The organism is Rhodococcus sp. OK302 (genome assembly GCF_002245895.1).
Lineage (GTDB): Bacteria > Actinomycetota > Actinomycetes > Mycobacteriales > Mycobacteriaceae > Rhodococcus_F.
In genome coordinates this window covers 5492501-5607843 of sequence record NZ_NPJZ01000001.1, presented here as the reverse complement: position 1 = coordinate 5607843, position 115343 = coordinate 5492501, and the positions used below count along the sequence as shown (strand labels likewise).

Here is a 115343-nt window from a genome sequence, read left to right as displayed (position 1 = left end):
GACCATCGGTGTAATTCCGAAGGCCTTGGTGCACAAGGAAGTTGCGGATGTCGACGCCGACGAGCTGATCGTCACCGACACGATGCGTCAGCGCAAGCAGTTGATGGAAGACAACGCGGACGCGTTCATCACGTTGCCTGGCGGTATCGGGACGCTGGAAGAGTTGTTCGAGACGTGGACTGCCGGCTACCTGGGAATGCACAGCAAGCCGGTGGTCCTTCTTGATCCGGTCGGGCATTACACGGGTCTGCTCGAGTGGTTGAACAAGTTGGACGGCACCGGTTTTGTCGGCCGTAAGGCTTTGGACACGCTGTTGGTCAGGACCGATGTGGAGGCCGCGCTGGATGCGTGCCTAAGCGACTGATCAAGTGCGTGACGGGCCACCTTACTGTGAAGTAAGGTGGCCCGAGGCGACTGCGCAGGCGCCGGATACGTGATTGGGGAAACATGAGTTCGGAAGCCCGCACGACTATCGGTCTACTGGATCTCGCGGTGAAACTGCCGTCGATGATCACCGAAGTGCCCATCCTCTTGCAGGGGGCAGCGGGCCTGACCCGCAAGCCCTCCGCCGCAGAGTCCATCGGACTGATCTTTCAGAAGAACGCTCATGCCCATCCGTCGCGGCCGTTCATCCGGTTCGAAGGCCGCGCAACCAGTTACGCCGACGCCAACACAAAGGTCAACCGCTACGCCGACGTCCTGCGCGGCATCGGAGTCCAGCGCGGTGACGTTGTTGCGATCTTGGGCAAGAACACGCCCGAATCGCTGTTGATCGCTTTGGCTGCAGTCAAACTCGGTGCGGCCGCAGGCATGCTGAACTACAACCAGCGTGATGATGTTCTCGCGCACAGTCTTACGCTGATCGGCGCCCGCGTGCTGGTAGTGGCCGACGAGTGTGAAGAGTCGCTCGAAACCCTGCCCGACGGCTTTGCCGCGCCGCAGCAACTTCTCTACAGCGAACTCGAAGAACGTGCGAAGACGGCCGACGCCACCAACCCGGCAGTGACGGCCGAAATCCTCGCCAAGGAAAAGGCGTTCTACATCTTCACGTCCGGTACCACCGGAATGCCCAAGGCCAGCTTGATGACTCACTTTCGCTGGCTCAAGTCGATGTCCGGTCTCGGACTGATGGGCGTCCGTTTGCGCAGTTCGGACACCCTGTACTGCTGCCTGCCGCTCTATCACAACAATGCCTTGACGGTGTCGCTGTCGTCGGTGCTGGCGTCCGGGGCAACGCTCGCCATCGGACGGCAGTTCTCGGCGTCGCGATTCTGGGACGACATCTCCCTGAACAAGGCAACGGCATTCGCCTACATCGGCGAACTGTGTCGTTACCTGCTCAATCAGCCCGAGAAGCCCACCGACCGCGACAACGCGGTCCGTCTCATGGTCGGAAACGGGTTGCGACCCGAAATCTGGGCCGAATTCACCGAACGCTTCGGCATCAAGCGGGTAGCCGAGTTCTACGGCGCCAGTGAATGCAACATCGCCTTTGTCAATGCACTCAATGTCGACAAGACCGCCGGAATCTGCCCGCTGCCACACGCCGTCGTCGAATTCGACGAAGAAACCGGGAAGGCTCTGCGCGGTCCCGACGGGCGGTTGCGCAAGGTACCGACGGGATCCGTCGGCCTCCTGCTCTCCAAGATCACCGATCGTGCGCCGTTCGACGGATACACCGACGAAGCCGCGAGCAACAGCAAGTTGGTCCGGGACGGTTTCAAGGACGGCGACACCTGGTTCGACACGGGTGACCTCGTGCGCAAGCAGGGCTGGGGTCACGTGGCCTTCGTCGACAGACTCGGCGACACCTTCCGGTGGAAGGGTGAGAACGTCGCAACCACCGAGGTCGAGGGCGCACTCAGTTCGCATCCGGCGATCGAGGAAGCCGTCGTCTACGGCGTCGAAATCCCGGGGACCGACGGCCGCGCCGGTATGGCAGCAGTGAAGTTGCGTGACGGTCACGCCGTCGACGGCAGCACCATCGCGGCCCACCTGTACGGAAAGCTCCCCGGCTACGCCGTTCCGTTGTTCATTCGCATCGTCGACTCTCTCGAACACACCAGCACGTTCAAGTCGCGCAAGGTGGAACTGCGCAACGACGGATACGACGTCGGCATGGACAGCCTGTACGTTCTCACCGGCCGTGAGAGTGGCTACGCGGGTTCGTACGACGGTTACGTCGGCGAGGTCGCAGCCGGTGCGATCCCCAAGGGCTAGACGCCCATCTGTCATGCCAGTATGAACGGCATGTCTTCATTCGCCGGTTCACCCGCGCAGCCAGAGCCGGCGCCCACATTGTGTGGGCGCCTCGTCGCGGTCGATCGTGCGTTGGTCATGGCGATCGTCAACCGAACACCCGACTCGTTCTACGACCAGGGCGCGACGTTCTCGGATTCCGCCGCGATGGCGGCGGTGGACCGCGCTGTGGACGAGGGCGCCGACTTGGTGGACATCGGCGGCGTGAAAGCCGGACCGGGTGATCTGGTGGATACAGACGAGGAAATCCGTCGAGTGGTGCCCTTCGTGGCAGCGATTCGCGCCAAGTACCCGGACATGCTGATCAGCATCGACACCTGGCGAAGTGACGTCGCGCTTCTTGCTCGCCAGGAAGGCGCCGACCTGATCAATGACACCTGGGCCGGGGCCGATCCCGAGTTGGTGATGGTCGCCGCCGAAACCGGGGCGGGAATTGTCTGCTCGCATACCGGGGGAGCCGTTCCGCGCACACGCCCGCACCGCGTCCGGTACGCCGATGTTGTCGCGGATGTCGTGAACGAAGTTGTCTCGGCTGCGGAACGAGCCGTCGCCCTGGGCGTTCCGCGCGACGCAATTCTGATCGATCCCACCCATGATTTCGGCAAGAACACCTTCCACGGGCTCGAGTTGTTGCGAAAAGTGGACGTTCTTGTAAACACCGGGTGGCCAGTGCTGATGGCACTGAGCAATAAGGACTTCATCGGGGAGACTCTTGGTGTGGAGCTTTCCGAGAGGTTGGAGGGAACATTGGCAGCGACAGCAATGGCCGCGGCAGGCGGCGCCCGAGTGTTCCGGGTCCACGAGGTGGCATCTACTCGCCGGGTGGTCGACATGGTGGCGGCAATCCAGGGTCGACGCGCCCCGGTCCGGACTGTGCGAGGACTGGCATGAGCATCACCGGGGCGGGGTCCACCCGCACCTGGTCCGAAGCCAACAGCTGGGATCACCCGAGTTGGACGGTCGAGGAACTCGAAGCAGCGAAAGCCGGCCGAACGATTTCGGTGGTGCTGCCCGCCCTCAACGAAGAGAAGACCGTCGCATCGGTGGTCGACACCATTCATCCGTTGCTCGGCGGTTTGGTGGATGAACTGATCGTGCTCGATTCCGGATCCACCGATCGCACCGCGAAGCGGGCACGCGCTGCCGGCGCGCGCGTGATCAGCCGTGAGAGCGCTGTCCCGTCGCTCCCACCGGCAGCCGGCAAGGGTGAGGTCTTGTGGCGATCGATTGCGGCGACGACGGGTGATCTGATCGCCTTCGTGGACTCAGATCTGATCAACCCCGATCCGGCGTTTGTTCCGAAGTTGTTGGGTCCCTTGCTGACCGTCGACGGTATTCACCTCGTGAAGGGGTATTACCGCCGCCCGTTGCGTGTCAGCGGGACTGAGGACGCCAATGGCGGTGGACGGGTTACCGAGCTGGTGGCTCGGCCGATGCTGGCGGCTCTGCGACCCGAGCTCACGGCAGTACTCCAGCCGCTGGGCGGTGAGTATGCCGGAACCCGGGAACTGCTGTCCGCCGTGCCTTTCGCGGCCGGATACGGCGTCGAGATCGGACTGCTCCTCGATACCTACGACTCGTTGGGTCTCGGCGCGATCGGTCAGGTCAATCTCGGGGTGCGCAAACATCGCAACCGGCCGCTGGGCGAGTTGGGTGTGATGAGCCGTCAGATTATCGGGACGATGCTGCGCAGATGTGGCATCGAGGATTCCGGTGCCGGGTTGACGCAGTTTCTTGTCGACGGTGATTCGTTCGTGCCGGAGACCACCGAGGTGTCGCTGCTCGATCGGCCGCCGATGAATTCGATTATCCGCAGCGCGGGGTTCCCAACTGTTGGTCAATGAGGACAGTTTTGTGTTGATTGATGTAGTTCTGTCCGGTGACGGTGAATGGCCGGTCAGAAAAGCTGACCGGGAACAGCAGTCGGCGGTGATCGAACGTGCCACATCGACAGATACGGTCTGAGGCCGTGGTAGACCGTCGCCGCGATCGGGTCCGGCCACAGCGACAAACACACCACCCTACGCAAGCTACTTGTCAATCCGGATGTGTCGAGTATCGGCGAGGGTAATCCCATCTGGGTGCGAATGCGTCGAGCCGTTCTTGTCGGTGCCTCGTTGTATCTTTTCTGTTGTCGGGTGATGACCGACAACGACTGACTCTGGGGGGAGTTGACGATCAGGTGCACAACATGGCTACCGGTGTGATCGTCGCTGCCGATACCGACAGTGCCGCAACAGAACCAGGCAGGTCCGTGATCCGGGCGTTCGTGTACGTCCTCGACCCCACCCCCGACCAAGCCACGATGCTGCGCTCGCATTGCGGGGCGCAGCGGTACGCCTACAACTGGGCACTGGATCAGGTGCAAGCGAACCTGGATCAACGGACCGCCGAACGCTCGTACGACATCCCCGATTCCGAGTTGACACCGTCATTGTCGTGGTCGGCGTACAGCTTGCGAAAACACTGGAACACCGTGAAAAATGCGGTCGCGGTCAACCGTGAGACGGGTGTGCCGTGGTGGCCGGAGAACTCGAAGGAGTCCTACAGCAGCGGTATCGCGAACTGTGCTGCGGCGTTGTCGAACTGGAACGCTGCCCGCACCGGGAAACGTCAAGGGACGATGGGGTTTCCGCGATTTGGAAACAAACAGGCCGTGCTCTCGTGCCGGTTCACCACCGGCGCCCTCGGGTTGGTTACTGGTGGTGGTGATCGTCGCCATGTGCAGCTCCCGCGGATCGGGGTCGTCAAGACTGCGGAATCGACCCGCAAACTGGCCCGCAAAACGACAGCCGGAACGGCCCGCATCAGGTCGGCGACCGTCTCGTTTCGGGGTGGCCGGTGGCAGGTGTCGTTCTCCGTCGAAACGACCATCCCAGCGCGGGCACTACACCCGGAAACCGTCGTCACCGGCAGCGCCACCGGCCTCCGGCGCGGCAACTCGGTGGTCGGCGTCGATGTCGGTGTCAAACATCTTGCGGTTCTCTCCACCGGGGAGATGATCGAGAACCCGAAACATGCACGTAGACAGGCGAAGGCGTTACGTCGTCTGCAACGCCAAGCGTCTCGGCGTACGGGCCCGGATCGCCGCACAAACCAGGAACCGTCGAAGCGGTGGCTGCGCACGCAGGGAAGGGTTCGGCAGGTGCACACCCGGATCGGGAATACTCGCCGCGATTACCTGCACAAGCTGACCACCCGGCTGGTCGAGGAGTTCGACACCGTCGTGGTCGAAAATTTGAATGTCGCCGGGATGACCCGATCCGGTGGCGTCGACAAGAAGGGGTTGAATCGGGCGTTGCATGATGCGGCGTTTGGGGAGATCCGGCGGCAAGTCACCTACAAAACTGGTTGGGCCGGGACCGGTCTGGTGGTGGCGGATCGGTGGTTTCCGTCGAGTAAGACCTGCTCGAACTGTTCGGTAGTGAAAGCCAAGCTGCCGTTGAAGGTTCGGGTGTTCACCTGCGATGCGTGCGGTTTCCGCAGCGATCGTGATCACAATGCTGCTCTGAACCTCGCTGCCCTCGCAGCGGTGGCCACGGGCGGTGCGTCTTCGGCGAGTTGCGGACGAGACGGTAAAGAAGCCCGACGGAAACCAAACGTAAGACCCGCCGTTGTGCGGGCGGACGGTATTGCCGCGGGAACACCACCTGGTGGTGAACGTGGCCGGGGCAATCCGGTCGCTCATGACGAGTGTATTAAACAACACTCAAAATGAACGGGTCTGACCGCTCCGGTGTGGAAGTATCGGGGCATGCTGACGATCCTCCAGTACCTGATTGTCATGGCGCTTGTCGGCGGGGCGATCTTCCTCGGTGCGAGTGCCGTTTTCGGGCGCTCGGAAGAACTGCCGCCGCTTCCCCCGGGGACCACCGCGACCGTTCTGCCGGCCGAAGGTGTGACGGGTGCAGACGTCGACGCGTTGCGATTCCAGCAGGTTCTGCGCGGCTACAAGGCGAGTGAAGTTGATTGGGCTCTGCATCGCCTCGGTATGGAAATCGATTATCTCCGTACGCAATTGGAGCAGCGGGATTCCGGGCCGAGCGAAGAGGCCGAACCCGAACTGCTTACCGAACCGGAGCCGGAACCGACTCCGGTGAGTGAGCGTCCGGCAGATGACTGACGGACTGATTCGATGCGGCTGGGTGACGTCGAGTGCCGACGACACCATCTATCGGGACTACCACGACCACGAATGGGGACAACCCCTGCACGGACGTGACGCGCTGTTCGAGCGGTTGGCACTCGAAGCTTTCCAATCCGGACTTTCGTGGATCACGATTTTGCGCAAACGTGAGGCTTTTCGATCCGCATTCGACGGCTTTGTTCCGGAGAAAGTCGCAGAGTACGACTCCGCCGACGTGGATCGGCTACTCGAGGATGCGTTGATCGTCCGCAACAGGTCGAAAATCGAAGCGACGATTTCCAATGCTCGACTACTCGTGAATTCTCCGGAATTGGATCTCGATTCGTTGCTTTGGTCGTTTGCACCGCCGCGACGCACCGCGCGGCTTGCATCAATTGCAGACGTCCCGGCAGTAACCCCGGAATCGACTGCGATGGCTAAGGAACTTAAACGTCTCGGGTTCAAGTTTATTGGTCCTACCACGGCTTATGCGCTCATGCAGGCCACCGGCATGGTGGACGATCATGTTGCCGATTGTTGGGTTCCGGTACTGCCCGGAAGGTAGTCGGAACACCCGAAAATGCGACTCAAATTCCCGGTTCCCGAGCCGATAGGGAACAATGGAGGCTACGAGCCTCGCTGATCGTTGGCGGGGCACACCGTTTGTCGACGCGCAGTGCAGTGCAGCGCAGATCTGGAGGGAGCAGAGGATGGCGGCCATGAAGCCCCGGACCGGGGACGGTCCCCTCGAAGCAACCAAAGAGGGACGAGGAATCGTCATGCGGGTTCCACTCGAGGGTGGCGGACGCCTTGTCGTCGAGCTGACCCCGGATGAAGCTGCTGCGCTCGGTGTGGAACTCACGAACGTCACCAGCTAGTCGGGTCCAGGTAGAAGAGTGCACCCAGGCTCCGTAACCGATCTTCGGTGCGGGGCCTGAAGTGTGTGTACCTGCGGTGGCGGTGCCTGCAGTATGTGTAACGGATATGTGGGACGAGGACCAATGCTCTCCGAAGTGATCGACCTACTGGCGTGTCCGCAATGCCACTCCGAACTGGATCTGGTGGACGGCTCCGCGGAATGCGCGCGGGGACACCGATTCGATGTCGCCCGGCAGGGCTACGTCTCGCTGATCAGCGGTGGGTCCACCAAATTTACCGGCGACAGCGCGGAGATGATTGCCGCGCGGTCCAGACTGCTCGGTAGCGGACACTTCAAGCCGCTAATGGACGGCGTCGCGTCTGCGTGCGCCGGTACTGTCGGCAGTGGTCCTGCTCGGATCGTCGAAATTGGTTCCGGCACAGGACAATATCTCGAACATGTGATCACCGGGATTCCCGAGTCACGGGGAATTGCCCTCGACGTATCGAAATTCGCGGCTCGTCGAGCGGCCAAAGTTCATGATCGCATCGGTTCGATCGTCGCAGATGTGTGGCAGCCGTTGCCGATACGCGACGGGTCGCTCTCTCACGTGCTCTGTGTGTTCGCTCCACGCAACGGCAGTGAATCCCATCGCATCTTGGCTGATGACGGTTCCCTGGTGGTTCTCACGCCCACGGATCGGCATCTGACGGAACTGGTGGAGTTACTCGGCATGGTTCGTGTCGACGACAAGAAGGTAGAGCGGCTCGGGTCCTCGATGGCCGGACTGTTCGAGCGTGAACATTCCGAGGACGTCGAGTTTACGATGAACCTCAACCGTTCCGACGTTCTCGATCTGGTGGGGATGGGTCCGTCGGCGAGACACCTGTCGGCCAGTCAGCTTGCTGCCGCGGTGGAACAACTACCCGAGCGCACCCAGATCACTGCGTCGGCAACAATCTCCACCTACCGAAAGATCAACAGCGGCGCTTGATTGCATCGTCGTAGACATCCAAGGTCTGTTTGGCGATTTCGGCCCACGAGAATTCGTTGATCGCTCGGACGCGGCCCGCTCGGCCCATGGCGTCGGCGCCGATTCGGTCAGCCACAACAGCGTTGACCGTTGCGGCCAGCGACTCCTCGAAAGCCTTGGGCTCGTAGGAGTTGTAGTGGACGAGGCGCCCGGTTACTCCGTCATCGACAACCTCGGGGATGCCGCCCACATCTGAAGCGACAACTGCGGTTTCGCAGGCCATAGCTTCGAGATTGACGATTCCCAGCGGTTCGTAGACCGAAGGGCAGACAAAAACCGTTGCGGCCGAGAGTATTTCCCGGATCTGTTCGGTGGGAAGCATTTCGCGGACCCAGAACACGTTGCCGCGATGAGCGGCGAGGTCCGCTACTGCCTGCGCCGTCTCGGCGGCGATCTCCGGAGTATCGGGAGCGCCGGCACACAGGACGAGTTGGATCGACGGATCAAAATCGTGTGCCGCGGCAATCAGATGCCCGACACCCTTCTGCCTCGTGATGCGCCCGACAAACGCGACAATGGGCTGCTCGGTGTCGATGCCGATGGTGGCCAGGGCAGACTGGGCGGCCACTGCAGCCGGGCCAGGATGCCAGACTGTCGTGTCGATTCCGTTGCGGACCACATGAATACGGGTCGGGTCCAGCGACGGATAGGCGTCGAGCACATCGAGGCGCATGCCGGAACTGACCGCGATGACGGCGTCGGCGTTCTCGATTGCCGTGCGTTCGGACCACGACGAGACGCGATACCCGCCGCCCAATTGCTCGGCCTTCCACGGACGTCGAGGTTCGAGGGAGTGCGCGGTCAAGACGTGCGGTACGTCGTAGAGCGCCGACGCCAGGTGCCCGGCCAATCCGGTGTACCAGGTGTGCGAGTGAACGATGTCGACTCCGCTTGCCGCAGCGGCCATCCGAAGTTCGGCGGAGAGCGTCGTCAACGTGGGGTTGGCGCCGACCAACGCGGGATCGGGGGAGTGGACTATCGCGTCGTCGCGGGGAATTCCCATGCAGTGGACGTCGACGTCGACGAGTTTCTTCATCTGAGCGACGAGCTCGGTGACGTGTACTCCTGCGCCGCCGTAGATCTCCGGCGGATATTCCTTGGTCATCATCGCGACTCGCACGGGCTAAACCTAACCGCCCGTAGTCGATCCGGCTACCGCTCGGCGTTCTTGCGGGTGTCGCGGGTGCCATCGCTAGCGGGAGTAGTGCAGTGCGGATAGGTTAACGGTGTGAGAAGCCAGCCGCATGTGCTTGGAATCGTGCTCGCCGGAGGCGAGGGCAAACGTCTCTATCCGCTGACGGCGGATAGAGCGAAACCCGCGGTGCCGTTCGGCGGCGCCTATCGACTGATCGACTTCGTGCTGAGCAACTTGGTGAACGCAGGCTATCTGCGTCTCTGTGTGCTCACGCAATACAAGTCGCATTCACTCGACCGACATATATCTCAGACCTGGAGGCTGTCCGGATTCGCCGGCGAATACATCACTCCCGTCCCAGCGCAGCAGCGGCTCGGGCCGCGCTGGTACACCGGTAGTGCCGACGCAATTCTGCAGTCGCTCAACCTGGTTTACGACGAGGACCCCGAGTACATCGTGGTGTTCGGTGCCGACCACGTGTACCGCATGGACCCCGAACAGATGGTGCAGCACCACATCGATTCCGGTGCCGGTGTGACCGTCGCCGGTATTCGCGTGCCGCGCAGCGAGGCATTCGCTTTCGGCTGCATCGACAGTGACGAGTCCGGACGCATCACCCAGTTCCTCGAAAAGCCGGCTCATCCGCCCGGCACCCCGGACGACCCCAATTCCACCTTCGCATCCATGGGTAACTACGTGTTCACCACCAAGGTGCTCGTCGACGCCATCCGTGCGGACTCGGAGAATTCCGATTCGGATCACGACATGGGCGGAGACATCATCCCCGCTCTGGTCGCCGCCGGTGAAGCGTCGGTGTACGACTTCAAGGACAACATCGTCCCCGGCGCCACCGACCGTGACCGCGGCTACTGGCGTGACGTCGGTACCCTCGACGCTTTCTACGATGCACACATGGACCTGGTGTCGGTGCATCCGATCTTCAACCTCTACAACCGGCGCTGGCCCATCCGCGGCGCCACCGAGAACCTGGCACCGGCCAAGTTCGTCAAGGGCGGGCTTGCCCAGGAGTCGATAGTCGGCGCCGGATCGATTCTCTCGGCTGCCACCGTGCGTAACTCGGTTCTCAGCTCCAACGTGATGATCGAGGACGGGGCGACCGTCGAGGGCAGTGTTCTGATGCCCGGTGTGCGCATCGGAAAGGGAGCCGTTGTTCGTCGAGCCATCCTCGACAAGAACGTGGTCGTGGGTCCCGGCGAGATCATCGGCGTCGACCTCGAACGAGATCGGGAACGATTCGCGATCAGTCAGGGTGGCGTCGTAGCTATCGGCAAGGGTGTGTGGATCTAGCTAGATCTTGCTTGCACACAGCAAGCCCTCGCCCAACGGCAAGAGAACACGAATGAGGCGTGTGTCGTCCGCAACAGCTTTTGCTGCTTCGCGGACGGCCACGGTGGCTGCGTCGCGTGCCGAAGGGTCCGCGACCCGGCCACCGGCCAGGGCGGCGTGGAGAACGATCACTCCGCCGGGACGAAGCAACCGGACACCTTCGCGAACGTAGTGCGGGTGGTCAACGGGCTCGCAGTCGACGAAGACCAGGTCGTAGCCGCCGTCGGCCAGACGTGGCAGCACGTCGAGCGCGTCGCCGTTGATCAGGCGAGTGCGGGCCGGTGCAATTCCGCTTTCGCGGAAGGTTGCCTTGGCTGCGCGCTGGTGTTCGGGTTCGCTGTCGATGGTGGTCAGGACCCCGTCGTCGCGCATGCCGTGCAACAGCCACAAACTGCTCACGCCGGCTCCGGTACCTATCTCGACCGCTGTTTTTGCTCCGAGCATGCGGGCGAACATCGCCAGTACAGCTCCCACCGCAGGTGTTACCGGCGCTGCGCCGAGGTCGTTGGCTCGGTTCCGCGCCGCAGTCAAAATCTCGTCCTCGGAAACAACGTCCTCGACGTGGCGGAGTATCTGTTCGGCGTGGGTCACACCATGAGGTTATCGGGCGCGTTCCCTTGTCTGTGCAAGGCGCGCAACTTGTCCGTACACGGCGCGCACGCAGGCAGGATTCTCAGCAATCCCTCAGGCGTTTCATAGGGCATGCACACCGTGATGCGACAGGGTAGGTACATCGCCGGAAAAGAAGGTCACCACCGGCGGTGACAGCATGGCTGATTCGGTGTTCCGGGAACAAAACACCACGGTGTTCGGTTGTCCCAGTCATCACGTGAGCTGACAGCGCCGTCCCGAGCGAGCAGGAGGATCAACCAATTTTCCAGATCAACGACGAGCCTCGCCCTCGAGAGTCGGAAGTAATGACGACGGAATCGGCTGTGGATTCCGAATTGATCGGTACTGCTGTTTTCGACGCGACAGGTGAGAAGTCCGCGATGCCGTCGTGGGACGAGCTCGTCCGCCAGCACGGTGACCGCGTGTACCGGCTTGCGTATCGGTTGTCCGGCGACGCCCAGGACGCCGAAGATCTGACCCAGGACACCTTCATCCGTGTGTTCCGCTCGCTCTCCGATTACCAGCCTGGCACCTTCGAGGGTTGGTTGCACCGCATCACGACCAATCTGTTCCTCGATATGGTTCGCCGCCGCAATCGCATCCGGATGGAAGCACTTCCGGAGGACTACGACCGCGTACCGTCGGCCGGCCCGAACCCCGAGCAGATCTATCACGACGCTCGTCTCGATGCGGATCTCCAGGCCGCTTTGGACTCCTTGGCGCCGGATTTCCGGGCAGCAGTTGTGCTCTGTGACATCGAAGGTCTGTCGTATGAGGAAATCGGTGCCACACTGGGAGTGAAGCTCGGAACGGTACGTAGCCGTATCCACCGTGGACGACAGGCGATTCGTGATCATCTGGCAGCGCAACGCGCAGCCGAATCCGAATCCGTCGGCGTCTGACGGCCGGGCAGTGAGACGGCAGGGACAGTTGGTCGATCATCTGGAGGGACGAATGACGGAGACGCGGGCACCCCGCCAGTTCGGCTCGACCGAGCACCTGGCAAGTGAGGCAATTGCCGCCTACGTCGACGGAGAACTCCGGATGCAGGCCTACCTCCGGGCCTCCCATCACATTTCCATCTGTCCCGAATGCGCCGGCGCTGTCGATGCGCAGCAGCAGGCGCGCGGTGCACTCCGACGCAGTGGCGAGATGACGATGCCACTCTCGCTTGTCGGATTGTTGAGCCAGATTCCGTCGTGCAACACCCACACCGCCGAAAGTGCACCCGGAGTCGATGCCGGGTTCGGTGCTCTGGGCAAACGGTTGTCCCGTCGTTGGCGCAAATGAACTCTTCGGGGCGGCTGCATCAGCTTTCATTCGTCGATCAGCGATACTGGACCGCGTGACTGACGGACAGCGGGGACATTCCGGGGTGGATACCGATTCTTCGGCAAACGGTTTGGTGGATCGTCCGGCAGATGCGCCCGTTCTCGAGCCTCGGCCTGTGTACCGGCCGCAGATCGATCCGGCGTCCCGACAAGTTTTCGGTCGGCCCAGTGGAGTCGACGGATCATTCTCACCGACGTCGGTGCGGGGTGTGCCGGCACCGGATGTGGTGGTCGGATCACCGGACCCAGTCCTTGCCGAGGCCTTCGGACGACCGGACGGAGAGACCGAATCCATCGGTCGGGATCCCGACGCCGAAGCGGCGAGCGAGCCCGAAGACGAACAACCGAGCGACCCGTGGCGTGATCCGGCGTCGTCGGTGGCATTGGGGTCACCCGCAGCGCAGACGCAGCCGGAGATCTTGCCGCCCGCCCCGAAACTCGATGTCAGAGACGTGCTGTTCGGCCGTAAGGTCGCGCCGTCGGCATTGGCAGCTCTTGCCGGAATCGCGTTGGTGATCGCATTGGTGGGTGGATTGCTGGCGACGGTGATCACCGCTGATCGAGGCGCGTTGACCAGCCAGCGGGTCACCTTGGTGCAATCGGGCAGTGGCGAACAACCTCAGTCGCAGGTGGCTAAGGTTGCGGACGCTGTGCTGCCGTCCGTTGTCTCGATTCAAGTTGCCGTGGGCGATCAGGGCAGTACCGGTTCAGGCGTCGTGATCGACGGAGCCGGATACATCGTCACCAACAACCACGTGATTTCGTCAGCTGTCCCACCGGCCCAGAACGCTCGTATCCAGGTCATCTTCTCGGACGGAACTAAGACCGATGCCCAGATCGTCGGCCGTGACGTGAAAACGGACCTCGCAGTGCTCAAGGTGGCGGCAGACAATCTGACAGTTGCACAACTCGGAAAGTCCGGCGACGTTCAGGTCGGCGACGAGGTCATCGCGGTCGGTTCACCGCTCGGGCTGAGCAAGACGGTTACTTCCGGAATCGTCAGCGCCTTGAACCGTCCGCTCCGCTTGTCCGGAGATGGCACCGATACCAACGCGGTCATCGATGCAGTCCAGACGGACGCGGCCATCAACCACGGTAATTCCGGTGGCGCTCTGGTCGACGACGAGGCCCGGGTGATCGGTATCAACACTGCGATGCTCAGCGAGTCCGGCGGTTCCGTGGGGCTGGGTTTCGCGATTCCCATCGATACCGTGACTACGGTGGCGCAGGCCATCATTCGTGACGGTTCGGTGCATCACCCCGATATCGGCGTCAACGCGCGCACCGCGGTCAACGACGCCACCAGTGGTGCGGCCGTGGCCAACGTTCGTGACGGCAGTCCCGCGCAACGGGCCGGAATTGTCGAAGGCGATGTGATCGTCAAGGTCGGGGATCGCCCGGTGACGAGTGCCGACGAACTGGTGGTGGCGGTCAATTCCACGACCATCGGACAGCCCGTCAACGTGCAGCTGATCCGCGACGGACGCCAGGTCGACATATCGGTCACACCGGTTTCCGACTGATCGAACCTCCAACCTTGCTGTGAAGTTGATCCGGACCCGCACGAACCGGGCGAGCACACAGTAGGCTGACCCTGTGTTTGGCAACATCGGTTGGGGCGAGTTCATGATCCTCCTCGTAGCGGCTCTGGTCATCTTGGGACCTGAGCGGCTTCCGGGTGCGGTCTCCTGGGTAACCAAGTCATTGAGGCAGGTGCGTGAATACGCCTCCGGCGCTTCCAACCAACTCAAGGAAGAGTTGGGCACTGACTTCGAGGATCTGCGCAAACCGCTGGCAGATCTGAACAAGCTGCGCGGCATGACACCGCGCGCTGTGATCACCCAGCACCTTCTCGACGGCGACGATTCCATCTTCACCGGAAACTTCGACAAGAAGCCGGGTGGAGGGGACAAGCCGCAAAGCGGCGTGCAGCAACCCACGACGATGTCGCTCTCCAAAGACAAGCCACTATCGGCCGGCGAGCGTCCGCCAGTCGACCTCGACGCGACCTAGCCTCCGACCAGACACACCACAGGCTTGTACAGACAAAAGTGCCGCCCACCTTTCGGTGGGCGGCACTTTTGGTACGTGCGTACTACATGTTTCGAACGGTGTTGATGCCCAGCGACATTCCGGCCAGTCCGCGCTGACGGACAGCCAACTTGTCGGCGATGTCCTTCAGGGCGATTGCCGCTGCACTGTCGGGTGCGCTGAGCACGATCGGTGTTCCGGCGTCACCGGCTTCACGGACCGCCGGGTCCAACGGGATCTGGCCGAGAAGCGGAACCTTGGCGCCGACGGCCTTGGTGAGGCGATCGGAAACCGTCTGGCCGCCGCCCTCGCCGAAGACGTCCATGCGGGTGCCGTCGGGAAGTTCGAGCCAGGACATGTTCTCGACGACGCCGGCAATGCGCTGACGGGTCTGCAGGGCGATGGCGCCGGCGCGTTCGGCGACCTCGGCGGCTGCCTGCTGGGGGGTGGTGACAACCAGGATCTCGGCGCTCGGAATGAGCTGGGCGACAGAGATCGCGATGTCGCCGGTTCCCGGCGGCAGGTCGAGCAGGAGGATGTCGAGGTCGCCCCAGAAGACGTCGGCCAGGAATTGCTGCAGCGCGCGGTGCAGCATCGGCCCACGCCAGACGACGGGGGTGTTGCCCTGCGTGAACTGAGCAATCGAGATCATCTTGATGTCGTGGGCGACGGGCGGCATGATCATGCGCTCGACCTGCGTAGGCTTGGCGTCCGTGCCCAGCATGCGGGGGATGGAGTGTCCGTAGATGTCGGCGTCCAAGACTCCGACGGACAGGCCGCGCGCAGCGAGTGCGGCAGCGAGATTGACTGTGACACTGGACTTTCCGACGCCGCCCTTACCGGATGCGACTGCGTACACGCGAGTGAGTGAGCCTGGCTGAGCGAAGGGGATCACCGGTTCGGCGGAGTCGCCGCGTAGGGACTTCCGGAGTTCGGTGCGCTGCGTGTCGTTCATGACGTCGAGTTCGACGCTGATGGCGCCCACACCGGCGACGTCGGCGACGGCCTTGGTGACGCGCTCGGTGATCTCGGTGCGCAGCGGGCAACCGGCCGTCGTGAGGTAGATATCGACGTGAACACTGTTGGCATCACCGAGTGTGATGCCTTTGACCATCCCCAATTCGGTGATGGGCTTGCGGATTTCCGGATCGAGAACTCGCGCGAGCGCGGAGCGTACGTCGGACTCGGTCAGTACAGACATGGCTCCATGGTAGGTCCAGGTCCTCGACAGGGGGCAGGCGAGGGCGGCTGATCAGTGAATGCGAGGCAGGTCTGATGCGGCGGGAACGATGCCGGTGGAGTAGCCCGCGGTCCAGGCCAGGACGTTGGCGACGTAGGCCGCAGAGTTGTTGTAGCGGTGGATCGCTTTGGCGGCCTGAGTGATGTCCTGCATGTTCAATCCACCGTCGCACAGGTATTTTCCGGTGGTCAGCGCGGAGTCGAACAGGTTCTGCGGATCGGAGATGCCGTCACCGTTGCCGTCGCCGGCGTACTGCGTCCAGGTGGACGGGATGAACTGCATGGGGCCCACAGCGCGGTCGTAGACACTGTCGCCGTCGAGTGCGCCACCGTCGGTGTCCATGATCACGGCCTGGCCGGGGAGGCTGCCGTTGAGGGGCAGTCCGATCACGGGGTCGAAGAGGTTGCCGTTCGCGTCGGCGTCCTTACCGTCGTGAGCGTGGCCGGATTCGACGCGGCCGATACCGGCCATCAGAGTCCACTGCATGTTGCAGGTGGGGTTTTCGACAGCGAGGATGCGCTCGGCATTCTGGTAGGCCGCGACGCTGACGCTCGGGATGCCGAGAGCACCCTCCGCCATGGACGGCGGCAGTGGAGGAGTTTCCTGGACCGGTGCGAGCGGAGCAGGCTCCGGAGCTGCGACGGGAGTTTCGGCCAGGTCCGCGATCGGGAGGATCTGGGCCTGCGGTTCCTGCGTGGTCACGGCGGCTGCGTCGGCTGATTGTGCGGCGCTGGTGTTGAAGAAGGGGATCTCGGATGCGGCGCCGGCAGAGTTGGCTGCTGTTACCAATCCGATAGGAATGAGTCCGGTGAGCGCGATGACCGAATTGCGACGGATGTGCGAATCTGTCTTCTTGTTATGCCGACCCACTGTTTAACGCCTCCTGAACCCCGGATTCGGGGTTTTCCGTTCGCTGACGGAATCGAGGCTACCTGATTTGTTGCAGTTCCGTTACTTAACCGTGATCTTCGAGGTCAGTCCGGTGCCCAATGGTGCGGGTTCGTTACTTTTTGTTACCTAGTAGGCCGGCATGAACGGCAGGCCGGGGAACAGCGGTGCCGGAGGCGCGGGTGGTGCCGGAGGAGTCGGAGCGGCTTCGGGAGCGGGCGCGGCGGCCGGAGTCGTGGCGACGGGGGCCTCCGGAGTGGTCGTTTCCGCGGTCCTGTCGGTCGCCTGAGCCAGCCCCGGAGCGTCGGGGGTGGGAACCACACACGGAAGCGCGATGCCGGCCGGCAAGGCTGCCAGGGCTGCGGGATCCAGAATCGTGCACATGTCGTCGGGCCAACGCCAGCCTTCGGCAGTCAAGAACGGCCAGACAAGGCCGCGTGCCGTCATGACCGGGAGCGGGATGACGGGACCCCGGGCGGTGGCGTTCGGAACGGTGGTCGGACTGGGCAGGAGGCCGGACGGGATGAGTGCCTGAATCTCGGGCGACAGGGCAGGCATGTCCGGAAGTCCCGGTAGGAGAGGCGGCGTCGTCGGCGTCGTACTGGCGGCTGCGGCTGCCTTCTCTTTGTCTGTGTCCTTTGCATCCGGTGCGACTGCGGCCGCCGCGGCCAGAATCGCGGAAGTTCCGCCGGCGCTGCCGGTGTTCGCACTTCCGGTGCCGTTACCGCCGACGTAGGGAAGGGGTCCGGACGGAACGACGCCACTCTTGTAGGCCGTCGACCACATGATTACGTTCGCGGCGTACGCCGCGGAATTGTTGTATCGAAGAACAGCTTTCGTTTCCTGGTCGAGGTTGCGGAGATCGAGTCCACCGCTGCAGAGGTACTTCGCTGACGACAATGCAGCGTCGAAGACGTTGTTGGGATCGGCGACACCATCGCCGTTGCCGTCGCTGGCGTAGCCCTTCCATGTCGCTGGAATGAACTGCATCGGACCGACTGCGCGATCGTGGGTCGGGTCGCCGTCGACGGCGCCCTTGTCGGTGTCGGTGATGACCTCGTTGCCGGCGAGGCGTCCGTCCAGGACCGGCCCGAGGATCGGCGTCAGGGTTGTGCCGACGGAGTTGGTCCGTCCGCCGTTGGCATGACCGGACTCGATTCGCCCGATACCGGCGAGGAGGTGCCAAGGGACGCCGCACTTGGGCGCCTCGGTCATCATCACGAGTTCGGCGGAGCGATACGCATTGAGAACGATTTCGGGAATGCCGAGCGATGTCAGCACGATCGCGGCCGCTTCAGGGTTTTGCCCGGGGCTGCCCGTGATCGCCGAACTGGGTGGCGCTGATCGTTGGGTGCGGACGGTTCGGGGTGTCGGTAGGAAGTCCGGCGGCGGAGCAGGCTTCGTCGATGCAGAGCCGGCCAGGGCGATAGGTATCTGTGACCCTGTTGCGGGCGCGCTACTTGCAGTGAGAGCTGCCGGCCCGGTGACCGCCAACAGTCCCCCTACCAGCGTGGACACTGCAATCATTCCTCGTACGCGCACGATTCCCCTTTGCTGGTTCCCCGGTTCCGGAGTACCCACCGATAAATATATAAACGCCTGTGACTTACGTTACATATCGGTCACGGTGCGCGCACCGAAACTCAGTAAATTCTTAGTTATTGAGACTCGCGTTTCGGGGAACCGGACTCTCGATGCTTCTTCTTGGGTGTGGGTTCGTTATCGGAGCTGAGCAACGACTTGATCTCGTCGAGTTCCCGGCGCAAGTAGTCGCGAGTCGCGACCTCGCCGAGTGCAATACGCAGAGCAGCGAGTTCCCGGGCGAGGAACTCGGTATCGGCCTTGGTCTGTTCGGCGCGCGAGCGGTCCTCCTCCAGGGAGACCTTGTCGCGGTTTTCCTGCCGGTTCTGCGCCAGCAGGATCAACGGTGCCGCGTACGCGGCCTGCGTCGAAAACGCCAGATTGAGAAGAATGAACGGATACGGATCCCATCGCAGGGCGACGGCGAAGACGTTGATCAGAATCCAGACGATCACGATGATGGTCTGAATCGCCAGGTACCGGCCGGTCCCGAGGAAACGCGCAATGCGTTCGCTGACGCGTCCCACCGCTTCGACGTCGAAGTCGAAGTGAAAACGACGGTTTCCGCGAGGGGTTTCCAAACGCTGCCGGGCTGAGGTGCTCGAGAATCGGTCGCTCATCGCAAGAGTCCTTCGTCATCCGAGTCGTCTTCGCGCCAGTCTTCGGGGAGGAGATGGTCGAGAACGTCGTCGACGGTGACCGCGCCGATCAGGTGATTCTGGTCGTCCACCACCGGGCCGCAGACAAGGTTGTACGTCGCGAAGTATCGCGTCACCGCAGCCAACGAATCGTCCGCACCGAGTGTGGGCAGATCGCTGTCCAGAAGTCCGCCGACCAGGCTGGCCGGCGGTTCTCTCAGTAATTTCTGCAGGTGAACACACCCGAGATAACGCCCGGTGGGTGTTGCGGTCGGCGGACGCACCACAAAGACCATGCTCGAGAGGGCCGGTGTGACGTCGTAGTTGCGTGCCCGCGCGAGCGCCTCGGCAACCGTCGTCGACGCCGTCAGCACCACGGGTTCCGGCGTCATCAGACCACCGGCCGTGTCCGGGGAGTGTTCGAGGAGTCGGCGTACCGGCTCCGAATCCTGCGGATCCATCAACTGAAGCAGGGATTCGGCTTCGGTTTCGGGGAGCTCACCGAGGAGGTCGGCAGCATCGTCCGGATCCATCGCCTCGAGGACATCCGCTGCCCGTTCCACTTCGAGGTGCATGAGGAGATCGGTCTGATCGTCGGCCGGCAATTCCTGGACGACGTCGGCGAGGCGTTCGTCGTCGAGTGCCGCTGCAAGTTCGCGTCGACGCTTCTCCGGGAGTTCGCGCATGGCATTGGCGACGTCGGCGGGACGCATGCCCTCGTATTGGAGAAGAAGGTGCGCGACTCCCTGGCCGGGCAACGAAAGGTCACTCTGTGTCAATCCCGCAACGTATTGCCACTCGACGACGTGGATTGCGGCCCGGCGGCCCAGACGTCCTCGATGGCCACGGACCGCCACTTTCGAGACCACCCAGTCTCGGGTCCGTCTCGATTCGATACCCAGATCGACCACCACTGTGTCGACGCCGTGAAGCTCGACCAACTCTGGGTCGTCAACGCGCACATGTGAATCGAGCACCTGGGCGAGCGCCAGTACTTCGCCGGGCCGCTGGGTGAAGCGACGAATACTGACGTTGCCGGTCGTTAACGTGACCGCGCTCGGCTCGATGGCGGTAACCCGCAGCATCGGTACGAAAATACGTTTGCGCGTGAACATTTCGATCACCAGACCGAGTACGCGAGGTTGCTGGCGCCCGATGCGAACAGTGATCACGACATCACGCACTCGCCCGATCGACTCACCGTCCGGACCGAGGACAACCAGGCCGGCCAGCCTGGCTGCAAATACCTTGCCTGCTGCTGCCATGATTGCAAGGCTAATTCGTCGAACGTCGAAATCTGCAACAGAGCCGTATTACACGTCGCAGAAAGCGCGAGACACCGATCCCGAAGGGCGCTCCGAGATGACTTCACGCAATCGTTCCCGCCGATCAGTCCTGGCTGTGCCGGGCAGCAGTCGCAAGATGATCGACAAGGCGAAAGGACTGCCGGCCGACGAGATCTTCCTCGATCTGGAGGACGCCGTCGCGCCCTTGGCGAAGCAGGCCGCGCGTGAGGCCGTGGGCGACGCGCTGGCTGAGGACGGGTGGGGCAAGCAGGTCAAGGTGGTTCGCGTCAACGACTGGACCACAGAATGGACGTATGCCGACGTTGTGGAGGTTGTCGGGCGGGCCGGCGCGCACCTCGACGCGATACTGCTGCCCAAGGTTCCCGATGCAAGCCACGTGCAGGCCCTGGACCTGTTGCTGACCCAGGTGGAAAAGGCGAACGGTCTCGAAGTGGGGCGGATCGGCATCGAACCGCAGATCGAGAATGCCATCGGCCTCACCAACATCGATGCGATCGCCACGGCGAGTCCGCGCGTCGAGGCCCTGGTCTTCGGGCCGGCCGATTTCATGGCGAGCCTGAACATGCGCACATTGGTGGTCGGCGAGCAGCCCGACGGCTACGACCGCGGTGACGCCTATCACCACATTCTGATGACGATTCTGATGGCTGCACGAGCCCACGGCGTCCAGGCAATCGACGGTCCGTATCTCCAGATTCGTGACGTCGAGGCGTTCACCCGCAGTGCCGCCCGCACTGCGGCACTGGGATTCGACGGCAAATGGGTACTCCACCCGACGCAGATCGAGGCAGCGAACGAGGTATTCAGTCCACGTCAATCCGATTACGACAGAGCAGAATTGATCTTGGACGCCTACGCATTTCACACCTCCGCGGCCGGCGGTGGACGAGGCGCGGTGATGCTCGGCGACGAGATGATCGACGAGGCGAGTCGCAAGATGGCACTGGTGATTTCGGCCAAGGGGCGCGCTGCCGGCATGGCACGTACCTCCGAATTCACTCAGCCCGAACACGCCTGACTGTCGACGTGCCGACCAATTCGAGTCGGCAAAGGGCACAATAGAGACCATAGGTATCGCGTTGTTCAGCCGTGGATTACGCGCCCGAAACGAGGAGCACTGTCGCCATGTCCAATCCGCTCGCACAATCGCCGAATGGGTCGCGCCGCGGCGGGTTGCCGACGCCGCCTTCGGGTTGGCCGATCGGCTCGTACCCGACATACGCAGAAGCGCAGCGTGCCGTCGACTACCTGTCGGATCAGGAATTCTCGGTTCAGGACGTCACCATTGTCGGTGTGAACCTCATGCAGGTCGAGCGCGTTCTGGGACGCCTCACCTGGCCCAAGGTGATCGGTGGTGGGTTGGTGTCCGGAGCGTGGCTGGGTGTCTTCTTCGGATTGGTGCTCGGCATCGTCACCGGCGGATTCCTGGCTCCGTTGATCACGGGCATCATCGGCGGCATCATCTTCGGCGTAATCACCACGACTATCCCGTACGCAGCGACGCGTGGTCAGCGCGATTTTGCGTCGACCATGCAGTTGGTTGCCGGTCGCTACGACGTGCTGTGTGAACCCAAAACTGCGGAGGCTGCTCGCGACCTGCTCGCGAAACTCGCAATTTAGGGACTTGTCCTCAGTCTGCCAACTTCCTCGAACTCGGCTACCTTATCCCTACGGGTGAGGTGGATCACACTTTCCTGTGACCGTTTGCCGGACAAGACAATAGGTACTTGTCCGGCGAAAGTGCCGATGTGCGGTGCGACGGCAAGCCGATTCGACTGCGCCGTCTCACCGCCCGAGGAGGGCGGCTGTGCAGAAAAAGTGCGTGCGAACGAGAAACACGCAAAATCGACGACTACGGGTGGGATTGCTCAGTGCTGCAACGTTATTGATAACACCGTTGCTCAGTGCGTGTGGCTCGGACGACAGCAGTGGGGTGGTGCTGAGTTTCTATACCGCCGCAGACGGGGCGGAGCAGTATGCGGAGGCCGCAGCCAATTGCTCGGCTGCCTCCGCCGGCAAGTACACGGTTGAGCAGAAAACGCTACCCAAGGGTGCTGATGATCAGCGACTCCAATTGGCGCGCAGACTGACCGGCAATGATTCGTCTCTCGACCTGATGACGCTCGACGTCGTGTGGACCGCCGAATTTGCGGAGGCCGGATGGGCATTGCCGTTGCCCGCCGATATCGCAGCGGAGGTAAGTGCCGGAACATTGGCGGGGCCGCTGGAATCGGCCAAATGGCAGGACCAGCTTTATGCCGCCCCGCTCAATACCAATACTCAATTGCTTTGGTACCGAAAAGATTTGATGCCCGAAGGCAAGCCTCCGCAGACCTGGGATCAGATGGTCGATATTGCCGAAGGTCTGGCCGCACAAGGGCGTCCGAGTTGGATCGGTGTTCAGGGTAAGCAGTACGAGGGCCTCATGGTGTGGTTCAACACCTTGCTGGCGAGTGCGGGCGGATCAGTTGTCGGACCGGACGGGACTACGGTGACCGTCGCAGACGGCGACGCCGCGGAGAAAGCTCTGACTGTGATGAAACGCGTCGCAACAGCCAAGGGCGCCGATCCGTCGGTCTCCCAGGGCGACGAAGCGTCGTCACGGCTGGGCATGGAAAGCGGAAAGTCTGCGTTCCAGGTCAACTGGCCGTTTGTGCTTCCGGGCATCATCGAGAATGCGTCGAAGGGCGACCTGCCGTACATCGACGACAAAGGCAACACAACCAGTACGAATACCGGAAATACCGTGCTCACGGTCAACGGTGAACAGAACTTCCTGTCGGCGCCGTATCCGTCGGTGATCGAGGGACAACCGGCAAAGGTAACGATCGGCGGTTTCAATGTCGCGGTTGCAAAGACCAGCAAGCATCCGGATCTGGCGTTCGAAGCACTGACGTGTCTACGTAACCAGGAGAATCAGCGCAACAACGCTGTTGCCGGCGGTGTTCCGCCGACGCTCGAGAGTTTGTACGACGATCCGGCGTTCCAAGCGGCCTATCCGGCATGGCGAGAGGTGCGGGACAGTCTCGACACTGCCGCTGTGCGTCCGGTTTCGCCTGCCTATCAAAGCATTTCGACGCTCATCACTGCCACGCTCAACCCTGTCGGTAATATCGATCCTCAGTCCACTGTGAACACGTTGGCCGAGCAGGTTCGTAAGGCAGTCAACTCCGAGGGGCTGATCCCGTGACAACCGAACCCGACAACAAAGGTGGCGGAACCGCTGTCGAGGATCGTGCCCAACCTCCCGCACGCTCGGCAAAGCCGAAGATCTCGGACGGCAAAGCTGCCGAGCGTCGGCTGGGCCTGTGGTTGGTTGCGCCGGCTGCACTGCTCATGATCGCAGTCACGGCCTATCCGGTCGTCTACGCCGTGTGGCTGAGTTTGCAACGATACGATCTCCGGTTCCCGGACGAGCGTAAGTTCGTCGGGTTCGACAACTACGTCTCGGTATTGTCGGACGGCTACTGGTGGCAGGCATTTACGGTCACTTCCGCGATCACGATCATCTCCGTGATCATCGAATTCGTTCTCGGACTTACGATTGCGCTGGTCATGCATCGGACCATCGTCGGAAAGGGACTGGTTCGCACGGTGGTGCTCATTCCCTACGGGATCGTCACCGTCGCTGCCGCGTACAGCTGGTACTACGCCTGGACCCCGGGCACCGGATACCTGGCCAATCTGCTTCCTGACGGCAGTGCGCCGCTCACCGACCAGATTCCTTCGCTGGCAATCATCATTCTCGCGGAAGTCTGGAAGACGACGCCGTTCATGGCGCTGCTACTCCTCGCGGGCCTTGCATTGGTTCCCGACGATCTGTTGAAGGCCGCTCAGGTAGACGGCGCCGGACCCTGGACGCGATTGACACGAATCATATTGCCGCTCATGAAACCGGCAATCCTCGTGGCGTTGCTCTTCCGGACGCTCGACGCATTCCGCATCTTCGACAATATCTACGTCCTCACCAAAGGCGCCAATGACACAGGTTCTCTGTCGATCTTGGGATACGACAACCTGTTCAAGGCCTTCAACCTCGGAATCGGATCAGCGATCAGCGTCCTGATCTTCGTGTGTGTGGCTCTGATCGCGTTCATTTTCATCAAACTCTTCGGTGCCTCGGCTCCGGGATCCGATCCGGAAGGACGCTGACATGACCGCTACACCCAGACTCAAGCTCAGTTGGTCCGTAGTCAATCTGCTTGTGCTGCTGTACGCGCTGGTGCCGGTGCTGTGGATCGCCAGCCTGTCGTTCAAACCGGCCGGAACCATCAAGGACGGCAAGTTCATTCCCGAGAAATGGACGTTGGACAACTATCGAGGAATTTTTGACACGAGTGCCTTCACCAGCGCGCTGATCAACTCGATCGGTATCGGATTGATCTCGACGTTCATTGCCGTCGTGATCGGGACAATGGCGGCGTATGCCATTGCGCGTCTGGACTTTCCGGGCAAGAAGATTTTGGTGGGTGTCGCGCTGATGATCGCGATGTTCCCGCAGATTTCCCTGGTCAGCCCGTTGTTCGACATCGAACGACGCCTCGGTCTGTTCGATACCTGGGCGGGACTTATTCTGCCGTACATCACCTTTGCGTTGCCCTTGGCTATCTACACTCTCTCGGCGTTCTTCAAGGAAATTCCGTGGGAACTGGAAAAGGCTGCGCAGATGGACGGCGCCACGCCGGGTCAAGCGTTTCGTAAAGTTGTCGCCCCGTTGGCGGCTCCGGGTATCGTCACGGCAGGCATCCTCGTCTTCATCTTCTGCTGGAACGATCTCTTGTTCGCGATCTCGCTGACATCCACCGAACGATCGATTACCGCACCGGCTGCGATTGCGAACTTCACCGGCGCTTCACAATTCGAGGAACCCACCGGTTCCATCGCCGCAGCCGCCATGGTCATCACCATTCCGATCATCATCTTTGTTCTGTTCTTCCAACGACGTATCGTGGCCGGGCTTACCTCCGGCGCAGTGAAGGGATAAGCCTGTGGCCGAGATCGTGCTGGACAAGGTGACCAAGCTGTACCCCGACGGCGCCAAGGCGGTGAGCGACGTCGACATCACCATTGCGGACGGCGAATTCATCATCCTTGTCGGACCGTCTGGTTGTGGAAAGTCCACGACGCTCAACATGATTGCCGGATTGGAGGATATTTCCACCGGAGAACTACGTATCGCCGGTGAACGCGTCAACGAGCGCGCCCCCAAAGACCGCGACATCGCGATGGTATTCCAGTCGTACGCGCTGTACCCACATATGACCGTGCGGCAGAACATTGCGTTTCCGTTGACCTTGGCCAAGTTGTCCAAAGCCGAGATCAACGCGAAGGTCGACGACGCGGCAAAGGTTCTCGATCTTACTCAACATCTCGACCGGAAACCTGCCAACCTGTCCGGTGGTCAGCGACAACGCGTCGCCATGGGGCGTGCAATTGTGCGAAGCCCCAAGGCATTCCTGATGGATGAGCCGTTGTCGAACCTCGATGCAAAGCTTCGTGTACAGATGCGTACCGAGATAGCCCGGTTGCAACAGCGGTTGGGTACTACAACCATCTACGTGACCCACGACCAAACCGAGGCCATGACGCTGGGTGACCGCGTGGTGGTGCTGCGCGGCGGAATTGTCCAACAGATCGGTGCCCCCCAGGAACTGTACGACCGTCCGAACAATCTGTTCGTAGCAGGTTTCATCGGCTCCCCGTCGATGAACTTCTTTCCGGGCCAACTGACCTCGGACGGGGTAAGCACTCCGATCGGTGCCGTTCGGTTGCCGGCATCGGCGCAGTCGAAAATTCAGTCCAGTGGTTCCGGCAAGGACGTGGTTGTGGGCATCAGGCCCGAACATTTCGAGGATGTTGCACTGGTCGATCCGTTGCAGAAAGCGGCCGGCGGAACCTTCAACGTCGACGTCGACGTTCTGGAATCCATGGGATCGGACAAGTACGCGTACTTCCTCGCCGGTGGACCGGCAGTCAATTCACGTGAACTCGAGGAACTCGCAGCAGATTCAGGTACTGCCGTGGCGGGCGGGGGACAGTTAGTCGCTCGGCTTTCCTCGGAATCTGCAGTGAAACAAGGTAAGTCGATCGATCTGTGGTTCGATCCGGCCAAGATCGCCGTCTTCGACGGCACAACAGGGGCCAATCTGCTCATCTGAGGGCCGCGTTCTACAGCACTGTGAAGGAAAACGTCGTTCCCACTGTAGAGGGAACCTGCTCCGGGCCGGGCGCGGTGTACACCGGCTCGGGCAGTGGCGTCAGATCACCGAGATCATCGTGATGGAGGGTGGTCGGTGATGCTTGTGCCGTTCCCGTGATCAGAGCGATCGGGGCGGCCGCTAAAACCCCGGCGAGGGCAAAGCGAGTAGCCAAGCTGCGCTTGCCTGTCCGGTTCGAAACTTGTGTGGTGGTGTTCATCCGAAATATCGGCCGAAACCCGGCCCTTCAGGGCGGGGAGGAAGCCGCTCCGGATCGCGCAGTAAACCGGGGGTGCGTGTGCGGCCTTTCCGAGGTGATGCTCACGGTCAGTGGGACGTGGACCCCGCTGCGCTTGTGATGGATTCGGCTAGTTGTCGGACCCCAATGCAATGATATTTCCGCAGCAGGTTGAGGAGTCAGGTCGAACACTCTTTGGGGCGGAGGTGGCGAAAATGAAGCGGATCGTCATGATCAAACTCTCCGTCACCGACGAGCAAACTGCCGCGTTGAAGCAGACACTGCTCACCTGCAACGCCGCCGCTGACTTCGTGTCCGATGTTGCCCAACAAACCTCCGATCGGCGTGCGTTCGCGTTGCAGAAAACGGTGTACACGCAGGTCAAGTTGTTCGGGTTGTCGGCGCAGCCAGCGGTTCGTGTGATCAAGAAAGTTTCCGACGCGTACACCACTCGGAAAGCGAATCTCAAAGCCGGAAACTACGGCCGACCCGGAACGAAACGGTATGCGGGCGTGGCGGATACCGCAGTGCGTTTCCGTCCGCTGGCGGCGCAACCGTTCGACGACCGGTGCCTGTCGTGGCAACTCGACTCCTCGACCGTCTCCATCTGGACGGTATCGGGCCGAATGAGGGGTGTGCGGTTCGTGTGCGCGCCGTGGCAACACAAACTTCTCGCGGACCGTCAGGGTGAGTCCGATCTCGTATTCCGCGACGGCCAGTTCTATCTGCACGCCACCGTCGATCAACCGGCACCGGCACCGGTCGTACCGGTGAAAGATCCGGTGGACGGTTGGTTGGGGGTGGATCTGGGGATCGTGAACCTGGCGGTCACCACCGACGACGATCCGAAACGACTTGATGTCCGGTGGTCTGACGGTGCCGTCACAGCGCGCCGTAAGAAGAACCTGGTGATGCGGACGGCCCTGCAGAAGGTCGGAACGAAGTCCGCGAAGCGGAAGTTGAAGACACGGCGACGGAAGGAACGACGGTTCGCCACCGACATCAACCATCAACTGTCGAAAACAATTGTTGCTCAGGCGCAACACACCGACCGGGCTATCGCGATAGAAGATCTATCGGGGATCCGCGATCGGGTACGGCTGGCCAAGAAACAACGAGCGCAGGTGCATTCGTGGGCGTACGCCCAGTTGCGCAACTTCGTCGAGTACAAGGCGGAGGCGGCGGGGGTGCCGGTGGCGGTGATCAACCCGCGCAACACGTCCCGCACCTGCTCGCAATGCGGGTTCTGCGACGTCAAGAATCGCCGCAGTCAAGCTAGGTTCGAGTGCCGAGAATGTGGGTGGACCGCGCACGCGGACCATAATGCTGCCCGCAACATCGCGGCACTCGGGCATGAAAAGTATTGGGCCGCTCAATCAACCGTGCCTATAGCAGCCACTTCTCTAGCAGCCAGTTAGATCAGTGAGCAGCAAACCTGGTCCTTCAGTGCCGGGTAGTTGATGGTATTCCGGCACCGGGGAAATATTGTCTGTGCGAAGCTGATTCCCAGGGAACTAGGATGATCGGCACAGGAGGACACATGTTCGGATCCGGGCCGTCGACAGACGATCTGCATGCTGGGCCGGAACTCGAACAGATACTGCGTGAGCACGCGTACCGAGGCGCCTACCTCCAACTCGGGGTACGCGGTGTGCTGGTGGTGTTCATAGCGTCGACGCTGATCGTTGTTCCGCCGGCTCACGGTTCCGGGTGGTGCTTTCTCATCCTCGGGTTGTACCTGAGCTGGTGTGTGGGCCTTGCTCTGTGGATTGGGCACACATCTCCATTCGCTTCGCTCAACCGGCACACGGGTGCAGGCCCGGTGAACGCGCTCTGGCTCGGTCTTCTCGTCGACCTGGCAGTGCTCGCGACCCTGACCTTGTTGACGGGACTTACCGCGCAGGAAAGCTGGACCGCGGACATCCTCTGCAACGGGCTGTTCGTGATTCCCGTTCTGGCCTGTACTCAATTGCGGACCGACATCTGCGCAGCGATCGTCGTCGCCACAATCGCAGTCTTCTTTGCCGCGAGTTGGGCGACGATGGCCTCCAATGAGGAACCGTGGGCGTCGATATTGCTCAGCACCACAGCTCTGGCGGCACTCGGCGTCGGTGCCGTCGGGTTGACACGAATCCAACGATCTCGGGTTTTGACCATCGCCGAGTTGGTGGGGCACCGCACAAGCCTTCTCGCGGAACTGATGAGCCTCGAGCAACGTGAACGTAAAGCGCTGTCGGAACAGCTGCATGACGGCGCACTGCAGTACGTTCTTGTCGCCCGGATGGACATCGACGAGCTGGGAACAAGTGTAGATCCTGTTGTCCGGCAACGTGCACTTCAAGCATTGAGCGAGGCAACCACCTTGCTGAGATCCTCGGTTACAGAGCTACATCCGACGGTTCTGGGTCACGTGGGTCTGGCACGGGCGATCGGAGACGCGGCGCGATCCGTGGAAGGCCGCGGAGGGTTGGTGGTAGCGGTCGAGGCGTCCCGGTGGAGGGACGACTTGCGTACCTCGGCGGACGATATCTTGTTCGGTGCGGCAAGGGAGTTGCTGAATAACGTCGTCAAACATGCTGCGGCAGCGAATGTTCGCATCGAGCTTTCGGCGTCGGATCGGGTAGCTGTTCTGACGGTGACAGACGACGGTCGCGGCATCAGCAGCGACAAGATTGCGGCCAGTCAGGGACGTGGCCATATCGGTCTTCTGTCACATCAACTGCGGGTTGTCGCGGCAGGTGGTTCATTCTCGATCGGACCGGGGGAGGCAACGGGAACTGTTGCGCGCGTGGAGTTACCGTTCGAAATTGTTGACAACCGTTGAAAGGTGCACTGTGGTAGCGATGAACGACCGGGCGCTCGCGCGGGCAACTCTTGCTCGCCAGTACCTGATGGAACGAGCAGATGTCACTGCACTCGAAGCGGTCTCGCACCTCGCCGGACTGCAGGCGCAGGCGCCGGTACCTCCCTATCTGGCGCTGTGGGCTCGGCTGAAAAACTTTGCGGCAGAAGATCTGTCAACTCTCATTGAAAACCGCCATGTTGTACGTCTGGTTGCCATGCGGGGAACGGTCTTTGCCCTCTCGGTTGCTGATGCCGCGACCTTCCGTGGAACGGTTCAGTCGATCATGGAACGAGACCTCCACACCAACACGGCACACCGCGCGGCACTGACCGGAATGGATTTCGAGGCGTTGGCGCAGGCCGGACGTGAACTGGTTTCGGAGGGTCCGCTCACTCAGATGCAGATGAGGCCTCTTCTGGCCGACTGCTTTCCGGATCGTGCGCCCGAAGGGTTGGCGCATGCGGTTCGTGGATTGTTGCCGATGGTGCAGGTCCCGCCGCGTGGTCTGTGGGGTCGATCCGGCGCGCCCGCGTTGACCACGCTGGAGGACTGGCTGGGAACTGAAGTCGATCTGACGCCGCGCCCTGACGCTTTGGTACTGCGCTATCTGGCGGCTTTCGGTCCGGCCAGTGTGAAGGATGCGCAGGCTTGGTCGGGCTTGACCAGACTCGGCGAGGTTTTCGAGCGACTACGCTCGAGCCTGATCACTTTCAAGAACGAGAACGGAACAGAACTGTTCGACTTGCCGGATGCGCCGCGTCCGGACTCGGGAACGCCCCCGGTCCGTATCCTGGCTCCGTTCGACAACATCCTGCTATCGCACGCCGATCGCTCTCGAATCCTGGACAAGCAGTATCGATCACAAGTATTTACCGTCAACGGAATCATCAAACCCGCTGTTCTCGTGCGAGGACAAGTCGCTGGATTCGCAACAGTGTCGACGACTGGCGAATCGGCATGGTTGGCAGTGACTCTCTTTGCGCAGCAATCGAAAACTGTGATCGCGGCGATCGAGAGAGAAGGTCGTTCGTTGCTGAAGTTCCTGCACCCCGCAATTTCGGCTCGGGACGTCTCCCTCGACCGGCTCACGTAGTGGGCTTGTACTTTCGGGGTGCACGATCACGTAGTTCGGCCACAATCTCGTCGTTCCACATGTGACGCCGCACCAGGCGGTATCGCTCACGTGCGATCCACAGATAGGCCTCGGCATCAGTGTGCTCAGGCAGCATGTCCGCGTTTCTCAACATGCGGACGACGGGCAGAAATTCTTCTCCGAACCACCGTCGTGCCACACTGTCTCGGCCGAGGAACTCGCCTTTCTCCTGCATCAGCCGAAATCCCCACGCCTCCACACACTCGCTGAGTTCGGCGTACTCCCACGGATCGGTGACCGTCACCGCTTCGCGTTGGGATCCGGTCAACGGAACTCTGGTCAGGAACAAGCGGCGATGATCCTTGATCAGGAGGTCCGCGCGCTGGGTGATGCCCTCCGGCGAGATACGAGTGAGGATTTCGGTGACATACGCGTCAATGGTCTTCTGGTGCATGGCACAGGCGATCGAGACTCGGTGGTGGCCGTCGATGACGAAGTGCATCGATCCGATGCGGTACAACTGGACCGGCGGAACAGATTCTCCCCGACGTTGAGCGACCGCCAATCGTTCCCAGCGTTCACGGCTGTGCGTCGACGTGGGCCGGAAGTATTTGTCGAAATCGTTTGTCCGATCAACACTTCCGACAATCGACTCCACCGTGACAACCTGCAGGCCCAAAGGTCGCTCGCCCACCTTGCCCAGGGCTGCGACAACTTCGTCGAACGGCAGGATCGCATTGACGTCGTCAGGTTCGCGTCGTAGCCAACTGACCAGGCGTGCGACATCGGCGCGTCGACGTTGCCGCGCGAAGTCGTTCTCGGCATCCGCAGTGGGAAAACCTGTGTCACGAGCCATGTCGGCGCCTCATGATCGTCGGAGGGATACCTGGTGAGATGTCCATCAGCGTGTAGCCGACGGTGTTGAGAACAAGAGTGCTGCCGATCTCCAGATCAGGTGGCGTCCGACCATGGGGGTGGATATGTCCGTGGATCATGACGGCGGGGTCGAGTGAGTCGACGAGTGAATGGAAACACTCGAAGCCCCGATGCGGCTGGTCCTCGGCATCGCCGACTCCGCGCGCAGGGCTGTGCGTCAGTAGGACGTCGACAGCTCGAGTGCGCCCCGGCAACTGCGACTGCCAGGCGTTGCCCCAGACCAGGGAGCGTGCACGTCGACGCTGCTGACGCTCGGAGAACTGATTCGAGCCGGAGTTGTATCGGATCGATCCGCCCAGCCCGGCAATTCGCAGACCGGCGACCGTGACGATGCGTCCATCAGCATTGACTGCCCCGGTTGGCCCCGGCCACTGGGCCGGCATTCCGGCACGAGTCCATCCTGACGCGGATTCCGAATATCCGGACAGGTCGACATCGTGATTTCCGGGAACAAAAACGCACGGAGCATTCAATTGGTCGGAGAGATATTCCAGATAGGAAAACGGCAGATCACCGGCACCCAGTACGAGGTCGACACCCAGATCGCGTACTCGGCTGCTCCACAAGAACTCGACAGTCTCGTCGCTGACTGCGAGTACGTTGACCATGCGGACTGACGCTACCGGTTTGCTCAGGTATCTGCCTGGGTAGCGGCCCGAGGACTCTGGACTGTGGACAAAGACGCCAGGATGATTAGATGGACGCGTGTCAGCCAGTGTTGTCTCCGCCGTCCGCGCTCATCTCGTTTCCAGCATCGAGGGGCCTGAACCGGCTGCTGCATCGGTGACATTCCTGGGCGTCGAGCCTCTGGACGTGCTGCGATTCGAATCACCCGACGGACTGGTTCGCTATGCGAGCATCGGATGCTCGCGGCATCCAATGGGGGATCCGGGCGACTTGGTTGCCGATCCCACCCGTGGACCGCGCGCCGAGTTGGTGTTGACCTTGCGCGGCGGCACCGGAATCGCGTCGGGCGTCGCCCGGACACTCGCGGTCCTGGCCGCTGCACCGTCAGTCGAGGGAGTGGTACTTCTCGAAGATGCACTGCTCGACCTCGGCGAGCCGTTGTGGAAAGACACGGCCTTTACAGCAGTTCTGCTGGGGGACAGTGGGATCGAGGCATTGGAGCTGCCGGAGCCGATGGATCCGGTTCGGTTCCTTGCGGTTGTCCCGATTACGGGAACCGAAGCTGCCTGGGTTCGGTTGCGCGGTGCGGACGCGCTACGCGACGCCTGGGCGGAGGCCGGCATCGACATCCGAGATCCGCACCGAGCGGCCGCATCACTCTAATTCTATTGTGATGCTTGATGATCGAGAAGGTCGGCTAGATTTTCCAAACTTGCCTGTACCGATCGTCCGTAGACCTTGGCAACAAGCGGGTCTGCCATCCGTCCGAACACTCCGCCGAGTCCGCTCTCCGTATCGAGACGGTAGACAACGAGAGTTCCCTGCTCGACTTCTTCGCACTTCGTACTCAAGGTGAAGTTGATCGGACCGCCCGCCGACTTGGCTGTACTTACTTTGGGCGCATCAACTTCCGTGAACTCTGATGTCCAATCGATACGCTTGCCGAGGATTCGGGTGACCCCGCGCCACTGGGTTCCGACGCCGAGCGGGCCATCGGTTGTCTGACGGCACTCCACCATCGAGTTTTCCCAGTTAGGCCAGTTATCGGCGTTGGTGAGGTAGTCCCAGACTTCTGCCCTGGGACGTGAAATTACAACTGACTGCTCGACTACAGGCATCGTACTTCCTCCGAATTTGCTTGTGGCAAGGTTAATTTCGGGTCTTCATTGATCGATGCGAAGGGAATTTCGGGTAGCCGCAAAAAAGTCGCCACCCACATCTATTGTCCGCTGGCGGCGCGCCCAAGTACAGGCTTCAGAGCCAATTGTTGCGGCGGAAGAGGAAAAACAGGCCAACGCACACCGATGCGATAAATGCCAGCACCATGGGATATCCGTACTGGGAACTCAGTTCCGGCATGTTCTCGAAATTCATGCCGTAGATACCGGCAATTCCGGTCGGCACCGCGGCAATCGCGACCCAGGACGAAATCTTGCGCATGTCGGTGTTCTGCTGCACCGCAATTTTTGCCAGGGCAGCATCGACCAGAGAACTGAGAACCTCGTCGTACTCCGAGATGCGTTCGGAAACGTTGGTGTGGTGGTCACGGACGTCACGGAAGTAGCGTCGGATCTCTTTGGGAACCAACCCGCCGGCAGGTTGAGTGAGTTGCAGCAGTGGCAAGCCAAGCGGCGTGACCGACCGTCGAAGCTCCACGATTTCTCGTTTGAGTAGATAGATGTGTTCCACTGCGACAGAGTTCTGGGGGCTGAACACCAACTCTTCCATGCCGTCGACGTCCTGCTCCACCAGTTGGGTCACCGACAGGTAGGTGTCGACAACATGGTCGGTGATGGCGTGCAGGACGGACCACGGACCCATGGCGAGTCGCTCGGGTACCTGTTCGAGCGAGCGCCGGACACTCGCAAGTTCGGAATGATCGCCGTGGCGGACTGTGACCACAAAATCGGGTCCGACAAAAACCATGATCTCGCCGGTCTCGACGATCTCGTTGGCTGTCTCGACCGACTCGTGCGGGACGTACACCACAGTTCGGAGGACCAGGAACATGACGTCGTCGTAGCGCTCGAGTTTCGGTCGCTGGTGCGCGTGGACGGCATCTTCGACCATGAGCTCGTGAAGGCCGAAAGTTTCTGCCACATCTTGCATTTGATGCTCGTCGGGTGCATGCATGCCTACCCAGACGAAGCCGTCGCCGCGCTTGCGGACTTCCGCGAGTGCGGCGCTGTGCGTGTATTTTCCGGGAAGCCGGGCGCCCTCGACGTAGACCGCGCAGTCCACGATGGCGCGCGCGGCGGGAATCGGGATCCTCGGGGTAGGGGTCTGCCGCGATTTGCCGTTCGGCCAACTAGGTAGTGACGGCATGCGGGGCTCCCTTCGCGACAGGCGAATTGCACTGCTGCTGCGGCGCAATCGTACGTCAGCATCCGCCGGTGCCACCGGACCGTGATGATCACGCGGATTGCTGACAGACTGTAGCGGTGCGAATAGACCTTCACACCCATTCCAATGCATCCGACGGCACGGACACCCCCGCCGCTCTCGTGCACGCCGCCCGCGACGCCGGACTCGACGTCGTCGCCCTCACCGACCACGACACCACCGCCGGCTGGACGGAAGCGGCAGACGCACTGCCGGCCGGGCTCAGTCTGGTTCGCGGCATGGAAATGTCTTGTGAAGGACGCGGCGAAAGCGGCTGGCCGGTAGCGGTCCATCTGTTGTCGTACCTGTTCGACCCAACGCACCCCGAGTTCGCGAAAGAACGCGAACGGTTGCGTGGTGAGCGCGTCGAGCGAATTCGGGTAATGGCCTCCCTCATGGCTCGCGACGGCTTGCCCATCGATCCCGACCAAATTTTGGCGGACGCCGGGCCTTCCGTCGGTCGTCCCCATATCGCTGCGGCGCTGTTGAAAGCCGGAGTGGTCTCCAGTATCGGGGAAGCATTCACCGATCTGCTGTCCACTCGTGGGCGCTACGACGTCCCCAAATACGACACACCGATCGAATATGCCGTCGAATTGGTGGCCGCAGCCGGTGGCGTGACCGTGCTCGCTCACGGACGTGCACGCTCACGCGGCGGTGTCCTCGCAGTCGATCACATTCGCGACCTTGCCGGGTTGGGCCTCGGTGGCCTCGAAGTAGACCACCCGGACCATCGCAGCGAGGACCGCGCCGTACTCCGCCGTCTAGCTGACGACCTCGGGCTCGCAGTCACCGGATCGTCCGACTATCACGGTGAAAACAAGACGATCGGCCTCGGCGACGAACTCACCGACGAGGCAGAGTTCGAGAAACTGATTTCGGTGGCAACTGGCGTCGAGGTGCTTACGCGCTGATGCTCGATACCACGCTGTACCTCACCGTATTCATCACATTGTTTGTCATCATGGACCCGCCCGGTGTCATTCCGGTGTTTCTGTCCCTGGTTGGGCGCAAGAGCCGGGAAGACCGCAACCGCGCGGCCTGGCAAGCCCCAGCAGTTTCACTCGCCGTCATTTCCGTCTTCGCAGTCGGTGGGCAAGCGATCCTCAGCTATCTGCACATCGGCATCCCGGCACTGCAGGGCGCCGGTGGATTGCTGCTTCTGCTGATCGCTCTCGAACTACTGACGGGCAAGTCGTCGAATCGCCCGGAGGGTGCCGACGACGTCAATGTGGCCTTGGTGCCGTTGGGAACTCCCATGATGGCGGGCCCCGGCGCAATTGCCGCTGTCATCGTCTTCGTCGCTCAGGCCAACGGGGAGGCGGCGTCGTATCTTGCAATCGCCTTGGCGATCCTCTCCATTCACTTCGTACTGTTCATCGTTCTACGATTCTCGACGGTACTGATTCGTGTTCTCGGTGTCGGTGGAATCTCGTTGCTGGCTCGTATCGCCGGTTTGTTGCTCGCTGCCATTGCTGTTCAACTCATTGCGGAGTCGGTCCGCGGATTCATCGTGGGAGCGTGACGATGACAAAAGTAGCGACGGGTATAGCTCGCACGGCGAGGGTGGGTACGAACCGTACGGTGATGATAAGTACGACTACGACACGTACGACTACGACGACTACGACAGTTACGACGATTCCGACAAGCAGTGGGCTCTGATCCGTGGTCTCCGCGCACTCAGTGGCACTGTGGCGGCGGGGATCGTGGTCCTCACCATCGTCGTGGCCGCGTCGGCCTATCTGGGAAGTAGTCGAGGATTCCCCGGGCCGGGATCGGCGTCGATCACCGCACACATTGTTGCGTCAGTAGTGGCAGTGGCTGCGCAAATCATCTGTGACCGTCGGCGCGGGATCAGTGCGGTCGCAGCGTCTGTCGTCGTACTGGTGACGGCCGGGGCGCTACTGGTGACGCAGTGGTGGGGCTGAAAAGCGCATCGATCGAAATCGGGATTTGATTGTGTTCCGGAACAAGTGGCAAACTGGAGGGGCTTCGTAGGCGGCGCCACAGCCCGGCCACGAGGTACCGGTTGTCTCGACTTGTTTCGAGGAACCGAGATTGCATGGATCTGCCAGGGCTCACCCGCCCAACACCATGACGCTTCGGATGTAATGCGGCCAACTTCTCACGCACCCCGAATGCTCTGCCTTCTCTGTAGTCGTTTGCGGAAGAAACGTTCTCCGACCTTTGTTAACGTCCCGTTTACACGGTCGAATCGTTACTTCCCAGTAACCCAGACCCGAATGCGGCTGGACTAATCAGGAGTGTCATTGTGTCCCTTGTGACTGAAGCCATCAACGTACCCAAGGTCGAGCTGACCGACGAAGAAATCTTTGCCGCTCACGTCGGTGGCAAGCTCTCTGTCGAGACCACCGCGCCGCTCGATACGCAGCGCGCACTGTCCATCGCGTACACGCCGGGCGTCGCCCAGGTGAGCCGCGCTATCGCCGCCGACGCGTCCCTCGTGGACAAGTACACCTGGACCAACCGACTCGTCGTGGTTGTCAGTGACGGCACCGCGGTCCTCGGTCTCGGCGACATCGGCCCCCGCGCGTCGCTGCCCGTCATGGAGGGCAAGTCCGCACTGTTCAAGACCTTTGCCGGACTCAACTCCATCCCGCTCGTCCTCGACACCACGGACCCCGACGAGATCGTCGAGACTCTCATCCGTCTGCGGCCGAGCTTCGGCGCCGTCAACCTCGAGGACATCTCGGCACCGCGTTGCTTCGAGATCGAGAAGCGCGTCATCGAGGCTCTCGATTGCCCCGTCATGCATGACGATCAGCACGGCACCGCGATCGTGGTGCTGGCCGCGCTCATGGGCGCTGTCAAGGTCCAGGACCGCGACATCACCGCGCTGAAGATCGTTATCTCCGGCGCTGGTGCAGCCGGCGTTGCCTGCGCGAACATTCTGCTGGCCGCGGGCATCAAGGATGTCATCGTGCTTGATTCCAAGGGAATCATCTCGAACGAGCGTAATGACCTCAACGACATCAAGGCCGAGTTGGCTGCTCGTACCAACCCCCGTGAGGTGCACGGCGGCGCCGCCGGTGCTCTCGAAGGCGCCGATGTCTTCCTCGGCGTTTCGGCCGGCAAGATCCCGGAAGAGTTCATCGCTTCCATGGCTGCCGATTCGATCGTCTTTGCACTGTCCAACCCGGACCCGGAAATCCACCCGGAGACCGCAGCCAAGTACGCGGCCATCGTCGCAACGGGCCGCAGTGATTTCCCGAACCAGATCAACAACGTCCTTGCCTTCCCCGGCGTTTTCCGCGGCGCGCTCGACGCCGGAGCCCGTCGCATCACCGAAGGTATGAAACTTGCTGCCGCCGAGGCGATCCTGTCGGTGGTCGGCGACGAGTTGGCCGTGGACAAGATCGTCCCCAGCCCACTCGACCCTCGCGTGGCTCCCGCAGTAGCGGCAGCCGTCGCGGCCGCAGCGCATGCTGAGGGCGTGACCAGCTAAGAGGGACTACGGAAACCCCGATCGACAGCCCGCACACTTCGGCTGCCGATCGGGGTTTTTACGTTGGGTGGTTACAACCGCGCGAGATCCGGCGTACGACGCAGTCGCCCGGTTCCCGGAACGGACGCCCACACGACAAGTGCAAGAAGGCCGTCGACGACGAGTGCCAGCACAGCGACCAGTATTGCCCCGACCATGACACGGTCGTATTTGTAGAGCGCGATCCCGTCGAAGATGTACCGGCCGAGGCCCCCGAGATTGACGTACGCGGCAACCGTCGCGGTGGCGATGACCTGCAGGGTGGCATTGCGCAACCCACCCAGAATCAGCGGCAGGGCATTCGGAATTTCGACACGGAATAGCACCTGCAGTTCAGTCATTCCGACTGCTCGCGCGGCCTCTACGACGTCGCTGTCGACGTTCGCGATCCCGGCATAAATTCCCGCGAGTAGTGGCGGAATGCCGAGAATGACCAGCGCGAGGATCGGCGGCATCACGCCGAGCCCCATCAGCAGGACCAGGAATGTCAGCAGTCCCAGCGTGGGGATTGATCGAAGTGCGTTGACGAGGCTGACGACAACGATCTGGCCGCGGCGTAGGTGCCCGATGATCAGTCCGACGGGTACTGCGATCACTGCTGACAGGGCAACCGCCAGCACGCTGTACCAGAGGTGCTGCAGTATGCGGGTACCGATTCCGGTGGCGCCACTCCAATTCGCGGGATCGACTATGTAATCCCACGCGCCGGTGAAGATACTCATACCGGCTCTCCCTCGGCTGCGATGATTGCGGGTACCGGTGCGGCGGACGTTGTTCTGGTCCACGGAGTCAATCCTCTGCCGACCAGATACAGGATCAGATCGAGAGCCAGAGCCAAGACGACAATCGCGATGATGCCGGCAATGATCTGATCGGGATAATCGCGGTCGTAACCCTGTTTGAACAGAACACCCAGACCGCCGATCCCGATCAGTGACCCCACCGAAACCAGTGAAATGTTGGTCACCGCAATCACTCTGATGTTTGCGATCATCACCGGAAGCGCCAAGGGCAGTTCGACGGTCAAGGCTCGTCGCAGCGGTGTGAACCCGACGGCAATGGATGCGTCGATCACGCTGGCCGGCACCGAATCCAAGGCCTCCGGGACAGCTCGAATGAGCAGTGCCGTGGAGTACACGCTCAGTGCGATCACGACATTGAGCGGATCGAGAGTCTTGAGGCCGAAGACCTGGGGGATCGTGACGAACAGCGCGAGTGAGGGAATCGTGAAGGCAATACTCGCCAGGGTCAACGTGATTCGGCGCAGCCACTTGATATTGCGGATCACGGTTCCGACGGGAATCGCGATGATCAAGCCGATCAGCAGGGGGAGCAGCGCCAGATACAGGTGAGTTTCGGAGTAGTCGACGACCGTCGAAAAATTGTCGATGAGCCAGCGCATTCCGCCTACGCCCCGAATCCCTCGGTGAACGCGACTCGGTTGCGTTCTTCGTCTTCGCGTCGGCGTTGCTCGGCCAATTTGGACACCACTTCGGAGCCGAGAATTCCGCCGATGACCGCGCCGTCGGCATCAACGGCAACCCCGATCCCGGACGGGGACGAGATTGCCGCGTCGAGAGCCTGACGGAGGTCGCCGCCGGGTGCAAACAGGGAGCCGCCCGCCGACGTCGACTGGGCCAGTGTCCGTCCCGCACGCAGTCCCTCGACACCGGTGACGTCAATCCATCCTTTCGGTACGCCGGAATCGGTGACGACAAGTACCCATTCGCCCAATTCGAGTCGCAGAGACTTCAATTCGTTCTCGGTGGCAGTGCGGACGGAATGCACCGGCACTTCGTCGGCAGCGCGGAACGACAATCCGCGGTAGCCGCGATCGCGCCCGACAAATCCAGCCACAAAATCCGTAGCCGGAGCGGCCAGAACGTCACGCGGCCCAGCAACCTGTTGGAGACGCCCACCGGGACCGAATACAGCGATGTGATCGCCGAGTTTGACGGCCTCGTCGATGTCGTGGGTGACAAAGACGATGGTTTTCTTCAATTCACTCTGCAACCTGAGCATCTCGGTTTGCAGATCCTCGCGGACCACCGGATCGACTGCGCTGAACGGTTCGTCCATCAACAGAATCGGGGGATCGGCAGCAAGAGCACGAGCCACCCCCACCCGTTGCTGCTGTCCGCCGGACAGCTGGCCCGGATAACGCGTGGCGAGTGAGAGATCCAGCCCCACCCGTTCCAGGACACCGAGCGCGGCTTTGCGTGCGGCGCGACGAGATTCACCCCGAAGCATGGGAACGGTCGCGACATTGTCGATAACCGTGCGATGTGGAAGGAGCCCGGCATTCTGAATGACGTACCCGATGCCGAGTCGCAACTTCACGGCATCGGTCTGCGTGATGTCGCGGCCGTCGACACTGATCTTTCCCGCTGTGGGAGTGATCATGCGATTGATCATGCGCATGGACGTCGTCTTGCCGCATCCGGACGGGCCGACAAAAACCGTGAAGGATTCGGCCTCGATGGTGAGGTCTAGTCGATCTACGGCAATGGTGCCGTCCGGATACTGCTTCGTGACACCCTCGAAGGTGATCACGTGGCTACGCGACCGGCTTGTCGAGGCCCTGCGCCGCTATCCAGGACTTGGCTGCTGCAGCAGGTTCCGTCTTGGAATCACCCGACACGGACACGTTGAGCGCCAGCAGTTCCTCGGTGGTCAGTTTCGCCGAAACTGCGTCGAGAACCGCCGCGAGCTTGTCCGAGGACGCCGAGGCTCGCAGGACCGGCACGACATTCTGAGCCGGAAAGTTGTTCTTGGGGTCTTCGAGAACAACAAAATTGTTGGCCGGAATGGATGCCGACGCGGTGAAGATGTTTGCTGCAGTGACGTCGCCCGACGCCAGAGCCTTGACCGTTGTCGGGCCGCCGCCGTCGGCGATCGGAACAAAATTGGAGGCCGCGATGTCGAGGCCGTAGTTGGCCTTCAACCCGGGCAACCCGGCGGGCCTCTCCTGGAACTCCGCGGGAGCACCGAACTTGACCTCCGCAGAGTGAGGCGCAAGATCAGCAATGGTCTTCAGATTCCACTTGTCTACGGTTTCCTTGGTCACGACGACGGCATCCTTGTCTTGTGCCGAGGCTGGTGTCGTGATCACCAGTTCGCTGCCCAGAGCCGCCGGGAGCGCCGCCAGGACATCCTCGGAACTGGTTGCGGTCGCAGTGGGATCGAGATACTGCAGGAGATTGCCCGTGTAATCGGGGATGAGAGTGATCGACCCGTCCTTCAAGGCCGGAATGTACGCCTCACGACTACCGATGTTGAAGGAAGTCGAAACGTCGAAACCGTTGACCCGCAGCGCCTCGGCATAGATATTGGCGATGGTCTCCGACTCCGTGAAGTTCGCGGATCCCACAACGATGGTGTTGGGATCGGAATTGCTGTCGCTACTGCCGCACGCGGTGAGAGCAGCGAGTGACAGAACTGTTGCCGCCGCTACGAGCAGACGGCTGGAACGAAATCGTGAGGTGCGCATGGGCGTCCTTCCGTGTTTCGGGCGTCGACAACCACTCCCGTCGCGACGCAGCCAACCGAGTGGCCACATCAGGACTGGTTACCGCGCATCGCCTGGCAAGTGTAACGATAGGTACCGACACAACATGGGTTTCGATCAGTGAGATAAGAAATGTGAGGTTTTCGGTGGCGAGCGTGCGCACGAAGTTTTCGACTGTTGTTGCAGCAGTGCTGGTCCTGCCGATTCTGAGCGGGTGCACCGACAGCAGTTCCGTGACGGAGAGCGCGGGAAGTGCCGCTTCACAGACGATTGTGGTCGCGTCGGGGGCGTCACCGGAGAGTTCTGTGCTCGCGGAAGTGTACGCAACCGTGCTCGCGTCGTCGGGGGTGCCCAGCCGCGTCGAAATGCTCGGGGGAGATCGAAGCGAATCACTTGCAGCTCTCGATGCTGCCCGCGTGACGTTGGTGCCGGAATTCACAGGTTCGTTGCTGGCTCACTATGACCCGGCGAATGCTGCCCGATCTGCCGACGACGTCTTCGAGGCGCTGAGTCGTTCTCTGCCCGAGGGTCTTTCGGTATCCGACTACGCGAGCGCGGAAGACAGAGCTGTCGTGGCACTGGCACGCGATTCGGCAGCGGCCACCGGCGTGCGAACCCTCGAGGCATTCGCACCGTCCTGCGCCCACACCGTTGCCGTCGTATCGCCGCGATTTGTGGAAGACCGTGCGCCCGAACAATTGGCAGAAGGCGTGGACTGCACTTTTGCGCGCGTCGACGTCTCTGAATCAGCTGACGCGCCGGGGACTGCAGCATTGGGAACCACGGCGTTCGGAACCACAACGCTGTCGGCGCTCGCACAGTCCCACTCCGTCACAGTTCTGGCCGATGCCGATCACGTTCTGGCAGCACAGAATGTCGTTCCGCTCTTTCGCGCCGGCGCCTTGGACGATACAGCTGTCAAAGCGTTGAGCGTTGTCGCGGGCGAGCTGTCCACAACCGACCTGGCGGCAATGATCGAGCAGGTCAGAAGTGGTCAGGCTACGGCTAGCGCCGTTGCACGAACGTGGTGGGATACCCGTCAGTGAGGCGTCGCGTCAGCTGATGCGGTTGAACTGTCTTCGGTGTGACCAAGTTTCGATTCCAAGAACTGTCCGAGATCGGCCACGGCATCTGCGGCTTCCTTGACGAGCGACGCCTGTGCGTGCGCGACGTGCCACAATTTTGCGTATTCGACCAGTGAAACGTCGACGCCCGCGGCGACAAGTTTGTCGGTGAAAGCCACTACCTGTGGATACAGGACTTCTTCGCAACCGATGTGAATTCTTGTGGGCGGCAGTATTTCGAGGTTGCCGTGCATGGGTGCATATCCGGGATCGGTGCGGTCGCCGGTTCCCAGGTAGGCGTCGGCGGCATCGAACGACCAGGCTGTGTTGACCACCAGGTCGGCCTTCTTGCCGGCACTGCGATCGCCGGGGTCGACCCAGGGTGAGATCAAGGCGAGTGCACCGGGATGTACGCCGTGTCGTTCGATCAATCGAAGCGCGGTGGCCACAGCCAAACCGCCGCCGGCGCTGTCGCCGGCGATGGCGACACGCTGCGGTTCGTAGTCGAATTCGGTGACCAGTTGCATGTAGGCGGAGACCGCGTCGTCGAGAGCCGCGGGATACGGATTCTCCGGCGCCAGTCGGTAATCCAATGTGTAGACAGCACTGGAAGATTCGCGAGCGAGATGAGCGGCAAGAGATCGATGGGTGTTGGGGGAACCCAACGTGTAGGCGCCGCCGTGCAGGTAGAGGACAGCCGTCGGGCGTTCGGTTGCGCCCACCGTGATCTTTTCGGCGGGTCGGCAGGCCAGTTCCAGCGGGCGCACTACCGCGCCCGCCGGAACTTGCTGCAGCGGAGCTCCGGCCTCGAGCAAGATTCTCTGAATCCGGTACGGCAGCCGCGAATTGAAAGCGAGGCGAAAATACGGCTTCAGCAAAATGCGACTACGGGCAGCGGAAGAGTGAACGTGCTCACCGGCAGGGCTCCTGTTTTCTGTGAAAGTTCTAGCTGGACTTGGGCATCACGCGGCCGGCCACAAGGGCGACGATGCGCTGGTAACCCGAACCCATGAGCCGTACCCAGGCATCGAGCGCAATTGCGTCCATGCCGATCAAGACCCGTGCCTTGCTCTTGCGGACACCATTGACGATGGTCTTGGCAGCGTCTTCCGGGGTGGTTCGCGCGAGCTTACGGTCGAAGAATTCGGAGAACGCAGCGAGATCTTCGCCGGGGCCCGCAGTAGCGTTGCGGGCAATGGCGGTCTTGATTCCACCGGGATGCACACACGTCACCTTGACCGGATGCTTCGCGATCAGCATTTCCTGACGGAGCGACTCGGTGAAGCCGCGTACCGCGAACTTGGCTGCGTTGTAGGCGCTTTGGCCCGGCATCGACAGGATTCCGAACAAGCTGGACACATTGACGATATGACCGTCGCCCGAAGCGATGATGTGCGGCAGGAATGCTTTGGTGCCGTTGACAACTCCCCAGAAGTCGACGTCGATGACCCGCTCGAAGTCCTTGAATTCCGACTTTTCGAAGGTGCCATGGTAAGCGATGCCCGCGTTGTTGTAGATCTGGTTGACCTTGCCGTAGTGAGCGACAACCGCGTCGGCATAGGCTAAGACCGCTTCGCGTTGAGTGACATCAAGGTGATCGGACTTGACCTCTGCGCCAATGGCTTCCACCAGTCGAGCTGTCTCGGCGAGGCCGACTACGTCGACGTCGGAGATCGCCAATTTTGCACCTTGGCCGGCCAGATTGAGTGCGAGTGCGCGGCCGATTCCCGAGCCTGCTCCGGTGATGACTACAACCTTGCCAACAAATTCGCTCACTGTACTACTGCCTTCTCGTCGTCGAGGTCGATCGTGGAGGTGATGGTGGTTCCGGTGGCCGCCGGAAGGTCCGAGGTGCTGACACTACGGTACGCCGCCAGGTCGAAATACTGTGTGGCCTTGCGGAACTGGAACGTGAAGCCTGGCCACAGTGTGGTGTTGTTGCCATGCTTGTCCATGTACCAGCTGGCGCAGCCGCCGTTGCTCCAGACGCTCTTGGACATCGCAGCCTGCAGGTCCTTGTTGTACTTGTCCTGCTTGTCCTTGCGAACCTCGACGGTGCCGATGTCGTACTTGTCGATGGTGGCGATGGCGTCGACGAGGTAATTGATCTGTGACTCGATCATGAAGACCATGGACGAGTGGCCGAGGCCGGTGTTGGGGCCCACGAGGAAGAACATGTTGGGGAAGTTTGCAACCGCGGCACCCTTGTAGCCCTGCATGCCGGTCTCGTCGAAGACCTCGGCGAGCGAACGTCCGTCCTTGCCGAAGATTCCGGCGAAGGTGGGGGAGTCGGTGACGTGGAAGCCGGTGGCCACGACGATCGCGTCGATCTCACGGGTGGTGCCCGTTTTGGACACGATGCCGTTGGCGGTGACTTCCTCGATGCCTTCGGTCACCAGATCGACGTTGTCCTGGGCGAGAGTCGGGAAGTAGTTGTTGGAGATCAGCATGCGCTTGCAGCCGATCTGGAAGTTGGGCGTGACCTTCTTGCGAAGCGCCTTGTCCTTGATCTGGGCCTTGAGGTGACGCTCGGCAGCAAACTGCAGAGGCTTCATGAAAACCGGCGCTTTCGCGAGTCCGACAACCTGCGTCTCACGCATCCAGTAGATGCCCGTGCGGCACAGCTTCTGGAATCCGGGGACGTACTTGAAAGCTAGGTGCTCGAGCTTGGTGTACTCGCGGTCTGCACGAGGCAGGATCCACGGCGCGGTGCGCTGGTACACGTCGAGACGGGAGACCTTCTTGCCGATTGCCGGCACGATCTGGATTGCCGACGCGCCCGTGCCGATGACGGCGACGCGCTTGCCGGTCAGATCGGCGTCGTGGTTCCACCGCGAGGAATGGAAGATCTCGCCCTTGAATCCTTCGATGCCCTTGATGTCCGGCAGGGACGGCTCACACAGTGCGCCGACGGCTGAGACGACAATCTTGGCGACGAACTCACCCTTGGTGGTACTGACGTGCCACTGCGACGATGCTTCGTCCCAACGGGCCGAGACTACGTCGCAGTCGAAAATGTGCTTGTCCAATACCTTGTAGCGGTTGGCTACGGATTGGATGTACTTGTAGATCTCGGGCTGGGTGGAGAAGGAGCGCGTCCACTCGGGATTGAGCGCAAACGAGTAGGAGTACAGATGCGAGGGCACATCGCAGGCTGCCCCGGGATAGCTGTTGTCGCGCCAGGTACCGCCGACATCGCTGCCGCGCTCGACGACGACGTAATCGGTGATGCCGGCCTGGGCCAGTTTGATCGCCGCACCGAGGCCTGCGAAACCGCTGCCGATGATCAGTGTGTTGACGTAGCGCGTGTCCGCGGCAGATGCTGAAGTATCTGTAACTGGGAGACTCATGTAGGGAACGATAGGCCCTTATTGAGGAACGGTCAATAGCTTATTGACCAGTATTCAGTAGTCTGTCAATCATGGACGCAGCCAAGCGCACGCGACTGAGCCCCGATGAGCGCCGAGCTCAACTGATCGACCTCGGCGCTCGTATGTTGGCACAGCGACCACTAGAACAGATATCCGTCGAAGATATTGCCGATCAGGCCGGTGTCTCCCGGGGCCTGCTGTTCCACTACTTCGCGTCGAAAAGCGAGTTTCATCTGGCGATCGTTCGGCACACCAGCGGGCAGATGCTGAGCCGAACCGAGCCCACTGCGTCCGACAATCCGATCACGACACTGAGATCAGTCCTGGCGTCGTACGTCGACTACGTGAGTGAGAACCGAAACACCTACGTCTCGTTGCTGCGGGGGACTGCCAGCGGCGACCCCCAGATGCGTGAGGTGTTCGAGCAGACCCGCGACGTCATGGCAGCGCGCACACTCGAACAGTTGCCCAAGATCGGACTGACCAGCACCCCACAAGTGGAGCTTGCCGTGCGCGGCTGGATAGCCTTCGTGGAAGAGGCGACCATCAGCTGGCTCCGGGCGCCCGTCATCACCCGTGAAGAACTCATCGAACTCACAGTTCAAGCACTACCCGCACTCGCCGGAGCTGCCCTCGGATTCACTGCCGTGGCGGATCACCTTCCTCTGAGTGCAACCTGACACAGCGCACAACCTGACGTAGTGACAGAAAAGGCCGGGCCCCACACTCCTCTCGGAATGTGGGGCCCGGCCTTTTCTTGCAGAGAAATCAGTTGGTCGGCAAGAACGCCTCGTCGAGGATTTCCTGCTGCTCAACGGCGTGCACCTTGCTCGAACCCGAGGAAGGCGCCGACATCGAACGACGCGAAATGCGCTTGATGCCGCTCAAGGTATCAGGCAGCATCTCCGGCAGTGCCAGGCCGAGGAACGGCCAGGCACCCTGGTTGGCCGGCTCTTCCTGGACCCAGCGGAACTCGGTCGCGTTCGGGTAGCGGTCCAGAGTTTCCTTCAGACGACGCTTCGGCACCGGGTACAGCTGCTCGACGCGCACGATCGCGACGTCGTTGCGGTTGTCCTTGTGCTTCTTGGCCAGCAGTTCCCAGTACAGCTTGCCGCTGACCATCAGAACGCGCTTGACCGGATCGCGTGACTCTTCGCCGCTCTCGATGTTGGGCTCTTCGAAGACCGAACGGAACTTGCCCGTCGTGAAGTCTTCGATGTTGCTGACTGCAGCCTTGTTGCGCAGCATCGACTTGGGGGTGAAGACCACCAGCGGACGACGGATGCCGTCCAGGTGATGGCGACGCAGCAAGTGGAAGTAGCTTGCCGGCGTGGACGGAACGGCAACCGTCATCGAGCCCTCGGCGCACAGCTGAAGGAAACGCTCGATACGACCGGACGTGTGGTCCGGGCCCTGGCCTTCGTGGCCGTGCGGCAGCAGCAGCACGACGTCGGAGAGCTGGCCCCACTTGGCTTCACCCGAGCTGATGAACTCGTCGATGATGGTCTGAGCGCCGTTGACGAAGTCACCGAACTGCGCTTCCCAGAGCACGAGTGCATCCGGATTGCCGACGGAGTAGCCGTACTCGAAGCCCAGGCCTGCGTACTCGGTGAGAGCGGAGTCGTAGACCATGAACTTGCCGCCGTTGTCGGCGTTGGCTGCGATCTCGGCGATCGGGCTGTACTCGTTGCCGTTCTTACGGTCGATGAGCACGGCGTGACGCTGCGTGAAGGTGCCACGCTTGGAGTCCTGACCCGCAAGACGGATCAGTGCGCCCTGTTCGGCCAACGAGCCGAATGCGAGCAGTTCGGCGAACGCCCAGTCGACATGACCCTCGCGGGACATCTCGCGACGCTTTTCTGCAACAGGCTTGACACGCGGGTGGGTGGTGAAGCCCTCCGGAACGTTGACAAACGCGTCGCCGATGCGTGCGAGAACCTCGGGAGCGACAGCCGTGGTGAGGCGAGCCGGGGGAGTCTGGTCGAGTTCGACGGACTCCGACGGTTCGGGCTGGAACTTCTCGAGCTCACGAACCTCGTTGAAGACCCGCTCGAGCTGGCCCTGGTAGTCGCGGAGTGCGTCTTCGGCTTCCTTGAGCGAGATGTCACCGCGGCCGATGAGGGACTCGGTGTAGCTCTTACGAACGCTGCGCTTGGTGTCGATGACGTCGTACATCGCCGGCTGAGTCATCGAGGGGTCGTCGCCCTCGTTGTGTCCACGACGGCGGTAGCAGATGAGGTCGATGACAACGTCCTTGCCGAACTTCTCACGGAAGTCGACAGCCATCTGAGCAACCCAGACACACGCTTCGGGGTCGTCGCCGTTGACGTGGAAGATCGGCGAAGCGATCATCTTCGCGACGTCCGTGCAGTACTCGGACGAACGTGAATGTTCAGGCGCGGTGGTGAAGCCGACCTGGTTGTTCACGACGATGTGGACGGTGCCGCCGGTGCGGTATCCGCGCAGCAGCGACAGGTTGAGAGTCTCGGCAACAACACCCTGACCAGCGAATGCCGCGTCACCGTGAAGCATGAGCGGGAGAACGGTGAAGCCCTCTTCGCCCTTGTCGAGGATGTCCTGCTTGGCGCGAACCAGGCCTTCGAGAACCGGGTCGACGGCCTCGAGGTGCGACGGGTTGGCCGTCAACGACACTGCAATGTCGTTGTCGCCGAACATCTGGATGTACGTTCCGCTTGCACCGAGGTGGTACTTCACGTCGCCGGAGCCGTGAGCGGCAGCCGGGTTCATGTTGCCCTCGAACTCGGTGAAGATCTTCGAGTACGGCTTGCCGACGATGTTCGCCAGAACGTTCAGGCGGCCGCGGTGCGGCATGCCGATGACGACCTCGTCGAGCTGATGCTCGGCAGCCTGGTCGATCACGGCGTCCATCATCGGAATGACGGTCTCGGCGCCCTCGAGTGAGAAGCGCTTCTGGCCGACGTACTTGGTCTGAAGGAACGTCTCGAAAGCCTCGGCGGCGTTGAGCTTGCTCAGGATGTACTTCTGCTGAGCAACGGTCGGCTTGGCGTGACGAGCCTCGACGCGGTCCTGGATCCACTGGCGCTGATCCGTCTCGAGAATGTGTGTGTACTCGACACCGATGTGGCGGCAGTACGCGTCGCGCAGCACGCTGAGCACGTCGCGCAGCTTCATCTTGTCTTTGCCGTGGAAGCCACCGACCTTGAACTCACGATCAAGGTCCCAGAGCGTCAGGCCGTGGCTGATGACGTCGAGGTCGGGGTGGCTGCGGAACTTGTCCTTGACGAACTGCAAGGGGTCCGTGTCTGCCATGAGGTGACCGCGGTCGCGGTAGGCGGCAATCAGCTCGAGAACACGGGTGTTCTTGTCGACTGCACCTTCCGGCACGTCCTTGCGCCAACGAACCGGCTCGTACGGGTTGTTCAACGCGTGGAAGATCTCGTCGTAGAACTCGTCGCTGATCAGCAGGTTGTGGATCGTGCGAAGGAAATCGCCCGACTCGGCACCCTGGATGATGCGGTGATCGTAGGTCGACGTGAGCGTCATGAGCTTGCCGACGCCCATCTCGGCGAGCTTCTCGTCGCTGGAACCCTGGAATTCTGCGGGGTATTCCATCGCGCCGGCACCGATGATGGCGCCCTGACCCTTCATCAGACGCGGCACGGAGTGAACCGTTCCGATTCCGCCCGGGTTGGTCAGTGAGATGGTGACACCGGTGAAGTCTTCGCCGGTGAGCTTGCCTTCACGTGCACGGCGGACGACGTCCTCGTACGCGGCGTGGAACTGCACGAAGTTCATCGACTCGGTGTTGCGGATGGCAGCAACTACGAGTGAGCGGCTGCCGTCCTTGCCGGGAAGGTCGATGGCGAGCCCGAGATTGGTGTGCTCGGGTGTGATCGCGTTCGGCTTGCCGTTGATCTCGGCGAAGTGCCGGTTCATGTTCGGGAAGGCGTTGACGGCCTGGATGATCGCGTAACCCAGCAGGTGGGTGAACGAGATCTTGCCGCCGCGTGTGCGCGCGAGGTGGTTGTTGATGACGATGCGGTTGTCGAACATCAGCTTCGCGGGGATGGCACGAACGCTGGTTGCCGTCGGAATCTCGAGCGACGCCGACATGTTCTTGACGACGGCTGCTGCTGCGCCGCGAAGAACCTTGGACTCTTCGCCACCAGCCGGTGCAGCCTTGACCGGGGCGGCCGTTGCAGCCTTGACCGGGGCGGCCGGTGCAGCCTTGACCGGGGCGGCCGGTGCAGCCTTGGCCGGGGCTGCGGGTGCGGCTGCCTTGGGGGCAGGAGCCGCGGGTGCCGCGGCCTTCGGCGGAGCCGGGGGGACGGGCGGGGCGGATTTCGGAGCAGCCGGCGGAGCGAGCGTAGCTGCGGGTGCAGCCGCGTTGCCGTTTGTGGCAGTCCCGTTTCCACCTCCAGCCGTTCCACTACCCGGATTCGCCGACTCCGGCGAGTAATCGGTCAAGAATTCGTGCCAACTGGGATCCACGGACGACGGATCGTCCTGGAAGCGTTGGTACATCTCGTCAACCAGCCACTGGTTCTGTCCGAATTGGGATGTAGAACTGCTGCTCACGGCAGGTGTTCGCCTCGTTTCTATTTCGGTACCCGATCAGAGCGCCTATATACATGAGATTAGCCCGAGCGTGTGACAAGCAAATGTCCGGCACACGATTTGTGATCTGACTCACGGAGATGTGCAATTTTGCGATCACACATCGCCTCTCGGCGTACAAATCTGCTCTTCACTGTCACACGACGGGGTTTCCTTCGATGACAGTTCTCGCTGACAGATTATTCCCTTCGCGTGCCTGCGATGCATCCCAGAGTCGCGAGTAGTGACCACCGGCATACCGCAGGCGCGCGTGCGGGCCGCATTCAACGATACGTCCCCGGTCAACTACGACAATCAGGTCGGCACGGGCAGCCGTCGCCAGGCGATGTGCAACGACGACCGAGGTCCGTTTTCGGGTGACCGACCGGCTTGCCTCGAGAACCATCCGTTCGGTCGCGGGATCGAGTGTGGCTGTCGCTTCGTCGAGCAGCAGAATGTCTGGATCGACCAACTCGGCGCGTGCCAGTGCGATGAGTTGGCGCTGTCCCGCGGACAGTCCTTGCCCGCGTTCCCCGACCGGATGATTCATGCCGCCGCGCATTGCGGCGATCGATTGCAGCGCACCGACGGACCGGGCCGCTTGCTCGATGAGTTCGTGGGAGGCATCCGGCTTCCCGAACGCGATGTTTTCCGCAACGGTGCCGGTGAACAGATGAGCCTCTTGCGGTACGACGCCCAGTCGGCCGCGGAACTGCGAGAGGTGGAAGTTCCGGATATCGGTTCCGTCGACTCGGACGTAGCCGCTGCTCGGATCGTAGAACCGGGCCAGCAGTTTGACGACGGTGGACTTTCCGGCGCCGGTTCGACCGACGAGCGCGACGCTCGTCCCAGCGGGGATGTGCAGTTCGACATCGGTGAGTGCGTCGACGTCGGCGCCGGAGTACCGGAAGCCCACCTCGCTCAGATGGACGTCACCGTGGAGGCGTCCCTCCAGCGGGATGAGGTTGTTGCTGTCGGCGGTTTCGATGGAACTCCGGGTTCGGAGCAGATCGCCGATTCGCTTCAATCCGACGTTAGCCTGCTGGTAACCGTCGAACACCTGTGAAAGCTGCTGGATGGGTCCGAACAGCAAACCCAGATACAGAACGAATGCGATGAGCACACCGACCGACGTCGAACCGTCGGCTACCTGCCGGGCCCCGACGAAGACGACTCCTGCAAGCGCAATGTCCGAGAGGAAGGCGATGAACGGGAAGTACAACGAGATCGCACGTTGCGAGCGCATTCGTGATCGGCGATAGCTTTCGGACCGTTCCGCGAATCGTCGAGCCGCGCCCTCTTCGCGTCGGTAGGCCTGGGATGCCCGCAAACCCGTGATGTTCTCCTGGAAGTCCGCATTGACGACGGAAATTCGCTCGCGAGATTGGGTGTACGCCACCGAGGAGATTTTGCGGAAGATCACTGTCGAGACGATCAGCGGCGGAATCACGGCCAGCGCGACCAACGCCAGAGTCACATCGGTGACCAGGAGCGCGATCGAGATACCGCCGACCGTCAGGACGCTCACGATTGCCGTCGACATTCCGGTTTGGATGAATGTGGATAATGCGTCGACGTCAGTGGTCATCCGCGTCATGATGCGGCCGGAGAGTTCGCGTTCGTAGTAGTCGAGTCCGAGTCTCTGAAGGTGTGCGTAGCTGCGGACGCGAAGTCCGAACAGAACGCGTTCACCGGCACGAGCGGTCAGAACAGTCATCACGGCGACAATCACCCAGTCCACTGCCACCAGCAAGGCGCCGAGCACCGCTGCGATGGCAAGTGTCGAGGGGTTTTCGGTGACCACCCCGTGGTCGATTGCGTAACGGACCAGCGACGGGAACGCGATGGTTGCAGCCGAGTCGAGTGTCAGAGCTACGACTACTGCCAGGAGGATCCAGCGGACGGGCCGGAGGATGCGTAGGAGGGAGAACTCCGGATCGGATTCGCGCAGGCCCGTGGTTGCAATTGTGGGAACTTCCCGAGCCGGCGGTAATGCATCGACCGCAGCCTGCAACGACGGCGTGATTGCGAGAGGGGATTCGACGCTCGAATTCCCGGAGTTCGATACCGACGGCCATAACTGCTCGGAAGTGGGTTCGTGATGGTTCTTCTCAGGCTCGGGATGGGCGCCGTTGCCGTCGATGTCCGCGGGTGTGTCGCCGAGGGGCGAGAACAGCGTCCGAAAGAGTGCGCAGCGGGATTCCAGTTCGTCCACAGTGCCCGAATCGATGATCCGTCCGCCGTCCAGTACTGCCACCCGATCGGCGAGTGTGAGGGTTGATCGTCGGTGCGCGAGGATCAGCGTCGTCTGTCGGCGACGGGCTCGAAAGGCGTCGAAGATCGCGGCCTCGGTTGCGGCGTCCACGGCGGAGGTGGCGTCGTCGAGGACCAGTATCCGGGGGTTCACCAGGAGGGCTCGGGCAAGCGCGATGCGTTGGCGTTGGCCGCCGGAGAGTGTCAGACCGCGTTCACCGACGACGGTGTCGTAGCCGTCGGGAAGCGCTTCGATGAAGTCGTCGGCATGCGCCATCGCCGCGGCGGCCCGGATGTCGTCGTCGGACGCGTCGCTGCGACCCAACGCGATGTTGGACGCGATGGTGTCCGAGAACAGAAACGGTTCGTCGAAAGCGAGGCTGATCGCGGCGCGCAGTTGATCGCTTCGAAGGTCACTGATCGGTGGTGACTCCGTTGTTGCGTCGAGCCGGATCGAGCCTGATTCGGGCGCGTAGAACCGTGGGAGGAGGAGCGCAAGCGCAGTCTTTCCGGAACCGGAGGGGCCGACAACGGCGACGGTTTCGCCGGGTTCGATACGGAGGTTGAATCCGGACAGGACTTGGCGGTCGGAATCGAATCCGAAGGTGACGTTCTCGAACGTGACGCCGAGAGGACCGTCGGGGAGGTCGAGGGGATGCGGCGGGTCGGCGATGTCGGGCTGCGCGCCGATGACGTCGTAGACCCGTTCGACTGCGGCGCGCGCGAGTTGGGCCATCACGACCACCGAGGACAGTGTGCGGGTCACCCCGGTCATGGTCACGATGTAGGTCGCGAAGGCGAGGAACGTTCCGACGGTGATTCGGTCGTGGAGTGCGAGATAACCGCCGACCGCGATGACGGCGACCTGCCCGAGTTGGGGTAGTGCCGCCATCGTCGGAGTGAACTTGGAGTTGAGTCGTGCGACGCGCATCCGTTCGCTGTAAAGCGTGCGGCTGTGCTGCTCGAGCTGATCGATTGCCCGCTCTTCCTGGCCGAACCCCTTGACGACGCGGACTCCGGTGACGGTTTCCTCGACGTGCTGGGCGAGATCGGCAGCGCGTTGCTGGGCCGACCACGTGGCGGCGTAGAGCGTCGGGCGCATCAGGAAGACGACCAGGCCGACGGCCGGAATAATCGCCAGCGCGATGAGCGTCAGCAGCGGAGAGAGCCAGGCCATGATCCCGATGGCCAGTACGAATTGCAGCAATGCGCCTGCCGACATGGGAACCATTGCGAGCAGACCCTGGACGAGTTGGAGATCGGAAATCGAGCGCGAGACAACCTGGCCGGTGCGTATCTCGTCCTGCCCGCGGCCGTCGAGGCGCTGGAGCGAGCCGAGCAATGCGAGCCGTAAGTCATGTTGAACGTTGAGCGAGAGTCGACCGGCAAACATGCGGCGGCCGTACTGACAGGCGAAGCGCACGATCGCCAACGCGGCGATCGCCAGGGCGGCCAGCGTGATGACTTTTCCGGCGTTCTGTTCGTCCGCGGCATCGAGTGCGTAGCGAGTGAGCAGTGGGAAGGAAATGTCGATGGTTGCTGCCACGACCGTCACGGCGAGCGCGCCGATCGCTGTGCGGCGGTGAAGCCAGCAAGCGTGTACCAGTCGGCGTATCCAACCGGGGTGTGGTGTGGTCGTGTTCATCGCGATCCACCGTAGACCCGGGTGCAGACAGACTCCGCTCAGGTGATGTCGCGGGTCCTGATGCGTAGCCAGCCGGCGCCGGCGACGAGGACAACCCAGGCGATCAGGAACATCGGCGCACTCGGCCAGGCCGTAAACCAATCGAGCTCGACCGACGGTCCCGCATTCACGATGGTGCCGATGGCCGCCGATCCCGGCAATGCGGTTCCGATCCCGTCGGCACCGACAGCACCCAGCAATGCTCGGAGAATCCACTCGCCGAGCAGGAACCACAGTGTCACCGGCAGCACGCCGGCCATCGCGGAACCGGTGAGCAGAGTGAAGCCGGCTCCGATCAGGGCCCACAAGGCGCAGGCGAGAACGCCCGCACCGCAGATGGCGAACAGGTCGGTTGTGAAACCGAAGTCGCGATTGAACAAGAACATCGCGCCGATAGCCACGACTTGCACGGCAAGCGCGTAGCCGACGGCGAACGCCGCGATGACACCCAGCTTGGCTGCAATCACGCCGTCACGCCCGTGCGCGGTGAGGAACGTGGTGGTGAGAGTTTTGTGCGTGAATTCGTTTGCAACAGTGACCGCGCCGAAAATTATCGCGAAGACGAGGGCGACGACCGAGGATCCGGCGAGCACGATTGCCGTCGACGCAAGATTGACGTCGAAGGAAGCGTCAGCTGAATCCGCAATCGACTGAACCAGCGGTCGAGTGATCGAACCGGAAACGAAGGCAATGACGACAGGCGCCAGTGCGAGCGCCCACCAGGTGCGCAGGGTCAGAACCTTCTTCATTTCAGCCTGAACGAGAGTCGTCACCGTTGCCCTTCCGAGGGTCGTCACCGTTGCCCTCCCGAGGGTCCGTATCCAGTTGGCCCGAAGTATCCGGACGGGGGACCGTACTGCACCGGAGGTGGGCCGTATCGGACAGGGGCGACGGCAAATTGTGGTGTGGTCATCGAAATGAACAGTTGCTCGAGATCGCCGTGATCGGTGAAAACGTCGAAGATGGTCACTCCCGAGGCAGCCGAAACGGGCACCATCGCGGAACTGTCGGTGCCGCTGATCGCGAGTCTTCCGTCCTGCATTATTTGTACATCGGTGATTCCGCGGGCGGCCAGGGCGGTCGCGAACAGGGGCGGGTTCGAGCAGGCAACGACGAGTCGGCTTCGACGCGACGCGCGGAGGCTGTCGATGCTTCCTTCGTAGGCCAGGGAACCGGTATTCACGACGACCACGTGGTCGATCATCGCCTCCACTGCGCTCAGGGTCTCGCTCGATATCAATACTGTTCGCCCGGATGCGGCGAACGTCTGTAAGAACTGACGCAGCCAGGCGATGCCTTCGCGGTCGAGTCCGCGGACGGGTTCGTCGAGTACCAGAATTTCCGGATCACCGAGCATTGCGGTGGCAAGTGCCAGTCGTTGCTTCATACCCAGCGAGAACAATGCGGTTTTGCGATCGGCGGACGACTCGAGTCCGACCAACGCCACAACCTGCGCGGCGCGCGTTGCCGGCATTCCGATAGCCGCGGCGTAGATCTCGAGATGTGCACGCGCAGTCCGGGCGGGATGGATGCCGCCAGTGTCGAGAACTGCTCCGACGGTGCGGGCAGGCGACGGTAGTCGCGACAGCGGCAGGCCGTTGACGGTCGCGGAGCCTTCGGTGGGTGACACCAGGCCGAGCAGCATGCGCAGGGTGGTGGTTTTTCCGGCACCGGTGCGCCCGAGGAAACCGGTGACGGAGCCTGCCGGGGCGTCGAAGCTGAGATCGTTGACTGCCCGCACCGTTTTGAACGTCTTGGTCAACCCTCGAATTTCGATGGGCGCGGAGGCTCGCCCCGATGCAGTTCTGGTCAAAGCTGCTCCTGCGTCGACGGCTGTTATCTGTTCCGAGCGTACGGCCCGCGAGGTTATCTACGGAGTACCCGTGCGGTGTCGGTGCCGTCGGAGGTAAATGGATCGTCGGCAGGCATGACGATCAGGTGATCGGTCCACCTCGTGGGTGCCGGACCGAATGCTTCGCGCGCATTCTTGACGACGCCCTTGCCGATCACACGATTGCCGGCGCCGCCGATGACGGCGCCGATACCCGCGGGGATCAACTTCCCGAGGATGAGTGCGCTGCGCTTGGCGGCGTATTTTGTCACGAACTTGCGCACCAGTGTGCTGTTCATTCCGCGCATGGTGGATCCGGGGATTTTGCTGGTGATGGCCGTGCCCCAGTTCTTGGCGGTCACACCGGTTACTTTCTGGACGATTTCCATGCCCGATTCACCGAGCGCGACGGCCAGTACCAGGGCCCGTCGTTGCTGGTGATTTTCGACTGAGATGCCGTGGACCGAGGCAACAGCGAGAGTGAGGAGCGCCGATGCTTCGAGGAAGAATGCGGACTCCGCTCCGACGGCGGCGATAGACGCAACTGTGCCGACTCCGGGGACGGCCGCGGTTGCTCCGACGGCGCTGCCACTGCCGGTCACCGCGAGGAGGAACATCTTTTCCATTCGGGTGACGATCTGAGCGGGGGATTCGTCGGGATGTGACCTACGGACGTGATTCACGTACTTGGCGACGGCCGGAGCTTGGAGTCGGCTGCCGTTGTCGAGAACGGCGACGAGGATCTTTTCGATCCGTCCGGCGTCGTTGGTGATCACGGTGTTCGTCGACTTGGCCATCGCGCTGCCCCTCCGCAGGTGTCCTCCTCGGAATCGAGTGGGACTTCGCTTTCGAGAATAGGGGAAGTTTCCGCCGCGGAGCGGGTGGTACCTGTCATACACCCGGATCCGAGACAACCAGGAGAACACCATGAGTGAGACTTCGAATGTGCCGAGTGCAAAGATTTGGCCGACATTGCTGTACGCCGATGCCCGTGAAGCCATTCGATTTCTCGTGAGGGCCTTCGGTTTTGCGGAGAAGGCCGTGTACGGCGACGGTGATGTTGTCGATCATGCGCAGCTCGATTGGCCTGGCGGCGGCGGGATCATGCTGGGCTCTCCGCGCGAAGATTCTGCGATCTCGGGACTTCCGGTCGGCGTGGGATCGGTGTACATCGTCGTAGGTGATGCCGACGCACTGCACGATCGAGCAGTGCGTCGGTGCCACGATCACGCAGGGGCTTCGCGACGAGGACTACGGTTCACGTGGTTTCACGTGTCGTGATCCGGAGGGCGTGTATTGGAGTTTCGGAACGTACGCGGGGGAGTAGAACTCGACATTGCTCGATGTGTCGCGTTATCGCGTTGCCCAGAGTTTATCGCGTTGCCCACTGCTCCGGCGGCACGATTTCCGATGGAATGGGCGGATGCGGCGCAGTGCCGTTCCCGAACGGGCGGCCGCCTAGTTGTTCGCGGCCGTGCGGTTCGAGCCAATGCGTCAATTCCGGTCCCTTGGGCACGATTTGGGTGGGATTGATGTCGGAATGAACGATGTAGTAGTGCGCCTTGATCTGGGCGAAGTCGATGGTGTCGCCGAAGCCGGGGGTTTGGAAGAGATCGCGGGCGTAGTCCCACAGCACCGGCATTTCGGTGAGTTTGCTTCTGTTGCACTTGAAGTGGCCGTGGTAGACGGGGTCGAACCGTACGAGCGTGGTGAACAGCCGGACATCAGCTTCGGTGATGGTGTCACCAACCAGAAAGCGTTGTTGTGCAAGACGTTCCGTCAGCCAGTCCAGTCGGTTGAACAGCTGGTCGTACGCCTTCTCGTAGGCTTCCTGTGACCCGGCGAAGCCGCAGCGATAGACGCCGTTGTTGACGTCGCGGAATACGAGGTCGGCTACTTCGTCGATCTCGGCGCGCAGGGTTACCGGATACAGGTCGGGTGCCCCCTCACGGTGGTATTTCTTCCATTCGGTGGACAGATCCAGCGTGATCTGCGGATAGTCGTTGGTCACCACTTTGCCGGTGGAGATCTCCACCATGGCGGGCACCGTGATGCCGCGAGGGTATTCGGGATCGCGCGCCAAATAGGCGTCTTGCACTCGGGGGATTTTCAGGACCGGATCGATACCGCCGGGGTCGAGATCGAAAGTCCAACTGCGCTTGTCGTGGACGGGGCCGCAGATACCCATCGACAGAACATCTTCCAGACCGAGGAGTCGGCGGACGATGATCGCACGATTGGCCCAGGGGCACGCGCGTGCGACGACCAGGCGGTAGCGCTCCGGTTCTACGGGGTACCCGTCGCGGCCGTCCTCGGTGATGCGCGTCGGGATGTAGTTGGTGTCGCGCTTGAATTCGCGGCCGCCCTCGACATAGGTCGCGCTGGAAGGGTCGTAAGTCGCACTGGACGGTTCGTACGCGGCACCGGAAGATTCTGATTCCATGAAAGTCTCTTTTCCTCGAGGGTGCCGGCGTGTTTACACGCTACGCGGAAAGAACCGCGACTGTTGTGTGTATTCCGAGGAAGGTGAAGCCGAGTTCCCGGGCGATTGCTGCGCCGCCGTGGTGTCCGGTGGGGATGCGAAGTTGGGGTACGAGGCCCGCGTCGAGGGCGTCCTCGGCGGCGAGAAAAGTTGTGCCGCAAGCTAATTTGCATCGCCGATGTGTGGGAACCGTGAGCATCGTGAGGTCTGCGACAAACCCTTGGAACTCTCGGTAGGCGGCGCAAGAGAGGGGTTGGTGGTCATCGCTTAATGCGATGAACCAGCGTTCGCGGTCGTCCAGATCGGCAACAACAGCGTCGTCCGGTGGGCAGGCCTGCGCGACGGCGAGTGCGTCGGCACGCTCGTGGGAGATCAGAAGTTGTTCTGTGGGAACGGTGTCCGTGTAGTCGGAGAGGAAGGCGAGATCGGTGTGCGATGCGATCCGGCCGCCGTGATCCTTGGTCAGTTCGAGCAGGAGCGGCGGTTCCAACAGTGTGCGGATGTCCGCATCGGCGGCGCGTTCCATGAACCATCGCGGCCCGACGTCGGCGTCGGCGTCGGCAAGTCGAAGAACGTGGATCACTTCGGTGGTGTCCTCGATGACCCTGGCGGTATGCGCCGCTCGCAAGGCCGAATCGCCTAGTCCGAGGTGCCTGGCCCACGCGAGTCGAATGATGTCGAGGTGATGTTCGTCCACGACGGAGAACGCTATCGCATCCTTCGGGTTGATTCAGATGGTGCATGGCCGTATATTCCGTACCGACTATTTGGCGTGGAATAGTTGAGAATCTCAACCCGGGAGGGCATTCATGGACGACATTTCGCTGACCCCTCTGGGTATCGTCATTCTCGGTTTGCTGGCTGAACGGCCGATGCACCCCTACGAGATGTACCAACTGGCCTCGGTACGTCGTGGTGATCAGTTGGTCAAGATCAAACCCGGGTCGCTTTATCACACGGTCGGTCGACTCGAGCAGCAGACGTTGCTTGCTTCCATCGGTACGGACCGGGAAGGAAATCGGCCGGAACGAACGACGTACGAGATCACAGCTTCGGGTCGGGCAGCGCTCGAGCATCAGTTGCGTGAGATGTTGGCCGTTCCGGTTCGTGAGTATCCGCGCCTGCCGCTCGCGTTGGCCGAGATGCACAACCTGACGGCCGCGACGGCATGCGAGATGCTGCGTATCCGGATCGGTCACCTCGATGCCACGATCGCTGATTTCGACCGGACCGATTGCCAACCACAGGCAGTCGAGAAGCCTCGAATCTTCACGGTGGGCGGCGACTACGTCCGGGCGATGACTATCGCCGAGCGTGAGTGGCTGAGCGCGTTGGTTACCGAAATCGAGACCGGTGAATTGCCTTGGCTTTCACAAGAACTCCTCGACCGCCATGTCGGCTTCGCAAGCCCTGGCACACCTACTAAGGACTGAAGATGGAAAAGCAGGTAAATCCCTGGCACGCGCTCTGGGCGTTGTGCATCGGATTCTTCATGATTCTCGTGGACAGTACGATCGTCGCGGTCGCAAACCCCGCAATCATGGAGGATCTCGGATCCGACATCAACAAGGTCGTCTGGGTCACCAGTGCGTACCTCTTGGCGTACGCGGTCCCGCTGTTGGTGACCGGCAGGCTCGGTGACCGGTTCGGCCCCAAGAACGTCTACATGATCGGCCTCGTGCTGTTCACCGGTGCTTCGCTGTGGTGCGGATTGTCCGGCAGCATCGAAATGCTGATCGTCGCCAGGACCTTCCAGGGCCTGGGCGCGGCGATGATGACGCCGCAGACGATGGCTGTCATCACCCGTACCTTTGCGCCCAACAAGCGCGGCGCAGCCATGGGTCTGTGGGGCGCGGTTGCCGGTGTCGCGACGTTGGTCGGACCCCTCGCCGGCGGTGTCCTGGTCGATACTCTCGGCTGGCAGTGGATCTTCATTGTCAACGTTCCTGTCGGAGTGATCGCTTTCGCACTCGCGTGGAAGCTGGTTCCGTCGTTGCCGACAAGCCAGCACAAGTTCGACATCCCCGGCGTGATCCTCAGTGCGGCCGGCATGTTCCTGCTGGTCTTCGGCATCCAGGAAGGCAGCTCCTACGACTGGAACGGCTTTGTCTGGAGCCTCATCGGCGCCGGCATACTGCTGCTCATCGTGTTCGTGTTCTACCAGTCGCGCAACAAGAACGAACCGTTGTTGCCGCTCGGGCTCTTCAAGGACCGCAACTTCTCGCTCGCCAACATTGCCATCACCGCAATGGGTTTCGCGATTACTGCAATGGTGCTGCCACTGATGTTCTACGCGCAGGCGGTGCGCGGACTCTCGCCGACCCAGTCGGCACTGTTGATGGTTCCGATGGCCGTGCTGACCGGCATTTTTGCGCCGATCATCGGCAAGCAGGTGGACAAGACCCATCCGCGCTACATCGCGGGCTCGGGCTTCCTGCTGTTCGCCATCGCTCTGGGCTGGCTGGCGCTGGTCATGTCGCCGCACGTCGCGATCTGGGAACTGCTTCTGCCGATCGGCCTGATCGGCTTCGCTAATGCGTGCATCTGGTCGCCCCTTGCCGCCACTGCGACGCACAATCTCCCGCCGATGCAAGCGGGCGCCGGAGCCGGCGTCTACAACACCACGCGTCAGGTGGGTGCCGTACTCGGCAGCGCGGCTATCGGAGCGCTGATTACCGCACGGTTGTCAGCGCAGGGACTCAGCGGCGGCAGTTCCGAAGGTGCCGTGGGAGATCTCCCCGAATTCGTTCGTGAACCTTTCAGCACCGCAATGTCTCAGTCGATCTGGCTGCCGGCCGGTGTGCTCCTCGTCGGGTTCGTGGCATCGGTCTGCTTCGCCCGTCCGCAGCGTGGAGACGCCCACGACGAAGCCATGGCGGTCGGTGGAGCCGGAGCGGTCACCGACGAAGAGCGTCAGGAAACATCACTGCGCGATTGAGATAGTCGCCGGGGTCGAAGGCTCGCTTGATCGCCCACATCGCCTGTATGTCCTCCGGGGAGAGGGCCAGGTCGAGGTAGTTGCGTTTGAGCGAGCCGACTCCGTGCTCGGAACTGATATTTCCGCCGCGGCCACGCACCAGTTCGAGAACACGGCCGTACACACCGTCGGCATCCGGGCAGTTCAGCACATTGAGGTGGATGTTTCCTTCGGCTACATGTCCGAACAGAACAGGTATCGCGGCCGGCGCGGCGTCCGCGATGACGGCAACCGCATCCTCCGCGAATCCGGCAAGTTCATCGAGGGGGAGGGCCGCGTCGAATTTGAGCGGCGGCCCGAACAGGCCCACCACCTCTGCGAAACATTCACGTGCGGCCCACAATCGAGCAGAACCGGCCGCGTCGACGGCAACCGCGGGCGCTTCGGGCGGAGCGATCCGATCCAGGACGGACGCCAATTCTTCGAGCGGGTCATGGGCACCCGATACCTCTGCCAAGAGGTACCACCGTCGCCCCGTCGGAACCGCGGCACCGAGCTTGCCCGCCGCCAGTTCCAGGCCGCGGCCGTCGAGCAGCTCGAGCGCGTCGACACCCTCCAACGTGCGCAATGCGCGTCCGGCGTCGACGACGGCCGCGAGTGAATCGAAACCGGTCAGAGTGGTGACGCGATGTTTCGGTATCGCCCGCAGCGTCAGATCGACGCGTGTGATCACGCCGAGCGTTCCTTCGCTGCCCACCCACAGCGCGGGGAGGTTGTATCCGGAGTTGTCGGAGCGGACCTTCGGAGACCGTCGCGCGGTGGAACCGTCGGGCAAAACCACCTCGAGTCCGGTGACCTGCTCGGCCATGTTTCCGTAACGAACCGTATGCAGGCCACCGGCATTGGTGGCGGCCATCCCGCCGATGGTTGCGGAATCCCGCGATGCGATATCGACCCCGAACTTCAATCCGGCGTGCGCCGCGGCTGAATGTACCTGCGCGAGTGTGACTCCCGCGTCGACGCTGATGCGCATCGAATCTCTGTCGACGGCTCCGATGGTGGTCAGGCGTTCGGTCGAGAGCAAGACGTCGTTGTTCTCGGGCACTGCGCCGGCCACCAGACCGGTACGGCCACCTTGCACGGTAACGGGTGCTCCGAGCGTCCGGCAGACATCGAGTGTGGCTGCTAGTTCTGCTGTATCGGCCGGCCGGACAAGAGCGCGTGCCCGCCCACGGTATCGGCCGGTGTGATCGGTTGACCGGGCAGCGAGAACATCGGGATCTTCGGTGACGAACCGTTGTCCCACAACGTCGGTTAGTGCTCTTCTCAGTCCGTCCACCGTTCGATCGTATGTCGATTCGGTGTGGCAAGGTGACGGTCATGACTGCTTCCGAATCGCATCCCACTCGTCTCGAACGGTCCACAACAGCGGCAGGTGCCGAGGTGGCCGTGCTGACATTCGCGCACGGACCGCTGAATCTGTTCGATCGAGCCATGTTCGATGCGGTGATCGCAGACATTGCGGCGCTGACCGCCGCGCCGCCGCGCGCGGTCCTGTTGCGAGCGGAGGGCAAGGTCAATTCCGCCGGTGTCGACGTCCATCTGTTCGACGGTCTCGATCCGGAACAGGCGGCTGACTTGTGGCGTGATCTGTTTGCACAGATCTGTCATCCTCTCGAGGCGCTACCCTGCCCGGTGGTCTATGCGGCCCACGGCCTGACGTTGACGGCGGCGTTCGAAATCTCGTTGGCCTGCGACATCATTCTCGCGTCAACCAAGGCCAAGTTCGGACTGGTGGAGACAGTGGTCGGGTTGACGCCGTCGATGGGTGGGCCGCAGCGGTTGGCGGAACGTGCGGGTTCCGGCCGGGCCCGCGAGCTCGTGATGACGGGCGATGTGTACGACGCGTCGACGTTGGTTTCGTGGGGTGTGGTCAATGCGGTCCACGACGACGTGGATGCCGCCGCGCGGGCGCTGGTGAACCGGCTGGCCGACGGACCGACCCGTGCCCATCACGCGACAAAGCAGATTGTGGAGGCGTGGCGTTCGGGCGGTATTGCGCATGCCGATGCCGTGACGCCGGTGGTGTCCGGCGCATTATTCGATACTGATGATCTCCGGGGTGCCGTGCGCAGTTTCCTCGACGTGGGACCTGGCAAAGCTGTTTATGCCGGTCAATAAGTAGGCGTTATCGTCAGAGTGCTCCACTTAGTGTGATCTACATCATATAGTCGAATGACCGGTGTGGGTTGTCAGTTCAGTGGAGGTACCAATGCGGTCGAGCCTTGTCGAGTATCCCTGTTCCAATCAGTTGCTCACGGATGGGCGGGTAAGTCGCGCGACGGACGGTTTGCTGCGCTACCGCCAATTGGATCCATCGCTCTCGGAGTTGCTCGATGTCGCAGTCCACCGCTTTTCGGTGCGCGTTGCAGTGGAGGAAGTCGACGGCAATCAGGTCACCTTCGCAGAGTTGTGGGCGGACGCCTCGCGGGTGGCCGGCGGCTTGAAATCTCGAGGTATCGAGATCGGTGACCGTGTTGCCATCCGGTTCGCTGCCGGTATCCGGTGGATGGAAGCGTGCCTCGGGGTGATCCTCGCGGGCGGCGTTCCTGTCTCCCTCGGCGCGGCGTGGACCGACGCCGACGTGGATTGGGTGATCGCGGACAGTGGTTCGGTGCTGGTGCTGGACGGGGAACTACCCGCGGGCCTTCCGTTCATCGACGACGGCGCTGCACCGGACGAGTTGGCGGTACTTGCATACACAACAGATTCTTCGGGCGTGATGCTCGGCGTCGAGTTGACCAACGAAAATTTGCTCTCGGCCATCGAGGCACTGCTGCATTCGCGAGACTACGGCGTCGAAGGTGTTCGAAATCTTGTGGTGGACAGTGATTTCAGGTCGATCCGGCAGTTAGTCCATGTTCTGGCGACGCTGGTGGTGGGCGGTACCGTCGTAGTTGCCGGCGATTTTTGGCGCGAGAGCGCTCATACCGTCGACATCATCACGGGGCGTCCCGAAGATCTTCTCGAACCTCGCCTTCTGGCGGCGGGGCCGGCAGCGCGGGCAGGTTCGAGGTCGGTGCGGTGGATCGACTGCAGCGGATCGCCGATCACAGCGGAACAGGAAGCGAAATTATTGTCCGCGTTCCCGTCGGCGCAGCATGTGATCGGATGGGGAAAGACCGAGACGTGTGGTGCTGGCCTCATACTGCCGATGGAATCGGCGTCCACCCATTTCGGAAGTGTGGGAATCGCTTTCGGCGGAATGGAAGTCGCGTTGTTCGGGCCGGACGCGCCCGATGGATACGGTGAACTGTTGTGCCGTGGGCCGAGCGTCGCACGCCGGTACTGGAACTCGCCGGAACTGACATCGGCGCGATTCACTCGCGGCTGGTTCTGCACTCATGACACCGCGCAGATCGATGCGGAAGGCTTCGTCCGTATTGTCGAGCGAAACGTCGCGTAATCCTCCGGCGGCGTCGAAAGACTACGAGAGGAACATTCATGGCAGACGAGGTTCTCACCGAACGTCGCGGGCGGACAATGATCATCACGATCAACCGACCCGAGGCACGTAACGCGATCAATGCTGCAGTCAGTCACGGTTTGGCAGCCGCTGTCGAGGAACTCGATGCCGACGACGAGTTGTCATTGGCTGTCCTGACCGGCGCCGGCGGAAATTTCTGTGCCGGAATGGATCTGAAGGCCTTTGTGGCCGGTGAGAACGTCGTGGTTCCCGGCCGCGGTCTCGGTTTCACCGAGGGGCCGCCGCGTAAACCGATCATTTCAGCGGTCGAGGGTTTTGCTCTTGCCGGCGGAACGGAGTTGGTGTTGGCCACGGATCTGGTGGTTGCGTCCCGGGAGGCCAAGTTCGGTATTCCCGAGGTCAAGCGAGGTTTGGTTGCCGGAGGCGGAGGATTGTTGCGTCTGCCCAAGCGAATTCCCTATCAGAAGGCGTTGGAATTTGCGTTGACCGGCGATCCTTTCACCGCCGAGGAAGCTCACGGTTACGGCTTCGTGAATACCCTCACCGAGCCGGGTAAGGCTCTGGAAGGTGCACTCGACCTCGCCGACCGCATCACCCGCAACGGTCCGCTCGCCGTCGCAGTCACCAAGGAGATTATCGGCGCGGCAAGTGGTTGGACGGACGACGAGGCCTTCGCGAAGCAGATGCAGTTGATGGCACCGGTTTTCGCTTCCGAGGACGCTCGTGAAGGTGCGACCGCATTTGCCGAAAAACGGGCACCAGTCTGGAAGGGGCGGTAACACCACATGGCTACGCCAGTTGCAGAGTTGCACATGCACATCGAGGGTTCACTCGAGCCTGAACAGATCTACCGGTTGGCCGAGCGCAATCGAATGGACTTGCCCTACAAGGATATCGATGATCTGAAATCGCGGTACGAGTTCTCCGACCTGCAGTCGTTCCTCGATCTGTATTTTGCCAACATGGCTGTGTTGCGCACAGCCGAGGACTTTGCGGACCTGACGCGGGCATACTTTCGCCGGGCTGCAGCAGCAGGTGTCGCACACGCCGAGTTCTTCTTCAACCCGCAGGCTCACGTAGTCCGTGGAGTTCCGTTGACCGAGGTGCTCGACGGAATCATGGACGCGGTGGCGTCGAGTGAGCGTGAATTCGGGATCAGCAGTGCTGCGATTGCCGCGATTCTTCGCGATCAACCGGTCAAGGATGCTGAAGAGATGCTCTCGGAGATCATCAGGTTGCAGGCGCCGATCGTCGGCCTGGGCTTGGATTCGGCGGAGGTGGGTAATCCGCCGTCACTCTTCGAGGACGTCTTCGCACGTGCTCGCGCCGAAGGACTGCATGTGGTTGCGCATGCCGGCGAAGAAGGTCCGCCCGAGTACATCTGGCAGGCGCTCGACATCCTCGGTGCAGAACGTATCGACCACGGAGTTCGTGCGCTCGAAGATCCGGCGCTCGTGGAACGGTTGGTGGACGAGGAGATTCCACTGACGGTCTGCCCGCTGTCGAATGTCCGTCTGCGCGTGTTCGACAAGCTCGAGGATCACCCGTTGCGGGCAATGTTGGAGATGGGGTTGATCGTGACGGTCAACTCCGACGACCCGGCATATTTCGGTGGGTACGTCGACGACAACTTTGCGGAGTTGGGTCGAGCAATCGGGTTGACCGAGTCCGAACGTGAGACTCTTGCCCGCAATTCGATCAAGGCATCGTTTGCGAGCGATTCGCGGAAAGCGGAATTGCTACGTCAGTAGCGCGTGGCAGTCAGTCTCCGAGGACTTGATCGAGGTACGCGTTCCGGAAGACACGATCCGAGTCGTACTTGTCCCGGATCGCGATGAAATCGTCGAGTCGTTTGTAGGTGGGACGTAGGTCGTCGACGGTTCGGCTGTGCATTTTTCCCCAGTGCGGCCGGCCGTCGACGGCGCGAGCGATAGCTTCGACAGCGGCAAAATACTCGGCTTCGTCGCGACGGTGATATTGATGCACGGCAATGTAGGCGGTGTCGCGGCCGTTAGCGGTCGAGAGCCAGACGTCGTCGGCCGCGGCAAAACGAACCTCGACAGGGAACGCGATCCTTGTTTCCGACTTGTTCAACCATTTGTCGATTTCGCGAAGTACGTCCTTGACGTGTTCCACCGGAACGGCATATTCCATCTCTTTGAATCTCACGCGGCGCGGCGACGCGAATACGTCGTAGCTGCGGTTGGTGAATTCGCGAGCACTGAGCATTCGTGAGGAAAATTGGTTAATAGCAGGGATCGCAGCCGGCACGAGAGCCGCGATTCGGTTGACGCCTTCGAAAAGGGTGTTCGACATGAGTTCGTCGTCGACGTAGGCGCGGACCGAATTGACAGGCTTCAGCGGTGTGTCACCGGGGAGTCTGGTGTTGCGTTTGGTGAGTACTCGGTCGGTATGGGGGAACCAGTAGAACTCGAAGTGGTCGACGTTGAGGCATTCGTCTTCCAATGTGTCCAGAATGTGGGACAGCGTGTCGGGTTTTTCGACGGCGTGCAACGTGAATCGGGGGGAGCACGCGAGCGTGATCTTGGTGATGATGCCGACCGCGCCCAGGCCGATTCGTGCCGCTTCGTACAGTTCCGAATTTTGATCCGCGTCGCACGTGACGATCGAGCCGTCAGCGGTCACGATTTCGATGCCGCGGATCTGAGTTGCAAGTCCACCGAAGCGTGCGCCGGTTCCGTGGGTTCCGGTGCCGACTGCGCCGGCAATGGATTGGACGTCGATGTCGCCGAGGTTCGTCATGGCGTACCCGCGATCCCATAATGCCTCGTTGAGGGCATGTAGGCGGGTTCCGGCGAGTACTGTGACAAGGGCGCCGTCGTCGGTCGGGACGATCGATTCGATCCCGGTGAGGTTATCGAGGCTGACCATGATGCCGTCGGTAACAGCCACTCCGGTGAATGAATGTCCGGCACCGACCGCCTTGACGTGAAGGCCGCGAGACGCGGCATCCACGATGAGGGCGGCGAGCTCGCGCGCGTTTCTCGGGGTCGCGAATTGTCGCGGTGTGGCGCTTTGAGTGCCAGCCCAGTTCTGCCATGTGTCCGAAACCATCGCTCAATAATGCACTTGGACGTTCGTCCAGGCAAGCATTGCGCGTAGATTCGTCTCGCTCCGTTCTACGATCAGTGGATGCTGAACAGGCTTCCGGCGGACGAACGCCGCATACAATTGGTTGAATCTGCGATGTCCATAGCTGAACAAAGAGGCGTCAGTTCGGTGACTGTGAGAGCGGTTGCCGAAGAGGCTGGTGTATCGCTCGGCGTAGTTCACTATTGCTTCGAAAGCAAAGAAGCGTTGATAGCGGCGATGGGTGAGACTCTTATTCGTCAACTCAGTGAATCGATGCAGCATGCATTCGGGCAGGTTCGGCATGCTCCGGATCTGAGCGGAATTCAAGGACTCAAGGAACTGCTGCATATCGGGTTGACCGGAATGTGGCCACTTATCGAGGCGACGCCGGATCGGCAATTGCTGACCTATGAGATCACCGCTCAGGCGTTGCGCAGTCGTAATCTCGGTGCAGAACGCGCGGGTGCTGTTGCGAACGATCAGTATCGAATCATGGATGAGCTTGCCATTGCGTTTCTGGAGGAATGCGCCAGTATCTCCGGCACAATGTGGACCGAGCCGCTGCCGTCGCTGGCCCGATTGAGTCTCGCCATGATTGACGGCCTGGTGCTTCGATGGCTCGTCGATCGAGATTCGGATGCCACAATCGTGGAATTCGGTGAAATGGTTCGGGTAATCGCCAACAGGGCGATCGAAGCGCCGAAGTAACCGATTCCTGGACATTCGTCCAAGTCGAGTGGTTGACTGACCGCAACGCCGCGACGATTGGACACACGTGACTACAACTCTGGATCGACTCACTGCAGCTACCCGCGAACTCGACCCGCCACTTGCTGCCCTCGACCTCACTACCCTGCGCAGCAATGCCGCAGATCTGGTGCGACGGGCCGGCGGAACGCCCGTGCGGGTGGCCAGTAAGTCGGTTCGCTGCCGCGCAGTTCTCGAAGAAACGCTCGGGGGCGGGCTGACCGCAGCAGGTGGATTCCGAGGAATCATGGCCTACTCACTGCGCGAAGCTCTGTGGCTGGTCGGTCTCGGTGCCCGCGACGTCTTGATGGGTTACCCCACGGTCGACCGTGGGGCCCTGGCTGATCTTGCTGCCAACCCGGTCGCGATCCAATCGATCACACTCATGATCGACGACGCCGCTCAACTCGACGTCGTCCGTTCGTCTTCTTCGGGAACTCCGCCGATCCGAGTGTGTCTCGATGTGGACGCCTCGCTGCGGTTCGGTCCGGTCCACATCGGCGTGCGACGTTCACCGCTGCGTGAACCCGGTGCTGTCGCCGCGCTGGCGTCCGTTGCGCGTGCACGCGGATTCGCCGTCGTGGGAGTCATGTTCTACGAGGCGCAGATAGCCGGTCTACCGGACGCGAGCGCCGCAATTCGATTGATCAAGAAAGCGTCGGCGCGCGAGTTGTCCGAGCGGCGAGGCGCTGTTGTCGCGGCAGTCACCGATGCTGTGGGCACTCTCGAAATCGTGAACAGCGGTGGCACCGGATCGCTCGAAGTAAGTGCCGCAGATTCAGTAGTCACCGAAGTGACCGCTGGTTCGGGCCTGTACGTACCGACATTGTTCGACAGGTACCGAGCCTTCCGGCCTGACCCCGCTCTGTTCTTCGCGCTCTCAGCGGTCCGCAAACCGACGCCCAAGGTCACCACGCTGTTCGGCGGCGGGTACATCGCCTCCGGCCCGGCGGGTCCCGCCCGCATTCCGACGCCGATGAGCCCTCGCGGATTGAAACTGCTCCGAAACGAAGGCGCCGGAGAAGTCCAGACGCCTGTCACCGGACGGGTTGCCGGTGACATCGCGATCGGTGATCGGGTGTGGTTCCGTCACGCGAAGGCCGGCGAGCTGTGCGAGCGGTTCGACATGGTGAATGTGGTCGATGCCGACGGCACGGTCACCGCGGTACCTACCTACCGCGGTGAAGGGCAGTGCTTCGGATAACCAGCCCAGCTGGCTAGGTGCTTCGGATAACCAGCCCAGCTGGCGCCTGGCCTGTCCTAACTGGTCAGGCGCATGAACGCGCCGAGTTCCATCAGCCCAGCCGGGGTGCTCGGCATGTACTGCGTCAACGCGTGTGACCGAACGATGATCGCGCACCACTTGCCGCGGGAGACTGCGACATTGAGGCGGTTACGGGAGAGCAGGAACGACATTCCTCGCGGAACGTCTTCGATCGCGGAGGCCGCCATCGACACGATGGCAACAGCGGCTTCGCGACCCTGGAACTTGTCGACGGTGCCCACCTCGACGTCGGTCAATCCGGCTGCGGCCAGGTCGTGCTCGATGGTGCCGACCTGCGCGTTGTAGGCCGCGACCACCAGGATGTCGGACTGATCGAGGGGGCGGGTGCCGTCGAATTCGCTCGGGTCGGTCCACGGGGTGCCCAGGAGTTCGCGGATCTGTATGACAATCTGCTGCGACTCTTCGGGTGAGTACGTTGAGTTGCCGCGATGTTCGACGAAGACTGTATGAACTCCGGCCGCGAGACCGTCGAGTTTTCTTGCGCCGGTGACGGATTCCTGCGAATGCAATTTTCCGTCGTAGGACAGCGCGGAGACCGGCGCACACAGGTCGGGATGCATGCGCCAGGTCTTCTCGAGGAAGTATCCCAGTTCCGGGGGCAGTGCGCCGTGCCCTTCGGCCAGCCAGCCGAGTGCGGATTCGTCGACTGGTTCGGGGTGGGTGCCCTGACTGACCTGGGGCAACTGCTGCGGATCGCCGAGCAAGAGTAGATTGCGGGCGGCGATTGAGACGGCGATCGTGTTGGCCAGTGCAAACTGGCCGGCCTCGTCCACCACGAGGAGGTCCAGGCTGCCGGCCGGTACACGATCCGTGTTCGCGAAATCCCAAGCAGTACCACCGATCACGCATCCGGTGCCTTCGGCTTCGGCGATAAAACCAGGGTACTGCTCGGATGGGATATCCATCCACTCTGCAGTCCGGCTGCGCTTACCCTTCTTTGCTACCAGTGTCGGGTCCACGCCGGCCTTCACGATGCCGCCCAGCATGTTCTCGACCACCGAATGTGATTGTGCGACAACGCCAATTCGCCAATGGTGTTGTTCCATCAGGGCCTTGACCACTCGCGCACCGGTGTATGTCTTGCCGGTGCCGGGAGGTCCCTGCACGGCAACGTACGAGTCGTCGAGGTCCAGTAGGGCGGCGGTGATCGCCGAGGCGTAGTCGTTGCCCGCGTCGACAGCGGGAAGCGCAGCACCGGACAGGGTTCGGGGAGTATGGCGTCGCAGAATGTCGACCGCGGCGTTTCGCGGCAACTCAGGCAGAATTCCGCAGGCTTCCGACGCAGCGGCAGCGATGGACTTCTCCATCCGGCCTGTCGGGATCGGGCGTCCGGGAGCCAAAGCGACCGGTGCATCGCTGTATTCGTCACCGCTCAGCAGTTCTTCGATGGTCACGACGTCGTGGCCGTCGACTTTGATTACGGCGGTGACCTTCGCGTTGCTGGTGCCGCGCTGTCCGGCGGTTTCGCTCGCTACGGCGCTCGGTGCCGGTGTCTCGTACAAGGCAAACAGATCGGTCCCCGGGCTGACTGTGCTTCCCGTGCCGAAGTTTCCGGTCAACTGGATATGCCGTCGACGCTTCTTTTGTCGGGGAGTGCTTGTATGCCAGTCCGTTTCGACGTTCGAGACATCGACGATCATGACGTCGCGAACGTCGACAAGATCTTCGATCGGGACGGTCAAGCGGTCGAAATGCGCCCACCAGTACGGCTTTCGTTCTCGGTTGTGATAGCTGACGGCAGCTGCGAGGAGGGCCGCGGCCTGTTGTTCGGGAGTGCGTGTCGAACCCGCTTTGTGTCCGGCGAATTCGCGCAGAACAATTTCGGTTTCGGTGAGTTCTTCTACCGGCATGGAGATTTGGCCGGTAGGCTGGCGAAGGGTAACGCCATGTTCTGCGGCACGCTCGGCCAGCCAATTGCGTAGTCGGAGAGTAGATTCGCAGTCGTACTCGTTGTAGTCGGAAATTCCTTGGAGGAGTTCGCGAGCCTCGTCGGCTTTTCCGGCGTCGCGTAGTACGCAGTAGTCGGCGTACGCCACCACCGACGCTGCCGCATTGGTGACGTCGCCGCCGCGGCCGTGCTCTCCCATGTACAGCGGTTCGAGTTTCTTGATGCTGTACGAGCGTGCGCCGATCTGTACCGACTGACGAACCAGGGGGTAGAGGTCCACCAGAACGTTTTCGCGGAGCAATGTGTCGACTACCTGCTCGCCGACGCCATGGCGGGCGGCCAGACGCAGCAGCGCGGACTTCTCGTAGGCCGCGTAGTGATAGATGTGCATCCCGGGATACGCGTCGCGGCGTGCCGTCACGTAGTCGAGGAAATCGATCAGCGCTTGACGTTCACCGGCCCGGTCGTGTGCCCAGAACGGTCTGAACTCGTACGTCTCGGCCGGACCTTCGACCACGCCGAACAGGTATTCCAGGCCCCAGTCGGGGGAGCCGTCTTCGGCCCACAACGGGTCACCTTCGAAGTCGAAGAAGATGTCGCCGTCGTTCGGAACCGGGAGTCCGGCGAGCACGTCTTTGTTGAACACGGTGAACTCGGCGTTGCCGGATTGCTCCTGGCGCACTTGAAGTGCGGCCTGAGTGCGCAGCTTTTCCAGAGTTTGGGCGCGGATACCGTCGACGGGGCCTTCGCTGACGGCAAGTTCGTCGATCGAGTTGATGTCCGCGGCCATCAACTGAGCCCGTTGATTACCACGAACTCCGGCGACCAACAGCAGATCACGATGGTTTTCCACCTCGACACTGCATGTGTCGCAACGGCCGCACCGCAGGTAGCGATCGTCGAGCCACTCTGCCGGCCTGCCCTCCGCCCGGTGCTCGTCGAGGACCAGCTCGAGTGCCGCCCGACGGGCGGCAAATACCGGTGCGATGTCTCCGATGTCGTGAGACGACGTGCTGCCGTCGCCGAGCAACAGGTGCACCTGATCCGAAGCTGCGATGGCATTGCGGTCCAGTGCGTCGGCATAGGCAGCCAACTGTAGGAGGGCCGAGACCTTGGCATGCCGCGAAAGCTTGCTGTCGTAGACCGCGTACCGATCGCCCTCTCGGACCAGGAAATCGCAGAACCCCAGGAATCTGCCGTCGAAGAAAGTTCCCTGATAGATGACGGGCGCCCCGGCGCGTGCCGCCTCGACGGTGGCGAGTGTGGCCGCGGTCAGTCCGGCACGAGTGTGCTCCGGTCGTTCCATGACAACTACGGCGTCGCCGTGTTCGGCGATGAAACGCTCCAACTGCTCGCGCTCGTGGGTATCGCCCAGCGCGGATGTCCGTTCGAGCATCGGATCTACGTCGACACCGTCGGCCGTGATCAGCCCCGTCCTCGTGTCGAGTCGTCTCAGGAGACCGAACTCGCACGTTGCGGCTGCCGAGAGGTCACTGGCGCTGTAGACGATCTCATCGTCGAGGAGGAACACCTACGCGATTGTGCCAGTGTGGTCCGACAAAAGTGGGGTTCAGACATACCGGGCGCTTCGGATGGGAGGTCAGCCGTGCAGAATAACTGCCATGCCCTTTTTCGACGGTCGAACCGGTCAGGTGCACTTTCGACGCTGGTCGGTGTCCGGCGACGCGACGCCGCGGGTGTCCTTGGTGTTCTTGCACGGGCTAGGGCAACACAGCGGTCAGTACCACCGCTTTGCGGGCGCGCTCACGTCCGTCGGTATCGAGGTCTGGGCGGTCGACCACACCGGGCACGGATTGTCGGAGGGCGCGCCGGGGGCTTCGGCGCCGTTGTCGGATCTGGCTGCGGATGCCGCTACGTTGGCAGATATCGCACGGGACGCGTTGCCCGGTGTCGCGCAGGCAGTCATGGGGCATTCCCTGGGCGCTGTAACCGCGTTGACGATGCTGGCACACCTGGACCACGATTTTACGTCGGCGGTGCTGTGTGGAATTCCGCGAAGCGCTGTTGCACAAGCAGGTTGGGGCGAGCTGGCAGATTCTCGGATTCCGGTTCTGGTAGTTCACGGCGTCGACGATCGAATAGCGCCGATCGATCCGGTGCGCAAGTGGGCGGCGACGCTTCCGAACGTGGAGATGCGTGAGTTCGAGGATGCCGGGCACGATCTGCTCCACGAGAAGGTTCACGCCAGCGTGAGCGTCATGAGCCGTGAATTCCTTCTCGCGCACAGTCGTTGAGCTGGAACAGGCGCCGAGCTAGGCGAGTGCGTCCAGTACATCTTTTGATGTCACCGGGTGGGAGAACATCGGGTAGTCGTAGGTGATGGCGTTCTCATGTTCCGCGACCGAAGTTCCGGCGACGCAGTCGGTGAGAGTGATGACGCGGTAACCGTTTTCGTATCCGGTGCGCATGGTCGATTCGACGCAGCAGTTGGTCAGGAAGCCGCCGAGGATGATCGTGCGAATTCCTTTGCTGCGCAGAATGAAATCAAGGTTGGTACTGGCGAAGGTATCGAGTCCGCGCTTGCCCTCGATGAGGATGTCGCCGTCCTGTGGGGTCAGTTCGTCGACAATCGCAGCGCCCCAGGATCCCTTCACGAACGCCTTGCCGTCGACAACGCCTTTGAGGATTCCGTAGGGATGCGAGGTTATTTCGTTGTATCCCTCGGCGAATGTAATGGGTGCGTGCATCACGGTGACGCCGGCCGCGCGGGCGGCGTCGACCAGTGTAGTGGTGTTCGCGAGTAGCCCGGTCAATTCCATGACGGGGGCGACGGCGTCGTGGAGGACGCCACCGGCGGTGGTGAAGTCGTTCTGGTATTCGATGAGCACGACTGCGGTGGTTGCGGGATCCAACTCGAGCTTTTCGGTCATGTTCGACACCTGTCTACGTAGTTGTAGGTGACGCTCACGCGCACCTGTAGGTGATCCGGGTCATGAATCATCTCTATTAAACAGTTTGTCAGACAAGCAGGCAAGAGGTGGTAGCGTCGCGGTATGGATACAACTCCGTTGTCTCGAATACCGTTGGCTCTTGCAGTCTCAGGAAGGATTCGCGCCGCGATTCTCGACGGAACATTGCCGGTGGGTGAGTCATTGCCTACGGAAGCGGAACTGGCACAGACATTCTCGGTCGGACGATCCACCGTCCGGGAAGCTCTCCGCGTGCTGCAAGCGCAGGGCTTGGTGACCGGCGCGGATACCGTGTCGACGGCCCGGCCGCGGGTCACACATGAGAATACTGCCGATTCCGCAGCGACGGCGTTGAGTGCGGCAGTTCAGGTCGGTGCTGTACCGCTTCACGATCTCGTCGAATTGCGGGTACTTCTCGAGGCCGCTGCGCTGCGCGGTGTTTCCGTTGTTCCGGAGGCTGCGTATGTTGCGGTCGAACGCATGCGCCAGGCTGCGGCCACTGGCAGCGCTGCCGAGTTTCACGACGCCGACGTCGATTTCCATGTCGCACTCGCCGGCGCCGGGGGGAACAAGGCGTTCGGGTTGGTGATGACAGTGCTGCGCGACGGTATTGCGAGCTATCTGATGCGTGAACTTGATGCTCTCGAGGATTCGACCGCCACATTGGGTGTACTGCTCGCGGAGCATGAAGCCATCGTCGACGCGATCGTACGTGGTGAATCCGACGATGCGGCAAAGCTTGTCGAGAAGCATGTGCGCGGTTTCTACGAAGGTCGAACGCAGTGACCACTTCTGTGGATGTACTTGCCAGGCGGTTGCGGGAAGCTTTGGGGGAGAGGGCGACTACCGATCCCGATCGAATGGGCACCTACATTCGTGATCAATCCCTACTGACAGAGGCGGGTGTCCCGGCTGCCCTGGTCAAGGCCACGTCCGCCGTCGATGTCGTGGCAACGATGAAGATTGCTCACGAGTTGTCCGTCCCGGTTGTAACGCGCGGCGCCGGAACCGGTTTGGCGGGCGCAGCCAACGCGATCGACGGTTGCATCGTCCTCGGCGTCGCGGGTATGAATCGCATTCTGGCGATCGACGCGGCTGCTCGCACCGCGACAGTGGAACCGGGTGTGATCAACGGTGATCTGGCAGATGCAGCTCGGGCGCAAGGGCTTTGGTATGTTCCCGATCCTGGTAGTCGGGCCATCTCCACTATCGGTGGCAACTTGGCCACCAACGCCGGTGGAATCTGTTGCGCCAAATATGGAGTCACGGGCGATCATGTCGCTGAGCTGACTGCAGTCCTTGCCGACGGACGGGTGATTCGTACCGGGGCGAAGACGCGTAAGAATGTGGCGGGTCTCGACCTCACACACCTGCTTGTCGGTTCCGAGGGAACGCTTGCGGTCATTGTCGAAGCGACGATGCGGTTGCGCACCGCGCCTACTGCGGCAACCACTGTCGTTGCTTTTTTCGCCTCGGCAGAGCTGGCGATCGATGCCGTCCTGGCGGTAGCTGTGGTTGCAGAGCCGTGTCTGATGGAGCTGATGGACGACGTCACCATCGCGGCCGTAAACCGTTTCACGAGAATGGGTCTCGACGAAAGTGCGGGAGCAATGCTCCTCATTCAATGTGACGGTCGATCGGCAGCGGAAGAGGCGGCGGAGTGCGCGACCGCTTGTGATGGGGCCGGAGCGAGTGAGGTGTTCCATACCGACGATCCTGAAGAAGGGGAAGCCTTCACTGCGGCGAGAAGGATGGCATTGCCGGCGCTCGAAGCAATGGGAACTGTTTTGCTCGATGACGTTGCCGTGCCCGTACCGGCGCTACCGCGCATGCTTGATTGCATCCGAACAGCAGCCGAGACACACGGCGTCATCATCGGTACCTTCGGTCATGCTGCCGACGGAAATCTTCACCCCACCATCGTTTTCGACGCAACGGAGGCTGGAGCGCAGGGTCGTGCGAGGCGTGCGTTCGACGACATCGTTGCGGGGGCACTGGAATTGGACGGCACGATAAGCGGTGAGCATGGCATCGGTGTTCTCAAAGCGCCGTACATGGAGGACATGGTGGGTTCTGTCGAGCGGGAGCTGATGCTGTCGGTGAAGGCCGCGTTCGATCCGAAGAACATCCTGAACCCGGGTCGCGGGATCTGACGCACATGACTGTGGCCCGGTTCTCGTTCGAACCGGGCCACAGACGCAGTGCTGATCGGTCAGGAATACAGACCCGTGATCGCACCCTTGTGAGCTTCGTGAATGATGTTGCGCTTGAGCTTGAGCGTCGGCGTCAACTCGCCGGTTTCCTGTGTGAAGTCGACCTCGAGGATCGTGTACTTCTTGATCTGCTCGGGGTTCGAGACCTTCTTGTTGGCGTCGGCGACGGCCGAATCGATTTCGGCGATCAGATCGGGGTTCTTGATCAGATCTGCGATGGGAGTTCCGGCGGCGAGACCGTTGCGCGCCACCCACCCGGGCAGAGTCTCCAGATCGAGTGTGATCAGTGCGCCGATGAACGGTTGACCGTCACCGACTACGAGGCACTGGCTGATCAGGACATGCGCGCGAAGTGAATCCTCGAGACCAGCCGGAGCGACGTTCTTGCCGCCGGCAGTGACGATAATTTCCTTCTTGCGGCCGGTGATCGAAACAAAACCCTCGTTGTCGATCGAGCCGAGGTCTCCGGTGTGGAACCAGCCGTCGATGATGGACTCTTCGGTGGCCTTGTCGTTGTGCCAGTAGCCGCCGAAGACCACGGGGCCTTGGACCAGGAGTTCGCCGTCTTCGGCGATGCGCGCAGCATGCCCGTTGATGGGCTTGCCGACAGAGCCGACGCGTTGTGCGGCAGCGGTATTGACTGTGACGGCGGCGCTGGTTTCGGTGAGACCGTAGCCCTCGTAGATCGGGATGCCGACGCCGCGGAAGAAGTGTCCCAGACGCGCTCCGAGGGCGGCGCCGCCGGAGACAGCGCGTTCACATTCGCCGCCGAGTGCCAAACGCAGCTTCGAGTAGACCAGCTTGTCGAAGAGGGCGTGCTTGAGCTTGAGCGCCAGTCCGGGGCCGTTCTTTTCGAGTGACTCGCTGTACTCGATTGCTGTGGCAGCAGCCTTGTCGAAGATGCCGCCCTTGCCGCCGTCGACGGCCTTCTGGCGTGCCGAGTTGAAAACCTTCTCGAAAACGCGGGGAACGGAGAGGATGAAGTTCGGCTTGAACGCTGCGAACTGATCGAGCAGTGTCGTGAGGTCAGAGGTATGCGCGACGGTGACCTTGTTGTCGAAGGCCCCGACCGAGATAGCGCGAGCGAAGACGTGCGCCAGGGGAAGGAACATCAGAGTCTTCTTGCCGGGAACCAGGGACTCTGGCATAGCCAAGCTGCAGGCTGTGGATTCGGCGTACAGGTTGGAGTGCGTCAGCTGGACACCCTTGGGACGCCCGGTGGTGCCGGAGGTGTAGATCAACGTTGCCGGTGAGGTGGCCGTGACCTGGTGGCGACGGGTTTCGAGTTCTTCGTCGGTGATCGCAGCGCCGCGGCTCGTCAGTTCTTCGATGGCGCCAGATTCGATGACCAGCACCTCGCGGAGGGCCTCGGCAGCTTCGGTAACTTCCTTGACCTTCGCTGCCTGATCAGAGGTTTCGATGAGAAGCATCGTGGTAGCGGAGTCCTCGAGGATCCACTGTGCCTGATGCGGGGACGACGTCTCGTAGATGGCGACGGTGCAGCCGCCGGCAGTCCAGATTGCGTAGTCGATTACGACCCATTCGTACCGTGTTGCCGAGAGGATAGCGACGCGGTCGCCGAGCTCCACTCCGGATGCGATCAGACCTTTGGCTACCGAGGAGACCTGCTTGGCGAATTCAGCGGCCGTGACGTCGACCCAGGAGCCGTTGATATTGCGCTTGAATGGCACAAATGTGGGGTCTTCTTCGGCGTGACGGAACACTGAATCGGCCATGGAAGCATTCTCCGGAATTGAGAATGACTGTGGAACTGAAAACTCACGCACTTTGACCCCTCCAGTGACAACTGACATTTCTGATGTGCATTGCATCACATTAGTCGGTATTTTGCACTGTCGTTACTATTCGGTAGAACGAATTGCGCGCCGACCTGGGGTTTAGTGTTACAAGGTGTTTACAGTTACTTATGCCGCGTGGTCCAGTGACCGTCCGTGAAGCGAGAGCCAGCGCCTGATTGCGTAGTCCAGTCGGTCAGGTTCAACGCCGAGTTGCTCAGCGGTTGCTGCAAGGATTTCTGCGGTGTTCGCCGGGCGTTCGGCAGAGCCCAAGGTCGTGCCGATGAACGTGTCGGCGGCGGTGCCGAGATCGGTGTGCGGAATGCCCGCCAACATCAGGAGGTGCGCCCAGGTCACTTCAGCGTCGTCGCCACAGGCGTCGGCCCAGGCCTGGCGAACCGCGTTGAGTGTGTGATCGGAATTGGCGGCCGAGAGAAGGTCCTCGACGGATTCGATGTGGAGGTAGTGAAGTTTCTCGGCAACCTGCTGAATATGACGCGCCTCGATCGGAACGCCGGTCGCGCTGTAGCGCCGTTTGTACGAGCCGATCTTGCCGGCCCATTGGTCCGAACTTCCGGCCTCCTCGAACGTTCGCAGGAGTTCGCGCGAACCGTCGGTGACGGGGTTCTTGTCGCGGGCTTGGCGGTAGGCCAGATAGCGATCGACGACAGCAACTTCGCTGTGTCCGCTGCTCGACTGCACCGATTCGATGATGCACAGCGCGAGACTCGCTCGGTATGCATCCGAAGCCACCCAGGCGGATGGGTCGCCCAGTCGGTCGCGGCACGCTGCTGCGACTGCGTCGACGGTATCTGTCGAGATGCTCACGATGTCCTCCAGGAAAAAACTTGCCGGTGTTATTTCTTGCTCCACACGGGCTATCGACACCTGGGGTCAAAATGTTGCACACATCACATAAACGTTCCGAATTGCCCGAAAACTACTGTTCGAGGAGGTTGACGACCTCGGCGTCGGTCAACTGGTGGAAATCTTCGAAAGCCGCCCCGACGCCGCCGAGCAGAGGCGGGACGTACGGACAGACAACGGCGTCGGTCAAGTACTCGAGCAGGCGCATCGCCTCGGGCGAAGCGATCGGTACAGCCACGATCACGCTGGCAGCACCTTGTTCGCGAGCGCATTGGGCCGCGACCGCAGCGCTTGCTCCCGTTGCCATTCCGTCGTCGACGATGACGGCGGTTCTGCCGACGAGCGAGAGCGGGGTACGACGGTTTCGGAGAACATGCGCTCGTCGCTGGAGTTCCGTGCGTTCGGTGCGCTCGATCCGTCGCAGCACTTCGGGCGAGACTCGCTCGGCTGCGATCACGTCGTGGTTGAGTACGCGGACGTCGCCTTCGCCGATCGCGCCGAGAGCGAGTTCAGGATTTCGGGGAGACCCGAGTTTGCGCACGACGATGATGTCGAGCGGTGCGTGCAGGGCGGTCGCGACCTCGGCCGCGACGGGAACACCTCCACGAGGGAGTCCGAGGACTACGGGGTCGAGTAATTGTGCAGGGTCCAGCCAGCCGGCGAGTGTTTGTCCGGCCGCACATCGATCTCGATACTGTGCCATGGCTGTCCTGGTGGAAAACGACCCTTCTGGTGGAGCGCTACTTTCGACGCTACTCGCGAATCCGTCACCGTTCGATAACTGTGAACCGGCGCAATGCGAGAGCCGGATTCTTCTGACGAACCTCGTCGATTCGCGAGCTCGAGACACGTGCCGACGCGACGCCGACCTGCTCGCCGAGTGAACAGAGCACAACACCCATGGGGTCGACGATCATGCTTGCGCCGGCTCCGCCGCGCGCGCTCTGGTCTGCGGCTGCGATGTACATGGTGTTCTCGATGGCTCGGGCACGGATCAGGGTCGTCCAGTGATCTTCCTTCAGCGGGCCGGGTACCCACTGGGCCGGAAGAAGGAGAACGTCGGCGCCGGCGTCGACAATTCGCCGAGTCACCTCGGGGAATCGGAGGTCGTAGCAGGTCTGTAATCCGAAGGTCAGGCCTTCGCAGCTGAAGGTCTGCGGCTCGTCGATCTCTCCGGGTTCGATTACTGCCGATTCCAGATATCCGAACGCGTCGTAGAGATGCACTTTTCGGTAGATGGCGACAAGTTCGCCTCCCGGGCTCATCGCGACAAGGGTGTTGGAGATTCTGCTCACGTTGCGCAGTCGCTCGTTCATCCCGGCCACGAGGAAGATTCCGAGGTCCGCTGCGATAGCAGCCAGACCCGACCCGAACGTGCCGTCAAGGTCTTCGGCAGTGTCGATCAGACGCTCGTCGGTACGGGGCGCGGTATACATGGAGTACTCCGGTGCGACTACCACTTTTGCGCCCTGAGCAGCGGCTTCGACGGCAAGCGAACGCAGTGCGTCGAGGTTCGCCGCCTTGTCCATGCCGGGAGCAAACTGTGCAACGGCAACGACGGTCCGTGAGGGGGGTGTGAGGGTGTCCGCGGTCATGGTTCTTACGCTAGGCGAAACCGCCGGTGAACACGGATGTGTCGTAATCGATCACGAGGTATGTAGTCGTGGCTATACTCCTTCGGCTAAACTGCTGGTCAAATGAGTGATATTGAGCGTGACCCCGAACCCCCAACATTTGCCGACCTCGACATCGATGATCGGGTACTGAAGGCACTGTCTGACGTGGGCTACGAGTCGCCCTCGCCGATCCAGGCTGCCACCATTCCTCCGCTGCTCGAAGGCAAGGATGTCGTCGGACTTGCCCAGACCGGCACCGGCAAGACAGCGGCATTCGCCATTCCTGTCCTGTCGCGTATCGATACGACGGTGAAGCAGACTCAGGCACTGGTGCTTGCTCCTACCCGTGAGCTCGCACTGCAGGTAGCCGAGGCTTTCGGCAAGTACTCCGCCCACATCCCCGGGCTGAATGTCCTGCCGATCTACGGTGGCCAGAGCTACGGCGTTCAGCTGTCCGGCTTGCGCCGCGGCGCGCACGTCGTCGTCGGTACGCCGGGCCGTGTCATCGACCACCTCGAGAAGGGCACTCTCGACCTGACCAATCTCGCCTACCTCGTTCTCGACGAGGCCGACGAGATGCTGAAGATGGGTTTCCAGGAGGACGTCGAGCGCATCCTCCGTGACACTCCCAGCCAGAAGCAGGTCGCACTGTTCTCTGCGACGATGCCCGGATCCATCCGCCGCATCTCGAAGCAGTACCTGAACAACCCGGTCGAGATCACCGTCAAGTCCAAGACGTCGACGGCCTCGAACATCAATCAGCGCTACATCCAGGTTGCGCATCAGCGCAAGCTCGACGCCCTGACTCGTGTCCTCGAGGTCGAAGCTTTCGAAGCGATGATCATCTTCGTTCGCACCAAGCAGGCAACCGAAGAGTTGGCCGAGAAGCTTCGCGCTCGCGGGCATTCTGCTGCTGCTATCAACGGCGACATCGTCCAGACGCAGCGTGAGCGGACCATCGGTCAGCTCAAGAACGGTGCCCTCGACATCCTCGTGGCCACCGACGTTGCCGCCCGCGGTCTCGACGTCGAGCGCATCTCGCACGTCGTCAACTACGACATCCCGCACGACACCGAGTCCTACGTGCACCGCATCGGCCGTACCGGTCGTGCGGGCCGTCAGGGTGACGCGTTGCTGTTCGTCGCTCCGCGTGAGCGTCATCTGCTCAAGTCCATCGAGAAGGCGACGCGTCAGCCGCTTGCCGAGATGCAGTTGCCCAGCGTCGACGACGTCAACGCTCAGCGTGTCTCCAAATTCGGCGATTCCATCACCGAGAGCCTGGCGTCCGAGAATCTGGCGTTGTTCCGCAAGATGATCGAAGATTACGACCAGGAACACGACGTTCCGCTCATCGACATCGCGGCAGCGCTCGCCGTGCAGTCACGTGACGGCGACGCATTCCTTCTTGCTCCCGAGCCGCCGGCACCGCCGCGTCGTGAGCGTGAGCCTCGCGAGCCGCGCCCGCCGCGCAAGTTCGACGATCGTGAAGCTCCGCGTTCGCGTGGACCCGAGGGTCAGGAATTGGCGACGTACCGCATTGCGGTCGGTAAGCGTCACCGTGTTGTTCCGGGTGCCATTGTCGGTGCTATCGCCAACGAGGGTGGCTTGCGTCGAAGCGACTTCGGGCACATCAGCATTCGTCCCGATCACAGCATCGTCGAGTTGCCGGCAGATCTGTCCAACGAGACCCTCGAGGCCCTTCGTCGGACTCGTATCTCCGGTGTCCTGATCCAGCTGCAGCCTGATTTCGGACCGCCGCAGGGCCGTCCGGCCGGCGGCCGTGGTGGTCGTGATGACCGTCGCGGTGGCGGACGCGATCGCTTCGAAGACTGATCTTTTTCACTGAACAGGCGAAGACTGATCTTTTTCACTGAACAGGCGAAGACTGATCTTTTTCACTGAACAGGCGCTGCTCTCCAGTCGGAGGGCAGCGCCTGTTTTGTTTGTCAGTGCCTGTTCGTCAGCTTGACGGTCAGACGACGCTCGGTTCGAGATCGGATTGCTTACTGCCGGTATCGAATTGAGTGCGGTACAGCTCGGCGTACCGACCGCTGTGGGCGAGAAGTTCGGTGTGAGTACCGCGCTCGATGATCCGTCCGGCTTCGACGACCAGAATCAGGTCGGCGGCGCGGATGGTGGAGAGTCGGTGCGCGATCACGACTGCGGTGCGCCCGGCAAGAGCTTCGCCCAGGGCTTCCTGAACTGCAGCCTCGGATGTCGAGTCCAGGTGGGCGGTGGCTTCGTCGAGGATGACGACTCTCGGCTGAGCCAAGAGCAACCGAGCAATGGTCAGACGTTGACGCTCACCGCCGGACAACCGGTATCCGCGTTCGCCGACAACGGTTTCGAGTCCGTCGGGTAAGGACGCAACGAGGCTGGTGAGCCTTGCCCGCTCCAACACCTCGCTCAACTCTTCCTCCGTGGCACTGGGGCGGGCGAGCAGCAGGTTGGATCGCAGACTTTCGTGGAACAGGTGCCCGTCCTGGGTGACCATGCCGACGGTTTCCCGAATGGAATCGGTGGTCAGATCGCGGACGTCGACCCCACCGAGTTCGACAGAACCGGAATCGACGTCGTAGAGGCGCGGAATCATCTGAGCGATAGTCGACTTTCCGGCGCCGGATGTGCCGACGAGCGCCACCATCTGACCGGCTTCGGTGCGGAATGACAGTTCGTGGAGAACGTCCTCGCCTCCACGGTTGTCGAGGATCGCTACTTCCTCGAGTGAGGCGAGAGAGACCTTGTCCGCGGACGGGTAGGCAAATTTCACGTTCTTGAATTCGACGGATACCGGTCCGTCGGGAACGACACCCGCATCAGGTTTTTCGGTGATGAGTGGTGCCAGGTCGAGAACTTCGAAGACACGCTCGAAACTGACGAGGGCGCTCATGACGTCCATGCGTGCACTGGCGAGTGCGGTCAGGGGTGAGTACAGCCGAGTGAGTAGTAATGCCATCGAGACAACGGCGCCGGCATCCAACTGCCCGCGCAATGCGTAGTAGCCGCCGAGGCCGTAGACGAGTGCAAGGGCCAGTGCCGAGACAAGCGTCAGCGCGGTGACAAAGACGGACTGCAGCATTGCGGTACGGACGCCGATGTTACGGACCCGTCGGGCTCGGACCGCGAACTCGGTGGATTCCTGCGTCGGACGGCCGAAGAGTTTGACCAGAGTTGCACCCGGCGCCGAGAAGCGTTCCGTCATCTGAGTGCTCATGGCCGAATTGTGATTGGCGGCTTCACGACTGAGAGCCGCGAGTCTTGCGCCCATGCGCCTGGCCGGGATCACGAATATCGGTAGCAACAGCAGGGCCAGCAGAGTGATCTGCCAAGAAATTCCGAGCATGACAACAAGCGTGATCACCAAGGTGACCAAGTTACTGACCACGCCGGACAGCGTATTGCTGAACGCGCGCTGCGCACCGATCACATCGTTGTTGAGTCGGCTGACGAGTGCGCCCGTACGAGTCCGGGTGAAGAATGCGATGGGCATCTTCTGGACGTGGTCGAACACTGCGGTCCGCAGATGGAGGATCAGGTCTTCACCGATACTTGCGGAGAGCCATCGCGTCAGCAGCCCGAGAGCTGCTTCGAGCAGAGCCACCAGTGCGATCAGCCCGGCCAGGGTCACGACAACGCTGACGGCGTCGCCACCCACGATCGCGTTGACCACGTCGCCGGCCAGCACCGGGGTGGCGACGGCCAGTGCGGCGGTAACCACGCTGAGTACGAGAAACCAACTCAGGTTGCGCTTCTGGGGGACCGCGAATGTCGCGATACGCTTGAGCGCCTTCTTGGAGAACGGCCGTCTGTCTTCCTGCCCGTGCATCGCGTTGTACATCGCGTTCCGCGCGGTTAATTCCATACTCATGTCGGCGTCCTTCGTGTCGTACCGGCACCGAACGTTACGTTGTCGGTACGACATGAAGGTAAAACCTCAAGCGCGCTTGAGGTCAAGTCGGTGGGTTACCGGGCTACGTCGACCACGACTCGGACAGGGTCGGACAGTGTTGTCACGGAGAAGGGACGCTTCTCGGTGACGCCGATGAACGACTGGGTTACGCCTTCGAATACCGAGGATCCGTTGACCTCGGTGACGACGCCACCGGCAGCTCCGGGAACGGGGTTGGGTCCGGAGTACTGCTCCACGCCACTGTCGAACGGGTAGGCGGATCCGTCGATCAGTACCTGGATAATTGCGCCGCCCGCGACGTTCATGGGCTTGCCGCTACCGTCCTGAACTGCTGAGTCGACGTACTTGACGCGCCATCCGGGCGTTCCGGTACCGCCCATTTCGTACACGACACGGTCGAAGTTCTCGTGTGCGCCGATCCGGACATCAGTGACAGTCAGCCTTGATTCGGACACTGCTGCCGAGGTTTTGTCCGAACTGTCCGTCGGAGCAGGTTCTGGCGTGGCGCCCGAACTGGTGGTCGGGGAGGCCGAGGATGTCGCTGCGGTCGGTGTCGCGACGGTTTCCTGCGAGCATGCGGTAAGGCTTACACCTACTGCGATGGCAGCGATGGCGGCAAATGATCTCGTCCGGTTCGTTGTCATACATCGATCGTAGGGCTCGCGACAGGCGGCGCGGTGAGCGCGGTGCTCGGAGTTGCCTAACCGATATCGCCGTCGACGTAGAGCCACTGGCCGTCGATCCGTTCGAACCTGCTGCGCTCGTGGAGAATTCCGTGTTCCCGTCCGAAAGAGTAGTGGGCGCGGAACTCTACGATGCCTTCGGAATCGAACAGGCTGCCGCGTTCGGTGTCCAAGATCTCGAGCCGAGTCCAGTGCTGGTCGGGGTCCAGATCCAGCGTCGACGGTCGGTGGTCGGAATACCAAGTCCTCAGCAGATATTCGGCATCGAGTACGGCAAAAGCCGTATATCGCGAACGCATCAGTGTTTCGGCTGTGGGTGCGGTGGCGTGTCCGGAGAGGTATCGGCCGCAGCACTCGCCCAACGGATTCCCGCTCCCGCAGGGGCAGGGAGACGCCGGGGTGAGGGCGGACGGGTCGAATCGAGTGGGGCGGCGCGAAGTCACCGCCCCATTACAGCACGAGAACTCAGACCAACTTGTTTTCGCGGTTGTCCCAGTAGGGCTTGCGGAGGTTCCGCTTGAGTATCTTTCCGGTTGGGTTACGTGGAAGGATTTCGACGACGTCGATGCTGGTCGGGCACTTGAACTTTGCGAGCCGTCCATGTGTGTAGGTAATCAGTTCGGTGTCGGTGATCTGTGCGTCCGGGGTGAGGACGACGACGGCCTTGACGGTCTCACCCCAGCGGTCGTCGGGGACGCCGATGACGGCGACTTCGGCGATCATCGGGTGTTCGACGAGGACTCGTTCAATTTCAGGTGAGTAGACGTTTTCGCCGCCGGTGATGATCATGTCCTTGAGTCGGTCCTCGATGAAGACGAACCCTTCTGAATCTGCTCGGCCCATGTCCCCGCTGCGCAGCCAGCCGTCGGGCGTGATTGCTTCGGCAGTGGCCTCGGGCTTGTTCAGGTATCCCGGTGTGCACTGCTCCGACCGCCACCAGAGTTCTCCGGTGGCCCCAGCTTCGACGTCTTCGAGGGTGACGGGATCGACGACGCGCAATTCGACGCCGGGAATGGGAGTGCCGGCTGAGGCCATGCGTTCGACTTGCGATTCGTCACGGTGCACGTCGGGCATGAGGGCGGTGACGACGCCGGCCAGTTCGGTCATGCCGTAGACCTGGATGAATTCGGTGTCGGGCCAGGCGGCGAGTGCTGCGCGTAACAACGGAAGGGGCATGGGCGCAGCGCCGTAGGTGATGCGTTTCAACGCTTGGAATGCGCCGACGGCTTGATCGCCGGCCGCCAGGACACCGGCGATGACGGGGGGAACCAGGAACGCGATGTTGGCACCGGCCGCGAGGCCTGCGAATATCGAGGGGCCGTCGGCTTCGCGGGTGAAGTAGCAGCGTCCGCCGGCGTGAATTCCCATGATGGCGTAGCAACTTCCGCCGACGTGGAACAGTGGCATCGCGATCAGGAGGTGATCGTCTGGCCGTGCCGGCAGGATTTCGAGGATATCGGTGCTGTGCGCGAACAGGTTTCGGTGGGTGAGCTGAACTCCCTTGGGGCGTCCGGTGGTTCCGGAACTGTAGAGAATGAGGGCGGTGCTGTCGGTGCTGACCATCGGCCGGGCTGCCAGTGGAATGGCGTCGTCGACCCAGGGTTCGAACTCGTCGTTCTCGCTTCCGACGGTGATGATCAATTCGACGGCCGTCAAGCGGTCGCGCATCGCAACGACCTGGGGGAGTAGTTCGCTGCCGACGAAGAGGATTCGGGCGCCGCAATCTGCGAGTACGTAATCGAGTTCCTCGCCGGAGAGTCGCCAGTTGGGGACGGCGTTGGCGGCGCCGAGCAGGGAAGCGGCGTAGGTGATTTCGAGGCAGGAGAGATGATTCTTGTCGACAAACGCGACGGTGTCTCCGGCACTGATACCGACTTCTTCGAGTGCGCCGGCGATGCGCAGGATTCGGTCATGCCACTGGGCCCACGTGTATTCGGTTCCCTGGAAGGCCATCGCCGGTTCTTCGGGTTTGACGCCGGCCCAGTGCTCGAGTCGGTCGAAGATGATTGCAGTGGCGGCGTCGGACATTTGACCACCTTTCATTATGTGACGGGTGTCACAAGGTTAGTGGTCGTGGCCGCTCTGCATACGGGTTTCCGGGGAAGGTGGCCGTCGACTCGGACTGTCCGGACAAAGCGGCCCTGACTTTCTGCCTCTGAATATCAGGGTCGTCCCCGATGGCGGCGAGGACGTGCAGACGACAAGATGGGAACAGTGTCAGTAGGCGCCCGCATACTGGGCGCCGGATCAATCCGAAGTGAAGAGGAAGGCGATCATGAGTTCGCACGCCCAAGATATTGCGGCCCGCGCCGTAGGCCTGTCCAAGACGTACGGCACCGGGGACACCCAGGTACACGCACTCAGTGCTGTGTCCGCAGATTTTGCGCGTGGTGAGTTCACGGCCATCATGGGTCCGTCAGGTTCGGGAAAGTCGACGCTGATGCATTGCCTGGCGGGTCTGGACTCGGCCAGCTCGGGGTCCGTTCTGATCGGCGACACCGAGTTGACTGGGTTGTCGGACAAGCAGATGACGGCACTACGACGCGATCGCATCGGGTTCGTTTTTCAGGCATTCAACCTGGTACCGACATTGACGGCTCTCGAGAACATCACGTTGCCGCTCGATATCGCCGGCCGAAAGGCCGATCCGGCCTGGCTGGACAATGTGCTCACGAAGCTCGGTTTGAAGGATCGGTTGGACCATCGACCGGGCGAGTTGTCGGGCGGACAGCAGCAACGCGTGGCGTGTGCGAGGGCACTGGCAGGCCAGCCCGAGATCATCTTCGGGGACGAGCCGACGGGCAACCTCGATTCGCGTTCGTCGGGTGAGGTGCTGTCGATTCTTCGGTCAGCGGTCGACGAGTTCGGTCAGACCGTCGTCATCGTGACGCACGATCCGCGGGCGGCGGCTTATGCCGATCGTGTCGTTTTCCTGGCGGACGGCAAGATCGTCGACGAACTGCGTGAGCCGACGGCCGATTCCGTTCTCGATCGGATGAAGCGTCTGGATGCTCCGCAGGTTGCAGTCACAGTAGAAGCCGGAGCTTGACGATATGGCTTCGGTAACCAATTCGCCGATGCGCAAGGTGTCGATGCGCAATTTGGCGGCACACAAGGTGCGATTGGCGCTCACCGTGTTGTCGGTGGTGCTGGGTACGGCTTTTGTCGCCGGATCGTTCGTATTCACAGATACATTGCAGAAGACTTTCGATTCGATTTTCGAGAACACCGCTCAGGGCGTCGACGTTCGGGTATCGACGGAAGAGCGAAATGCCGGCGGTGTTCCGATTGCGGACGTCGACGCGATCGCGGCGATCGACGGGGTCCGCGCGGTTGCACCTGCAGTCAGCGGGCAGATTGTTCTGATCAATGCCGACGGCGGCGCGGTGCAGACGGGAGGCGCTCCGAGTATCGGGCAGTCGTACCTGCCGGCCGATAAGGCGATCACGCCACCGGATCCGTACAAGGCCGGCGGGCCGCCGACGGCTACCGGGGATATCGCGTTGAACGCGAGTGCGGCCGAGCGGGCGAGTTTGACCGTCGGGGACCAAGCGCGAGTCCTGGTTCCGTCGCGGGGAATCATCGACGTAACGCTCTCCGGCATCTACACGAGTTCGGGCAGTGACACCGGCGGTTACATCGGCGCCTTGTTCACTGATGAACAAGCTCGAGGACTGTTCACCGACGGTCAGCATGTCGACTACATCGACGTCGCCGGCAACGGAGTTTCGCAGACCGACCTTGCGCAGCGGGTCGAACAGGTTTTTCCGGATCTGAAGGTGCAGACCGGTGATCAGGTTCGAGAAGAGACAAAAGCCCAGGTTGATACGGCGCTCAGTTTCATCAACTATTTCCTGCTGGCATTCGGTGCAATCGCATTGCTGGTCGGCACATTCATCATTTACAACACGTTCTCGATGATCGTCGCTCAGCGATTGCGTGAACTTGCTCTGCTCCGCGCTGTGGGTGCGAGCCGGGCCCAGGTCGGGCGATCGGTGGTCACAGAGGCACTCATTGTCGGGCTGATCGGCAGTGTCATCGGTCTGCTTGCCGGCATCGCCCTGGCTTACGGTTTGCGCGGGTTGCTCAACGCCTTCGACGTGGGATTGCCGGAGGGCTCATTGCAGGTCAGCCCACGGACCGTCGTCGTCGCGTTGGTTGTCGGAGTGGTGGTGACGACGCTCAGCGCCTATGCGCCGGCGCGTCGGGCATCCAAGATTCCGCCCGTCGCGGCGATGCGCGAGGAGTTCGCGTCCACCGGTGACTCGCTTCATGTGCGCACGATCAGCGGCGCCGTTCTCGGCGTCATCGGTGCGGTCCTGTTGGTTCTCGGTTCACGGGGAACCGGCGAGGGCGCCGCATTGACCGTCGGCGGTGGTGCTTTTGCGCTGATCATTGCCGTCCTGCTCGGAGCTCCGGCGCTGTCGCAGCCGGTAGTCGGTGTACTCGGCGCGGTGTTCGCAAAACCGTTCGGCGCGGTCGGTCGGTTGGCGCGTACCAATGCGGTCCGCAATCCGCGTCGTACCGCAGCCACCGCATTTGCACTGACGTTGGGCCTGATGCTGGTCACGGTTATCGGTGTGTTCGGTTCGTCAGCCAAGGCGAGCATCAATGCGCTTGTCGACGTGGGTGTCTCGGCGGATTACATCCTGTCCGGTCCCAATGCGATCGGTGTTCCGCGCGGCGCGGCCGACGCGGTCCGGGCTCTCCCGGATGTGCAGAGTGCGACCTCCCTCCACGGAGTTCGGGCGAAAGTAAATGGTGAGGACGAGCAGGGAGCGTCCCTGGACGGCCCGATCGACGGAGTGCTCGACTACCAGATCGTGGAGGGCACCGCTGATCTGTCCGGGAACAACATGATGGTTTCCCAGACCACATCCAAGGACAAGGGATGGACAGTCGGCTCGACCCAGACTTTGACGGGGTCGAACGGCAAGCAATACCCGGCTGTTGTTGCGGGAGTGTTCGAGGACAACCAACTGATCGGCTCGTGGATCGTCTCGGATGAGGCGTACCGGACATTGATGCCGGCAGACAGTTTGCCGGACTTCGCAGTTCTCGTGAAGGCGAAGCCGGGTACTGATTTGTCGGCGCTGCGCGGCGAACTCGAGACGGCCACCGAAAAGTATGTGGTCATTCAGGTTCAGGACCGTGAAGAGTTCAAGGGAACCCAAGGGCAGCAGATCAATACGCTGCTGGCCATTCTGTACGGGCTTCTCGCGTTGGCAGTGGTCATCGCGATCCTGGGCATCATCAACACGCTGGCTCTCTCAGTTGTCGAACGGCGTCGAGAAATCGGAATGCTCCGTGCAGTGGGTATGCAGCGCGGGCAGATGCGACGGACGATCTACCTCGAATCCGTTCTCATTGCCGTCTACGGTGCTGCGGTCGGTGTGCTTCTCGGTATCGCCTTCGGATGGGCGTTCGTGAGCACGCTCAAGGATCAGGGGTTGGGCGAGGTCACCATTCCGTGGGGTCAGGTTGTCGGGATGCTGATCGGTTCCGGTGTTGTCGGTGTGCTGGCTGCGTTGTGGCCGGCAAACCGAGCGGCCAAGACAAAGCCGCTGGAGGCGATAGCCGACCTCTAGGGGCTCCGGCTGTCACATTCACGCGACCCGCATGGTGCGCACTTTTGGTTGTGTGAACAGCCAAAAGTGCGCACGGGTAGCGTTGCTTCCTATGATTACCCTTCAAGAAGTCGGCGAACGTGAGTCTTGGCGTTGCTGGCTGTGCGACGAGCCCGTCGATCCCGACATGTCGGTTAACGATCCCCGCGGCCCGAGTATCGACAGCATTAACACCGTCAAAAAGGGCGGAAAGTCCAAGGGTGGGGTCGAGCGCCTGGCCCATCGCGCCTGCAATACCAAGAAGGGCGCCGTCAAACCTGTTGTGGCGTGGCCGGATCGGTTGTTCGTCGTGGATCCCGCGCCGATCATCGGAGTGGTGGAGCAGCTCGAACGTAAGGGTGGTCGGGTTGCGGTTGCCCGCTGCCCCGGCAAGGACGATGCCGAGGACGCGTCGGAGTGGTTGATCGATCGACTTTCTCGATTGGCTCCGAATCTCAATGTCGAAACGAGTATCGATCCCGCCGGCGGAGGATTCCTTTTGGTTCTCAAAACGGTGTAGTCGGATCGGGTCCGACTTCTTTCCGGGTGTCCTAACCTTGTCGTGTGCGATCGGAGTACGGTCGAACCGAACATGAATCCGGTTTCGAGTGCGAAGGAATCCCGATGAACCTGGCATTGACCGACGAGGAACTGGCGTTCCGGGACGAGATGCGGACGTTCTTCCGCACGCAGATCCCCGAAGTGACGAGAAATGCGTACGCCCACGGCGAGGAGTTGGGCCGCGACCGGATGGTCGAGGCTCAGCAGATCCTGAACGCTCACGGTCTGGCTGTGCCTCACTGGCCGGTCGAGTGGGGCGGCAAGGACTGGACTCCGGTTCAGCACAACATCTGGCTCGACGAGCTGCAGTTGGCGTCGGTCCCGGAGCCGCTGGCGTTCAACGCCAACATGGTCGGACCGGTCATCGCGGCCTTCGGTTCGCAGGAGCAGAAGGAGAAGTTCCTTCCGGCGACGGCGAACCTCGATATCTGGTGGTGCCAGGGCTTCTCCGAACCGGAAGCCGGGTCCGACCTCGCGTCGCTCAAGACTCGCGCAGTTCGCGACGGCAACGACTGGGTACTCAACGGACAGAAGACGTGGACGACGCTCGGTCAGCATGCCGACTGGATTTTCTGCCTCGTGCGGACCAACCCTGACGCACCCAAGCGTCAGGCCGGTATTTCGTTCATCCTCGTAGACCTGAAGACGCCGGGCGTGACGGTCCGCCCGATCAAGCTGATAGACGGTGGCTACGAGGTCAACGAGGTCTTCTTCGACGACGTGCGTGTTCCCGGCGAAAACTTGGTGGGTGAAGAGAATCAGGGTTGGGGCTACGCCAAGTTCCTGCTCGGCAACGAGCGCACCGGTGTCACCCGCGTCGGATTCTCCAAAGTTCGTGTGGCTCAAGCGAAAGCCCGTGCGGCCGAGGTCAAGGTCGGCAACGGCACGCTTCTGGAAGATCCCCTGTTCGCAGCCCGTTTGGCAGAGCTCGAGAATGAACTGCTCGCGCTCGAACTCACACAACTGCGGGTAGTGGCGGGATCCGCGGACGGCAAGCCGAACCCGGCATCCTCGTTGCTGAAGTTGCGGGGATCGGAGTTGCAGCAGGCAGCGGTCGAGATCCTCATGGACGTCGCCGGGCCCGATTCGTTGCCGTTCGACGCCGGCACGGATGTCGCCTCGCCGGTGTGGGCGCAACACAGCGCACCGACGTATCTGAATTACCGGAAGGTATCCATCTACAGCGGATCGAGCGAAGTGCAGCGCAGCATCATCGCTTCCTCGATTCTCGGATTGTGAGGCGTGGCATGGATTTCGAACTCAACGACGAGCAGAAGCTACTTCGTGACACCACCAAGGACCTTCTTTCTCGTAGTTACGACGCCGAAAAGCGAAATGCCGTCACCGATTCGGATCCCGGGTGGAGTCCGCAGGTGTGGAAGCAGTTGGCCGAGGTCGGGCTGCTGGGTCTGACATTTTCCGAGGAAGACGGCGGCATGGATGCCGGGCCGGTCGAGATCGGGGCTGTCATGACCGAGATCGGCCGACGCCTCGCTCCCGAACCGGTGCTCGACGCCGTCGTCACGCCGGGTGGGCTGATCTCGGAAGGCGGTAGTGCGCAACAACGTTCGTCGATCCTGCCGGCAGTGGCCGAGGGCGTGAACTTCCTGGCTTTTGCGGATCAAGAACCCGGAATCCGTTGGCCCGCAACGCAGCGATCAACTTCTGCGAAGCCGGCGGGCGATGGTTGGAGTATTACCGGTGTCAAGAATCCGGTGGGACACGGAGCCACTGCAGATATTCTGGTCGTGAGCGCCACGTTGCCCGATGGGGGAGTCGGGCTCTTCCTGGTCAAGAGTGACGCGTCGGGTCTGGTGCGAAAGTCGTACGCAACCCACGACGGATTGCGCGGCGCGCAGATCGAGTTCACCGACACACCGGCCGAGGCTCTGGGCGACGGAGGCGACGCGTCGGCGCTCATCGCGGCATCGCAGATCCGCGAGCAGGCGGCTCTGTGCGCCGAGGCCGTCGGTGCCATGGAAGAGGCACTGAGACTCACTACGGAATACCTGAAGACGCGCAAGCAGTTCGGGGTCCCGTTGGCCAAGTTCCAGACACTGACGCACCGGGCGGCAGATCTGTACGTTTCACTCGAGTTGGCGCGCAGCATGAGCCTGTACGCGACGATGTCACTTGCCGACGGCGTTGTTGATCCGGTGATCGCATCTCGTGCCAAGTTGCAGATCGGGCGCTCGGCGCGGCTCATCGGGCAGGAAGCTATCCAGATGCACGGCGGCATCGGTATGACGGCGGAGTACCCGGTGGGGCATTACGTGAGCCGTTTGGTGGCTATCGAGCACACTCTCGGAAGTACCGAGGATCACCTGCGTGTGTTGGCTGCCGGAGTGGCCGACCACGAAATGGTCACTGTGGTCTGATCTTTCGAGGGTAGTCGGGGCCGTATCCTGTTGTTTCAGGGTGCGGCCCCGTCGCTACCTGTCAGCCGTTATGAAGCACATCCAACCGGGTTCGACGGTCTTCGATGTGAGCGGCAGTCTCGGCGAATGCGCGTTGCCAGTCGGTGGTGGATGCGCGGTTGGCGGCGCCCGAGAGTAGTGCGACGGCTTCGAGGGGGAACCGTGCCTGCGCGCTCCGCAGAGTTGAATAGTGGCTGTGCCGTGAGTGAATGCCCAACTCCTCGCCCGAGGCAGCGTGTTCGGTCGCTTCTTCTTCGAGCGCGCTCACGAGTTTCTGCGCTACGGCGAGAGGCCAGGGGTGGCCGATTCCGTCGAGTAGGGCGCTGCCGTCAACTCCGAGGAGGTAGTCGTCGGCGTGGCCGTCGAGGATGTATGCGATACGTTCCCGCGGATTCGCAATCGCGACGACGCGTCGATCGGTGTTCCGGCCGTCCCGTTCGAGCAATGCCGATGCCCACGCGGAGTTCTTCTGGAGAACTGTTGCGGCAGTCCAGGATTCGGTCATCACGTCGTGCCACTGCTTTTCGATCGGGATGCGGAGTGCTTCGCGGGGTGATCCGATCATCGAGTCCCACAAAGCAAGTGGTGTTGCGGTGACCACCTGTCGGAGCCACCACTTCCCGATCCCTTTGTACTTGTTGTGGACATTCTCGATGCCGTCCCGCGGCGCTTGGCTGTCGAGTGAACCGGGGAGCCGGATGACGAGGCGGGGGCGCAACGGTTTGGTTTCGAGTCGTACCCAGGCTTTGGCGCGGGCGGTCATCCGTTCGGCGAACGGCGAGCCGGGGAGTTGGCGGAGCAATTGAATGGAACGCTCGCGCACGTCGATCGACGAGTCGTCGAGGCCGCATTCGAGTAAGTCGTAGTCGTGCTCACCTAGTCCGACGCGCATTCGGGCCAGAAAATCGCGTCGCAGCGACGGAGTTTCGGTGGCCCAGGCAATCTCGAGTTCTTCGGTTGCCAAGGCGGGATCAAGTGTCCGGATGTAGTCGAACCAGGCCATCCGGTCGTCGGTGTCGGTGGAGAGCCACAGTTCGTCGCGGCGGGATCCGACGCGTCGCAATTGTGCCCAGTCCGGGTTGTGGTCCGCAAGGTATTGACCTCGGGGGCCGGCGAGGAGGAGTAACCGTTCGCGATGTTCGGGATGGCTCAGGGCGGCTGTCATGAGTGCCGGAACCGTCGGCGCGGGTGCAACGTAGTTGTGGTGCTCGGCTACGTCGAACCACTCCGGCAGTGACGGCGACCGAGCCTCGAGCAGTGACGTCAGATGTGCGACCGCCGCCGTCGGGAGCGTTGGGCGCCCTGACGGTTTGTCGGTTCGCAGCGAGGTCATTTGCTTACGGTAAGGCAGAGGCGCGTCAACTTTCGGTTGGGGTCTGCGCGCGTCGCCCGAGATTCTGGAACAGTGGATATCGGCACCTGGGAGGGATGACATGGCAGAAGTTCACGGCGTCGACTCGGGTGATGTAACCCCTGGGGCAGATGTTAACGGTGGGGCAGATGTGTTGGTTACGGAGCGACGAGCGCTGATCACCGACCGAGTTCGAGCTTGGTGCGAAGCCGGGCTGATCGAATGGAATCGACCGGAACTGTCCGCTGAGGCCGCGCTTCTCCTGGCCGGTGGATACGTCGACGACGACACTCGATCGGTCATGGCCAATCGCCGCGCCGTCGGGCGTTCCTTCCCGGATATCGGAGGGTGGTCCGAACTCCGGCAGCTCACCGATGAATACGCGCGAACCTGTGGGCGGCTCAGCGCCAACCGGATCGGACCCGTCCACGTCGTGCTCGAACGTCGAGTCCAAGTATTGGAAAAACGCGTCCAAGCCGCTCGGGCAGCAGTCGTACGATCCAATCGTCATTTCGCGAGTAGCGTCCGCGCTATCCGCAAGGATCGACGTGACGGTCTGCATCTCGACGTCGACCAACGTGAGGCGCTGTTCGTGGGGCTCAGTCGCACGCCCGTGCCGATGAAGCCGGTGACTGGACTGGGAGTTGTGGCGGGCACGGGCAGCGCGGCCCTCGACAAGCTTGCCGGACGATTGGCACGTTTCGAGGGTTCGGGGGTCATCGCCGATACCGGTCGGCGGTTAGCCGAGGCACTCGACGGATTGGTTGACCACGACCATTCGGTTGCCGCCGGAAGGTACGACGCACTGCGTTACCTGGCGGGTAATGTGTACGACCGCATCGAATCGTCCAACGCCTGGCATTCGGATCATTTTGTCATTCAGCGAAATCAGCTGGATCTCGCCGACGAGGTCACCCAGATCTCCGTGGACACCGTTGCGCTTCGGTCGATTCTTGCCGAACTCGACGAGGCTGCATCTTTCGCGCGGGACGAGGGCACCCGCGCATCGATCGACTCACGCACCAAGGCTCTCGGGGCGGTCTGGGACCAGTTGGTCGAAAGGGCGGCGGCGTTGGCGCGGATCGGTGATCTGGTCTCACGTGCCGAAGATCAGCTCAGTTCCCAGCGCGCTGCCGAGCACGCGGCGAGTTTGGACAGCCGTATCGACGACCTGTTGGCGCGCTCGGGTTCGCGGGAACTCTCAGCGGCCAATACGCATCATGTGGGCGACCAATTCGACGGTGTCGACGAGTTGTTGTTTGCCCATCGTGCAGCGTTGTACGGCGACATTGCACTCCTGACCTCTGGGAATGAGCGTCGGGCACCTTAGGCTCTCCGGTCGCGGCGATGTAAGGTCGAGGTAAGTAAACCGGCCGTGAGCCGGATTCGCCGGGCGTTGGCCGCGACAACTGTCCGCTTCCGCCCCACCCGCAGGCCGATCTGGCGATACCGGGCGTAACAGCTTCAAGACAGGCCGACCATGGAAGACACCGCGAGCCGCGGCATCAATGCGTTCATTTCCGAAGTGACCCAGCGTGGTGGCAAAGCCGTGCGGTTGACGCATTCGCGCCGCAACCCGGTGGAAGTGAAGGGCGGCGACGGCAGTACCCGCATCGTTCGGGTTCGCTCCAAGCTCGACGGTGACTGGCAGGCGCGACGCCAGGACGAGGACATCGAGAGTGATGACACTCGCTCCGAGTTCTGGGTGTTCGTTGATCTGGCGGTAGATCCCCACCAGTTCTTCATGCTGCCGTCGGTGGAGGTTGCCGACGATATCCGCTCCGAGGTCGATCTGTGGATCATGGACAGCCCGGGACGCACGCGCACCGGTCATCATGCGATTCCGCGGGGGCGCGTTGTGCACGGCCACGATCGCTGGGATGCTCTCGGACTGGCAGCGGTCAAGGACACGAGCATCCACGTCGAGGCACCCGTGGCAGCCAAGCGCACGGCAACTCCGGTTGTGGCCAAGAAGCGTCGGGCCAGTGCTGCCGTCGAGGAGATCGAGGTCATCGACTTGCGCCTCGAGGTGACTGCCGATTGCCACGGCTACCGCTGGGTCGGTCGTTTCGACGAGACAACGGAGATTCTGGAGATCATGCGGGGCCCGATGGAAGGGCGCCGATTCCCCAACCCGACTGCTGCAGCCAACGCTGTCACCGGACACATTTCCGGTGACATCGAGAGCTACGACGGTTGGGCGTTCTGGACTATCGGAAACTCCACGTTGGGTGCTCGCCGCCGCAAGTCCGCCTGACCGATCGGCGGCCGTTCGGCCCTAGGCTCCGACCGCGGTGGACAGGCGTTCGAGTTCATCGAGTTCATCCGACGACAACACCAGGTTCGGCGCGTCCAGTAGCGCGGGGAGTTGTTCGACGCGGCTGACACTCGCGATCGGAGCGGTGATGCCCGGGCGTGTCAGCAACCAGGCCAAGGCGACGGTCGACATTTCGCAGTCGTGGTTGCTCGCAATGTCGGCAAGTGCGTCGACGACGGTCAGTCCGGCGTCGCTGAAGTAGCTCGCGGTGATTCGTTCGCGTGGGCTTCCTTCGATGTCTGCGCGAGTTCGGTATTTTCCGGTGAGGAAACCTGATGCGAGGGCGAAGTACGGAAAGACGCTGATGTTGTTGTCGGTGGCGATTTTGGCGAGTTCGGGTTCGTACGATTTCCGGTGCACCAGGTTGTAGTGGGGTTGCATGGCAATCGGCGGGGCGTACCCGTTCTCCGCGGTGATACGAAGCCATTCGCGAACACGGTCGGGGCTGTAGTTGGAGATTCCGAGATAACGAACCTTCCCGGCCTCGACCAGCGCGTTGAAGGCCTCGAGAGTTTCTTCGAGCGGTGTGTCGGGATCGTCGAAGTGGGCGTAGTACAGGTCGATGCAGTCGGTCTGTAGCCGCGCCAACGACGCGTCTGCGGCAGCAACGATGGTTGTTGCCTTCAGTCCCTTGAAGTCAGGGTGGCTGCCCACCTTGGTGGCGACGATGACGTCGTCGTGCAACCCGCGGTCGGTGAGCCAGTTTCCGATGATCGTCTCGGATTCTCCCCCCGAGTTTCCGGCGACGGATGCGGTGTACGAGTCGGACGTGTCGATGAAGTTCGCGCCGGCTTCGGCAAAGGCATCGAGTATCTCGAACGATGTCGGTTGGTCGGCCGTCCATCCGAAGGGGTTGCCGCCCAAAGACAAACGAAAGACGTCGAGATCGGAGTTGCCGATAATCGCCACAGTGCAGGATTCCTGTCGATGAATTGCGGACGTTCTTCGTCGACGTCCGAGCCGCTTCTCGCACCGTACCTCTACTGCGCCCGAAAAGAGTGCAGGGCCGTCGGTTGGGTCGAGAACGTGTGCTGATCGTGATTGCCGTCGGCGCTGGTGGGTATGGCACCTGGTACCGAATCAATTCGATGGACTCCTGATAGGAGCGTGGCGATGTCGATCGTGAATGAAGCCACCCGCGTTGTCACAGGCGCTGCTCGCATGACGACCAGCGCTGTGGGCGCAGTCGGTGGAGGCGTTGTCGGTGGGGTGAGTGGCGGAATCCGGGGCGCAGCCGGTGGCGTGCGCGACGGTATTCGGTCCGGAGCGAAATCGACGCCGACGGCGGTCCTCACCCTGGCGGCGGTCGGGGCTGTGGGGTTGGTGGAGTGGCCAGTCCTGGTGGCGGTAGGCGGTACGGCGGTGGTTCTGCGCGAATTGGACCGTAAGGATCACGCCGCCGACGGTGCGGGGACCAGCAAACACGAGCAGCATCCCCGAAAGTCCGAAAAACCTGCCGCACGAACGTCACACAAGAGCCAGTCGGCGTCCTGAGAGAATGTTTTCGGCAGTGCTTCCTTCTCTCGTTTCGAACGCCGCTCGGGCGGCACCTGCCGGGGATCTGATCGCCCGGGTGTTCACCACGTCAGTCGCAGCTACGGGAATCGTTCCGGCACTTGCGGGTTCATTGGCTCGAGTGCCGCTGATACCGGGATCGTCGTTGCTCGCCGCCGGGGTGGCAGCGGTGAATTACCAACCACGTCTACGAAAACGGGTTGAGCAGGTCATCGGTCGTTCGTTGACCGACGTCGTTCTCGAGTCCGCCACCTCGGTGGCTGATGTGCTGACGCAGGCTCCAGCGGCACTGCTCGTGGACGTGGGCCTGCGGTCGCTCCGACTCGACGAGGCGTGGAATCTGCGGAGGGCGTCATCCGAGTGGGGCGTCGCGCAGTCTTCGGCCTCGTCCGATATCGAGGAGTTGGAGGTCAAGGGACTCGGTGAACGTCAGGCGGATCGGGCGGCTCTCGGCCAACTGACGGCCGCCGGAGTGATCGCTTGTGTGACAGGTAGTTCGGAGACTGCAGCAACTGCGGTTCGGGTCGCGTCGCCGCGGGCGTTACGTGTTTCCCGGGAGTCGTTCGCTGCGATGCTGACGCGGGAACTGTGGCGGCGGGAGGGATCGTTGGTCGTGGATCCGGGTGCGGTGAGAAAACTCGACCGAGTCGACACGGTACTGATCGATCCTCGGGTACTCCTCGCCGAGAAACTCCGGGTGGCTGATATTCGCGGAGTGGCAGATGCAGATCGTGTGGAAGTGTGGAACTGCGCTCGGCAAAAGTTGAGAAACGGCGAACTCGCAGTCGGCCGGCACAGCATCGACGGCGCCGAGGTTCTGGTCATACCCGAGCGAAAAGCTCTGGCGGAAGCGGTAGTTGCCCAGTTGCATACGGCCGGCGTGCAGGCAGTCGGTATCGATGTGGACAGCCTTGGGTCGCTTCGCGGGGGATTCGATCAACTGTATCCAGCACCCGCCGACATCGACGAGGCGCTGGAGTCTGCGTTGACGGCATTGTCCGCCGCCGGTGCACACGTTGCTGTGGTCACGGCGTCCGATCTGTCTGGACCGGCCGTCGTACGTATCGGGGTCGCCGAACCCGGCTGCGCGCCGCCGGCCGCGGATATTCTCGATCACGGACTTGCCGGTGTGTGGCGGGTGCTGCACGCCCTCCCCGCGGCGCGAACCGCGACACGGCGCGGCGTCGAATTATCAAGTGGAGCTTCGCTACTGGGAGCTTTGGTGATGCTTCCCGGTGTGCGCGGTCGGGGGCCCGGTCCGGTCACCGTCGGTGCCGGAGCGGCGCTGTGGACGGGCTATCGTTTGGCTCGATCTGCGCTGAGAGCCGACGTTCCGGCCGGAAGTTCGCGCAACGACTGGCACGAACTAGGTGTCGAAGAAGTGTTGCGCGAGTTGCCGTCGAACGAGGCTGAGATCCGATCGTCGCGCAGCGTGGAGGCGGTTTCGTTTGTCCTGGCACCGGTCCGGCTCGCTCGGGAAGCGTTGGGCGCGGTGCGATCCGAGTTGGCGGATCCGTTGACGCCGGTGCTGGCAACAGGATCCGCGGCCAGTGCGATCTTGGGCTCGCCGATCGATGCCGTCCTGGTCGGTTCGGTTCTGGCGGGCAATGCAACGCTGTCCGCGATGCAGAGGCTGCACTCGGAACGTGTTGTTCGCGAGTTACTTCGAGTTCAGGAGCCGTTGGCTCGCCGAGTATCGCCACGTTCGGATGCTGCGGAGCGGGTTCCCGCTGACGAGTTGACGGTCGGAGACATCGTCGACATCGAACCTGGCGATGTAGTTCCGGTCGATTGTCGACTCGTCCGCTGTGAGTCGCTCGAGATCGACGAGTCTTCGCTGACCGGTGAATCCATGCCCGTCGAGAAGCAGACCCGCGCCACTCCGGGCGTCCCGGTGGCCGAGCGTAGTTGCATGGTCTACGCCGGAACCACCGTCGTAGCCGGGGCCGGCCAGGGAACAGTGACCGCCGTCGGTTCGTCGACCGAGGCACGCAAGGTCGACGTCCGTGAACCGAGAGTCGGACCCGACGTCGGATTGTCGAGCCGCTTGCGTGAGCTGACCAAGAAGACTCTTCCCGTCAGCATCGGCGGCGGCGCGTTGGTCACTGCGATGGGCTTGCTCCGCGGTACTGCGCTGCGCCAAGCAGTCACCGGCGGAGTAGCGGTCGCGGTTGCGGCCGTGCCGGAGGGCTTGCCGCTGGTGGCGACCCTCGCGCAGCAGGCCGCCGCTCGGAGGCTGACTTCGGTGGGCGCACTGGTTCGAGCACCGCGTTCGATCGAGGCATTGGGACGCGTTGATTGCGTCTGTTTCGACAAGACCGGGACATTGAGCGAGAACCATCTTCGCGTGGCGGCGGTCGAACGCGTCGACGGTTGGAACGGTGATCGAATTCTGGAAGTTGCCGCACGAAGTGCGCTGGCCAGCACGGGCGACCAGGTCTTTCACTCGACTGATTCGGCTGTCGTGAGTGCAGCCGAGGAAGTGTTGAAGCGTCCGTTGGTGTTCGGGGGTGCTCAGGCATCGGCGCTGGTGCCGTTTCGGTCGGGCCGACCGTATTCGGCGGCGTTGATCGGTCGTCGAATTGCGCTCAAGGGTTCACCGGAGTTCGTATCGGCGAGTGCTGCTCCGAAAAGTGTTTCTGCACAGCATGTTCGGAGTATGGCTGAGCGCGGACTCAGAGTGATCGCGGTGGCTCACCGCGAGCTTTCCGAGTCGGATGCCCAGCGGGCAGCGCAGGATCCGGACTTTCTCGAGCAATGCTGTACTTCGGGCTTGGAGCCGGTGGGATTGCTCGGCCTCTCGGACACTTTGAGATCGGACGCCCGAAAACTTGTGGAGGACCTTCAAGGACGCGATCTCGGAATCCGGTTGCTCACCGGCGATCACCCGCTCACCGCAGCGGCGGTCGCGTCGGAGTTGGGTATGTCCGCGCACCCGAATGATGTTGTCACCGGCTCGGAGTGGGAGAGCCTCTCGCGCAGTGAGCGGGAGTCGATAGTCACGGAGCGAACTGTGTTCGCCCGGATGACACCGGAGCACAAGGTGCAGGTCGTTCATGCGCTGGAGGCAGGCGGATCGGTGTGTGCGATGGTCGGCGACGGTGCCAACGACGCGGCCGCGATCCGCGCTGCCAGCGTGGGTATCGGGGTGGCGGCGTCGGACAGTGATCCGGCTCGTGGCGCTGCGGATATCGTTCTGTTGGACGGTCGCGTGAGCGGATTGATCGATGCGCTCGACGAAGGTGCCCAGCTCTGGCGACGCGTACGTTCGGCGGTGGGCGTCCTCCTCGGCGGTAATGCCGGAGAGGTTGCATTTGCGTTGACGGGCAGCGCATTGTCGGGGGAGTCTCCGCTCAACGCGCGGCAAATGTTGTTGGTCAACCTGATGACTGATGCATTGCCCGCAGCAGCACTCGCAGTCAGCACGCCGACGGTCGAGCGCCAGATGGATACTCGCGGGTCAGACACCGACGACCTGTGGCGCACCATCACGATTCGTGGGGGCGCAACAGCACTCGGCGCATTGTCGGCCTGGATTCTTGCCCGGGGCACCGGCCGTCGACGCCGAGCGTCGACCGTGGCATTGGTTGCGTTGGTGGGGACTCAGCTCGGGCAGACATTGATCGAATCACGAAGTCCGCTGGTTGTCGTGACGGCCGTGGGATCCGTCGCCGTGCTCAGTGCACTTGTCAGTACGCCGGTGGTGAGCCAGTTCCTGGGCTGCACTCCGCTGGGACCACTTGCCTGGTTCCAGGCTGTCGGGTGCGCTTCCGCCGCGACGGCTCTTGCCGCCATGATGCCTCGAGTGGTCGAGAAGTTGGTGGCCGCTGAAAGTTAATCGACGATTCGGAGAACACCGAGTCGGATCAGTACTGCGTAGACCTCGCGGATTGGTGGGGTCAGGACCTGGGACAAGGAGTGAAGCAAAGATTCGGACACGACACACAGCGTGCTCGGCCAAGGTGTCGGCTCGTTGAACGCGGATGCACGTACGAGAAAACGTAAGGAATCGGACCATGTCTCAGCAGGCCGCCGAAGTTCTCGACCAACGTTCCACAGTCGAAGCAGTCCGTTCGGCTCATCGATTCGAACTGAATCTTCCGGTACTCGGGGCGGTGCCGGTGCCGCCGCCGGAGCAGCTTGCCTACTTTGCCGCAATGGGATTGATGGTGGCCTTCGAGATCATCGAGTGGCCGATAGCGCTCACCATCGCTGCTGGGCATTTGTTGGCGACGGAGCAGCACAACCGAATTCTCGAGGAAGTCGGCGAAGCGCTCGAAGGAGTCTGAAATACGGACGTGGCCCCAGCCGAATGTCCGGCTGGGGCCACGTCTGTCAGTACGGGCTAGCTACTTCGCAATTGCTCGCTTCATCCCTCGCTACTGCGCAATTGCTCGCTTCATCCCTCGCTCGACTGCCGCGATGATCTGCGGACGCAATTCCGCTGCCGGCACGATCGAATCCACCGAACCGACCTCGCGGGCACGCTGAATGTTGTGGATCGCCTCGAACTCGGACGCCACCTCGCCGAGCTTGTCGGAGCGGACTGCGATGCGCTGAGCATTCAGTTCCACACGCAGACGGGCCTTCTCGGTGTCGTCCTTGGTTCCGGCCAGGTCAGACTCGAGCTGCTGCACCTTGGGGTCGTTGTTGGTGCGGGTGTTCACCTCACGGGTGAACACGACGGCTGCGGCGGGAGCGCCACCGAGGACGGATGCAAACGATCCCTCGACGGCGAGAACTTCCATGTTGTCGTTGAGTGCTCCGGAGAACACCACGAAGGCGCCGCCGTGGTAGCGCGAGACCACGCAGAACACGATCGGACCGTCGAAGTTGACGATGGCCCGGCCGATCTCGGCGCCGTACTCGAGCTGGATGTTGCGCAGTGATTCCGGGGATCCGTCGAAGCCGGAAAGGTTGGCCAACACCACGATCGGACGGTTACCGCTCGCTGCGTTGATTGCGCGCGCCGTCTTCTTCGACGAGTTCGGGAACAGCGTTCCCGAGGTCCAAGTATCCGGGCCGTCGGCGGGGAAGTGCCCCTTGCGCGGAATTGCACGAGATTCGATGCCCACCACGGTAACCGGGTATCCGGCGAGGTGTGCGTCGATCACCACGGAGGTGTCGGCGCCCGCCATGTCGGCCCAGCGTTCGAGTACGGAGTGATCCTGGTCGACTACCGAACGCATGACCGTGCGGATGTCGAAGGGCTTCTTACGATCCGGGTTCTTGACGGACGAGAAGACGTCGCCGACGGTTTCGAAATCGCTCGACGGATGTGTGTGCGGGAAACTGCGCACGTCGCGGTCGATCGGGTCGGAGGTGGCCGCACGACGCGGGAAGCGTTCTCCGGGAGCGAGGTACGAGTGCGCGTAGTGGCGGAACAGGATCTCGCACGCGGCGGTGAGGTCGGGTGCCCAGTACTGTGCCTGGCCGTTGGGGCCCATGACGCGGTCGTAACCGCCGATGCCGAAGTTGTCTTCGGCGGAGACGCCACCGGAGTAGTCGAGTGACTGCTTGCCGGTCAGCACCATCGCACTGTCCGGGGTCATCACCAGAATTCCCTTGGTGTGCATCAACATCGTGGCTTCGGCGTTCCAGTAAGGCTGAGCGCCGACGTTGATGCCGGTGACGACGATGTTGATCTCGCCGCCGTTCTGGGTGAACGTGATGATCCGGCGCAGGCCGCGCGAGACCCAGTCCATGTTCTCGGTGCCGCTGTCCATCGAGATGGTGGCGCCGGAGGACAGTGCAAACCATTCGACGGGCACGTTCAGCTTCTCGGCGAGATCGATGGCTGCGACGACGCGGGAGCACTCGGCTTCTGCGACGGTGCCGAGAGCCTTGGTGGGATCACCGAACAGTGCGACGCGTGTCATGCCTTCGGGGTAACGCGGGGTTGGCGTATTGACCAGACCCACAACGATTCCGGCCTTGTTGAGCCCGAACGGACGATCGACGGGAGCAAGGATTCCGGCTTCGTCGAAATCGTGCTCGACAAACGTTCCCTTGTTTCCGGTCAGCAGCGGAACCAGCTCGTACGGGTACACGGTGCCGCGGGCCCGCGAGCTCTGGACCTTCTGGGCGTACGAGTCGAGGGGGAGCAGCGGTTCGGTGGGCGGTTCGGTCTTGTTGATGACAACCCCGGCGCCGGCACGGTACGAGAAGCGCAGCGCAACTTCCTTGGGCGCCCCACCCTTCGGATCCTTGAGGCGGGTGATCAGGGTGATCTCTTCGATTCCGGCACCCACGGTGAGACGGGCAGCGTTCTGTGCGATCACGGAGTACCGGTCAGCCGGTACATCCGCCACCGGCCACACGTAGAGCACGACGCGGTTGGCGGCGAGTCGACGCTTGTCGCCACGCTGGCTCTGGGCACGGCGGATACCGTCCAGGCAGGCGGCGAGGGTGCGTTCGATGGCAGGCAGCGCAACCATGCGGCCTTCGTCGTCGAGTTGTGGTGTCACATCGCGAATTTCGGCGAGTGCGATGAGGCGTTCGTCGGACGGGTTTTCCTTGGCGGAGAGGTGGAACAGGTAGGTGTTCTCCGGTGCGGGGAGGCGCTTGCCGTTGAAGTTCTTCAGACGCCACATGTCCAGACGCTGACCGGTCAACGGGTGCATGTCGCGAATGATCTGGTCTTCTACCAGTTCTCCGGCAACCGGGCGGAAGGTTACCCAGCGAACTCGCTCGCCGTTGGGGTTGCAGACGATGACAGTAACTCGGCGTGCATTCGCGATGGTCCCGTTGCGGGACAATGTGTTACGCAGCTTCTCGACCAGTTTTTCGCCGTCGGCGGGATGCTCCGGCCAGTCGAGGTAGATGTCGACGACGAGTCCGCGGCCGGCGGGTGTTTCTTGAGCGACGGCCGAGATGTCGTCGAGAGCTGTAGCCAGCGAATCGAATTCGGCCACGGCCGAGACGAGGTGCAGTTGCGCGCCGCGCAGATCGAAGTTGCCCGTGACAAAGCGGCGGTCGACGTGTTCGAAGGCGCGGACGTCCTCGAACGAGTGAATCTTGTAGTAGCGCCGGGTGATCACTTCGAGGAGCGGTCCGCCGTCACGGTTGCCGAGACCGATGCGTCGGCCCAGCAGGTCGAGGAGAGGTTCCGGTGTTGCTACCAGATTGGCGACACGCTGGTCGTAATCCGCTGCGTCGGGCTGCTCTTCGAGGTAGGCGAGGTTTCCGCGGATACCGTCGTAGACGTCTTCGCGAACCTTGCGGATGCGGGGCTCGTCGAAGAAGCGGAAACGTAGGTTCCGGGCGACGTCACCGATGAGCGGGAAACGAACCTGGGTCGCGACGATGAGTCGATCGAGTACCTCGTTCAGTTCCTGCGCCGAGCAACCGGGAGCCCTGTCTCCGGCCAACCAGCCTTCGAGAAGTGCTGCGATGACGGGAATCTGGGCTTCCATGCGCTGCAGTGCGAGGAACAGGCGGTACACCGCTTCCTCGACGGCCGGACGATCTTCGAGATCGGTGACGTCGTAGTGACGCAGGGCCCGCTCGAGGCGTGTTCGGAACGACGCCGGCACACCTTCGCGCTCGACATCGAGTGAGTGCAGGAAAGTGTGGAAATGCTCGCGCGGGCTGTGAACGGATTCGTCCTTCGCGGACTCACCGGAGGTGGGCTTGTTGCGCGAGAGTTCGCAGATGTCGGCAAACGTCGTCAGCACGGCAAGTTCTGCGTGAACCAGCGCGGGATCCTGGGATTCGAGTGCGCCGCGTAGTGCGTCGTACTCGGCGAGAACTGCGTTGGCCTGTTTGCCGCTGACGTCGTAGCCACTGATCATGGCAGTCAGTGCTTCGAGCTGTGCCAGCGCGTCGTCACGGATATCGGATCCGGAAGTCGAAGCGGGAAGATCGAATTCGACGCGGGGCGCCTTCTCGACGACGGCTTCGTCGCTGACCTGATCAACACGCAGGAGCGGTGCTCCGGCATCGACCTGTGAGTTGACCGTTGCCAGCACCTCACGGACCTTGCCGGCGTACGGAGCTCGGACGGCGGTCTCCATCTTCATGCTCTCGAGCACAACGAGGGTGGAGCCGGCTTCGACGTCGTCACCGACGGCAACGGGAACAGCGACAACGACGGCCGGGGCGGGAGCGCGGATGACTCCGGCATCGTCCTGGCTGATCTGGTGGCTGATGCCGTCGACCTCGACGAGGTAACGCGCGGGGCTGGAGACGGAGACGACGTGGAAGCGTCGGTCACCGATGACGAGACGCGACTCGAAATCGCCGAGACGATCGACGTCCACTTCGATGGAACCGGCGTCGCCGTCGACGAGGTAGCGGTGGGGGCCGATGCGCCCGACCGTCAGCTTGTAGGCCTGGCCCTGGTAGTTCAGTTCGACGGTTCGGCCGATTGCGTGGTTGGCGCGGGGGCGGCCACCACGTGCCGAAGCGAGGAATGCTGCGCGTTCGAGGGATTCCTCGGCGTCGTAGGCGTCGATCGCGGTGGCGATCAGCGCAACGTCGGCGCGGCGCGTTGTCGTATCCAGAGCGCCGGTGCGGTCCAGCCAGCCTGTATCGGCGGAGGCCGAGATGACTTCGTCACGATCGAGAAGGTCGAGGAGGAACGACTTCGTGGTAGTGCCGCCGTCGAGGACGACGGTGGTTTCACGCAACGCGGTGCGCAGACGTGCGAGTGCTTCGGCGCGTGTGCGGCCCCAGGCGATGACCTTGGCAACCATGGAGTCGTAGTCGGGCGGAATGACGTCGCCGGCCGCGATGCCGGTGTCGACGCGGATGCCTGATCCGAGGGGGAACTTCAGGAGCTGAACTGTGCCGGGTGCCGGTGCGAAGTCGTTGTCGGCGTCTTCGGCGTTGAGGCGGGCCTCGACGGCATGGCCGAATGCTGGCGGGCAGTCGCCGACCAGTTCGTCGCCGCTGGCGACAAGAATCTGCAGTTTGACCAGGTCGATGCCGGTGGTGACCTCGGTGATGGGGTGTTCCACCTGGAGACGAGTGTTGACCTCGAGGAACGTGAACAGCTTGTTCTCGGGCTGGTAGAGGTACTCGACGGTGCCGGCGCCCTGATATCCCGCAGCCTTCACGAGTTCGGCGGACACCTTCTTGAGGTGATCCGACTGCTCGTCGGTCAGGACTGGGGAAGAGGACTCTTCGATGACTTTCTGGTTGCGACGCTGGATCGAGCAGTCGCGTACGCCCGGAGCCCAGACGTTGCCGTGGTTGTCGGCGATGATCTGTACTTCGACGTGGCGTGCGTCGGTGACCAGGCGTTCGAGGAAGACGACGGGGTCACCGAAGGAACGCTCGGCTTCACCCTGGGTACGTTCGAGGGCAACTTCGAGTTCGTCTTCGGCCCACACCTTGCGGATTCCGCGACCGCCGCCGCCGCTGCGAGCCTTGATGATCAGCGGGTAGCCGATGGCCTGTGCGTGACGACGAGCGTCGGCACGGGTCTCGACGGGTCCACCGCTCCATGGGGCGACAGGGACGCCGACCTTCTCGGCAAGAATCTTCGCGGCCACTTTGTCTCCGAGGAGGCGCATGGCGTCGGCGCTGGGGCCGATGAAGGTGATGCCCAACTTTGCGACGATCTCGGCGAAAGCCGGGTCCTCGGCAACAAAGCCCCAGCCGACCCACACGGCGTCGGCCTTGGCAGCGAGTAGTGCTCGTTCGAGTTCGACGTAATCGAGGTAGGGGCTGCCGGTGCCGGTGCTGCGAAGGGTTACTCCTTCGTCTGCCTGGCGGACGAACATTGCTCGACGCTCGGCGTCGGTATGGAGCGCAATGACGCGAATGCCGTAGTCGTGCTCGGCGTTCAGTTCGCGTACTGCCCTGATCAGGCGGACCGCGGCCTCACCTCGATTGACCACTGCGATTCGTTTGAACATTGTCACTGCCACCGTCCTTGATGAGATTCTTGCGTCACGTACGTTGTGATCGTTGCGATATGGGCTGATCGTGCGTCACAATCCCCCGAGTGCGCATCGACAGATGACTGTCAGTTCGGTCTGTTGAGTCCGGTGATGTCGAGTTGCGGCATCACGCATAGTGCATGGACTCAGAACCGCTCCAATCATTAATGAGTTACATCGTATGTCGGCTCCCAGGCAATGCCCGGTTTATTCAAGGATGCAGTATGTCGCCGCTCGTGTCACCTCGGCGAATTGAAGTGTATTAGTCAACGTGAACCATGGTTACGCCTACCGTTTAACGCGCTGTGCTCCAACAACTTTCGAGCTTGTGACGCGTATCACGGTGGAAGTAAATGTGGATGAATTTGAATACTCGCTGGTAACAAATTTGATTCCGTTGCCGAATTCTGGGATTGCGCGAATATTACCGATCGGTACTACCGGTGGGTATTTCTTCCTTCGGCTATCCGTCCATTTGTGTACACGAAGTCGGCAGCGGCAGGTTGTTCGAAGACCTGGCGAGCTGAGGGAATCAGCGAGTTTTTGTGCTGCCTTCGATCGAATGGGTCTTGCTCACCAACTTCGCATAACAGTGGTCACGGTCGAGGCCGTTGCCGACGCACCAGCCGAGTGCTCCGTCAGGATCGGGGAAGGTGACGCCGGCGATCGTGATCCAGAAGTCGGGAGCACTGAACACGCTCCAATCGCCCGACCACAGCAGTCGAACCTGGGGATACTTCAGTCGTAAGGCGAGGTGCTCCTCGAGTGTCGCCGAGTTGTTCCACGTCTTACCCTCGGCCACCAATCCCGGTCGCTTCGAACTGAGCTGCGGCACCCAGCGGTCGGCGAGTTCGGAACTGACGGACGACGAATCCGCCGTCGCCAGGGCGCGCAGTGCATCGAAGGCAGCTGATTCGGCATCTCCGGTTTGCGGTGTGGCGGGGCCCGTCGCCTCCATCTTGGCGTTCGGAACATGCTGTCCCACAACGCCAGTTGTTGCACTGGCGTTCCCGGACTCGACGCATTCGACGAGTATCTTGTTCCAGCTTCCTCCGGATTTGCCGGACAACGTATCGGGAGTTCTCCAGAATGTACCGATCGGAAACCTGAATTTGCGCTGTACCGATTCGCCTGCAGACGCAGATGAGTTGGAGGAACCGCTTGTGGTGTGTGGCAACACGAGTGGGGAATCGGAGAAGTCGAATACCGCAGCTGCGACATTGGCGGCGCCGTCGGATATCGAGATGCTTGTGGTGTCGGATGCGAGTATGTCGCCGCCCGGGCAGGTCGCGGTGATGCGCATCGTGACGATCAGTGCGCCGGTGTCGGTGATGATGTCAGTTGGTGTGAACGTCGGTGCCGATCCGCATTTGGTTACGTACTGATCGCCACCGGAGTCCGTATTCGCTCCGGATGAGACGCTCACGCTGTCGGGGACATGCGACGGCGGACCAGTCGGTTCGAACATTGCGATGGACGTGTTCGACGCGTAGACGAATCCATTCCCGGCAGTACCGAATTTTGTTCGACTGCTTTCCTGGTCGTCGATCACGGATGTGGACCACACCGTTGAACCGTCGGCTGCGCTTACGGCCACAATCTCGTCGTCAGCGGTAATCCCGATCAAGTTCGCTCCATCGGTGACCAGACTGGTGGAAGTTGTCAGTAGATATTCCGACGTCTCCCACCGTAGGGAACCGCTTTCCAGGTCGAGTGCCGTAGTCGAACTGGTTCCGCGCTGGACCACTACGTCCCCGAGGACGGCTGTGGCTCCGGCGTAGTTTGAATCTCTTTGGGGAGTAGACCATTTGACTGTTCCGTCGTGCTCGCGGGCGGTGCCGTCGGACATGATCAGGGGAATGTCGGATCGCGGTGATGCGACGAAGTCCGTGGGCGAGACGGACGCGTCCGCAGTGAACGCCACCGCGCCGGATGCATGGAAGTACGTCGGGGTGACGGTGAGTTTATTCGTGTTTCCACTGCATATTCCCGCAACGGCCCCGAATCCTGGGACCGGACTGGCCCACGCAGTATCTTCGGCGACGACCGACCCGTCGGATGTATGCGCAATTACCCCGCCGACACCTGACAACGATACGAGTCCGTCCGAGACCTCGAGTGCGTAGTGGTCGCCGCTGCCAACTCCGCACTTCTTGGTCGAATAGGCTCGAGACCACTCTGACGCCGGATTGTCGACACTGCCTTTGGTCAGTGTGTATTCACCTTCGCTGGGGCCGTAAGCAGCGGTGAAGACGTATCCTTCGCCCACCGAGATTGCCACAGTGTTTGGGGAGAGATTGGATTCGCTCCGGACGGTGCCGTCGTGAACGTTGAAGGACTTCATTTTCGGGTTGCGCCCGAAGTCTGATTCGATGCACGGGAGGACGCCCTCGACAACACCGTTTGCGCAACCGCCGCCAAACGTGCTCGGTGCGGACCACTCCAGCGCGCCGGTTCTCGAGTTCAGGGCAATCAGCCGTACTTCGTTGGAATCCGTGCGTGTTTTCGCGACAGCCGCAATGACCTTGTCGCCCACATCGAGGAAGCCGGTCGCAAGATACTGGCGACTGCCGAATTCAGGATTGATGAACGACGCTGTAGGTCCCGACATGTAGTCGTGCGGGTCGGCTGTCCAGGCAACTTCTGGCGCAGTCGGAAAGGTGCCCTGTGTCATGCCGGGCGGAAGTGCGACGGTCTCGTCCGAGTTTCGGAAATACTGAAATGCGACGACGGACCCTGCCGTGAGAGCCAGTACCGCCACGACGGCGACCAGTGCGGTCCACACGCCCTTTCCCCGTTTCGTTCCGGGAGCGGCCGGGCTGACTGGTGGCCCGAATTGTTGGGCGCCGGATACCCATCCCGGATTTGGCGGTTGCGGCGGGTATCCGTAGGGGAGTGGCGCCTGCTGCGGCGGGTATCCGTAGGGTCCCGGCGTGCGTTGCTGCGTCTGGTCGATGGGGCCTTGTTCGTAGGGAGGCGGGCCAGACGGAGGTTGGGCTGGCGGCGGTGGAGGTGGCGGTGGTGGTGCTGACCTGTCGTCGCTCACGTCGGGCCCTTTCGTAGGAACGCCTCATCCGGAAACCTGCAGGCTATCGCCGCGTTTGTCTGGTTGGGTGCTTTCTACGCCAAATTCATCCGATCGGACGACACCAGACCTCTAGTTCGAAGCGCGCAATCGCGCGAAGTCCGATTCGATTGTGGCGATGTGCTCTGCAATTCCATCGAGGCCCGCCTGCGGCAGATTCAATGTGCTGCCGAGGGATCGTGCGGCCTCCGTGAAAGGTTCAACGAGAGGTTCGTACTTGGCGATCAGTTTCAGCCTCGGCGTCGTCGCCAGGTACTTGACGCTGCCGGCGTTGTCGACGAAGTCGCTGAACTTCACCAGAAATACCGAAGGATCCGAAATAGCGTCGACGACGTGGTCGCGGTATCCAGATGCGTTGCCGTCCTGTCCGTAGTTGATTGGATTAGTAACTGCTGCAACGATTTCAGCAATCTTGGGGCTAAAGCGCTCCGCGATGAGCGTCAAGGCGCGCTGCCGCATCTCGTTAGGTTCCTCGTTATCAATGGGAATTCCGCCGAGCAGGGGTATGAGTTTCTGCGGTTGGTCTTCGACTGTGTCGTGGAGGGCAGTCGCGGCCAGGACGTCGGCGTCGGCGCATCCGTACCGAATCAGCCGCAGCACATTTCGCAAAGGGTGAACGATGTAGGGATCAATGTCGGATTTGATCCCGTTCTTTCGGGACTGCTCGAGATGTGCGAGTGTGGCGACCTCCATCGCGAGGCGCAGGGTGCCACTTTGTATCGACATCTCGTCGACTGCGTTCTCGATCGCGAAGACGAGCGTCGCGGCATCCATCTCCTTCAGGGTGAGACCTTTCAAGGCGGATGTGATCGGATCTGATGTGCTCATCGGGGGTTACCTTCCGTTGAATTGACGTCGCAGCTTGCCGAGCGGATCTTGCGCCGGCGTCAAATGTGGATACCGTTTCTTATTGCCGTGCAATCGAATACACGTCGTTCCAGCGCTGCGAACGTACGTCGTTCTGCTTCGAAGTGGAACTGGTGTCGCCAGGGATGCGGTCGACGGCTTGATCAAAATGTCGTCAACTCCTGCCAATCCCGCCGCGCGCATTTAGGCTGAACAAATGACAGTCGATCAGGCGTTGGACAGTGACTTCCTGACCCTTGCCGATCCGTACCGCCGTGAGCTTCAGGCGCATTGCTATCGCATGATGGGTTCTATTCACGACGCGGAAGACCAGGTCCAGGAGACTTTCATCCGAGCGTGGCGGGGGTATTCGGGATTCCGCGGCCAGTCATCGTTTCGGACTTGGCTCTACCGTATCGCGACCAACACGTGTTTGACGGCATTGGAGGGACGTGCGCGGCGTCCGCTTCCTGTTGGTTTGGGCGCGCCCAGTTCAGATCCTTCGGATGACCTGGTCGAACGTCATGAGATCGCCTGGCTCGAACCCATTGCAGACTCGTCGTTGAGCGATGTTAATGACCCGGCAGTAATGGTCGTGCGTCGCGATTCCGTCCGCCTTGCCCTGATCGCTGCTTTGCAGCATTTGTCGCCGAGGCAGCGAGCCGTATTGGTGTTGCGCGACGTTCTGCAATGGAAGGCCGCGGAGGTGGCGACGGCACTGGACACCACAACCACTGCCGTCAACAGTGTTCTACAGCGCGCTCGCGCACAGCTCAACGCAATCGGGCCCACCGAAGACGACCTGGTGGAACCGACTAGTGACGCGGCCAGGACGATGCTTCGCGAGTATGTCCGCAGCTTCGAAGATTACGACGTCGACGCCATCGTTGCGATGTTCACGCGAGACGCGATCTGGGAGATGCCGCCCTTCGAAGGTTGGTACCGGGGTCCTGAGGCGATCGGGCAGCTCATCGGGAACAAGTGCCCGGCCGACGGACCCGGTGCGATGCGATTGCTGCCGACCGCGGCCAACGGGCAACCGGCGTTCGGGCTCTACATGCGAGAGCCGGACGGTGTTCACCGTGCCTTCCAGTTGCATGTACTCGACGTGACCGAATCCGGGATCTCACACGTGACCTGTTTCTTTGATCTGACCCTGTTCGCACGGTTCGGGCTGCCGGCGGAACTGTAGGAGAAGGGGATGTGCGAGTGCATTGACTCGCACATCCCTCCGGTAGTCGACTCTCGATTTACTGGGGAACCGTCGCGGCGGGATCCATCCACATGACCTCCCAGACGTGATTGTCCAGGTCGCGGAATGCGCGGCCGTACATGAAGCCGT

The 115343-nt window shown here is 61.9% G+C and carries 96 protein-coding genes and 2 pseudogenes (2 of these 98 running past the window's edge); 54 read left to right on the top strand and 44 right to left on the bottom strand.

Annotated elements, in window-relative coordinates; all coding sequences use genetic code 11:
* The 9 genes from BDB13_RS25560 to BDB13_RS25520 all read left to right on the top strand — a co-directional run.
* A protein-coding gene (locus BDB13_RS25560) for a TIGR00730 family Rossman fold protein (RefSeq protein ID WP_094274261.1) crosses the window boundary here: on the top strand, positions 1-364 show its 3' portion. Its footprint begins 200 nt before the window's first position; the window shows 364 of its 564 coding nt (coding positions 201-564); its start codon lies off the left edge, out of view; the stop codon is at positions 362-364.
* 83 nt (positions 365-447) lie between these two features.
* Positions 448-2220: a long-chain-acyl-CoA synthetase gene (locus BDB13_RS25555; protein WP_094274260.1), complete on the top strand. Its 1773-nt coding sequence runs from the start codon at positions 448-450 to the stop codon at positions 2218-2220.
* Positions 2221-2250: 30 nt separating this feature from the next.
* Positions 2251-3150: a dihydropteroate synthase gene (gene folP, locus BDB13_RS25550; RefSeq protein ID WP_094275197.1), complete on the top strand. Its 900-nt coding sequence runs from the start codon at positions 2251-2253 to the stop codon at positions 3148-3150.
* Positions 3147-4103: a glucosyl-3-phosphoglycerate synthase gene (locus tag BDB13_RS25545; RefSeq protein ID WP_094274259.1), complete on the top strand. Its 957-nt coding sequence runs from the start codon at positions 3147-3149 to the stop codon at positions 4101-4103. Before folP ends, BDB13_RS25545 begins: the two co-directional genes overlap by 4 nt.
* A 347-nt stretch (positions 4104-4450) precedes the next feature.
* A complete protein-coding gene (gene tnpB, locus BDB13_RS25540) occupies positions 4451-5977 on the top strand; it encodes an IS607 family element RNA-guided endonuclease TnpB (protein ID WP_094275196.1) in 1527 nt (508 codons plus the stop codon).
* Positions 5978-6013: 36 nt separating this feature from the next.
* Positions 6014-6382 (top strand): DivIVA domain-containing protein, encoded by a 369-nt coding sequence (locus BDB13_RS25535; RefSeq protein WP_094274258.1) that lies wholly within the window; start codon positions 6014-6016, stop codon positions 6380-6382.
* Positions 6375-6950: a DNA-3-methyladenine glycosylase I gene (locus BDB13_RS25530; protein WP_094274257.1), complete on the top strand. Its 576-nt coding sequence runs from the start codon at positions 6375-6377 to the stop codon at positions 6948-6950. Before BDB13_RS25535 ends, BDB13_RS25530 begins: the two co-directional genes overlap by 8 nt.
* 145 nt (positions 6951-7095) lie before the next feature.
* Positions 7096-7263 carry a DUF3117 domain-containing protein gene (locus BDB13_RS25525; RefSeq protein WP_003945169.1) on the top strand — a complete coding sequence of 56 codons (168 nt, stop codon included), beginning with the start codon at positions 7096-7098 and terminating at the stop codon, positions 7261-7263.
* A gap of 123 nt (positions 7264-7386) precedes the next feature.
* Positions 7387-8238: a putative RNA methyltransferase gene (locus BDB13_RS25520; RefSeq protein WP_094274256.1), complete on the top strand. Its 852-nt coding sequence runs from the start codon at positions 7387-7389 to the stop codon at positions 8236-8238.
* Here BDB13_RS25520 and glgA read toward each other — a convergent pair.
* Positions 8222-9397 carry a glycogen synthase gene (glgA, locus tag BDB13_RS25515; protein WP_094274255.1) on the bottom strand — a complete coding sequence of 392 codons (1176 nt, stop codon included), beginning with the start codon at positions 9395-9397 and terminating at the stop codon, positions 8222-8224. The genes BDB13_RS25520 and glgA overlap by 17 nt on opposite strands.
* Positions 9398-9505: 108 nt before the next feature.
* Here glgA and glgC point away from each other — a divergent pair, with 108 nt between their 5' ends.
* Positions 9506-10720 (top strand): glucose-1-phosphate adenylyltransferase, encoded by a 1215-nt coding sequence (gene glgC / locus BDB13_RS25510; RefSeq protein ID WP_094274254.1) that lies wholly within the window; start codon positions 9506-9508, stop codon positions 10718-10720.
* Here the strand turns inward: glgC and BDB13_RS25505 are convergent, their stop codons facing one another.
* Complete coding sequence (locus BDB13_RS25505) at positions 10721-11350, bottom strand: O-methyltransferase (RefSeq protein WP_094274253.1); 630 nt, start codon at positions 11348-11350, stop codon at positions 10721-10723.
* Positions 11351-11676: 326 nt separating this feature from the next.
* On the opposite strand from BDB13_RS25505, the gene sigE reads away from it, so the two are divergent.
* From sigE to tatB, 4 genes are all read left to right on the top strand, one after another.
* Positions 11677-12273: an RNA polymerase sigma factor SigE gene (sigE, locus tag BDB13_RS25500; RefSeq protein ID WP_094274252.1), complete on the top strand. Its 597-nt coding sequence runs from the start codon at positions 11677-11679 to the stop codon at positions 12271-12273.
* A 52-nt stretch (positions 12274-12325) separates the two neighbouring features.
* Positions 12326-12661: an RNA polymerase subunit sigma-70 gene (locus BDB13_RS25495; RefSeq protein WP_094275195.1), complete on the top strand. Its 336-nt coding sequence runs from the start codon at positions 12326-12328 to the stop codon at positions 12659-12661.
* Positions 12662-12746: 85 nt separating this feature from the next.
* Positions 12747-14225 carry a S1C family serine protease gene (locus tag BDB13_RS25490; RefSeq protein WP_094275194.1) on the top strand — a complete coding sequence of 493 codons (1479 nt, stop codon included), beginning with the start codon at positions 12747-12749 and terminating at the stop codon, positions 14223-14225.
* 73 nt (positions 14226-14298) lie between these two features.
* Positions 14299-14715 (top strand): Sec-independent protein translocase protein TatB, encoded by a 417-nt coding sequence (gene tatB, locus BDB13_RS25485; RefSeq protein ID WP_094274251.1) that lies wholly within the window; start codon positions 14299-14301, stop codon positions 14713-14715.
* A gap of 82 nt (positions 14716-14797) precedes the next feature.
* Here tatB and BDB13_RS25480 read toward each other — a convergent pair whose 3' ends face one another.
* The 5 genes from BDB13_RS25480 to BDB13_RS25460 form a co-directional block, all read right to left on the bottom strand.
* On the bottom strand, positions 14798-15934 hold the full coding sequence (locus BDB13_RS25480; RefSeq protein WP_094274250.1) for an Mrp/NBP35 family ATP-binding protein: 1137 nt from the start codon (positions 15932-15934) through the stop codon (positions 14798-14800).
* Between the two features lie 51 nt (positions 15935-15985).
* Positions 15986-16843, bottom strand: a complete 858-nt coding sequence (locus BDB13_RS25475) for a lytic transglycosylase domain-containing protein (protein WP_094274249.1) — start codon at positions 16841-16843, stop codon at positions 15986-15988.
* Positions 16844-16990: 147 nt separating this feature from the next.
* Positions 16991-18388, bottom strand: coding sequence for a lytic transglycosylase domain-containing protein (locus BDB13_RS25470; protein ID WP_094274248.1), 1398 nt, complete (start codon positions 18386-18388; stop codon positions 16991-16993).
* Positions 18389-18519: 131 nt separating this feature from the next.
* Positions 18520-19062, bottom strand: a complete 543-nt coding sequence (locus tag BDB13_RS25465) for a DUF1003 domain-containing protein (protein WP_094274247.1) — start codon at positions 19060-19062, stop codon at positions 18520-18522.
* Positions 19059-20345: a magnesium transporter MgtE N-terminal domain-containing protein gene (locus BDB13_RS25460; RefSeq protein WP_094274246.1), complete on the bottom strand. Its 1287-nt coding sequence runs from the start codon at positions 20343-20345 to the stop codon at positions 19059-19061. The genes BDB13_RS25465 and BDB13_RS25460 overlap by 4 nt, the downstream gene beginning before the upstream one ends.
* A gap of 97 nt (positions 20346-20442) precedes the next feature.
* Here BDB13_RS25460 and BDB13_RS25455 point away from each other — a divergent pair, with 97 nt between their 5' ends.
* The 6 genes from BDB13_RS25455 (at position 20443) to BDB13_RS25430 (ending at position 26545) form a co-directional block, all read left to right on the top strand.
* Positions 20443-21405, top strand: coding sequence for an HpcH/HpaI aldolase/citrate lyase family protein (locus BDB13_RS25455; RefSeq protein WP_094274245.1), 963 nt, complete (start codon positions 20443-20445; stop codon positions 21403-21405).
* 107 nt (positions 21406-21512) lie between these two features.
* The gene (locus BDB13_RS25450; RefSeq protein ID WP_094274244.1) at positions 21513-22007 is read left to right on the top strand and encodes a general stress protein; all 495 of its coding nucleotides are present in this window, start codon (positions 21513-21515) and stop codon (positions 22005-22007) included.
* Positions 22008-22194: 187 nt separating this feature from the next.
* Complete coding sequence (locus tag BDB13_RS25445) at positions 22195-23577, top strand: ABC transporter substrate-binding protein (protein ID WP_441347213.1); 1383 nt, start codon at positions 22195-22197, stop codon at positions 23575-23577.
* A gap of 80 nt (positions 23578-23657) precedes the next feature.
* A complete protein-coding gene (locus BDB13_RS25440; protein WP_169632406.1) occupies positions 23658-24539 on the top strand; it encodes a carbohydrate ABC transporter permease in 882 nt (293 codons plus the stop codon).
* A gap of 1 nt (position 24540) precedes the next feature.
* Positions 24541-25371 (top strand): carbohydrate ABC transporter permease, encoded by an 831-nt coding sequence (locus BDB13_RS25435; protein WP_094274241.1) that lies wholly within the window; start codon positions 24541-24543, stop codon positions 25369-25371.
* Between the two features lie 4 nt (positions 25372-25375).
* Positions 25376-26545, top strand: a complete 1170-nt coding sequence (locus tag BDB13_RS25430) for an ABC transporter ATP-binding protein (RefSeq protein WP_094274240.1) — start codon at positions 25376-25378, stop codon at positions 26543-26545.
* Between the two features lie 10 nt (positions 26546-26555).
* Here the strand turns inward: BDB13_RS25430 and BDB13_RS25425 are convergent, their stop codons facing one another.
* Positions 26556-26804 (bottom strand): hypothetical protein, encoded by a 249-nt coding sequence (locus BDB13_RS25425; protein WP_094274239.1) that lies wholly within the window; start codon positions 26802-26804, stop codon positions 26556-26558.
* Between the two features lie 233 nt (positions 26805-27037).
* Between BDB13_RS25425 and BDB13_RS25420 the strand changes: the two genes are divergently transcribed.
* From BDB13_RS25420 to BDB13_RS25410, 3 genes are all read left to right on the top strand, one after another.
* Positions 27038-28240, top strand: coding sequence for an RNA-guided endonuclease InsQ/TnpB family protein (locus BDB13_RS25420; protein ID WP_094274238.1), 1203 nt, complete (start codon positions 27038-27040; stop codon positions 28238-28240).
* A gap of 122 nt (positions 28241-28362) precedes the next feature.
* Entirely contained in the window at positions 28363-29646 is a 1284-nt protein-coding gene (locus BDB13_RS25415; RefSeq protein WP_094275193.1) for a sensor histidine kinase, read from the top strand.
* 19 nt (positions 29647-29665) lie between these two features.
* Positions 29666-30760, top strand: coding sequence for a winged helix DNA-binding domain-containing protein (locus BDB13_RS25410; RefSeq protein ID WP_094275192.1), 1095 nt, complete (start codon positions 29666-29668; stop codon positions 30758-30760).
* On the opposite strand, the gene BDB13_RS25405 is transcribed toward BDB13_RS25410, so the two are convergent.
* Both BDB13_RS25405 and BDB13_RS25400 read right to left on the bottom strand, forming a co-directional pair.
* Complete coding sequence (locus tag BDB13_RS25405; RefSeq protein WP_094274237.1) at positions 30753-31616, bottom strand: chromosome partitioning protein ParB; 864 nt, start codon at positions 31614-31616, stop codon at positions 30753-30755. The genes BDB13_RS25410 and BDB13_RS25405 overlap by 8 nt on opposite strands.
* The gene (locus BDB13_RS25400; protein ID WP_094274236.1) at positions 31606-32304 is read right to left on the bottom strand and encodes a metallophosphoesterase family protein; all 699 of its coding nucleotides are present in this window, start codon (positions 32302-32304) and stop codon (positions 31606-31608) included. Before BDB13_RS25400 ends, BDB13_RS25405 begins: the two co-directional genes overlap by 11 nt.
* A 97-nt stretch (positions 32305-32401) precedes the next feature.
* On the opposite strand from BDB13_RS25400, the gene BDB13_RS25395 reads away from it, so the two are divergent.
* Positions 32402-32986 (top strand): suppressor of fused domain protein, encoded by a 585-nt coding sequence (locus tag BDB13_RS25395; RefSeq protein WP_094274235.1) that lies wholly within the window; start codon positions 32402-32404, stop codon positions 32984-32986.
* A gap of 2 nt (positions 32987-32988) precedes the next feature.
* Here BDB13_RS25395 and BDB13_RS25390 read toward each other — a convergent pair whose 3' ends face one another.
* Together BDB13_RS25390 and BDB13_RS25385 are read right to left on the bottom strand one after the other, a co-directional pair.
* On the bottom strand, positions 32989-33441 hold the full coding sequence (locus BDB13_RS25390) for an SRPBCC family protein (RefSeq protein WP_094274234.1): 453 nt from the start codon (positions 33439-33441) through the stop codon (positions 32989-32991).
* Between the two features lie 136 nt (positions 33442-33577).
* Positions 33578-34648: a magnesium and cobalt transport protein CorA gene (locus tag BDB13_RS25385; RefSeq protein WP_094274233.1), complete on the bottom strand. Its 1071-nt coding sequence runs from the start codon at positions 34646-34648 to the stop codon at positions 33578-33580.
* 116 nt (positions 34649-34764) lie between these two features.
* Here BDB13_RS25385 and BDB13_RS25380 point away from each other — a divergent pair, with 116 nt between their 5' ends.
* From BDB13_RS25380 to BDB13_RS25365, 4 genes are all read left to right on the top strand, one after another.
* Positions 34765-35619, top strand: coding sequence for a PHP domain-containing protein (locus BDB13_RS25380; protein WP_094274232.1), 855 nt, complete (start codon positions 34765-34767; stop codon positions 35617-35619).
* The gene (locus BDB13_RS25375; RefSeq protein ID WP_094274231.1) at positions 35619-36230 is read left to right on the top strand and encodes a MarC family protein; all 612 of its coding nucleotides are present in this window, start codon (positions 35619-35621) and stop codon (positions 36228-36230) included. The genes BDB13_RS25380 and BDB13_RS25375 overlap by 1 nt, the downstream gene beginning before the upstream one ends.
* Positions 36193-36636 carry a hypothetical protein gene (locus BDB13_RS33140; protein WP_254922953.1) on the top strand — a complete coding sequence of 148 codons (444 nt, stop codon included), beginning with the start codon at positions 36193-36195 and terminating at the stop codon, positions 36634-36636. Before BDB13_RS25375 ends, BDB13_RS33140 begins: the two co-directional genes overlap by 38 nt.
* A gap of 344 nt (positions 36637-36980) precedes the next feature.
* Positions 36981-38174: an NAD(P)-dependent malic enzyme gene (locus BDB13_RS25365; RefSeq protein ID WP_094274230.1), complete on the top strand. Its 1194-nt coding sequence runs from the start codon at positions 36981-36983 to the stop codon at positions 38172-38174.
* Between the two features lie 71 nt (positions 38175-38245).
* Here BDB13_RS25365 and BDB13_RS25360 read toward each other — a convergent pair whose 3' ends face one another.
* From BDB13_RS25360 to BDB13_RS25345, 4 genes are read right to left on the bottom strand one after another with little or no spacing between them, the layout of a single operon-like run.
* Entirely contained in the window at positions 38246-38935 is a 690-nt protein-coding gene (locus BDB13_RS25360; RefSeq protein ID WP_094274229.1) for an ABC transporter permease, read from the bottom strand.
* Positions 38932-39615, bottom strand: coding sequence for an ABC transporter permease (locus BDB13_RS25355; protein WP_094274228.1), 684 nt, complete (start codon positions 39613-39615; stop codon positions 38932-38934). The genes BDB13_RS25360 and BDB13_RS25355 overlap by 4 nt, the downstream gene beginning before the upstream one ends.
* Before the next feature lie 5 nt (positions 39616-39620).
* Positions 39621-40766, bottom strand: a complete 1146-nt coding sequence (locus BDB13_RS25350) for an ABC transporter ATP-binding protein (protein WP_094274227.1) — start codon at positions 40764-40766, stop codon at positions 39621-39623.
* A 4-nt stretch (positions 40767-40770) separates the two neighbouring features.
* A complete protein-coding gene (locus BDB13_RS25345) occupies positions 40771-41703 on the bottom strand; it encodes an ABC transporter substrate-binding protein (RefSeq protein ID WP_094274226.1) in 933 nt (310 codons plus the stop codon).
* Positions 41704-41876: 173 nt separating this feature from the next.
* On the opposite strand from BDB13_RS25345, the gene BDB13_RS25340 reads away from it, so the two are divergent.
* Positions 41877-42767: an ABC transporter substrate-binding protein gene (locus tag BDB13_RS25340; protein ID WP_254922952.1), complete on the top strand. Its 891-nt coding sequence runs from the start codon at positions 41877-41879 to the stop codon at positions 42765-42767.
* On the opposite strand, the pseudogene BDB13_RS25335 reads toward BDB13_RS25340, so the two are convergent.
* The 3 genes and pseudogenes from BDB13_RS25335 to BDB13_RS25325 all read right to left on the bottom strand — a co-directional run bounded on the left by BDB13_RS25335 (position 42761) and on the right by BDB13_RS25325 (position 46135).
* A pseudogene (locus tag BDB13_RS25335) lies at positions 42761-43701 on the bottom strand (alpha/beta hydrolase). The gene BDB13_RS25340 and the pseudogene BDB13_RS25335 sit on opposite strands and share 7 nt — an antisense overlap.
* 29 nt (positions 43702-43730) lie before the next feature.
* A complete protein-coding gene (locus BDB13_RS25330) occupies positions 43731-44561 on the bottom strand; it encodes an SDR family NAD(P)-dependent oxidoreductase (protein ID WP_094274224.1) in 831 nt (276 codons plus the stop codon).
* On the bottom strand, positions 44558-46135 hold the full coding sequence (locus tag BDB13_RS25325) for a flavin-containing monooxygenase (RefSeq protein WP_094274223.1): 1578 nt from the start codon (positions 46133-46135) through the stop codon (positions 44558-44560). Before BDB13_RS25325 ends, BDB13_RS25330 begins: the two co-directional genes overlap by 4 nt.
* Before the next feature lie 71 nt (positions 46136-46206).
* Between BDB13_RS25325 and BDB13_RS25320 the strand changes: the two genes are divergently transcribed.
* Positions 46207-46836, top strand: a complete 630-nt coding sequence (locus BDB13_RS25320) for a TetR/AcrR family transcriptional regulator (protein ID WP_094274222.1) — start codon at positions 46207-46209, stop codon at positions 46834-46836.
* A gap of 88 nt (positions 46837-46924) precedes the next feature.
* Here BDB13_RS25320 and BDB13_RS25315 read toward each other — a convergent pair whose 3' ends face one another.
* The 5 genes from BDB13_RS25315 to BDB13_RS25295 all read right to left on the bottom strand — a co-directional run bounded on the left by BDB13_RS25315 (position 46925) and on the right by BDB13_RS25295 (position 57299).
* Positions 46925-50716 carry a multifunctional oxoglutarate decarboxylase/oxoglutarate dehydrogenase thiamine pyrophosphate-binding subunit/dihydrolipoyllysine-residue succinyltransferase subunit gene (locus BDB13_RS25315; protein ID WP_094274221.1) on the bottom strand — a complete coding sequence of 1264 codons (3792 nt, stop codon included), beginning with the start codon at positions 50714-50716 and terminating at the stop codon, positions 46925-46927.
* 175 nt (positions 50717-50891) lie between these two features.
* Positions 50892-54632, bottom strand: a complete 3741-nt coding sequence (locus BDB13_RS25310) for an ABC transporter ATP-binding protein (protein WP_094274220.1) — start codon at positions 54630-54632, stop codon at positions 50892-50894.
* A 38-nt stretch (positions 54633-54670) separates the two neighbouring features.
* A complete protein-coding gene (locus BDB13_RS25305; RefSeq protein ID WP_254922951.1) occupies positions 54671-55468 on the bottom strand; it encodes an ABC transporter permease in 798 nt (265 codons plus the stop codon).
* Entirely contained in the window at positions 55465-56484 is a 1020-nt protein-coding gene (locus tag BDB13_RS25300) for an ATP-binding cassette domain-containing protein (protein ID WP_094274219.1), read from the bottom strand. The genes BDB13_RS25305 and BDB13_RS25300 overlap by 4 nt, the downstream gene beginning before the upstream one ends.
* A gap of 53 nt (positions 56485-56537) precedes the next feature.
* Positions 56538-57299: a hypothetical protein gene (locus BDB13_RS25295; protein ID WP_094274218.1), complete on the bottom strand. Its 762-nt coding sequence runs from the start codon at positions 57297-57299 to the stop codon at positions 56538-56540.
* Between the two features lie 130 nt (positions 57300-57429).
* Between BDB13_RS25295 and BDB13_RS25290 the strand changes: the two are divergent.
* Positions 57430-57829, top strand: a pseudogene (locus BDB13_RS25290) (VOC family protein).
* Positions 57830-57874: 45 nt separating this feature from the next.
* Here the strand turns inward: BDB13_RS25290 and BDB13_RS25285 are convergent.
* Positions 57875-58945 (bottom strand): glutathione S-transferase family protein, encoded by a 1071-nt coding sequence (locus tag BDB13_RS25285; protein ID WP_094274217.1) that lies wholly within the window; start codon positions 58943-58945, stop codon positions 57875-57877.
* A gap of 40 nt (positions 58946-58985) precedes the next feature.
* Positions 58986-59681 carry a GNAT family acetyltransferase gene (locus tag BDB13_RS25280; protein ID WP_094274216.1) on the bottom strand — a complete coding sequence of 232 codons (696 nt, stop codon included), beginning with the start codon at positions 59679-59681 and terminating at the stop codon, positions 58986-58988.
* A gap of 112 nt (positions 59682-59793) precedes the next feature.
* Here BDB13_RS25280 and BDB13_RS25275 point away from each other — a divergent pair, with 112 nt between their 5' ends.
* The gene (locus tag BDB13_RS25275; protein WP_094274215.1) at positions 59794-60417 is read left to right on the top strand and encodes a PadR family transcriptional regulator; all 624 of its coding nucleotides are present in this window, start codon (positions 59794-59796) and stop codon (positions 60415-60417) included.
* A gap of 2 nt (positions 60418-60419) precedes the next feature.
* Positions 60420-61922: an MFS transporter gene (locus BDB13_RS25270; protein WP_094274214.1), complete on the top strand. Its 1503-nt coding sequence runs from the start codon at positions 60420-60422 to the stop codon at positions 61920-61922.
* Here the strand turns inward: BDB13_RS25270 and BDB13_RS25265 are convergent.
* The gene (locus BDB13_RS25265) at positions 61882-63240 is read right to left on the bottom strand and encodes an FAD-binding oxidoreductase (RefSeq protein ID WP_094274213.1); all 1359 of its coding nucleotides are present in this window, start codon (positions 63238-63240) and stop codon (positions 61882-61884) included. The two genes, BDB13_RS25270 and BDB13_RS25265, sit on opposite strands and share 41 nt — an antisense overlap.
* A gap of 41 nt (positions 63241-63281) precedes the next feature.
* On the opposite strand from BDB13_RS25265, the gene BDB13_RS25260 reads away from it, so the two are divergent.
* The 4 genes from BDB13_RS25260 to BDB13_RS25245 all read left to right on the top strand — a co-directional run bounded on the left by BDB13_RS25260 (position 63282) and on the right by BDB13_RS25245 (position 67139).
* On the top strand, positions 63282-64082 hold the full coding sequence (locus BDB13_RS25260) for an enoyl-CoA hydratase/isomerase family protein (protein WP_094275189.1): 801 nt from the start codon (positions 63282-63284) through the stop codon (positions 64080-64082).
* Positions 64083-64173: 91 nt separating this feature from the next.
* On the top strand, positions 64174-65367 hold the full coding sequence (locus BDB13_RS25255; RefSeq protein WP_094275188.1) for a class I adenylate-forming enzyme family protein: 1194 nt from the start codon (positions 64174-64176) through the stop codon (positions 65365-65367).
* A 38-nt stretch (positions 65368-65405) separates the two neighbouring features.
* Positions 65406-66167, top strand: coding sequence for a crotonase/enoyl-CoA hydratase family protein (locus BDB13_RS25250; protein ID WP_094274212.1), 762 nt, complete (start codon positions 65406-65408; stop codon positions 66165-66167).
* Between the two features lie 6 nt (positions 66168-66173).
* Complete coding sequence (locus tag BDB13_RS25245) at positions 66174-67139, top strand: adenosine deaminase (RefSeq protein WP_094274211.1); 966 nt, start codon at positions 66174-66176, stop codon at positions 67137-67139.
* Positions 67140-67149: 10 nt separating this feature from the next.
* Here the strand turns inward: BDB13_RS25245 and BDB13_RS25240 are convergent, their stop codons facing one another.
* Entirely contained in the window at positions 67150-68463 is a 1314-nt protein-coding gene (locus BDB13_RS25240) for a D-arabinono-1,4-lactone oxidase (RefSeq protein WP_094274210.1), read from the bottom strand.
* 78 nt (positions 68464-68541) lie between these two features.
* On the opposite strand from BDB13_RS25240, the gene BDB13_RS25235 reads away from it, so the two are divergent.
* Both BDB13_RS25235 and BDB13_RS25230 read left to right on the top strand, forming a co-directional pair.
* Positions 68542-69189, top strand: coding sequence for a TetR/AcrR family transcriptional regulator (locus tag BDB13_RS25235; protein WP_094274209.1), 648 nt, complete (start codon positions 68542-68544; stop codon positions 69187-69189).
* Positions 69190-69256: 67 nt separating this feature from the next.
* Entirely contained in the window at positions 69257-70432 is a 1176-nt protein-coding gene (locus tag BDB13_RS25230; protein WP_094274208.1) for an amino acid deaminase/aldolase, read from the top strand.
* 56 nt (positions 70433-70488) lie between these two features.
* Here the strand turns inward: BDB13_RS25230 and BDB13_RS25225 are convergent, their stop codons facing one another.
* Positions 70489-73932: a TM0106 family RecB-like putative nuclease gene (locus BDB13_RS25225; RefSeq protein ID WP_094274207.1), complete on the bottom strand. Its 3444-nt coding sequence runs from the start codon at positions 73930-73932 to the stop codon at positions 70489-70491.
* Positions 73933-74023: 91 nt separating this feature from the next.
* On the opposite strand from BDB13_RS25225, the gene BDB13_RS25220 reads away from it, so the two are divergent.
* Positions 74024-74656, top strand: coding sequence for an alpha/beta hydrolase (locus tag BDB13_RS25220; protein WP_169632290.1), 633 nt, complete (start codon positions 74024-74026; stop codon positions 74654-74656).
* Positions 74657-74674: 18 nt separating this feature from the next.
* On the opposite strand, the gene BDB13_RS25215 is transcribed toward BDB13_RS25220, so the two are convergent.
* Positions 74675-75292: a cysteine hydrolase family protein gene (locus BDB13_RS25215; RefSeq protein ID WP_094274206.1), complete on the bottom strand. Its 618-nt coding sequence runs from the start codon at positions 75290-75292 to the stop codon at positions 74675-74677.
* Between the two features lie 123 nt (positions 75293-75415).
* Between BDB13_RS25215 and BDB13_RS25210 the strand changes: the two genes are divergently transcribed.
* Both BDB13_RS25210 and BDB13_RS25205 read left to right on the top strand, forming a co-directional pair.
* Positions 75416-76117: a FadR/GntR family transcriptional regulator gene (locus BDB13_RS25210; RefSeq protein WP_094274205.1), complete on the top strand. Its 702-nt coding sequence runs from the start codon at positions 75416-75418 to the stop codon at positions 76115-76117.
* A complete protein-coding gene (locus tag BDB13_RS25205) occupies positions 76114-77484 on the top strand; it encodes an FAD-binding oxidoreductase (protein WP_094274204.1) in 1371 nt (456 codons plus the stop codon). The genes BDB13_RS25210 and BDB13_RS25205 overlap by 4 nt, the downstream gene beginning before the upstream one ends.
* A gap of 59 nt (positions 77485-77543) precedes the next feature.
* Here BDB13_RS25205 and BDB13_RS25200 read toward each other — a convergent pair whose 3' ends face one another.
* The 4 genes from BDB13_RS25200 to BDB13_RS25185 all read right to left on the bottom strand — a co-directional run bounded on the left by BDB13_RS25200 (position 77544) and on the right by BDB13_RS25185 (position 81802).
* Positions 77544-79331 carry an AMP-dependent synthetase/ligase gene (locus tag BDB13_RS25200; RefSeq protein WP_094275186.1) on the bottom strand — a complete coding sequence of 596 codons (1788 nt, stop codon included), beginning with the start codon at positions 79329-79331 and terminating at the stop codon, positions 77544-77546.
* Positions 79332-79469: 138 nt separating this feature from the next.
* Positions 79470-80168: a heme peroxidase gene (locus BDB13_RS25195; protein ID WP_094275185.1), complete on the bottom strand. Its 699-nt coding sequence runs from the start codon at positions 80166-80168 to the stop codon at positions 79470-79472.
* A gap of 112 nt (positions 80169-80280) precedes the next feature.
* Entirely contained in the window at positions 80281-80910 is a 630-nt protein-coding gene (locus BDB13_RS25190; RefSeq protein ID WP_094274203.1) for a phosphoribosyltransferase, read from the bottom strand.
* 64 nt (positions 80911-80974) lie between these two features.
* Complete coding sequence (locus BDB13_RS25185) at positions 80975-81802, bottom strand: carbon-nitrogen hydrolase family protein (protein WP_094274202.1); 828 nt, start codon at positions 81800-81802, stop codon at positions 80975-80977.
* A 102-nt stretch (positions 81803-81904) separates the two neighbouring features.
* Here BDB13_RS25185 and BDB13_RS25180 point away from each other — a divergent pair, with 102 nt between their 5' ends.
* The gene (locus tag BDB13_RS25180; RefSeq protein ID WP_094274201.1) at positions 81905-83656 is read left to right on the top strand and encodes a DEAD/DEAH box helicase; all 1752 of its coding nucleotides are present in this window, start codon (positions 81905-81907) and stop codon (positions 83654-83656) included.
* A 139-nt stretch (positions 83657-83795) separates the two neighbouring features.
* On the opposite strand, the gene BDB13_RS25175 is transcribed toward BDB13_RS25180, so the two are convergent.
* From BDB13_RS25175 to BDB13_RS25160, 4 genes are all read right to left on the bottom strand, one after another.
* A complete protein-coding gene (locus BDB13_RS25175) occupies positions 83796-85691 on the bottom strand; it encodes an ABC transporter ATP-binding protein (RefSeq protein WP_094275184.1) in 1896 nt (631 codons plus the stop codon).
* Between the two features lie 95 nt (positions 85692-85786).
* Positions 85787-86377, bottom strand: coding sequence for an AMIN-like domain-containing (lipo)protein (locus BDB13_RS25170; protein WP_094274200.1), 591 nt, complete (start codon positions 86375-86377; stop codon positions 85787-85789).
* A 56-nt stretch (positions 86378-86433) separates the two neighbouring features.
* Positions 86434-86859 carry a YchJ family protein gene (locus BDB13_RS25165; RefSeq protein ID WP_094274199.1) on the bottom strand — a complete coding sequence of 142 codons (426 nt, stop codon included), beginning with the start codon at positions 86857-86859 and terminating at the stop codon, positions 86434-86436.
* A 22-nt stretch (positions 86860-86881) separates the two neighbouring features.
* Positions 86882-88444: a long-chain-fatty-acid--CoA ligase gene (locus BDB13_RS25160; RefSeq protein WP_094274198.1), complete on the bottom strand. Its 1563-nt coding sequence runs from the start codon at positions 88442-88444 to the stop codon at positions 86882-86884.
* Positions 88445-88691: 247 nt separating this feature from the next.
* On the opposite strand from BDB13_RS25160, the gene BDB13_RS25155 reads away from it, so the two are divergent.
* The 5 genes from BDB13_RS25155 to BDB13_RS25135 all read left to right on the top strand — a co-directional run bounded on the left by BDB13_RS25155 (position 88692) and on the right by BDB13_RS25135 (position 94961).
* The gene (locus BDB13_RS25155; RefSeq protein WP_094274197.1) at positions 88692-89465 is read left to right on the top strand and encodes an ABC transporter ATP-binding protein; all 774 of its coding nucleotides are present in this window, start codon (positions 88692-88694) and stop codon (positions 89463-89465) included.
* Positions 89466-89469: 4 nt separating this feature from the next.
* Positions 89470-92004, top strand: a complete 2535-nt coding sequence (locus BDB13_RS25150) for an ABC transporter permease (protein ID WP_094274196.1) — start codon at positions 89470-89472, stop codon at positions 92002-92004.
* 91 nt (positions 92005-92095) lie between these two features.
* Positions 92096-92542, top strand: a complete 447-nt coding sequence (locus tag BDB13_RS25145; RefSeq protein ID WP_094274195.1) for a hypothetical protein — start codon at positions 92096-92098, stop codon at positions 92540-92542.
* Positions 92543-92646: 104 nt separating this feature from the next.
* Complete coding sequence (locus tag BDB13_RS25140; protein WP_094275183.1) at positions 92647-93822, top strand: acyl-CoA dehydrogenase family protein; 1176 nt, start codon at positions 92647-92649, stop codon at positions 93820-93822.
* 8 nt (positions 93823-93830) lie between these two features.
* Positions 93831-94961, top strand: a complete 1131-nt coding sequence (locus BDB13_RS25135) for an acyl-CoA dehydrogenase family protein (protein ID WP_094274194.1) — start codon at positions 93831-93833, stop codon at positions 94959-94961.
* Between the two features lie 61 nt (positions 94962-95022).
* Here the strand turns inward: BDB13_RS25135 and BDB13_RS25130 are convergent, their stop codons facing one another.
* Positions 95023-96333 carry a DUF5691 domain-containing protein gene (locus BDB13_RS25130; protein ID WP_094274193.1) on the bottom strand — a complete coding sequence of 437 codons (1311 nt, stop codon included), beginning with the start codon at positions 96331-96333 and terminating at the stop codon, positions 95023-95025.
* Between the two features lie 100 nt (positions 96334-96433).
* On the opposite strand from BDB13_RS25130, the gene BDB13_RS25125 reads away from it, so the two are divergent.
* Entirely contained in the window at positions 96434-97681 is a 1248-nt protein-coding gene (locus BDB13_RS25125; RefSeq protein WP_254922950.1) for a hypothetical protein, read from the top strand.
* A 150-nt stretch (positions 97682-97831) separates the two neighbouring features.
* Positions 97832-98608: a hypothetical protein gene (locus tag BDB13_RS25120; protein ID WP_094274192.1), complete on the top strand. Its 777-nt coding sequence runs from the start codon at positions 97832-97834 to the stop codon at positions 98606-98608.
* A 21-nt stretch (positions 98609-98629) separates the two neighbouring features.
* Here BDB13_RS25120 and BDB13_RS25115 read toward each other — a convergent pair whose 3' ends face one another.
* On the bottom strand, positions 98630-99577 hold the full coding sequence (locus tag BDB13_RS25115; RefSeq protein ID WP_094274191.1) for an aldo/keto reductase: 948 nt from the start codon (positions 99575-99577) through the stop codon (positions 98630-98632).
* Positions 99578-99781: 204 nt separating this feature from the next.
* Between BDB13_RS25115 and BDB13_RS25110 the strand changes: the two genes are divergently transcribed.
* The 3 genes from BDB13_RS25110 to BDB13_RS25100 all read left to right on the top strand — a co-directional run bounded on the left by BDB13_RS25110 (position 99782) and on the right by BDB13_RS25100 (position 104472).
* Positions 99782-100162 (top strand): hypothetical protein, encoded by a 381-nt coding sequence (locus tag BDB13_RS25110; RefSeq protein WP_254922949.1) that lies wholly within the window; start codon positions 99782-99784, stop codon positions 100160-100162.
* Positions 100163-100178: 16 nt separating this feature from the next.
* Positions 100179-104021: a cation-translocating P-type ATPase gene (locus tag BDB13_RS25105; protein ID WP_254922948.1), complete on the top strand. Its 3843-nt coding sequence runs from the start codon at positions 100179-100181 to the stop codon at positions 104019-104021.
* Between the two features lie 178 nt (positions 104022-104199).
* A complete protein-coding gene (locus BDB13_RS25100; RefSeq protein ID WP_094274190.1) occupies positions 104200-104472 on the top strand; it encodes a hypothetical protein in 273 nt (90 codons plus the stop codon).
* A gap of 90 nt (positions 104473-104562) precedes the next feature.
* Here BDB13_RS25100 and BDB13_RS25095 read toward each other — a convergent pair whose 3' ends face one another.
* The 3 genes from BDB13_RS25095 to BDB13_RS25085 form a co-directional block, all read right to left on the bottom strand.
* Positions 104563-110046, bottom strand: a complete 5484-nt coding sequence (locus BDB13_RS25095; RefSeq protein WP_094274189.1) for an ATP-binding protein — start codon at positions 110044-110046, stop codon at positions 104563-104565.
* Positions 110047-110602: 556 nt separating this feature from the next.
* Positions 110603-113116 (bottom strand): outer membrane protein assembly factor BamB family protein, encoded by a 2514-nt coding sequence (locus BDB13_RS25090; protein WP_141210692.1) that lies wholly within the window; start codon positions 113114-113116, stop codon positions 110603-110605.
* Between the two features lie 111 nt (positions 113117-113227).
* Positions 113228-113983, bottom strand: a complete 756-nt coding sequence (locus tag BDB13_RS25085) for an HD domain-containing protein (RefSeq protein WP_094274187.1) — start codon at positions 113981-113983, stop codon at positions 113228-113230.
* Between the two features lie 235 nt (positions 113984-114218).
* Here BDB13_RS25085 and BDB13_RS25075 point away from each other — a divergent pair, with 235 nt between their 5' ends.
* Positions 114219-115193 carry a sigma-70 family RNA polymerase sigma factor gene (locus BDB13_RS25075; protein ID WP_094274185.1) on the top strand — a complete coding sequence of 325 codons (975 nt, stop codon included), beginning with the start codon at positions 114219-114221 and terminating at the stop codon, positions 115191-115193.
* 58 nt (positions 115194-115251) lie between these two features.
* Here BDB13_RS25075 and BDB13_RS25070 read toward each other — a convergent pair whose 3' ends face one another.
* On the bottom strand, positions 115252-115343 hold the 3' portion of the coding sequence (locus BDB13_RS25070; protein ID WP_094275181.1) for a VOC family protein. 316 nt of this gene lie beyond the right edge of the window; 92 of the gene's 408 nt are visible here — the last part of the coding sequence; its start codon lies off the right edge, out of view; the stop codon is at positions 115252-115254.

What these genes read in the sequence shown, in the direction of transcription:
- BDB13_RS25555 (WP_094274260.1), top strand. Translation starts at nt 448, where the DNA reads ATGAGTTCGGAAGCCCGCACGACTATCGGTCTACTGGATCTCGCGGTG.
- folP (WP_094275197.1), top strand. Translation starts at nt 2,251, where the DNA reads ATGTCTTCATTCGCCGGTTCACCCGCGCAGCCAGAGCCGGCGCCCACA.
- BDB13_RS25545 (WP_094274259.1), top strand. Translation starts at nt 3,147, where the DNA reads ATGAGCATCACCGGGGCGGGGTCCACCCGCACCTGGTCCGAAGCCAAC.
- tnpB (WP_094275196.1), top strand. Translation starts at nt 4,451, where the DNA reads ATGGCTACCGGTGTGATCGTCGCTGCCGATACCGACAGTGCCGCAACA.
- BDB13_RS25535 (WP_094274258.1), top strand. Translation starts at nt 6,014, where the DNA reads ATGCTGACGATCCTCCAGTACCTGATTGTCATGGCGCTTGTCGGCGGG.
- BDB13_RS25530 (WP_094274257.1), top strand. Translation starts at nt 6,375, where the DNA reads ATGACTGACGGACTGATTCGATGCGGCTGGGTGACGTCGAGTGCCGAC.
- BDB13_RS25525 (WP_003945169.1), top strand. Translation starts at nt 7,096, where the DNA reads ATGGCGGCCATGAAGCCCCGGACCGGGGACGGTCCCCTCGAAGCAACC.
- BDB13_RS25520 (WP_094274256.1), top strand. Translation starts at nt 7,387, where the DNA reads ATGCTCTCCGAAGTGATCGACCTACTGGCGTGTCCGCAATGCCACTCC.
- sigE (WP_094274252.1), top strand. Translation starts at nt 11,677, where the DNA reads ATGACGACGGAATCGGCTGTGGATTCCGAATTGATCGGTACTGCTGTT.
- BDB13_RS25495 (WP_094275195.1), top strand. Translation starts at nt 12,326, where the DNA reads ATGACGGAGACGCGGGCACCCCGCCAGTTCGGCTCGACCGAGCACCTG.
- BDB13_RS25480 (WP_094274250.1), bottom strand. Translation starts at nt 15,934, where the DNA reads ATGTCTGTACTGACCGAGTCCGACGTACGCTCCGCGCTCGCGCGAGTT.
- BDB13_RS25470 (WP_094274248.1), bottom strand. Translation starts at nt 18,388, where the DNA reads ATGATTGCAGTGTCCACGCTGGTAGGGGGACTGTTGGCGGTCACCGGG.
- BDB13_RS25465 (WP_094274247.1), bottom strand. Translation starts at nt 19,062, where the DNA reads ATGAGCGACCGATTCTCGAGCACCTCAGCCCGGCAGCGTTTGGAAACC.
- BDB13_RS25460 (WP_094274246.1), bottom strand. Translation starts at nt 20,345, where the DNA reads ATGGCAGCAGCAGGCAAGGTATTTGCAGCCAGGCTGGCCGGCCTGGTT.
- BDB13_RS25455 (WP_094274245.1), top strand. Translation starts at nt 20,443, where the DNA reads ATGACTTCACGCAATCGTTCCCGCCGATCAGTCCTGGCTGTGCCGGGC.
- BDB13_RS25450 (WP_094274244.1), top strand. Translation starts at nt 21,513, where the DNA reads ATGTCCAATCCGCTCGCACAATCGCCGAATGGGTCGCGCCGCGGCGGG.
- BDB13_RS25435 (WP_094274241.1), top strand. Translation starts at nt 24,541, where the DNA reads ATGACCGCTACACCCAGACTCAAGCTCAGTTGGTCCGTAGTCAATCTG.
- BDB13_RS25425 (WP_094274239.1), bottom strand. Translation starts at nt 26,804, where the DNA reads ATGAACACCACCACACAAGTTTCGAACCGGACAGGCAAGCGCAGCTTG.
- BDB13_RS25420 (WP_094274238.1), top strand. Translation starts at nt 27,038, where the DNA reads ATGAAGCGGATCGTCATGATCAAACTCTCCGTCACCGACGAGCAAACT.
- BDB13_RS25415 (WP_094275193.1), top strand. Translation starts at nt 28,363, where the DNA reads ATGTTCGGATCCGGGCCGTCGACAGACGATCTGCATGCTGGGCCGGAA.
- BDB13_RS25410 (WP_094275192.1), top strand. Translation starts at nt 29,666, where the DNA reads ATGAACGACCGGGCGCTCGCGCGGGCAACTCTTGCTCGCCAGTACCTG.
- BDB13_RS25405 (WP_094274237.1), bottom strand. Translation starts at nt 31,616, where the DNA reads ATGGCTCGTGACACAGGTTTTCCCACTGCGGATGCCGAGAACGACTTC.
- BDB13_RS25400 (WP_094274236.1), bottom strand. Translation starts at nt 32,304, where the DNA reads ATGGTCAACGTACTCGCAGTCAGCGACGAGACTGTCGAGTTCTTGTGG.
- BDB13_RS25390 (WP_094274234.1), bottom strand. Translation starts at nt 33,441, where the DNA reads ATGCCTGTAGTCGAGCAGTCAGTTGTAATTTCACGTCCCAGGGCAGAA.
- BDB13_RS25385 (WP_094274233.1), bottom strand. Translation starts at nt 34,648, where the DNA reads ATGCCGTCACTACCTAGTTGGCCGAACGGCAAATCGCGGCAGACCCCT.
- BDB13_RS25375 (WP_094274231.1), top strand. Translation starts at nt 35,619, where the DNA reads ATGCTCGATACCACGCTGTACCTCACCGTATTCATCACATTGTTTGTC.
- BDB13_RS25360 (WP_094274229.1), bottom strand. Translation starts at nt 38,935, where the DNA reads ATGAGTATCTTCACCGGCGCGTGGGATTACATAGTCGATCCCGCGAAT.
- BDB13_RS25355 (WP_094274228.1), bottom strand. Translation starts at nt 39,615, where the DNA reads ATGCGCTGGCTCATCGACAATTTTTCGACGGTCGTCGACTACTCCGAA.
- BDB13_RS25345 (WP_094274226.1), bottom strand. Translation starts at nt 41,703, where the DNA reads ATGCGCACCTCACGATTTCGTTCCAGCCGTCTGCTCGTAGCGGCGGCA.
- BDB13_RS25325 (WP_094274223.1), bottom strand. Translation starts at nt 46,135, where the DNA reads ATGAGTCTCCCAGTTACAGATACTTCAGCATCTGCCGCGGACACGCGC.
- BDB13_RS25320 (WP_094274222.1), top strand. Translation starts at nt 46,207, where the DNA reads ATGGACGCAGCCAAGCGCACGCGACTGAGCCCCGATGAGCGCCGAGCT.
- BDB13_RS25310 (WP_094274220.1), bottom strand. Translation starts at nt 54,632, where the DNA reads ATGAACACGACCACACCACACCCCGGTTGGATACGCCGACTGGTACAC.
- BDB13_RS25295 (WP_094274218.1), bottom strand. Translation starts at nt 57,299, where the DNA reads ATGGCCAAGTCGACGAACACCGTGATCACCAACGACGCCGGACGGATC.
- BDB13_RS25285 (WP_094274217.1), bottom strand. Translation starts at nt 58,945, where the DNA reads ATGGAATCAGAATCTTCCGGTGCCGCGTACGAACCGTCCAGTGCGACT.
- BDB13_RS25275 (WP_094274215.1), top strand. Translation starts at nt 59,794, where the DNA reads ATGGACGACATTTCGCTGACCCCTCTGGGTATCGTCATTCTCGGTTTG.
- BDB13_RS25270 (WP_094274214.1), top strand. Translation starts at nt 60,420, where the DNA reads ATGGAAAAGCAGGTAAATCCCTGGCACGCGCTCTGGGCGTTGTGCATC.
- BDB13_RS25260 (WP_094275189.1), top strand. Translation starts at nt 63,282, where the DNA reads ATGACTGCTTCCGAATCGCATCCCACTCGTCTCGAACGGTCCACAACA.
- BDB13_RS25255 (WP_094275188.1), top strand. Translation starts at nt 64,174, where the DNA reads ATGCGGTCGAGCCTTGTCGAGTATCCCTGTTCCAATCAGTTGCTCACG.
- BDB13_RS25250 (WP_094274212.1), top strand. Translation starts at nt 65,406, where the DNA reads ATGGCAGACGAGGTTCTCACCGAACGTCGCGGGCGGACAATGATCATC.
- BDB13_RS25245 (WP_094274211.1), top strand. Translation starts at nt 66,174, where the DNA reads ATGGCTACGCCAGTTGCAGAGTTGCACATGCACATCGAGGGTTCACTC.
- BDB13_RS25240 (WP_094274210.1), bottom strand. Translation starts at nt 68,463, where the DNA reads ATGGTTTCGGACACATGGCAGAACTGGGCTGGCACTCAAAGCGCCACA.
- BDB13_RS25235 (WP_094274209.1), top strand. Translation starts at nt 68,542, where the DNA reads ATGCTGAACAGGCTTCCGGCGGACGAACGCCGCATACAATTGGTTGAA.
- BDB13_RS25220 (WP_169632290.1), top strand. Translation starts at nt 74,024, where the DNA reads ATGCCCTTTTTCGACGGTCGAACCGGTCAGGTGCACTTTCGACGCTGG.
- BDB13_RS25215 (WP_094274206.1), bottom strand. Translation starts at nt 75,292, where the DNA reads ATGACCGAAAAGCTCGAGTTGGATCCCGCAACCACCGCAGTCGTGCTC.
- BDB13_RS25210 (WP_094274205.1), top strand. Translation starts at nt 75,416, where the DNA reads ATGGATACAACTCCGTTGTCTCGAATACCGTTGGCTCTTGCAGTCTCA.
- BDB13_RS25190 (WP_094274203.1), bottom strand. Translation starts at nt 80,910, where the DNA reads ATGGCACAGTATCGAGATCGATGTGCGGCCGGACAAACACTCGCCGGC.
- BDB13_RS25185 (WP_094274202.1), bottom strand. Translation starts at nt 81,802, where the DNA reads ATGACCGCGGACACCCTCACACCCCCCTCACGGACCGTCGTTGCCGTT.
- BDB13_RS25180 (WP_094274201.1), top strand. Translation starts at nt 81,905, where the DNA reads ATGAGTGATATTGAGCGTGACCCCGAACCCCCAACATTTGCCGACCTC.
- BDB13_RS25175 (WP_094275184.1), bottom strand. Translation starts at nt 85,691, where the DNA reads ATGAGTATGGAATTAACCGCGCGGAACGCGATGTACAACGCGATGCAC.
- BDB13_RS25170 (WP_094274200.1), bottom strand. Translation starts at nt 86,377, where the DNA reads ATGACAACGAACCGGACGAGATCATTTGCCGCCATCGCTGCCATCGCA.
- BDB13_RS25160 (WP_094274198.1), bottom strand. Translation starts at nt 88,444, where the DNA reads ATGTCCGACGCCGCCACTGCAATCATCTTCGACCGACTCGAGCACTGG.
- BDB13_RS25155 (WP_094274197.1), top strand. Translation starts at nt 88,692, where the DNA reads ATGAGTTCGCACGCCCAAGATATTGCGGCCCGCGCCGTAGGCCTGTCC.
- BDB13_RS25150 (WP_094274196.1), top strand. Translation starts at nt 89,470, where the DNA reads ATGGCTTCGGTAACCAATTCGCCGATGCGCAAGGTGTCGATGCGCAAT.
- BDB13_RS25145 (WP_094274195.1), top strand. Translation starts at nt 92,096, where the DNA reads ATGATTACCCTTCAAGAAGTCGGCGAACGTGAGTCTTGGCGTTGCTGG.
- BDB13_RS25140 (WP_094275183.1), top strand. Translation starts at nt 92,647, where the DNA reads ATGAACCTGGCATTGACCGACGAGGAACTGGCGTTCCGGGACGAGATG.
- BDB13_RS25135 (WP_094274194.1), top strand. Translation starts at nt 93,831, where the DNA reads ATGGATTTCGAACTCAACGACGAGCAGAAGCTACTTCGTGACACCACC.
- BDB13_RS25130 (WP_094274193.1), bottom strand. Translation starts at nt 96,333, where the DNA reads ATGACCTCGCTGCGAACCGACAAACCGTCAGGGCGCCCAACGCTCCCG.
- BDB13_RS25125 (WP_254922950.1), top strand. Translation starts at nt 96,434, where the DNA reads ATGGCAGAAGTTCACGGCGTCGACTCGGGTGATGTAACCCCTGGGGCA.
- BDB13_RS25120 (WP_094274192.1), top strand. Translation starts at nt 97,832, where the DNA reads ATGGAAGACACCGCGAGCCGCGGCATCAATGCGTTCATTTCCGAAGTG.
- BDB13_RS25110 (WP_254922949.1), top strand. Translation starts at nt 99,782, where the DNA reads ATGTCGATCGTGAATGAAGCCACCCGCGTTGTCACAGGCGCTGCTCGC.
- BDB13_RS25100 (WP_094274190.1), top strand. Translation starts at nt 104,200, where the DNA reads ATGTCTCAGCAGGCCGCCGAAGTTCTCGACCAACGTTCCACAGTCGAA.
- BDB13_RS25095 (WP_094274189.1), bottom strand. Translation starts at nt 110,046, where the DNA reads ATGTTCAAACGAATCGCAGTGGTCAATCGAGGTGAGGCCGCGGTCCGC.
- BDB13_RS25085 (WP_094274187.1), bottom strand. Translation starts at nt 113,983, where the DNA reads ATGAGCACATCAGATCCGATCACATCCGCCTTGAAAGGTCTCACCCTG.
- BDB13_RS25075 (WP_094274185.1), top strand. Translation starts at nt 114,219, where the DNA reads ATGACAGTCGATCAGGCGTTGGACAGTGACTTCCTGACCCTTGCCGAT.